97 protein-coding genes, 1 tRNA gene, 2 rRNA genes and 1 pseudogene (1 of these 101 running past the window's edge) are annotated in these 115,343 nt (G+C 32.4%); 54 read left to right on the forward strand and 47 right to left on the reverse strand.

The window, feature by feature from the left end; translation table 11 throughout:
- The 3 genes from LG651_RS07970 to LG651_RS07980 form a co-directional block, all read left to right on the forward strand.
- Nucleotides 1-113, forward strand: a 23S ribosomal RNA gene (locus LG651_RS07970); the annotation flags it as partial.
- Between the two features lie 158 nt (nucleotides 114-271).
- A 5S ribosomal RNA gene (gene rrf, locus LG651_RS07975) occupies nucleotides 272-379 on the forward strand.
- Nucleotides 380-778: 399 nt separating this feature from the next.
- Complete coding sequence (locus tag LG651_RS07980; RefSeq protein ID WP_226695613.1) at nucleotides 779-2,353, forward strand: solute:sodium symporter family transporter; 1,575 nt, start codon at nucleotides 779-781, stop codon at nucleotides 2,351-2,353.
- Between the two features lie 62 nt (nucleotides 2,354-2,415).
- Here LG651_RS07980 and LG651_RS07985 read toward each other — a convergent pair whose 3' ends face one another.
- The 8 genes from LG651_RS07985 to tsaD all read right to left on the reverse strand — a co-directional run bounded on the left by LG651_RS07985 (nucleotide 2,416) and on the right by tsaD (nucleotide 8,794).
- Nucleotides 2,416-3,594 (reverse strand): THUMP-like domain-containing protein, encoded by a 1,179-nt coding sequence (locus LG651_RS07985; protein ID WP_226695614.1) that lies wholly within the window; start codon nucleotides 3,592-3,594, stop codon nucleotides 2,416-2,418.
- 9 nt (nucleotides 3,595-3,603) lie between these two features.
- The gene (locus LG651_RS07990) at nucleotides 3,604-4,692 is read right to left on the reverse strand and encodes an AI-2E family transporter (protein ID WP_226695615.1); all 1,089 of its coding nucleotides are present in this window, start codon (nucleotides 4,690-4,692) and stop codon (nucleotides 3,604-3,606) included.
- 85 nt (nucleotides 4,693-4,777) lie between these two features.
- Entirely contained in the window at nucleotides 4,778-5,272 is a 495-nt protein-coding gene (locus LG651_RS07995; protein ID WP_226695616.1) for a TrmH family RNA methyltransferase, read from the reverse strand.
- A 9-nt stretch (nucleotides 5,273-5,281) separates the two neighbouring features.
- Nucleotides 5,282-5,620, reverse strand: a complete 339-nt coding sequence (locus LG651_RS08000; RefSeq protein ID WP_226695617.1) for a hypothetical protein — start codon at nucleotides 5,618-5,620, stop codon at nucleotides 5,282-5,284.
- 54 nt (nucleotides 5,621-5,674) lie between these two features.
- Entirely contained in the window at nucleotides 5,675-6,316 is a 642-nt protein-coding gene (locus LG651_RS08005) for a DUF4159 domain-containing protein (RefSeq protein WP_394371663.1), read from the reverse strand.
- Between the two features lies 1 nt (nucleotide 6,317).
- A complete protein-coding gene (locus tag LG651_RS08010) occupies nucleotides 6,318-7,022 on the reverse strand; it encodes a 16S rRNA (uracil(1498)-N(3))-methyltransferase (protein ID WP_226695619.1) in 705 nt (234 codons plus the stop codon).
- Nucleotides 7,022-7,657, reverse strand: coding sequence for a peptidylprolyl isomerase (locus LG651_RS08015; protein WP_226695620.1), 636 nt, complete (start codon nucleotides 7,655-7,657; stop codon nucleotides 7,022-7,024). The genes LG651_RS08010 and LG651_RS08015 overlap by 1 nt, the downstream gene beginning before the upstream one ends.
- Before the next feature lie 114 nt (nucleotides 7,658-7,771).
- Nucleotides 7,772-8,794 (reverse strand): tRNA (adenosine(37)-N6)-threonylcarbamoyltransferase complex transferase subunit TsaD, encoded by a 1,023-nt coding sequence (gene tsaD / locus LG651_RS08020; RefSeq protein ID WP_226695621.1) that lies wholly within the window; start codon nucleotides 8,792-8,794, stop codon nucleotides 7,772-7,774.
- A 151-nt stretch (nucleotides 8,795-8,945) separates the two neighbouring features.
- On the opposite strand from tsaD, the gene LG651_RS08025 reads away from it, so the two are divergent.
- The 5 genes from LG651_RS08025 (at nucleotide 8,946) to LG651_RS08045 (ending at nucleotide 17,647) form a co-directional block, all read left to right on the forward strand.
- Nucleotides 8,946-13,343 (forward strand): translocation/assembly module TamB domain-containing protein, encoded by a 4,398-nt coding sequence (locus LG651_RS08025; protein ID WP_226695622.1) that lies wholly within the window; start codon nucleotides 8,946-8,948, stop codon nucleotides 13,341-13,343.
- A 143-nt stretch (nucleotides 13,344-13,486) separates the two neighbouring features.
- Nucleotides 13,487-14,473, forward strand: a complete 987-nt coding sequence (pfkA, locus tag LG651_RS08030; RefSeq protein WP_226695623.1) for a 6-phosphofructokinase — start codon at nucleotides 13,487-13,489, stop codon at nucleotides 14,471-14,473.
- A gap of 23 nt (nucleotides 14,474-14,496) precedes the next feature.
- A complete protein-coding gene (gap, locus tag LG651_RS08035; protein ID WP_226695624.1) occupies nucleotides 14,497-15,498 on the forward strand; it encodes a type I glyceraldehyde-3-phosphate dehydrogenase in 1,002 nt (333 codons plus the stop codon).
- A 61-nt stretch (nucleotides 15,499-15,559) separates the two neighbouring features.
- The gene (locus tag LG651_RS08040; RefSeq protein ID WP_226695625.1) at nucleotides 15,560-16,420 is read left to right on the forward strand and encodes an N-acetylglucosamine kinase; all 861 of its coding nucleotides are present in this window, start codon (nucleotides 15,560-15,562) and stop codon (nucleotides 16,418-16,420) included.
- Between the two features lie 9 nt (nucleotides 16,421-16,429).
- Nucleotides 16,430-17,647 carry an ATP-binding cassette domain-containing protein gene (locus LG651_RS08045; RefSeq protein ID WP_226695626.1) on the forward strand — a complete coding sequence of 406 codons (1,218 nt, stop codon included), beginning with the start codon at nucleotides 16,430-16,432 and terminating at the stop codon, nucleotides 17,645-17,647.
- Nucleotides 17,648-17,827: 180 nt separating this feature from the next.
- Here the strand turns inward: LG651_RS08045 and nagB are convergent, their stop codons facing one another.
- Nucleotides 17,828-19,765: a glucosamine-6-phosphate deaminase gene (gene nagB, locus LG651_RS08050; protein ID WP_226695627.1), complete on the reverse strand. Its 1,938-nt coding sequence runs from the start codon at nucleotides 19,763-19,765 to the stop codon at nucleotides 17,828-17,830.
- A gap of 319 nt (nucleotides 19,766-20,084) precedes the next feature.
- A complete protein-coding gene (locus LG651_RS08055) occupies nucleotides 20,085-20,660 on the reverse strand; it encodes an RNA polymerase sigma factor (RefSeq protein WP_226695628.1) in 576 nt (191 codons plus the stop codon).
- A 93-nt stretch (nucleotides 20,661-20,753) separates the two neighbouring features.
- Between LG651_RS08055 and LG651_RS08060 the strand changes: the two genes are divergently transcribed.
- The 4 genes from LG651_RS08060 (at nucleotide 20,754) to LG651_RS08075 (ending at nucleotide 29,882) form a co-directional block, all read left to right on the forward strand.
- Nucleotides 20,754-21,911 carry a FecR family protein gene (locus LG651_RS08060; RefSeq protein ID WP_226695629.1) on the forward strand — a complete coding sequence of 386 codons (1,158 nt, stop codon included), beginning with the start codon at nucleotides 20,754-20,756 and terminating at the stop codon, nucleotides 21,909-21,911.
- Nucleotides 21,912-22,061: 150 nt separating this feature from the next.
- A complete protein-coding gene (locus tag LG651_RS08065) occupies nucleotides 22,062-25,571 on the forward strand; it encodes a SusC/RagA family TonB-linked outer membrane protein (protein WP_226695630.1) in 3,510 nt (1,169 codons plus the stop codon).
- Nucleotides 25,572-25,581: 10 nt separating this feature from the next.
- Nucleotides 25,582-26,922: a RagB/SusD family nutrient uptake outer membrane protein gene (locus tag LG651_RS08070; protein WP_226695631.1), complete on the forward strand. Its 1,341-nt coding sequence runs from the start codon at nucleotides 25,582-25,584 to the stop codon at nucleotides 26,920-26,922.
- 152 nt (nucleotides 26,923-27,074) lie between these two features.
- A complete protein-coding gene (locus LG651_RS08075; protein ID WP_226695632.1) occupies nucleotides 27,075-29,882 on the forward strand; it encodes a M16 family metallopeptidase in 2,808 nt (935 codons plus the stop codon).
- Nucleotides 29,883-30,035: 153 nt separating this feature from the next.
- Here LG651_RS08075 and LG651_RS08080 read toward each other — a convergent pair whose 3' ends face one another.
- On the reverse strand, nucleotides 30,036-30,941 hold the full coding sequence (locus tag LG651_RS08080) for a GYDIA family GHMP kinase (protein WP_226695633.1): 906 nt from the start codon (nucleotides 30,939-30,941) through the stop codon (nucleotides 30,036-30,038).
- 2 nt (nucleotides 30,942-30,943) lie between these two features.
- Nucleotides 30,944-32,263, reverse strand: coding sequence for a hydroxymethylglutaryl-CoA reductase, degradative (locus LG651_RS08085; protein WP_226695634.1), 1,320 nt, complete (start codon nucleotides 32,261-32,263; stop codon nucleotides 30,944-30,946).
- A gap of 152 nt (nucleotides 32,264-32,415) precedes the next feature.
- Here LG651_RS08085 and LG651_RS08090 point away from each other — a divergent pair, with 152 nt between their 5' ends.
- From LG651_RS08090 to LG651_RS08110, 5 genes are all read left to right on the forward strand, one after another.
- Nucleotides 32,416-34,653 (forward strand): S9 family peptidase, encoded by a 2,238-nt coding sequence (locus LG651_RS08090; RefSeq protein WP_226695635.1) that lies wholly within the window; start codon nucleotides 32,416-32,418, stop codon nucleotides 34,651-34,653.
- Between the two features lie 27 nt (nucleotides 34,654-34,680).
- Nucleotides 34,681-36,234, forward strand: a complete 1,554-nt coding sequence (locus tag LG651_RS08095) for a peptide MFS transporter (protein ID WP_226695636.1) — start codon at nucleotides 34,681-34,683, stop codon at nucleotides 36,232-36,234.
- Between the two features lie 10 nt (nucleotides 36,235-36,244).
- Nucleotides 36,245-37,777 (forward strand): peptide MFS transporter, encoded by a 1,533-nt coding sequence (locus LG651_RS08100; RefSeq protein WP_226695637.1) that lies wholly within the window; start codon nucleotides 36,245-36,247, stop codon nucleotides 37,775-37,777.
- A gap of 91 nt (nucleotides 37,778-37,868) precedes the next feature.
- Nucleotides 37,869-38,417: a thioredoxin family protein gene (locus LG651_RS08105; protein WP_226695638.1), complete on the forward strand. Its 549-nt coding sequence runs from the start codon at nucleotides 37,869-37,871 to the stop codon at nucleotides 38,415-38,417.
- Between the two features lie 13 nt (nucleotides 38,418-38,430).
- Nucleotides 38,431-38,907, forward strand: a complete 477-nt coding sequence (locus tag LG651_RS08110; protein ID WP_226539614.1) for a thioredoxin family protein — start codon at nucleotides 38,431-38,433, stop codon at nucleotides 38,905-38,907.
- 4 nt (nucleotides 38,908-38,911) lie between these two features.
- Here LG651_RS08110 and LG651_RS08115 read toward each other — a convergent pair whose 3' ends face one another.
- The 5 genes from LG651_RS08115 to surE are packed head-to-tail and all read right to left on the reverse strand — an operon-like array spanning nucleotide 38,912 to nucleotide 43,690.
- Nucleotides 38,912-40,951 (reverse strand): ComEC/Rec2 family competence protein, encoded by a 2,040-nt coding sequence (locus tag LG651_RS08115; protein WP_226695639.1) that lies wholly within the window; start codon nucleotides 40,949-40,951, stop codon nucleotides 38,912-38,914.
- A gap of 47 nt (nucleotides 40,952-40,998) precedes the next feature.
- Entirely contained in the window at nucleotides 40,999-41,526 is a 528-nt protein-coding gene (locus LG651_RS08120) for a C40 family peptidase (RefSeq protein ID WP_226695640.1), read from the reverse strand.
- Nucleotides 41,513-42,625 (reverse strand): lipid-A-disaccharide synthase, encoded by a 1,113-nt coding sequence (gene lpxB, locus LG651_RS08125; RefSeq protein WP_226695641.1) that lies wholly within the window; start codon nucleotides 42,623-42,625, stop codon nucleotides 41,513-41,515. The genes LG651_RS08120 and lpxB overlap by 14 nt, the downstream gene beginning before the upstream one ends.
- An 11-nt stretch (nucleotides 42,626-42,636) precedes the next feature.
- Nucleotides 42,637-42,921, reverse strand: coding sequence for a hypothetical protein (locus tag LG651_RS08130; protein ID WP_226695642.1), 285 nt, complete (start codon nucleotides 42,919-42,921; stop codon nucleotides 42,637-42,639).
- Entirely contained in the window at nucleotides 42,914-43,690 is a 777-nt protein-coding gene (gene surE, locus LG651_RS08135; RefSeq protein ID WP_226695643.1) for a 5'/3'-nucleotidase SurE, read from the reverse strand. The genes LG651_RS08130 and surE overlap by 8 nt, the downstream gene beginning before the upstream one ends.
- A gap of 168 nt (nucleotides 43,691-43,858) precedes the next feature.
- On the opposite strand from surE, the gene LG651_RS08140 reads away from it, so the two are divergent.
- A complete protein-coding gene (locus LG651_RS08140; protein WP_226695644.1) occupies nucleotides 43,859-45,997 on the forward strand; it encodes a carboxy terminal-processing peptidase in 2,139 nt (712 codons plus the stop codon).
- Between the two features lie 7 nt (nucleotides 45,998-46,004).
- A complete protein-coding gene (locus LG651_RS08145) occupies nucleotides 46,005-47,099 on the forward strand; it encodes an ABC transporter permease (RefSeq protein WP_226695645.1) in 1,095 nt (364 codons plus the stop codon).
- A gap of 16 nt (nucleotides 47,100-47,115) precedes the next feature.
- Here the strand turns inward: LG651_RS08145 and LG651_RS08150 are convergent, their stop codons facing one another.
- On the reverse strand, nucleotides 47,116-47,553 hold the full coding sequence (locus LG651_RS08150) for a hypothetical protein (RefSeq protein ID WP_226695646.1): 438 nt from the start codon (nucleotides 47,551-47,553) through the stop codon (nucleotides 47,116-47,118).
- Nucleotides 47,554-47,882: 329 nt separating this feature from the next.
- On the opposite strand from LG651_RS08150, the pseudogene LG651_RS08155 reads away from it, so the two are divergent.
- A pseudogene (locus tag LG651_RS08155) lies at nucleotides 47,883-48,096 on the forward strand (ABC transporter permease); the annotation flags it as partial.
- Between the two features lie 90 nt (nucleotides 48,097-48,186).
- On the opposite strand, the gene LG651_RS08160 reads toward LG651_RS08155, so the two are convergent.
- The 6 genes from LG651_RS08160 to LG651_RS08185 form a co-directional block, all read right to left on the reverse strand.
- On the reverse strand, nucleotides 48,187-48,891 hold the full coding sequence (locus LG651_RS08160; protein ID WP_226695647.1) for a cupin domain-containing protein: 705 nt from the start codon (nucleotides 48,889-48,891) through the stop codon (nucleotides 48,187-48,189).
- Nucleotides 48,892-48,987: 96 nt separating this feature from the next.
- The gene (gene yidD, locus LG651_RS08165) at nucleotides 48,988-49,209 is read right to left on the reverse strand and encodes a membrane protein insertion efficiency factor YidD (RefSeq protein WP_226695648.1); all 222 of its coding nucleotides are present in this window, start codon (nucleotides 49,207-49,209) and stop codon (nucleotides 48,988-48,990) included.
- A gap of 85 nt (nucleotides 49,210-49,294) precedes the next feature.
- On the reverse strand, nucleotides 49,295-50,776 hold the full coding sequence (cysS, locus tag LG651_RS08170) for a cysteine--tRNA ligase (RefSeq protein ID WP_226695649.1): 1,482 nt from the start codon (nucleotides 50,774-50,776) through the stop codon (nucleotides 49,295-49,297).
- 70 nt (nucleotides 50,777-50,846) lie between these two features.
- On the reverse strand, nucleotides 50,847-51,524 hold the full coding sequence (gene folE, locus LG651_RS08175; RefSeq protein WP_226695650.1) for a GTP cyclohydrolase I FolE: 678 nt from the start codon (nucleotides 51,522-51,524) through the stop codon (nucleotides 50,847-50,849).
- 164 nt (nucleotides 51,525-51,688) lie between these two features.
- On the reverse strand, nucleotides 51,689-53,245 hold the full coding sequence (locus tag LG651_RS08180; RefSeq protein WP_226695651.1) for an OmpP1/FadL family transporter: 1,557 nt from the start codon (nucleotides 53,243-53,245) through the stop codon (nucleotides 51,689-51,691).
- Nucleotides 53,246-53,272: 27 nt separating this feature from the next.
- A complete protein-coding gene (locus LG651_RS08185; RefSeq protein ID WP_226695652.1) occupies nucleotides 53,273-54,382 on the reverse strand; it encodes a hypothetical protein in 1,110 nt (369 codons plus the stop codon).
- 100 nt (nucleotides 54,383-54,482) lie between these two features.
- Between LG651_RS08185 and proS the strand changes: the two genes are divergently transcribed.
- The 6 genes from proS to LG651_RS08215 all read left to right on the forward strand — a co-directional run bounded on the left by proS (nucleotide 54,483) and on the right by LG651_RS08215 (nucleotide 63,109).
- Nucleotides 54,483-55,961: a proline--tRNA ligase gene (gene proS / locus LG651_RS08190; protein ID WP_226695653.1), complete on the forward strand. Its 1,479-nt coding sequence runs from the start codon at nucleotides 54,483-54,485 to the stop codon at nucleotides 55,959-55,961.
- A gap of 114 nt (nucleotides 55,962-56,075) precedes the next feature.
- A tRNA-Glu gene (locus tag LG651_RS08195) sits at nucleotides 56,076-56,147 on the forward strand.
- Nucleotides 56,148-56,180: 33 nt separating this feature from the next.
- On the forward strand, nucleotides 56,181-56,432 hold the full coding sequence (gene rpsT, locus LG651_RS08200) for a 30S ribosomal protein S20 (protein ID WP_226695654.1): 252 nt from the start codon (nucleotides 56,181-56,183) through the stop codon (nucleotides 56,430-56,432).
- A gap of 318 nt (nucleotides 56,433-56,750) precedes the next feature.
- Nucleotides 56,751-59,057 (forward strand): DUF7133 domain-containing protein, encoded by a 2,307-nt coding sequence (locus tag LG651_RS08205; protein ID WP_226695655.1) that lies wholly within the window; start codon nucleotides 56,751-56,753, stop codon nucleotides 59,055-59,057.
- A gap of 217 nt (nucleotides 59,058-59,274) precedes the next feature.
- Complete coding sequence (locus LG651_RS08210; RefSeq protein ID WP_226695656.1) at nucleotides 59,275-61,893, forward strand: MGH1-like glycoside hydrolase domain-containing protein; 2,619 nt, start codon at nucleotides 59,275-59,277, stop codon at nucleotides 61,891-61,893.
- Nucleotides 61,894-62,242: 349 nt separating this feature from the next.
- Complete coding sequence (locus tag LG651_RS08215; RefSeq protein ID WP_226695657.1) at nucleotides 62,243-63,109, forward strand: YihY/virulence factor BrkB family protein; 867 nt, start codon at nucleotides 62,243-62,245, stop codon at nucleotides 63,107-63,109.
- Here the strand turns inward: LG651_RS08215 and LG651_RS08220 are convergent.
- Nucleotides 63,101-64,720, reverse strand: coding sequence for an acetolactate synthase large subunit (locus LG651_RS08220; RefSeq protein WP_226695658.1), 1,620 nt, complete (start codon nucleotides 64,718-64,720; stop codon nucleotides 63,101-63,103). The two genes, LG651_RS08215 and LG651_RS08220, sit on opposite strands and share 9 nt — an antisense overlap.
- 178 nt (nucleotides 64,721-64,898) lie before the next feature.
- Here LG651_RS08220 and LG651_RS08225 point away from each other — a divergent pair, with 178 nt between their 5' ends.
- Nucleotides 64,899-65,408 carry a peroxiredoxin-like family protein gene (locus LG651_RS08225; RefSeq protein WP_226695659.1) on the forward strand — a complete coding sequence of 170 codons (510 nt, stop codon included), beginning with the start codon at nucleotides 64,899-64,901 and terminating at the stop codon, nucleotides 65,406-65,408.
- A gap of 43 nt (nucleotides 65,409-65,451) precedes the next feature.
- Here LG651_RS08225 and LG651_RS08230 read toward each other — a convergent pair whose 3' ends face one another.
- Nucleotides 65,452-66,234, reverse strand: coding sequence for a S1/P1 nuclease (locus LG651_RS08230; RefSeq protein ID WP_226695660.1), 783 nt, complete (start codon nucleotides 66,232-66,234; stop codon nucleotides 65,452-65,454).
- Nucleotides 66,235-66,452: 218 nt separating this feature from the next.
- On the opposite strand from LG651_RS08230, the gene LG651_RS08235 reads away from it, so the two are divergent.
- Together LG651_RS08235 and LG651_RS08240 are read left to right on the forward strand one after the other, a co-directional pair.
- The gene (locus tag LG651_RS08235) at nucleotides 66,453-66,626 is read left to right on the forward strand and encodes a hypothetical protein (RefSeq protein WP_226695661.1); all 174 of its coding nucleotides are present in this window, start codon (nucleotides 66,453-66,455) and stop codon (nucleotides 66,624-66,626) included.
- A gap of 198 nt (nucleotides 66,627-66,824) precedes the next feature.
- Nucleotides 66,825-67,370 (forward strand): RNA polymerase sigma factor, encoded by a 546-nt coding sequence (locus tag LG651_RS08240; protein ID WP_226695662.1) that lies wholly within the window; start codon nucleotides 66,825-66,827, stop codon nucleotides 67,368-67,370.
- A 6-nt stretch (nucleotides 67,371-67,376) separates the two neighbouring features.
- Here LG651_RS08240 and LG651_RS08245 read toward each other — a convergent pair whose 3' ends face one another.
- From LG651_RS08245 to LG651_RS08270, 6 genes are all read right to left on the reverse strand, one after another.
- Nucleotides 67,377-68,888, reverse strand: a complete 1,512-nt coding sequence (locus tag LG651_RS08245; protein WP_226695663.1) for an ATP-binding response regulator — start codon at nucleotides 68,886-68,888, stop codon at nucleotides 67,377-67,379.
- Between the two features lie 6 nt (nucleotides 68,889-68,894).
- Nucleotides 68,895-69,383, reverse strand: a complete 489-nt coding sequence (locus LG651_RS08250) for a Rab family GTPase (protein ID WP_226695664.1) — start codon at nucleotides 69,381-69,383, stop codon at nucleotides 68,895-68,897.
- Nucleotides 69,370-70,188: a cell envelope biogenesis protein OmpA gene (locus tag LG651_RS08255; protein WP_226695665.1), complete on the reverse strand. Its 819-nt coding sequence runs from the start codon at nucleotides 70,186-70,188 to the stop codon at nucleotides 69,370-69,372. Before LG651_RS08255 ends, LG651_RS08250 begins: the two co-directional genes overlap by 14 nt.
- A gap of 14 nt (nucleotides 70,189-70,202) precedes the next feature.
- Nucleotides 70,203-70,565 carry a fructose 1,6-bisphosphatase gene (locus tag LG651_RS08260; RefSeq protein ID WP_226695666.1) on the reverse strand — a complete coding sequence of 121 codons (363 nt, stop codon included), beginning with the start codon at nucleotides 70,563-70,565 and terminating at the stop codon, nucleotides 70,203-70,205.
- 136 nt (nucleotides 70,566-70,701) lie between these two features.
- Complete coding sequence (locus LG651_RS08265) at nucleotides 70,702-71,418, reverse strand: LytR/AlgR family response regulator transcription factor (RefSeq protein WP_226695667.1); 717 nt, start codon at nucleotides 71,416-71,418, stop codon at nucleotides 70,702-70,704.
- 2 nt (nucleotides 71,419-71,420) lie between these two features.
- Nucleotides 71,421-72,473, reverse strand: a complete 1,053-nt coding sequence (locus LG651_RS08270) for a sensor histidine kinase (RefSeq protein WP_226695668.1) — start codon at nucleotides 72,471-72,473, stop codon at nucleotides 71,421-71,423.
- A 190-nt stretch (nucleotides 72,474-72,663) separates the two neighbouring features.
- On the opposite strand from LG651_RS08270, the gene LG651_RS08275 reads away from it, so the two are divergent.
- The gene (locus tag LG651_RS08275) at nucleotides 72,664-73,056 is read left to right on the forward strand and encodes a MotA/TolQ/ExbB proton channel family protein (protein WP_226695669.1); all 393 of its coding nucleotides are present in this window, start codon (nucleotides 72,664-72,666) and stop codon (nucleotides 73,054-73,056) included.
- 65 nt (nucleotides 73,057-73,121) lie between these two features.
- Here the strand turns inward: LG651_RS08275 and LG651_RS08280 are convergent, their stop codons facing one another.
- Both LG651_RS08280 and LG651_RS08285 read right to left on the reverse strand, forming a co-directional pair.
- The gene (locus tag LG651_RS08280) at nucleotides 73,122-74,474 is read right to left on the reverse strand and encodes a DEAD/DEAH box helicase (RefSeq protein WP_226695670.1); all 1,353 of its coding nucleotides are present in this window, start codon (nucleotides 74,472-74,474) and stop codon (nucleotides 73,122-73,124) included.
- Between the two features lie 42 nt (nucleotides 74,475-74,516).
- A complete protein-coding gene (locus LG651_RS08285; protein WP_226695671.1) occupies nucleotides 74,517-75,407 on the reverse strand; it encodes an aldose 1-epimerase family protein in 891 nt (296 codons plus the stop codon).
- Nucleotides 75,408-75,490: 83 nt separating this feature from the next.
- On the opposite strand from LG651_RS08285, the gene LG651_RS08290 reads away from it, so the two are divergent.
- The 9 genes from LG651_RS08290 (at nucleotide 75,491) to LG651_RS08330 (ending at nucleotide 87,607) form a co-directional block, all read left to right on the forward strand.
- Entirely contained in the window at nucleotides 75,491-76,789 is a 1,299-nt protein-coding gene (locus tag LG651_RS08290; RefSeq protein ID WP_226695672.1) for an anthranilate synthase component I family protein, read from the forward strand.
- Between the two features lie 154 nt (nucleotides 76,790-76,943).
- Nucleotides 76,944-78,272 (forward strand): tRNA lysidine(34) synthetase TilS, encoded by a 1,329-nt coding sequence (tilS, locus tag LG651_RS08295; protein ID WP_226695673.1) that lies wholly within the window; start codon nucleotides 76,944-76,946, stop codon nucleotides 78,270-78,272.
- Between the two features lie 26 nt (nucleotides 78,273-78,298).
- Nucleotides 78,299-79,918 (forward strand): adenine deaminase, encoded by a 1,620-nt coding sequence (gene ade / locus LG651_RS08300; protein WP_226695674.1) that lies wholly within the window; start codon nucleotides 78,299-78,301, stop codon nucleotides 79,916-79,918.
- 17 nt (nucleotides 79,919-79,935) lie between these two features.
- Nucleotides 79,936-80,901, forward strand: a complete 966-nt coding sequence (locus LG651_RS08305; RefSeq protein WP_226695675.1) for a YheT family hydrolase — start codon at nucleotides 79,936-79,938, stop codon at nucleotides 80,899-80,901.
- Nucleotides 80,902-80,982: 81 nt separating this feature from the next.
- The gene (locus LG651_RS08310) at nucleotides 80,983-81,447 is read left to right on the forward strand and encodes a (2Fe-2S)-binding protein (RefSeq protein WP_226695676.1); all 465 of its coding nucleotides are present in this window, start codon (nucleotides 80,983-80,985) and stop codon (nucleotides 81,445-81,447) included.
- Between the two features lie 12 nt (nucleotides 81,448-81,459).
- The gene (locus LG651_RS08315; RefSeq protein WP_226695677.1) at nucleotides 81,460-83,679 is read left to right on the forward strand and encodes a xanthine dehydrogenase family protein molybdopterin-binding subunit; all 2,220 of its coding nucleotides are present in this window, start codon (nucleotides 81,460-81,462) and stop codon (nucleotides 83,677-83,679) included.
- Nucleotides 83,680-83,686: 7 nt separating this feature from the next.
- The gene (locus LG651_RS08320; RefSeq protein ID WP_226695678.1) at nucleotides 83,687-84,697 is read left to right on the forward strand and encodes an XdhC family protein; all 1,011 of its coding nucleotides are present in this window, start codon (nucleotides 83,687-83,689) and stop codon (nucleotides 84,695-84,697) included.
- A 1-nt stretch (nucleotide 84,698) separates the two neighbouring features.
- Nucleotides 84,699-85,319 carry a nucleotidyltransferase family protein gene (locus LG651_RS08325; protein ID WP_226695679.1) on the forward strand — a complete coding sequence of 207 codons (621 nt, stop codon included), beginning with the start codon at nucleotides 84,699-84,701 and terminating at the stop codon, nucleotides 85,317-85,319.
- Entirely contained in the window at nucleotides 85,316-87,607 is a 2,292-nt protein-coding gene (locus LG651_RS08330; protein ID WP_226695680.1) for an FdhF/YdeP family oxidoreductase, read from the forward strand. The genes LG651_RS08325 and LG651_RS08330 overlap by 4 nt, the downstream gene beginning before the upstream one ends.
- On the opposite strand, the gene LG651_RS08335 is transcribed toward LG651_RS08330, so the two are convergent.
- The 3 genes from LG651_RS08335 to LG651_RS08345 all read right to left on the reverse strand — a co-directional run bounded on the left by LG651_RS08335 (nucleotide 87,604) and on the right by LG651_RS08345 (nucleotide 90,131).
- Nucleotides 87,604-88,245 (reverse strand): response regulator transcription factor, encoded by a 642-nt coding sequence (locus tag LG651_RS08335; RefSeq protein ID WP_226695681.1) that lies wholly within the window; start codon nucleotides 88,243-88,245, stop codon nucleotides 87,604-87,606. The two genes, LG651_RS08330 and LG651_RS08335, sit on opposite strands and share 4 nt — an antisense overlap.
- On the reverse strand, nucleotides 88,232-88,993 hold the full coding sequence (locus LG651_RS08340; protein WP_226695682.1) for a sensor histidine kinase: 762 nt from the start codon (nucleotides 88,991-88,993) through the stop codon (nucleotides 88,232-88,234). Before LG651_RS08340 ends, LG651_RS08335 begins: the two co-directional genes overlap by 14 nt.
- Before the next feature lie 622 nt (nucleotides 88,994-89,615).
- Nucleotides 89,616-90,131, reverse strand: a complete 516-nt coding sequence (locus LG651_RS08345; RefSeq protein ID WP_226695683.1) for a hypothetical protein — start codon at nucleotides 90,129-90,131, stop codon at nucleotides 89,616-89,618.
- A 278-nt stretch (nucleotides 90,132-90,409) separates the two neighbouring features.
- On the opposite strand from LG651_RS08345, the gene LG651_RS08350 reads away from it, so the two are divergent.
- From LG651_RS08350 to LG651_RS08370, 5 genes are all read left to right on the forward strand, one after another.
- Nucleotides 90,410-91,945: a YifB family Mg chelatase-like AAA ATPase gene (locus LG651_RS08350; RefSeq protein WP_226695684.1), complete on the forward strand. Its 1,536-nt coding sequence runs from the start codon at nucleotides 90,410-90,412 to the stop codon at nucleotides 91,943-91,945.
- Nucleotides 91,946-92,017: 72 nt separating this feature from the next.
- The gene (locus LG651_RS08355; RefSeq protein WP_226695685.1) at nucleotides 92,018-93,133 is read left to right on the forward strand and encodes a DUF2891 domain-containing protein; all 1,116 of its coding nucleotides are present in this window, start codon (nucleotides 92,018-92,020) and stop codon (nucleotides 93,131-93,133) included.
- Nucleotides 93,134-93,139: 6 nt separating this feature from the next.
- Nucleotides 93,140-93,877: a 5-oxoprolinase subunit PxpA gene (gene pxpA, locus LG651_RS08360; RefSeq protein WP_226695686.1), complete on the forward strand. Its 738-nt coding sequence runs from the start codon at nucleotides 93,140-93,142 to the stop codon at nucleotides 93,875-93,877.
- 3 nt (nucleotides 93,878-93,880) lie between these two features.
- The gene (pxpB, locus tag LG651_RS08365) at nucleotides 93,881-94,612 is read left to right on the forward strand and encodes a 5-oxoprolinase subunit PxpB (protein ID WP_226695687.1); all 732 of its coding nucleotides are present in this window, start codon (nucleotides 93,881-93,883) and stop codon (nucleotides 94,610-94,612) included.
- Nucleotides 94,605-95,453 (forward strand): 5-oxoprolinase subunit C family protein, encoded by an 849-nt coding sequence (locus tag LG651_RS08370; RefSeq protein ID WP_226696039.1) that lies wholly within the window; start codon nucleotides 94,605-94,607, stop codon nucleotides 95,451-95,453. Before pxpB ends, LG651_RS08370 begins: the two co-directional genes overlap by 8 nt.
- A gap of 14 nt (nucleotides 95,454-95,467) precedes the next feature.
- Here LG651_RS08370 and deoC read toward each other — a convergent pair whose 3' ends face one another.
- Together deoC and clpB are read right to left on the reverse strand one after the other, a co-directional pair.
- Nucleotides 95,468-96,211 carry a deoxyribose-phosphate aldolase gene (gene deoC, locus LG651_RS08375; protein ID WP_226695688.1) on the reverse strand — a complete coding sequence of 248 codons (744 nt, stop codon included), beginning with the start codon at nucleotides 96,209-96,211 and terminating at the stop codon, nucleotides 95,468-95,470.
- A 324-nt stretch (nucleotides 96,212-96,535) separates the two neighbouring features.
- Complete coding sequence (gene clpB / locus LG651_RS08380) at nucleotides 96,536-99,142, reverse strand: ATP-dependent chaperone ClpB (protein ID WP_226695689.1); 2,607 nt, start codon at nucleotides 99,140-99,142, stop codon at nucleotides 96,536-96,538.
- Between the two features lie 208 nt (nucleotides 99,143-99,350).
- Between clpB and LG651_RS08385 the strand changes: the two genes are divergently transcribed.
- From LG651_RS08385 to LG651_RS08405, 5 genes are all read left to right on the forward strand, one after another.
- Nucleotides 99,351-99,932, forward strand: a complete 582-nt coding sequence (locus LG651_RS08385) for a phage tail protein (RefSeq protein ID WP_226695690.1) — start codon at nucleotides 99,351-99,353, stop codon at nucleotides 99,930-99,932.
- 17 nt (nucleotides 99,933-99,949) lie between these two features.
- On the forward strand, nucleotides 99,950-100,645 hold the full coding sequence (locus LG651_RS08390) for a T9SS type A sorting domain-containing protein (RefSeq protein WP_226695691.1): 696 nt from the start codon (nucleotides 99,950-99,952) through the stop codon (nucleotides 100,643-100,645).
- 111 nt (nucleotides 100,646-100,756) lie between these two features.
- Nucleotides 100,757-101,146, forward strand: a complete 390-nt coding sequence (gene ytxJ / locus LG651_RS08395) for a bacillithiol system redox-active protein YtxJ (protein ID WP_226695692.1) — start codon at nucleotides 100,757-100,759, stop codon at nucleotides 101,144-101,146.
- Nucleotides 101,147-101,158: 12 nt separating this feature from the next.
- A complete protein-coding gene (locus LG651_RS08400; RefSeq protein WP_226695693.1) occupies nucleotides 101,159-101,566 on the forward strand; it encodes a gamma-glutamylcyclotransferase family protein in 408 nt (135 codons plus the stop codon).
- Entirely contained in the window at nucleotides 101,553-103,238 is a 1,686-nt protein-coding gene (locus LG651_RS08405) for an RluA family pseudouridine synthase (RefSeq protein WP_226695694.1), read from the forward strand. The genes LG651_RS08400 and LG651_RS08405 overlap by 14 nt, the downstream gene beginning before the upstream one ends.
- A 104-nt stretch (nucleotides 103,239-103,342) precedes the next feature.
- Here LG651_RS08405 and fahA read toward each other — a convergent pair whose 3' ends face one another.
- The gene (gene fahA, locus LG651_RS08410) at nucleotides 103,343-104,626 is read right to left on the reverse strand and encodes a fumarylacetoacetase (RefSeq protein WP_226695695.1); all 1,284 of its coding nucleotides are present in this window, start codon (nucleotides 104,624-104,626) and stop codon (nucleotides 103,343-103,345) included.
- Nucleotides 104,627-104,828: 202 nt separating this feature from the next.
- Between fahA and glyA the strand changes: the two genes are divergently transcribed.
- The gene (gene glyA / locus LG651_RS08415; RefSeq protein ID WP_226695696.1) at nucleotides 104,829-106,100 is read left to right on the forward strand and encodes a serine hydroxymethyltransferase; all 1,272 of its coding nucleotides are present in this window, start codon (nucleotides 104,829-104,831) and stop codon (nucleotides 106,098-106,100) included.
- Between the two features lie 70 nt (nucleotides 106,101-106,170).
- On the opposite strand, the gene LG651_RS08420 is transcribed toward glyA, so the two are convergent.
- From LG651_RS08420 to rlmD, 3 genes are read right to left on the reverse strand one after another with little or no spacing between them, the layout of a single operon-like run.
- Complete coding sequence (locus LG651_RS08420; RefSeq protein WP_226695697.1) at nucleotides 106,171-106,947, reverse strand: DUF6048 family protein; 777 nt, start codon at nucleotides 106,945-106,947, stop codon at nucleotides 106,171-106,173.
- Nucleotides 106,919-107,461 (reverse strand): DUF6452 family protein, encoded by a 543-nt coding sequence (locus tag LG651_RS08425; protein WP_226695698.1) that lies wholly within the window; start codon nucleotides 107,459-107,461, stop codon nucleotides 106,919-106,921. Before LG651_RS08425 ends, LG651_RS08420 begins: the two co-directional genes overlap by 29 nt.
- Before the next feature lie 3 nt (nucleotides 107,462-107,464).
- Nucleotides 107,465-108,916, reverse strand: coding sequence for a 23S rRNA (uracil(1939)-C(5))-methyltransferase RlmD (rlmD, locus tag LG651_RS08430; RefSeq protein WP_226695699.1), 1,452 nt, complete (start codon nucleotides 108,914-108,916; stop codon nucleotides 107,465-107,467).
- A gap of 405 nt (nucleotides 108,917-109,321) precedes the next feature.
- Here rlmD and rocD point away from each other — a divergent pair, with 405 nt between their 5' ends.
- Nucleotides 109,322-110,563 carry an ornithine--oxo-acid transaminase gene (rocD, locus tag LG651_RS08435; protein ID WP_226695700.1) on the forward strand — a complete coding sequence of 414 codons (1,242 nt, stop codon included), beginning with the start codon at nucleotides 109,322-109,324 and terminating at the stop codon, nucleotides 110,561-110,563.
- A gap of 78 nt (nucleotides 110,564-110,641) precedes the next feature.
- Here rocD and LG651_RS08440 read toward each other — a convergent pair whose 3' ends face one another.
- The 3 genes from LG651_RS08440 to LG651_RS08450 are packed head-to-tail and all read right to left on the reverse strand — an operon-like array spanning nucleotide 110,642 to nucleotide 113,132.
- Nucleotides 110,642-111,004, reverse strand: coding sequence for a CCC motif membrane protein (locus tag LG651_RS08440; protein ID WP_226695701.1), 363 nt, complete (start codon nucleotides 111,002-111,004; stop codon nucleotides 110,642-110,644).
- Nucleotides 111,005-111,020: 16 nt separating this feature from the next.
- Complete coding sequence (locus tag LG651_RS08445; protein ID WP_226695702.1) at nucleotides 111,021-111,302, reverse strand: DUF2752 domain-containing protein; 282 nt, start codon at nucleotides 111,300-111,302, stop codon at nucleotides 111,021-111,023.
- A 54-nt stretch (nucleotides 111,303-111,356) separates the two neighbouring features.
- Nucleotides 111,357-113,132, reverse strand: coding sequence for a T9SS type A sorting domain-containing protein (locus tag LG651_RS08450; RefSeq protein ID WP_226695703.1), 1,776 nt, complete (start codon nucleotides 113,130-113,132; stop codon nucleotides 111,357-111,359).
- A 167-nt stretch (nucleotides 113,133-113,299) separates the two neighbouring features.
- Here LG651_RS08450 and LG651_RS08455 point away from each other — a divergent pair, with 167 nt between their 5' ends.
- Both LG651_RS08455 and LG651_RS08460 read left to right on the forward strand, forming a co-directional pair.
- Complete coding sequence (locus LG651_RS08455) at nucleotides 113,300-113,494, forward strand: hypothetical protein (RefSeq protein ID WP_226695704.1); 195 nt, start codon at nucleotides 113,300-113,302, stop codon at nucleotides 113,492-113,494.
- 5 nt (nucleotides 113,495-113,499) lie between these two features.
- On the forward strand, nucleotides 113,500-114,042 hold the full coding sequence (locus LG651_RS08460; protein WP_226695705.1) for a Smr/MutS family protein: 543 nt from the start codon (nucleotides 113,500-113,502) through the stop codon (nucleotides 114,040-114,042).
- Here LG651_RS08460 and LG651_RS08465 read toward each other — a convergent pair.
- A complete protein-coding gene (locus LG651_RS08465) occupies nucleotides 114,035-114,928 on the reverse strand; it encodes a hypothetical protein (RefSeq protein WP_226695706.1) in 894 nt (297 codons plus the stop codon). The two genes, LG651_RS08460 and LG651_RS08465, sit on opposite strands and share 8 nt — an antisense overlap.
- Nucleotides 114,929-115,051: 123 nt before the next feature.
- On the opposite strand from LG651_RS08465, the gene LG651_RS08470 reads away from it, so the two are divergent.
- On the forward strand, nucleotides 115,052-115,343 hold the beginning of the coding sequence (locus LG651_RS08470; RefSeq protein WP_226696040.1) for a cysteine desulfurase family protein. 848 nt of this gene lie beyond the right edge of the window; 292 of the gene's 1,140 nt are visible here — the first part of the coding sequence; the start codon lies at nucleotides 115,052-115,054; the stop codon falls past the right edge of the window.

The following is a 115,343-nucleotide window of genomic DNA, read 5'->3' on the forward strand; positions in this document are numbered from 1 at the left end:
ACAAGATGAGATTTCTTTAAAGGGTCGTAGGAGATGACTACGTTGATAGGCTACAGGTGTAAAGGCAGTAATGTCATAGCCGAGTAGTACTAATAACCCATAGGCTTATTGTACGCCTGTTTTTTTATAAGAGTACAAACTAATTACTAGTCATGATTTTTTTCAATATGTTAAGATATTTGCGCAGTAGCGCGGTTAATGGTTGTAAGTTAATGGTTATTAGTTGGTAGTTTACCAACAACCAGAAATAGAAAATCAATAACCAACAGTTTAAGGTGGTTATAGCGATGGGGCTCACCTCTTACCTTTCCGAACAGAGAAGTTAAGCCCATTAGCGCCGATGGTACTACACTCGTGGGAGAGTAGGTCGCCGCCTTTTTTCAAACCCTTCACAATACTGTGAAGGGTTTTTTTGTTTTAGTACTTTTCCTTTTTAAAAAAAATATAGCACTTTTTATAGTTAATCATTACTATATACTATGACGCTTTAGTGTTCATTAATTAAAATCAAGAAAACTGTGATTTGTGGGTTATGATTGGTGTTTATAATATTTTAAGTTAATAACGACTGTATTTTTCTTAATTAAATGGTATCAATTTCTACTTGATTTCTAGTTATAGCGTTACTTATTTGTGTTTGTAGTCCAAACTCTTGACATAACATGTAGTTTTTTTGTTTTGTTATATATGACATAATCTATTATTAGTAATTTTATTTTTACTAAACGAAAATAAGTGGTATTATTGGAGAATATTTTAACCAACACTAAACTAAATTATGGGAATAATCTCTTTTGTAGGCTTCACTCTACTTGTGGCCGTTATATCTTATTATGCAACTCGGAAAACAGACGAATCATCATCCGATGGCTATTTTCTTGGAGGACGAAGTTTAACCGGAGTTGTAATTGCAGGTTCATTATTACTTACAAATTTATCTACCGAACAAATTGTAGGCTTAAATGGTGATGCTTATACCGATGGTATTTTGGTAATGGCATGGGAAACTCTTGCTGCTATAGCAATGGTTATTACTGCTATATTTTTACTGCCAAGATATTTAAAAGGCGGTATATCAACTATTCCAACATTTTTAGAACGACGATTCGATAAAACCACCAAAGCGATAACGTCAGGATTATTTTTAACAGGTTATGCTGTTGTATTGTTGCCAATGGTTTTATTTACAGGCTCTAAAGCCATTAGTGGCATGTTTAATATTCCAGAATTACTAGGTGTTAGCAGTTGGGCTGCAGTATGGATTTGCGTTTGGGGAATAGGAATTATAGGATCTATTTACGCTATATTTGGTGGATTAAAGGCTGTTGTGGTTTCAGATACAATAAACGCTGTAGGCTTATTAATTGGAGGGCTTTTAATTCCAATATTCGGATTAATGGCTATTGGAGACGATGGAACTATTATGTCAGGATTGGCAAAACTAGGAACCGATCATCCAGAAAAGTTAAATGCTATTGGTGGTCCAGATTCAAGTATTCCTTTTGAGACTATTTTTACAGGTATGATGCTTGTTCAATTGTTTTATTGGGGAAGTAATCAGCAAATTATTCAACGTGCTTTAGGAGCAAAAAATCTTGCTGAAGGGCAAAAAGGTTTAACCATTGCCGCATTCATTAAAATTTTAGGCCCAATAATAGTGGTACTTCCAGGTATTATAGCTTATCATAAGTACGGGGAAGGATTAGCAACCAGTGATGTTTACCCTAAATTAGTTGCAGATGTTTTACCTGATGTTTGGGTGGGCTTTTTTGCAGCTGTATTGTTCGGAGCTATTTTAAGTTCATTTAATTCGGCTTTAAATAGTTGTGTAACATTATATGGGGTTGATATTTATAAGCAGTTTATAAATAAAGAGGCTAGCGACCGTGTAGTTGTAAAAAAAGGGAAAACTTTTGGTGTTATTTTAGCATTTTTTGCCATGTTTATTGCACCATTTTTAATTTATGCAGATAGTATTTTTGGTTATTTACAAACGGTAAATGGAGCTTATAGTGTACCAATTTTGTCGGTAATTGTAATAGGTATATTAACCAAACGAGTACCTGCTATTGCTGCAAAAGTAGGTGTTATTTTTGCATTTGTAGTATATGTTTTATATATAGTTTTAGCTAACGGTTTGGGCGTGATTAGTTTACATATGTTGCATATGCAAGCCATTACATTTGTGCTTACTATTATAATTATGCTTGTAATTGGTAAATTAAAACCAAGAGAAACACCATACGAACAGTTTTACACAAAACAAGTTGACGTTGTGCCTTGGAAGCCTGTTAAAATAGTAGGCGCATTAATATGCTTAGTTGTAATATCAACATACATTATTTTTAGCTAGAAATTTTATTAAAATAAATAGAATAAAAAACAGGATGTTTTTAGCATCCTGTTTTTTTAGTTTTATATTTTTTGTGTGAGCAGCATTAATTTGTTACCTAAAGCATCTGTAGTAAAAAACAAGTAAATATCTCCACCATCTTTTAAATTAAACTTTTTTCTGATTTGGCTAACGCTTTCAGAAAAGTTTCGTGTGGTAATATTAGCTTTTTTTATTCCTAAAGATTTAATACTTTTCTTGTTATACGGAATCACTTTGTCAATTTTAAATATACGACCAGGAAACTTAATTAAATCTGCACTAGTATATAAATGCGAATGTTTTTGAAGTTTAGAAATCTTAAGTTTTTTACTAATAATATTAAAACCACCAGATTTTAAAATAGCTGAATTTGGCTCGTATAAATAAGTTTGTGGAGTTTCATATATTGTTTCAGTATCTGTTTCTTCATTCAAAATAAAATTGAAGTGTTCTTTTTTATTGTTTTTAAGGTTAACTGTTTTTATTTCTACAGAAGCTTCGTGCCCATATTCTAACTCCCAAAGTAATTCTTTTACCTCGTTATTTATAGCGACAATGTGAATGTTTTTTACATATTTTAATTCGTTTAACCCTACAGATATATCAAGTAGAGGAGAAGTTTTAATCATTATATTTTTTGAATGATTAAAAAGAAGGTTTAAATGTTCTGGTACGTTTGGTAAACAATCTTTTAAAAAAAAGACTTTACCTTTTGTATCGTGTCTGCGAGACGGGTCGATGTAAATCCAGTCAAAATTAGTATCAATATTGCTTAAATAATCTACACCATTAACGTTTTTGGTTTGTATATTAGGTATTGATAATTGTTTGTAATTATGATTTACAATTTTAGATAAGTTTTCATTTATTTCACAGTGCGTTACAACATCAAATTTTTTAGAGAAGTAAAAACAATCTACACCAAAACCACCAGTTAAATCAATTATAGATTTTCCAGAGATTAAAGAAGCTTTGTATTTTGCTGAAATTTCTGAAGAAGTTTGCTCAATATTTAATTTATTTGGGTAATAAATATTTTTAGTTTCAAACCAAGTTGGTAGCTTTTTTTGGCATCTTTTTTTAGCTTCAATTTGTTCAATTATTGTTTTTATTGCTACGGTTTCAAAATTATTTCCTTTTAGTAAAAGGGTGTTAATATCTGCGTTTAGATTTTCATCTATATAATTTTGAATTTCAGTATTTAAAATAGATAAATTCAAAAGAAACTATTATAAATTCTTGGTAAGTTTTTTTACTATTTTATTGTCTGTAACAAAAGCTTTTAAAATAACTTTTAGTGCTGTATACGCAGGTACAGCAACTATTAAACCTACAATACCAAATAATATACCTGTTATTAAAATAACTAAAAATATTTCTAGTGGGTGAGATTTTACACTTTTTGAAAATATAACCGGCTGAGATATAAAATTATCTATAAGTTGGCCAAAGGTTACAATTACTAAAACCCAAAGAGTTTTAGGTAAAATAAATTCACTGAAAGATTCTCCTAAATTACTTGTAGTTGTTAAAATTACCATTAAAACAGCACCAATAACAGGCCCTAAATAAGGGATAAGGTTTATTAGTGCGCATAAAAAAGCAATAAGCACTGCGTTTTCAATGCCAATTATTAATAAGCCAATGGTGTAAATAATAAAGAGTATTGAAATTTGACAAATTAAGCCCACAAAATAGCGAGAAAGTAAATCTTTAATTTTGTTAGATGAGCGTTTCCAGCGTTCTTCCTTACCTTCAGGAATAAGTGTTAATACACCGTTATCGAACATTTTGTTGTCTTTTAAAAAGAAAAACGTAATAAATAAAACCGAAAATAACCCGATACTAAAATTGCCAAAACCGCTAACCACAGAATTTAAGAAATCCGGCAGAATGGAAAAATCTATTTTTGAAGCTATATTCGATTCTTTTAAAGAATTTCGAATATCGCTTTGGTGTAAATCGAAGTGCGTTAAAATTTCGTTATATAAATTTTCAATATTGGTTTGTAATTCTTCAATATTTATTAAAGATAAGTTTTCGCCTTGTTTAACCAGAAGCGGTATTATTAAAGCCATTATACCGGCAAAAACTCCAAAAAAAACAAGCATAGTAAAAATTACCGCAAGTGTATTTTTAAATTTTAATTTATTTTCTAAAAAAGAGACAATAGGTCGGCCTATCAAGGATATAACTGCTGCAATAGCTATATAAGTTATTACAGATTGAATTTTATATAAAAAGTAAAGCACCAAAGCAATACTAAGTATAATGCCAATAGCTCTTAAAATTCCGTTAGAAATGGTTTTAGACGTCAATGTTATATAATAATTTAAGTAAATCTAGCCATTTCGGTTGAGACTAGAAACAACCAAGATAAAATACTTCAATATTTATTTAAAGTTATAAAAATTGTTTAGTTATTTCATAAAGGGCGATATTGGTAGCTTGAACTACATTCATACTGCTATTTTGCCCAAACATGTTAATATGAATAATAGAACTCGATACATTTAATATAGATTCTGATATTCCAAAGTTTTCGTCTCCAATTACTAATGCAATAGGTTTTTCTATTTGAAATTGAAATGCATGTATAGGTATGCTATTATCTGTAATTTCAAGTGAAATAATTTGATGCGTTTTTTTTAAAGCATGTATTACCTCTGAAGCATCTTGAGCTAATTTGTAGCTCACTGTTTTTTCTGTAGATCTTGAGGTTTTAGTAATCCGTCTGCCTAAAGAAACATCACCACAAAGAATAAGCTCATTAACTCCAAAAGCATCGCAAATTCTAAATAAGCTACCAATATTTGGTGCATTGGTAACATTATCGCACACTAATATTATTGGGAAAATGCGCTTTTTAAAATTAGTATTGTAGTGGTTTAGTTGCATTTGTATAGATTAATCATCTAATAATACCTTGTTAAAAGCACTAGCTTTTTTTTCTTGATTCATCCAAATAGCAATAGGAATACTGCCAGATAATGTAGAAATAAATCCAAAATCCCATAAAATAATGGTTATTAAAATTGCTAAAAGAAGCCCTCCAAGAATAATTACATAATTTGAGGATGCGTGTAGCCTATTTATGTGTCTTTTGGTGTAACTGCCGCAATATTTACAAGGTTCATTAATTTCTAGACCTATTTCTTGTTTTAAATCATATCGGTTATTTGATTTAACCTTTATACTATTTAATTTGTTACATGATGGTGAGCTACAGTAATAGTTTAATTTCATAATAGTTTATTTATTTTAAATGAAATTTAGAATAATTTGAAAAAGAGCGTTTGATTAATTCTCAAAAGCAAATTTTACAATATTTGCACCCATTTTTAGTGCTTTTTCACGAATATCTTCAGGATCGTTATGCACAACGGAATCTTCCCAACCATCACCTAAATCGCTTTCAAAAGTAAACAAAACAACTAATCTGTTTTCTTGAAAAATACCGAAAGCTTGTGGGCGTTTGCCATCATGTTCATGAATTTTAGGTAAGCCATCGGGGAAATTAAAAGCAGAATTAAAAATAGAATGATTTGCTGGTAGCTCAATTAATTCTTTATCAGGAAATACTTTTTTTAATTCTTTGGTTACATAAGGCTTTAACCCATAATTATCATCTATGTGCAAAAAACCACCAGAAATAAGGTAGTTACGAAGGTTTTCTGCATCAGCCTCACTAAAAAACACATAACCATGCCCTGTCATATGGATAAATGGATATTGAAAAATATCTGGACTACCAACTTCAACGGTTTGAGGTTTGGAGTTTATTTTAGTGTTTATATTTTTATTACAAAATGCTATAAGATTGGGTAATGCTGTTGGGTTTCCATACCAATCGCCGCCACCGCTGTATTTAAGTACAGCTAAATCTTGAGCTTTAGTTACAAAAGAAAATAAGCAAAATGTAAAAATTATATATAATTTCATGCTATTCATTTATAAACGCTACCGAATGGCAGGCTACAATAGCTGCAGTTTCGGTACGTAATCTGGTTTCACCCAAAGTTACGGGAATAAATTTATTTTTAATAGCTGCTTCAATTTCTTTGATTGAAAAATCGCCTTCAGGCCCTATTAAAATAGTAATATTAGTACTGGGTTTAAGTAGGCTTTTTAATGATTTTTTATTAGTTTCTTCGCAATGTGCAATAAATAAATCGCCATTAAAATTTTGTTTTAAAAATTCTGAAAATGTAATAGCTTGATTTAATTTAGGCATATAGTATTGCAACGATTGTTTCACGGCCGATTGTAATATGCGCTCAAAACGATCAATTTTAACGACTTTGCGTTCGCTGTGGTCGCAAATTATAGGAGTAATGCTGTCTATGCCTATTTCTGTTGCTTTTTCTAAAAACCACTCATAGCGGTCGTTCATTTTAGTTGGGGCAACTGCTAAATGTAAATTATAATTGTGTTTTTTTTGAAAGGTTTTCGAAATTATTTTAGCAACACATTTGTTTATGTTGCTCACAAAAATTTCGGCAGTAAACAACCAGCCATTACCGTTAGTAATATGTAAACTGTCTCCAATATTTTTACGTAATACTTTTACAATATGGCGACTTTCATCTTTATTAAAAGTGAATTCTGCTGTACTATCGGTAATGTCTGGATTGTAAAAAAGTTGCATTAGTTTTGTTCAACAATTTTTAAAACTTCAATTTCAACGATTTTTTTTGGTTCTTCGGTTATCATGGCTACGTAATACCAATTATTTTTTGGAATATCGATTGTAAAAGGCTCGCCAACTTCATGATGGTTATCTAAAATGAAAGGTTCAAAATCTTCATGTAAATCGCCTTTAGTAACCCAACCTAAATCACCTCCTTTTTGTGCATTTGAATCCATAGAATATTGCTTCGCTAAAAAATCGAAAGCAGCACCGTTGTTGTATTTGTTTATTATAAGTTTACGTAAGTCGTTTAAGTTTTTTTTATCGTAAATGTTACCATCTAAGTAAATATAAGAGGCTCGTTGGTATTTCTTTTTATGTCTTTTAATAATTTTAAAATAGGTGGTTTCAAATTCATTTTCGGTTTTTTTAGTACCACCAACGCCTAATTTAAAAAGCTCTTTAGCTAAAATAGTTTTGTGCTTTTCTTCATTAAAAGTAATAAGCTTGTTTTTTTTCGATTTTTTTTCGGCTAAAAAAGTTTCAATTTGCTCTGGAGTTTCTAAAAGTGCTAATTCTTTTTCAGTAGATGTTTGGGCGTAAAATACTGTTGTAAAACCTGCTAAGGTTAAAAATAGTAATGTTTTTTTCATAAAAATGTAGGTTTTGTTATTCCTTATCAAAATTAAAGGATATGGAATTTCAGGCTTTTATAAGGTAAATAAGTTGTTAAGAAATATTGTTAATAACTCTGTTTTTTTTTGGAGTTAAATTTTTAACCTTGCCGAGGCAGCAACATTATTTTTAGCAAAATCGTTATCCAAATATTTTAAATAGCCAACAATGGCTATCATAGCAGCATTATCTGTTGTAAATTCAAATTTGGGAATGTATGTAGTCCATCCAAACTTTTTCTCACCATCTTTTAATGCTTGTCTAATACCTGAATTTGCAGAAACACCACCACCAATTGCAATATGGTTAATGCCAGTTTCTTTAGAGGCTAGTTTTAGCTTGTCAATTAAAATACCAATAATGGTGTATTGAATAGAAGCACAAATATCGTTTATATTTTCTTCAATAAAATTGGGGTTAGCTTTAGTTTCTTTTTGTATAAAATATAAAATGGCTGTTTTTAACCCTGAAAAGCTAAAATTTAAACCATCAACTTTAGGTTTAGTAAACTTGAATGCTTTTGGGTTTCCAAGTTTCGAACGTTTATCAATTTCTGGTCCTGCGGGATAGCCTAAACCTAAAATTTTACCACTTTTATCAAAAGCCTCACCAACGGCATCATCAATTGTTTCCCCAATAACTGTCATGTCAAAATAATTATCAACACGAACAATTTGTGTATGTCCGCCCGAAATGGTCATGGCTAAAAACGGAAAAGGAGGTTTATTATAGCCATCTTCATCAATAAAATGAGCTAAAATATGACCTTGCATGTGGTTAACATCAATTAGCGGAATATTTAATCCATAGGCTAAAGATTTTGCAAACGATGTACCAACTAACAAGCTTCCCATTAAACCTGGTCCTCGCGTAAACGCAATAGCATGGAGTTGTTCTTTTTTTATGTTTGCTTTTTCTAATGCCTGATGTACAACAGGAACAATGTTCTGCTGATGCGCTCGTGAAGCTAATTCTGGAACAACGCCACCATAGGCTTCATGTATTTTTTGATTTGCAATTACATTGCTTAAAATTTTGCCATCGTGGATTACAGATGCTGCAGTATCGTCGCAAGACGACTCAATTCCGAGTATATAAATATTTTGTGACGCCATTAATAAAATTTGGGCATAATTATTGTTAATTTTGAAATTTGATTGAAGTTTATAAATATAACTACAATCGAAAAGCAAAAATAAAGATTCTAAGAATAAAATCTACAAATTAAAGCATATCAAAAAGGCATTTAAAATATTTTATAAAATTGTGGGCATTTTGCTTATGCTTTTTATTATTTTGGTGTTAGTACTTTCTGTCCCTGGGGTTCAGACTAAACTTGGAAAATACGCAACAAAACGTTTAAACGATGAGTTTAAAACCAATATTAATATTGCTCGCATAAGTCTTCAATTTAATGGTGATGTAGAACTTAAAGATATTTATGTTGAAGATTATAAAAAAGACACTTTAATTGCAATAAAAGAGCTTAATACTTCAATTTTAAGTTTTACCAATTTAGCCAACGGAAATTTAGTTTTTGGAGATATTGATATTGAAAACCTACTATTTAATATTAAAACTTATAAAGACGAGGCAAAAACAAACTTAGATGTTTTTGTAGAAAAATTTGAAAACGATAACCCATCGACTAGTTCAAGTAATTTTTTGTTATCGTCTAGCGATGTTTCTATTTACAACAGTGTTTTTAAACTAGTAAATGAAAACAATGCACAACCAACTGTTTTGCAGTTTGATGCATTAAATATAAATGCTACAAATTTTTTAATTCACGGTAGCGAGGTTAGTACTCGTATAAATACGCTGGCTTTTAAAGATAGTAGAGGATTAGAGGTGAAAAATTTAATGACTGATTTTAGTTATACCTTATCCGGAATGACTTTTAGCAGACTGCAAATTAAAACACCAAATTCGTCTTTAAACGGCGATTTAAAATTTAGTTATAAGCGAGAAGATTTACAGTATTTTACAGACAAGGTTTTTGTTAATGCGAATTTCACTAATTCTAGTGTGTATTTAAACGAATTAAATGTTTTTTACAATGAATTTGGCACCCAACAAATTGCTAATTTTAGTGCAAATATATCTGGAACTTTAAACGATTTAAAAACCGATAATTTAATTCTTAATACAAATTCCAAAACCAAAATTTATGGCGATTTAAGTTTTAAAAACTTGTTTAATGCCGAGGATCATAATTTTGTTATGGATGGTCGGTTTAATAATTTAACCTCTACTTACCAGGATTTAACGGCGTTGTTACCTAATGTTTTGGGTGAAGCCATACCTTCAGCCTTAAACAATGTTGGCCTGTTTACAATTAGAGGTAATTCGCATGTAACATCGACTGCCGTGAATGCCGATGTTAATATTAATACCGATTTAGGTTTTATTGATGCCAACTTAACAATCGATAAAATTAACGACATCGATAATGCAAACTATAAAGGCAAAGTTATTTTTAAAGATTTCGATTTTGGTACTTTTTTAAACGATGATGCGGTTGGTTTAGGGTCGTTAAATGTCGATGTTAATGGCGAAGGTTTTATCGTAGAGTCTTTAAACACAAAAGTTATTGGCGATATTTTTAAAATTGAATACAACAATTACGCTTACAGAAATACTAAAGTTTCAGGAACAGTTAAGAACAAAATTTTTGATGGTAATTTAGTAGTTAACGATCCTAATTTAAAAATGAATTTTAATGGACTCGTTGACTTTTCAGAAACAATAAAAAAATACGATTTCGAAGCGATTGTAGATTATGCTAATTTAAAAACATTAAACTTCGTTAAGCACGATAGTATATCAGAATTTAGTAGTCGTGTTAGAATGAATATGAATAGTAGTTCGCTAGATGACGCCTATGGAAAAATAGCTTTCGAAAAAACCAGATATAAAAACGAAAACGACACGTACAGGTTCGAAAAATTTGATATAGCATCGCGCTTTAATGACGACCAACGTTACTTAACATTTAATTCACCCGATATTATAGAAGGCGAGTTAAAAGGCCGTTTTTATATAAAAGAAATTAGAAAATTATTCGAAAACTCCATTGGTCACATATATACCAATTATGTTCCTTATAAAGTTGAAGCTAACCAGAATGTCGATTTTCATTTTAATATTTATAATAAAATTGTAGAAGTATTTTATCCCGAGTTAGAGCTCGGAAATAATACTTTTATTCGAGGAACTGTTGAAAGTAATGAAGAAAATTTTAAGCTTACCTTTAAATCGCCAGAAATTAAAATACCCGATTATTTAGCTAATAATATTGAAATACAGGTAGATAATAGTAATCCGCTATTTAATACTTATGTCGAAATTGATAAGTTAAACACCAAGTTTTACGATGTTTCCGATTTTAATTTAATTAATGTAACCGTAAACGATACCTTGTTTATGCGAAGCGAATTTAACGGTGGTAAAAAAGGGAACGATATTTATAATTTAAGTTTTTATCATACTATAAACCAAGCGAACGAATCTGTAATAGGCTTTAAAAAGAGCGATGTAACCATAAAAAATAACAAGTGGTATATTAACGAAAATCAAGATCGTTATCATAAAGTATCTTTTGATAAAAAGTTTACAAAATTTAATATCGATAAGTTTAGAATTAACCACAAGAATGAAGAAATAAAGCTTTCTGGTTTTTTAAAAGATTCTACACAAAAAGATATAAAACTGAATTTTTCTAATGTCGATTTAGCTAAAATAACGCCAGATATCGATAGTCTAAAATTATCTGGAAATGTAAATGGTAAGTTAGATGTTTTGCAACAAAATGGGAGTTATTTACCAAATTCGAACGTGGTTATAGACGATTTAAAAATAAATGATTTTCTATTAGGTTCGTTTGATGCTTCAATTACAGGAAACGAGTCTTTAACCAATTATGTTGTCGATGCTACAATTAAAGACGATACCGAAAAAACATTTAGAGCAAAAGGCGATATTTATGTTAGCGGTAAGCAATCCAGTATCGATGTTTCGCTTGAACTTAATAAGTTTAATTTATATCCTTTAAACCCCTTGTTAGAAGATGTACTTTCAAATATTCGAGGAGAAGTAACAGGAGATATTCGCGTGTCTGGTAACTTAAATCAACCAAATATAGACGGTAATGCTATTTTAACAAATGCCGGATTAGGGGTGCCATATTTAAACGTAGATTATAATTTTAACGATAATGCTTCCTTAAGTTTAAAAAATCAATCTTTTGTGTTTAATAATATTGGCTTAACCGATTCAAAGTACAATTCAAAAGGAAAACTTAATGGTTATATTGAGCATAATAATTTCTCCCAATGGAAGTTAGGTCTAGATATTTCGTCTTCAAATTTATTAATTTTAGATACTCAAGAAACCGAAGAGTCGCTTTACTACGGTACAGGTTTTATAGGAGGTGTTGCTAGTATTCAAGGACCAACCGATGAACTTGTAATTCGTGTTATTGCCGAAACTAAAAAAGGAACAACGTTTAAAATCCCTTTAAATGATGCAGAATCTTTTGGAGATAACTCGTACATACATTTTATTACAAAAGAAGAAAAAGAAGCAAAACGAGAAGGGCGTGAAGTGGTTTTTGAAGAAATTAAAGGGTTAGAGCTCGATTTTGATCTAGATGTAACTGAAGATGCTGAAGTAGAAATTATAATCGATAAAAATACCGGACATTCCTTAAAAGGGCGAGGAAACGGTGGTTTGTTAGTAGAAATTAATACCAACGGAAAATTTGATATGTGGGGCGATTTCGCCGTTTTTGAAGGTGTTTATAACTTCGCTTATGGAGGTATTATTCAAAAAGAATTTATTGTACAACCAGGAGGAACCATTGCTTGGGAAGGCGATCCGCTAGATGCAACTATTGATATGTTAGCCATTTATAAAACACAAGCTAATCCATCGCCGTTACTCGATAATCCTATAAATAGAAGTATACCCGTAGAACTAAATATTGCGTTAAATGGAAACCTAGAACAGTTCGATCCTATTTTTTCCTTTAATTTTCCAAATGTAAGCTCATCAATAAAATCCGAGCTTCAATATCGTTTAGATTCTGACGAGAATAAACAAAACCAAGCCCTTTATTTAATATCAACAGGCTCGTTCTCGCAAGGTTTAAACGAATTAAATTTTTCGGGTACAATTGCCGAACGATTAAATGGTATTATTAATGGTATTTTTTCTAATAACGGTAAGCTTAATATCGGTTTAAACTATGAAGCCGGACAAAATACGGCCTATTATCAAACCGATGACAGGGTTGGGTTTACACTACAAACACAACTAAACGATCGAGTACTTATTAACGGTAAAGTAGGGGTTCCAGTAGGCGGAGCAACAGAAACTGTTGTAGCAGGCGATGTGGAAATTAGTTTTTTATTAAATGAAGAAGGTACACTTACCGCAAAAGTATTTAATAGAGAAAATAGTATTCAGAATTTTGGAGAGCAAATAGGCTATACTCAAGGTATAGGTATATCCTACAATGTCGATTTCGATACGTTCAAGGAGTTGCTTCAAAAAATATTTAATAAGCAAGAAGAAAATAGCGTTTTAGAGGAAGCTCCAAAAGAAGAAAATAACCCAGCGTTACCCGAGCATATTTCGTTTAAATCATCCTCAAATAATTAGTGTAAAATCTAATAAATCACAATGTTTGGTGCATTTTTATCAACTAAAACGTTGTAGTTTTTAAAGTATTATTAAAAATGTATTAAACCTTTAGATATGTGCTTTTTGTTTACTAATTTTACTCAATAAAGTACAAAAATTTAATGTCAGAAACCATAAAAAAACTAGCTGTTTTAACTTCCGGAGGAGATTCTCCAGGAATGAATGCTGCAATTCGTGCAGTAGTTAGAACTTGCGCATTTCATAGTATAGAATGTGTTGGCGTTTATCGCGGATACGAAGGCCTAATTGAAGGCGATTTTGAACCCTTAGATGCACGTAGTGTTAAAGGGGTTATTAATAAAGGCGGAACCTTTTTAAAATCTGCAAGATCTAAAACTTTTAGAACTAAAGAAGGTAGAGAAAAAGCATACCAAAACTTAAAGAATGAAAACGTAGATGGTCTTGTGGTTATAGGAGGAGACGGTTCTTTTACTGGAGCACTTGTTTTTAATTCTGAATTTAATTTTCCTGTGATGGGTATTCCGGGAACAATTGATAATGATATTTTTGGAACCTCTCATACTTTAGGTTTCGATACCGCTTTAAATACAGTTGTTGATGCTATCGATAAAATTAGAGATACGGCGAGTTCGCACAACCGCCTATTTTTTGTTGAAGTTATGGGGCGTGATGTTGGGCATATTGCTTTAAATGCCGGAATTGCAGGTGGTGCAGAAGAAATTTTAATACCTGAAGAAGATTTAGGATTAGAAAGATTAGTAGACTCTTTAAATAAAAGTAAAACTACTGGAAAAACATCGAGTATCGTTATTGTTGCAGAAGGTGATAAAATTGGAAAAAACATTTTCGAACTTAAAGATTATGTAGACCAAAATATGGAAGGTTACGATGTTCGTGTTTCTGTATTAGGACACATGCAACGCGGAGGTGCACCATCATGTTTCGATCGTGTATTGGCCAGTAGAATGGGGGTTAAGGCTGTAGAATCTATTTTAGATGGTGAAACCAATTATATGGTTGGTTTAAATAACGGAAAGATACAATTAACACCTCTTGAAAAAGCCATAAAAGGAAAAACAAAAATAAATTTAGAATTACTACGTGTGTCAGATATTATGAGCACTTAAATAAACATTTATTAATTATTATTATGTCAAAATTGAAAATTGGAATTAACGGATTTGGAAGAATAGGTAGAATAGCTTTTAGAGTAGCAGCTTCTAGACCAGATATTGAAATAGTAGCAATAAACGACTTATTAGACGTTGAGCACTTAGCATATTTATTAAAATACGATTCAGTTCACGGTCAATTTGATGGGACTATCGATGTAAAAGATGGAAACTTAGTTGTAAACGGAAACGAAATTCGTATTACTGCAGAGCGTAATCCGGAAGATTTAAAATGGGATGCCGTTGGTGCAACCGTAGTTTTAGATTGTACTGGTATTTTTACAACTCTAGATAAAGCTGAAGCACACCTTAAAGCAGGTGCTAAAAAGGTAGCTATTTCTGCGCCTTCTGCAGATGCTCCAATGTTTGTAATGGGTGTAAACCACGATAAGATTACAGCAAACGATACCATAGTATCAAATGCTTCTTGTACAACAAACTGTTTAGCGCCTTTAGCTAAAGTAATTAATGATAAGTTTGGTATTGCAGAAGGGTTAATGACTACAGTTCATGCGGCAACTTCAACTCAATTTGTTGTAGATGCACCTTCAAGAAAAAACTACAGATTAGGTCGTGCGGCAATTTCTAATATTATTCCTTCGTCAACGGGTGCAGCAAAAGCTGTTGGTAAAGTAATTCCAGAATTAAATGGTAAATTAACAGGTATGGCATTTAGAGTACCAACTCCAGATGTTTCTGTAGTAGATTTAACTTGTCGTTTAGAAAACCCTGCTTCTTTTGATGAAGTTAAAGCTGCGCTTAAAGAAGCTTCAGAAGGAGAATTAAAAGGAATTTTAGGATACACAGAAGAAGGTGTTGTTTCTCAAGATTTCGTATCAGAACCTAGAACAAGTGTTTTTGATGCCGATGCAAGTATTGGTTTAAATGATGGTTTCATTAAATTAATTTCTTGGTACGATAACGAGTTTGGTTACTCTACTAAGTTAATCGATTTAGCACAACACATCGGTTCTTTATAATATTTTTATAACTTTAAAACTCCGCAATTCATAGTTGCGGAGTTTTTTTATCTTTAATTTAATGGTTTTAATTGTTGATAGCGGCTCTACAAAATCCGATTGGATAGCGGTAGACAATAATGGGAATAAATTACTTGAAAAAATTCGTACCGAAGGGTTAAACCCGGCTATTCTTTCGGAAAATAAATTAACAAAACGAATAGAAAAAAGCGATGTTTTACTTAAACATAAAAATGATGTAACGCACTTGTATTTTTATGGTGCTGGTTGCGGTACAGAAAACGCAAAGCATAATTTAAGTAATGTTTTAAACAAGATGTTTCCTAATGCTCATGTTGAAGTAAATGAGGATACTTTAGCGGCTGTATATTCTACAATTAGCAATCCAAACCAGGCTGCTGTAGTTTGTATTTTGGGTACAGGATCTAACTGTAGCTATTACGATGGTGAAAACCTGCATCAACGCGTCGTTTCATTGGGTTACACTTTAATGGATGATGCATCTGGTAACTATTACGGCAAACAATTAATACGCGATTATTACTATAATAAAATGCCCGAAAATATTAAAATTGCTTTTGGAAGTAAATTTAATATGGATGCCGATTTTATTAAAAATAACTTGTATAAAAAACCTAGCCCGAACGCTTATTTGGCCAACTTTGCTGAATTTATGTTTTTACATAAAGATTCAGACTATACCATAAATCTTATAAAAAAAGGGATTCGATTATTCGCAGAAACCATGATTATGCAATACGAGGAAGAGCTTAAAACAGTTCCGGTACATTTTGCAGGGTCAATTGGTTATTTTGCGCAAGAGGAAATTAAAGCAGTAGGAGAAGAAATGGGCTTTACAGTAGGTAACTTTATTCGCAGACCAATTGAAGGTTTAATTCCTTTCCATACAAAAAACTTATAATTTATTAGCTTGGTAGCCAAACATACAGCTTTTTACTTATCAAATAGAGATGATAAAAAAAAGCTTATTCAAGATATTTTAGCTTCAAAAATAATTCCTGAAACTTTAAATTTAAAAGGCGTTTTATTTTCTGAAGTTACACTTAATAAATTTATTGAAGAAGAATTAAGACACGGCAAAATAGATATTACAACCAAGGTTGATAATAGTTTGTACAATTCTTCCGAAGGTGAACGCAAGCAAGCTCTGTTAAAGCACTTAATTTCAATTAAGCCAGATTATATTGTACTCGATAATGTTTTTGGAAGCTTAGATGCTGAAGCACAACTACAATTTAAAACCACATTAAAAGCTTTAAGTAATGATGTGCTTTTAATACAAATAACAAACCGAATAACCGATGTATTACCTTTTATGCAATCGGTTTTTTGTTTTAGTAATAATACACTAGTCCCCTTTAGTCCCGTTGAAAATAACGCACAAACTAAGTTTAATTTAAATCTTCCGAAGGCATATAAACAAAAGGTTTACAATTTTAATACCTTAATTAATTTTAACAATGTTAGTGTAAAATATGGTGACCGCACAATAATAAAAAATATTTCATGGACTATTAAACCTGGAGAGTTCTGGAAACTTATTGGGCCAAATGGCTCGGGGAAAAGTACTATGTTAAGTATGGTTTATGGAGATAATCCTAAAGCTTACGGACAAGATATTTCATTATTTGGGATAAAAAAGGGTAGTGGAGAAAGTGTTTGGGAATTAAAAAAGAAAATGGGCTATTTTACGGCCGATATGGTTCGTGGTTTTGCACGTTTAGATTCTATTGGTAATATGGTAGTTTCTGGATTTTTCGATTCTGTGGGGCTTTACAAAACGCCATCGCATTTGGAGATTGAAATAGCACACCAATGGCTTAAAGTACTTGGTTTGTTTGATGTTAGAAAGCAAAGTTTTGTTGAGCTTACCAAAGGCCAACAACGTTTAGTTTTAATTGCTAGAGCCATGGTAAAAAGTCCGCCATTGTTAATTTTAGACGAGCCAACAAACGGTCTAGACGATGCCGAAGCTATACTTTTTGCTAACCTTATAAATAAAATAGCTAAAGAAACAAACACAGCTATTTTATACGTGTCGCACCGCATAGAAGAAGAGCTAAATCCTGACTTTATATTTAAGCTTACACCAACCGAATCTGGTTCAATAGGAGAAGTTATTAATTAGTTGTACATTATTAATTTCCACTTTCATATCAATCTAAATAAAAAAGACTGCCTTAAAAAGTAAACATTACACGCGCTAATTTGTTTACTTTTTAAAGCAGCCTTTAACATAATTTAAATACTACTAATAATATATATAGTTAATTAAAACTATTTTAATTGCTCTTAAGGGTATGTGTATTTAAAAAAAGTATCTTTTAAATGCTTCAATGGCAGCGTACTCTGCTAAACCTAAATTATTAAATTTGGTAGCAGTAAGTCGGTTTCTATCTTCGGCACGTACCCAAAACTCTCTGCTATCGTCTCCTTGAAACATAACACCATCTTTTTGCGATTGGTGGAAAAATATGGCATGTCGTTTTTTAAGCACTTGGTCTGGACTCATAGGTACAGCCATTTCAATTTGGTATGGTTCCCATTCGTGCCATGCACCACGGTAAAGCCAAACCCAACAATCGTTCATGTAAGGTTCTTTTTTTAGTACTTTTAATGCATCGAATAGGCTGTCTAAACATACTTTATGTGTGCCATGTGGATCTGCTAAATCGCCAGCCGCATAAATTTGATGAGGTTTAATTTCTTCAATTAAATCGCACATTATTTTAATATCGACTTCTGTTAAATTACCTTTTTTCACAGTTCCTGTTTCGTAAAAAGGAAGATCTAAAAAGTGTACATTTTCATCAGGAACACCAACATAGCGTGTTGCGGCAACAGATTCACTTCTACGAATTAAACCTTTTAGTTTTCTTGCTTCAACTGAATCAATATCGTTTTTTGATTTGTTTTTAAAGAATTCAATAATGTTTTTAAACTCACTGGCATTAGGGTTTATTGTTGAAGCTACTTCTGCAAATTTTAGCGCCTCCTCATCGGAAACTGCAATATTACCAGAAGTTTGGTAAGCTACGTGCACTTCGTGACCTTGTTCAACTAATCTATCGAAAGTACCACCCATTGAAATAACATCGTCGTCTGGGTGCGGGCTAAAAATTATAACACGTTTTTTAGCAGGTGTGCTTCGTTCAGGTCTATATTTATCGTCCTCATTTGGTTTACCTCCTGGCCAACCTGTAATAGTTTGCTGTAACTTGTTAAACATCTTTATGTTTAAGTCGTACGCGGTTCCTTCTTCGGTTAAAAGACCAGACATACCATGGTCGTTATAATCTTTATCTGTTAATTTTAAAATGGGTTTATTCGTTAATTCGCTTAACCAAACCACAGCTTTTAATTTTAATTCTTCGTCCCAAACACATGATGTTACTAACCAAGGTGTTTTAACTCTGGTAAGTTCTAAAGAAGCTTCACTATCTAAAACAAAAGTAGTGTTGTTATGTTCTTGTAAATAAGTAGCAGGAATATTTGAAGTTATTTCGCCTTCAATGGCCTTTTGTAAAATTTCGGCTTTATTATTACCCCAAGCTAATAAAACAATACGTTTTGCATTTTTAATGGTACCAATACCCATTGTTATTGCTTTTCTTGGCACATTATCTATTCCTAAAAAGGCAGAAGCGGCATCTACACGAGTAATGTGGTCTAGCGTTATACTTCTTGTTCCAGAGTTTAAATGCGAACCAGGTTCGTTAAACCCAATATGTCCGGTACGACCAATACCTAATAACTGAAAATCTAAACCTCCGTAAGACTTAATTTTCATTTCATAATCTACACAAAATTGTCGCAGCTCATTAGCGCTAACAGTACCATCTGGAATATTTATGTTTTCAGGCTTTATGTCAACATGATTAAATAAATGTTCGTGCATAAAATAAAAGTAACTTTGTATATTACTTTTATCCATTGGGTAATATTCATCTAAATTAAAGGTAACCACGTTGGCAAAACTAAGGCCTTCCTCTTTGTGAAGCCTTACAAGTTCTTCATAAACTTTTATTGGCGAAGATCCTGTAGCTAAACCTAATACACAAGGCTCATTAAGTTCTTGTTTTAATTGAATTAAATTGGCAATTTCTTGCGCTACAATTTTTGAAGCTTCTAATGAAGAATTGAAAATAACATTATGAATTTTCTCATAACGTGTGTCTTCAAATTTACCAGCTTCTTTAAACGTGATTTTTTCGTTCTCTTGATAATTTACTTGCTCTTGAATCATTTTTATTATGGGTGCCTTAAAATTTATGATATAATAAAAGTACAAGAAGAATTTTAACTGTTGTGCAAATTTTCGACTAATAACATGTGATAATCGCTAAAGGTTTTGTTTCATAAATTATTGCATTGTTTGTTGTAGTCTTGGGTGTGACATTTATATTTTTATTTTATACTTGGTTTGCATACTGCGATTTATAATTAAAAATGTTTAAAATTCGTTGTCGCCGTAAAGTCATTATATGAAAAAAATATAGCAAGCCTGTTAAGCATAGATTGTTATGCGACATAAAAAGTTTAATAACTCACAAGAATTTTAGTTATTAGCCAAAAATTAAAAGAAGCACATTATTAATTTTTGTAGATAGTTTTTTTCTAATTATTGAGAATGCCTTTGTTATATGGGCTTCAACAGATTTTATTGAAACGCCCAAATGATCTGCAATTTCTTTATTAGTTAAGCCGTTTTCTTTACTTAAAATAAATGTTTCCTTGCATTTTGGAGGAAGGTTGTTTATTTCTTTTTTAACTAATTTAATAAGAGCGTTTAAATTTGATTCGTCGTTTTCTTCAATGGTTAAATTTATTGCAGCAATATATTTTTCTTCTAAGGAAGTCTGAGATTTAATTTTTCTATATTGATCGATAAACTCATTATAAACAGATTTATATAAAAAACTTTGTAAATCTATTTCTGTTTTAAGTTTATTTCGTTTTTGCCAAATTTTTATAAAAACATTTTGCACAATATCTTCAGCCAAATCCGAATTACTACAAAGCGTATTTGCGTAAATTAGGAGTTTATTACTATAACAGTCAATTAAATAACTGTAAGCATTTGTTTTACCGACTTTTAAGGCAAGAATTAGTTTTGCATTATTTTCTGAAAAATCAGACATTTTATAGATTTTCTTAGGCAAATTTAAAAAAATGTTGAAAAAAACTTAGGGTATTGTAATTAAGCTTCGTTATAATAAAAAAGTTAATCAAGAATGATTCCTGAATCAAAATCGAAAATCATAGTTAAATATTTATCTAAGCAAGCGAGCATAGATGAGTTAAATGAGTTGTTGCAATGGCTTGAAAATCAAAACAATGTAAAAGAATTTAATGCGTTTGTTAAAGCGAATTTTTTAATAGAAAATGCTATTAAAAATTATGATAATCAAAATATTAAGGAAAACGTTTTAAAAGTTATTAAAAAAGAAAAATATACTATAAAACGCAGTAAAACTGTTGCTAATATTTACAAATTCGCCGCTGTTTTGGTTGTGTTTTTAGTAATTGGAGGGTTTTTATTCAATAAATTTTATAATTCGAATACCGAATTAAAAATTCAAGATGAAAATGTAACCTTGGTGTTAGGTAACGGCGCTATAAAAACGCTTGACTTGAGCAAAGAAACTGTAATTAGCTCTAATTCTGGAGAGCATATTGGGGTGCAATCTGGTAACAAATTAGCTTATAATAATGAAATTATAAAGGATGAACTTATTTATAATACACTAAAAGTGCCTTATGGGAAACGTTTTGAAGTAAATCTATCAGATGGAACTACGGTGCATTTAAATGCAGGGTCGTCCCTAAAATATCCGGTGCAATTTATAAAAGGACAATCTCGGGAAGTATTTTTAACAGGTGAAGCTTTTTTTGATGTTACTAAAGATAAAAATCATCCTTTTGTAGTTAATGCGAACGCTGCAAATATTCAAGTTTTAGGTACAAAGTTTAATGTGTCTTGCTATAGCGAAGATGTTCATATAACTGCAGCTCTAGTTGAAGGAGCAATCGCAATGTTTAAAAAAGACGTTTCATATAATCCGGAGGAGGCCATAAATTTATTACCAGGACAAGAAGCGTCTTGGCATAAGGAAACTAATATATCCGAAGTTAATAAATCGAATTTAGAATCTAGAACGGCATGGTTAAATGGAAAACTTATACTCTATGAGGTGCCGTTTAAAAGTATATTGAAAAAAATAGAACGTCAATACAATGTAAGTTTTATAAATAATAACAAAGCTTTAAACAATCGCATTTTTACGGCAAAGTTCGACGTTGAAGATATTTATGGCGTATTAAAAAGTCTTAGTGTTTCTGGCGGTTTTACTTATAAAATTAATGAAGATAAAATTATAATTAATCCATAAAATAATAACATATGACCTAAAAACAACTAATTAACCAAAACTCAAAAAAAACTCGTCACTTAAAATAAAAAAACCAGAAAGTGCTGCAACACTCTCTGGCTTAAGCTAAGTGATAGAACATGTCTAACACATTATAATCAAACCAAAAGTATGAAAAAAATCATTACAGGGGTCGATAAAATATTGTATATCCCTGAGTTAAGTTTAAAGATGAAGCTAACTTACATTCTCTTATTTTTTGCTTTATTTCAAATACAAGCAAACAATACGTTCTCTCAAAATGTGAAGGTTACATTAAACTGTAACAATATGCCTATTGAGGAGGTTTTAACAGAAATTGAAAATAAAACAGAATTCAAGTTTTTATACGAGAAAGATGTTTTTTTCAAAGAAGAAAAAATCAATATCACCTCTAACGAAGAGCAGTTAAAAAATATTTTAAACCGCATTTTTGGCAAATTACAATTGCATTACGAGTTTATTAACGAGCAAATTATTATAGTTAAAAATACCGAAGACCAAGGGGTTGTAAATAGCTTAAAAGCTAAAATTAAGCAGGTATTTCAAGGTCCTATTACAGGTAAGGTAACCGATGAAAGCGGTATGCCTTTACCCGGAGCAACAATAGTATATAAAGGACAAAACTCTGGTGTTACTACCGATTTTGATGGTAATTTTTCAATACCATTTGTGCAGAACGCTAAAACGTTGGTTGTTTCTTATATTGGTTACGAAACTCAAGAGGTAGTTATTAATAATGTTTCAAAAATTAATGTACAATTAAAAGTAGCTGTAACTGGTTTAGATGAAACAGTAATTGTTGCCTATGGTAAAATTAAAAAAGAAGCCTTAACAGGTTCTGTTGGTGTAGTAAATGTAGAAGGTTTAGCTAAGCAAGGCACAATAATTAATGTAGATCAAGCATTACAAGGTCAAGTAGCAGGTGTACAAGTAAGTGCACCAAGTGGTAAGCCTGGTGCCGCGGCTAGAGTTAGGGTAAGAGGGAGTTCTTCCATTTTAGGTACTAATCAGCCTCTTTATGTTGTAGATGGTGTTCCTATTTCTCCGTCTGTTGAGATTCCAGGATATGCATCATTTATAGATGGGTTAAGTAATAACGAATCTACAACCCTAGAAAATGAAGGGTTTAACAACGATTTAGGTTTTCTCGATTTTAACAACGTAGAAAGTATTTCGGTTTTAAAAGATGCGACTGCTACATCTATTTATGGGTCAAGAGCAGCAAACGGTGTTATAGTAATAACCACCAAAAGTGGTAGTGGTTTATCGAAACCACAATTTGAATTATCGGTAACGCAACGTGCTAATTTGGTGCAAAATATAGATGTTTTAAATTCTAGCCAATACAAATCACTTTATGAAGATGCCATTAATAACTATGTTGAATCAGGAGGAGTGGTGCCTACTTCAGATAGTTTTGGTCAAGGTATTTTAGCAGGAACCGAAGTCGATTTGAATACAGATACAGATTGGCAAGATTTAGTAGTTAGAAATACTTCATTAACTAGTAATTATGCGTTTAGCGTTCGCGGAGGAAGCGATAAAGGTTCCTATTATTCTTCGTTGAGTTTGCAAAGTGATGATGGAAGCGTAAAAGGAGATGAATTAAAAAGATATGCTTATAGTTTAAGTTTAACTCAAAAACTAAAAGATAATTTATCATTTTCTTCTAATATTAATTTAGGACGAGTAAAAAGTGATTTAGCATTAAATAGTCTTTTTGCTGCATTTGAAGCGGCGACCTATTTGCGACCAGATGTTACACCTTATGACGAGGATGGTAATTTAATTGCGCGTATAGGAGATATTTATAATCCATTGTCTTCATCACAACGCCGTATAACTTCAACCACTTTTTCTTTAGCTGGTAATTTTACATTAGAGTATGAGCCTATAGAAAATTTAATACTAAAAACTACGGGAATATTACAGTACATTGATGCCGAAAGTTATTCGTTTTATCCAAGTTATACCATAAGTGGTTCCACAACCAACGGTGAAGGAAATTTGGTAAATAGAAATACTATAAACCCAACAGTAGAAGGGACTTTATCTTACGATTTTTCATTATCGAAAAGTAATTTTAATGTTTTAGTAGGAAGCACTTATCAAAACGAAAATTCGGTAACTAATAGTTTGTATGGCGAAAACTTTCCAAATGATGATACGCTTACCGGAATTAGTTACGCAGGAGAAAGCTTATCGGCTCAAGAATCAATTACTAGAAGTACATTAATATCATTTTTCTCTCGATTTATTTATGATTACGATAACAGATATGTAATAAATTTTTCGGGTAGAACAGATGGATCTTCAAAATTTGGTGCAAATAAACGTTGGGCAACCTTTCCTTCTGTTGGTTTAGGATGGAATATTCATAACGAAAAATTTATGGATAATGCTTATGCTGTTAATTTTTTAAAATTACGAGCAAGTACAGGTCAATCGGGTAATGTAACCTTCGATCCTAATCAGTCTTTTAGTTTGTTTGGGGCATTAAATAGTACCTTAGGAGTTTATAACGGTAATACAGGAGTTGTGCCAGTTCGTATTGGTAATCCAGATTTAAAATGGGAAGTAACAACACAGAAAGATTTAGGTTTGGAGTTTGCTTTTTTTAATAACAGAATAAAAGGAGAAGTAGCTTATTACAAAAAAGATACAAAGGATGTATTGTATCAAACTGAGTTACCTTCGTCAAGTGGTTTATATACTGTTATTTCAAATTTAGGAGATACCCAAAACGATGGTTACGAACTTACTTTAAATTTTAACCTTATAAATAAGAAGAATTTTAAATGGAATTTTGGATTTAATGCTGCCACAGCAAACTCTAAAATAGTAAAATTAAATACTAGTTATTTAGATGAATATGGTGGCACTTATTTAAATGGTTTGTATTTAAGAGAAGGTGAATCTTTAGGTTTAATTCGCGGGTTTGTTGCAAATGGCCTTTTTCAAAATCAAGAACAAATCGATGCATTAAATAGCAGTGCGCCAGATGGTGTTTATCAATCTACAATAACTAGCCCTGGAGATATTTATTTCGCAGATTTAGATGGCGATGGGGAAGTGAGTACTTCAACTTCAAGTGGAGATGTAACTAGTATTGGTAGTATTGAACCTGATTTTTTTGGAGGCATTAATACAAACTTTAATTATAAAGGTTTGACTTTAAATATTTTCGCAAATTATAGTTTGGGTAACGATATTTACTGGAAGGCAGGAGAAAATGCCTTTAGCTATACAACTTTAAACGAACAAGGTAATAAACCTACTTTAGCTCTAGATCGCTGGACACCAGATAATACTGATGCCATATATCCAAGAGCGGTTTACAGAACTAACCTTTCTACTGCAAATCAAAATAACAGACAGTCAAGTTTGTATGTGCATAAAGGCGACTATTTACGTATAAAAAATATAACCTTAGGCTATAATTTTAGTAACGATGTTTTAGATAAATTAAAAATACAAGGTCTGTATTTATATTTAACCGGAACTAACTTATTTACGTTTACTAAATATCCTGGTGCCGATCCTGAATTTACAAATATTGCAAGTTTTAGAAATCCTATAGATAGCAATAAATATCCGGTAAGCAAGCAACTAATAACAGGTTTAAGGTTAACTTTTTAAAGCAAAAAACATGAAAAATAAATTAATATTAATTATAATTTTAAGTGTGTTAAGCTATTCTTGCGACGACGCACTCGATGTGCAACCAGAGAATTATTTGTTCGAAGACCAGTTGGTAACCGACGATAAAAGTGCTCAAACATCATTGTTTGGTGTTTACACTCAATTAAACTGGATTTATGGTCAAAATCTTGAGTTAAGTTTTCCTTTTTTAGATGGATCTTTAACCACTACAAATGCCACATTTATTTTTGGTCAAGCTGCTAGTAATGTAATTAGTCCGGAAGATGGAACTTTAAATACATTTTACGAATGGCCTTATTATATTATTAATTCGGCGAATGCTACAATCGAGGCTGTAACAAATAATGCTGGCGTATCGCAAACAGAGCAAGATAGAATATTAGGTGAAGCATATTTTATGCGTGCATTCGGACATTACATTGCACTACGAAGCTTTGGGCAATTTTTCGATTTATCTAGTTCTTATGGTATTGTTTTAAGAGATGTTGTATCTACAGTCGAAAATAGCCAGAAACAGCGTTCAACAGTACAAGAATGTTACGATTTTATTTTAGACGATTTGGATATGAGTATCCAAAAAAACACCACGTTTAGCAATAATTATTATGCCTCAAGTTTAGCGGCAAAGTCATTTAAGGCAAATGTATTATTGTACATGGGAGGAACCGAAAATTATACCGAAGCTATTACATTAGCCGATGAGGTAATTAATTCGGGAGATGTAAGTCTTGAACCTAACTTTGAAGATATATTTATTAATGGCGAAGCAAATAGTGAAGTTATTTTTTGTCGCGTTGTTGGTGAAGGGCAATCAAATAAATTTTCTTACTATTATCAAACATTGCCAAGAACATCTACTTGGTTACAAAATTATTTAGAAAACGACCCTCGTGAAGAAGATAGTTATGACACAAGTAACTTGAGGTTGAAAAAAATATTTACAACCGAAATTTCTGGAGGTCCTACAAATTATTTGCGTTTGGCCGAGGTATATTTAATAAAAGCTGAATGTCAAGCACGGTTAAATTTATTAGATGACGCTGAAAATACTTTAAATGTTATACGAAATAGGGCTTACGGGGGTTCTGCGCCAGAATTAACATATACCAATCAGCAAGAACTTCTAGATTTAATTTTCGATGAGTACGTAAAAGAACTTTGTTTCGAATCTGGAGCAGTTTGGTTCGCAGCGATTCGTCATGAAAAAATTGAAACATTAAAAGATGCAGTAACCAGTTCAGATCAGTATATTTTACCAATTCCAATGGCCGAATTACAAACTAACTTGGAGTTCGGTTCCCAAAACCCAGGATATTTAGACTTTTAAAAGAATTAAATAATTTGATTTAGTTATTATTTACAAGGGGCTTTAGACTACTACCGAATTCTAAAGCCCTATTCTTTACCTTTTTTACTTTTTAAAGGAAATTCCCAAGTATCATAAATTTTAATATTAAAAACAATTAAGACTTAATTATAATGAAAAAAATAGTAGTCATTTTAGCCATCATATTCAGCTTTCAAAGCTTTAAAATTGAAGGTCAAAATAATTTACAAAATAATATTCCCAACGATTCTTCTGTTAAAATAGGAAAGCTTAAAAACGGTTTAACCTATTACATTAAGCAAAATGCAAAACCTAAAAATAAGGCCGAACTAAGGTTGGTTTTAAAGGCTGGTTCAATACTTGAAGATCAAGACCAATTAGGTTTAGCTCATTTTATAGAACATATGGCTTTTAATGGTACCAAACATTTTCCTAAAAATGAACTTATAAATTATTTACAAAATATAGGTGTAGAGTTTGGGGCCGATTTAAATGCGCATACAAGTTTTGATGAAACGGTTTACAAATTATCTGTTCCCACAGACAACGAAACCATAAAAACGAGTTTGCAAGTTTTACGTGATTGGGCAGACGGCATAACTTTCGATCACGAAGAAATAGATAAAGAGCGTGGCGTTGTTGCCGAAGAGCTTAGAGCTCGAAACGGCGTAGGTTCAAGAATGTATTACCAATCTATACCCGTATTAACAAATAATTCAAGGTATGCAGAGCGCGCTCCAATTGGGACACTCGACGTAATTTTAAATGCTAAATACAGTGCACTAAAGCGTTTTTATAAAGATTGGTACAGGCCAGACTTAATGGCTCTAGTTTTTGTTGGCGATTTTAATTTAGAAGACATTGAACAGCAAATAAAAACGACATTTAGCAGTATTAAATCCGCTAAAAAACCAAGGGAGAGAGTATATTACAACATACCAAATAATGATAAGCCAGCGGTAACAGTGCAATCAGATAAAGAAGCTACGGGTTCAAAAGTATCTATATATGTTAAGAGGTTTGAGGATGAGGTAAACACTTTAAATGACCTAAAACAGGTCGTTTTACAACGTTTATATTCAGGAATGCTGCGTCAAAGACTTTCTGAAATCGAAGTAGAGCCTAATGCACCATTTTTATCTGCAAAAGCCGGTATTGGAAATTTTTTATCAACAACAGATAGCTATTTTTTAGGAGCTTCTTTAAAGGAAAATCAACTTTTAAATGGTGTCGAAGGGCTATTAATAGAAAGTGAACGTGCCAAACGTTATGGTTTTACAGAAGCCGAATTAGAACGTTATAAAAAAAGTTTTTTAAACAATGCCAATATTCGCCGTAAAGAAGAGGGTAAGCTCTCAAATAAATATTACGTTGAGCAGTATATAGATAATTTTACCAGTAAAACACCCATACCAAGCGATAACTTTAGTTATAACTTTTACAAAGACATATTACCAAGTATTACCGTAGCAGATGTAAACGCTATAAGTAAAAAATGGGTAAGAGATGATAATATGGCAATTGTGTTAAATACAGTAGAAAAGGAAGATGTTAACATTCCAACAAACGAAGAAGTTATTGCCTTAATTGATAAAGTAAAAAATTTAGAACTAGAGCCATATATAGATAAATTGTCTAATGTAAAATTATTAGAAACACCTCCAAACCCAGGGCATATTGTAGCTACTGAGTACAATAAAGAGGTTGATGTTACAACATGGAAATTGGCAAATGGCATTACCGTTATTGTAAAACCAACAAGATTTCAAAACGATTTAATTTCGATGAGTGGTTTTCGATCAGGCGGAAGTTCAACAGCGCCAGATTCTATATATGTTTCTGCTCGTAATGCTGGAAATATTATTGGTAAAAGTGGTGTAAACGGTATTTCTAACATCAACTTAGAAAAATTAAGTATGGGAAAAACCGTTAGCGTATCTCCCAGAATTAATTATTACGACGATTTATTTTCAGGTTCTAGTTCCTCGGCAGATTTAGAATATATGATGAAGCTGGTCCATTTGTATTTTACCAAGCCAAACAGAGATGAGAATGCTTTTGTGGCTTTTAAAGAAGGGTTAAAATCTGTTTATAAAAATCAAGATGATAGCCCAAGTGCTTATTTTGAAAAAGAAATTGCAAAAAATATGACGCATAGCCATTTAAGATCTATGCCATTAACTGTTAAGCAAATTGAAAACGAGCTTGATCTTGACCAAGCATTTAATTTTTACAAAGAGCGTTTTGCAAATGCAAACGGCTTTACATTTGTATTTGTTGGTAGTCTTAAATTAGAAAATTTAAAGCCACTTGTAGAACAATATCTAGGGAGTTTACCCTCTAATTTAAATGAAGAGAGTAAATCGAAAGATACAGGTTTACGATATGCTACTGGCGTAGGAAAAAAAGTGTTTTATAAGGGTATAAGCGATAAGAGTACCGTAGATTTACGTTTTACGGGAGCTATAGATTTTTCTTTAGAAGAAAAAGAACATTTAAGCTTACTAGCCAAACTATTAAAAATTAAATTAACTGAAGAGTTAAGAGAAAAAATGTCTGGCGTTTATGGTGTTCGGGTTTCATCATTTGCATCAAAAATACCTTATCAATGGTACAGAATTGCCGTGCGCTTTACTTGCGACCCAGAAAATGTTGATAAGCTAATTGCTAAAACACAAGAGGAGATTAACAACATTAAAAATCATGGTGCTTCGCAAATAAACATTACTAAAATTAAACAAGCAGAACTAGCTAATTACGAGCAATTTTTAGAAAATAACAACTTTTGGAGTTCTAAGTTAAAAACGTCGCATGAATACGATTTAGATTTAGAGTCTATTTTGGAGCAAAATGAAGTTATTGAAGAAATTAATTCTGAAATGTTTAAAACTACTGCTAAAAAATATTTTAACGATGCAAATTATGCAGAATTTATTTTAATGCCCGAAAAGGCTGAATAATAATAACTTATTAAAATGCTAGATACTTTTTTAACAAATAGTGTCTAGCATTTTTTATTTAAAAAATTAAAGCGCTGCACTAAAAATATAAAATTTCGACGAGTGGTGCTTATAGGGCGATAAAGAGTATATTTTCGAATGATGAAAATTAGTCTATAGTATCATATCTTTGTAAGTAATAACTGTCTTATAGTTTCTTTTGTAGAAATAATTTGTAGGATCGTCTATTGAAACCACTAAAACAAAATCGCCGCCCCAAGCGCCTAAACTTTTTATTGCACCATTAAAATCATTAAATAGTTTAGTTTTTACGGGTATTTGTTTAGTAATTTTTGCAATTACCATTTCATGTAATTCAATTAATTCAATAAACTCCACCAATTTATTACAGTTAATAATTTTTTTAGTTAAGTCATTAATAGATCTAATTTCAAATATCGAGTTTTTCTTTTGCTTGCGGTAGTAATTTATACCGTCGCGACTGTTTTGTTTTTGGTTTAGATGAACAAAATATAAAAATGACTTAAAATCGGGATTAAAAATTATTGGGTTTATACTAGGTGTGTTATCCTTTATTGTATATGTTATAGCAGTATTATTTTGGGCACAAGCAATATCGTAGCCACTACCACCAAAAGTAAGTTCTAGCAGTTTAAAAGCATCAACATTTGCCCATTGTGCTATATTATTTATTAAGGTCGATGAGGTACCGAGCCCCCAGTTATTTGGGAAATCTAGATGAGTTTTTATTTTAAAACCATGTTTATTATTAAGAAACTCAGGATTTAATTGCTTAACAGCATTTAAAATTTGAACTAGCCTTTTAGCAACATCACTTTTTGTCTGCCATTTTATTGGTTGGCTGGTTAAATCAAACTCAGTATGAAACCACAATTCGCTTTCGTGATTAAAACTTTCCCAAATTAACTTTTGTTCAGGTATATGTTCAACTGTAAGGGATTGCCCGTATTTGGTAGGTACAGCTAATGCCGTAACACCATCTAAAACAACATACTCACCTGTTAAAAGTAATTTACCATTGCTATAAAACTCCTGCATAATTAGTGGTTAGAACGTAAATTTTTAATTGCAGATACCACTGCGCTGTGGGAAACTGTTTGGTTTTCAAATTGTTTGCTTAGGATTTCTTTTTCGGTTTTAGTAGCTTCAAACTGATTTAAAATATTCATTAAATGCATTTTCATGTGCCCTTGCTGAATACCTGTAGTTGTAAGCGAACGTAAAGCGGCAAAATTTTGTGCTAAACCTGCAACAGCAACAATTTGCATTAATTCTTTAGCCGATGGTTTTCCTAACATTTCTAAGGCTAATTTTACTAAAGGGTGTAAGCCTGTTAATCCGCCAACGGTACCTAAAGCCAAAGGAATTTCCATCCAAAAGGTGAAAACACCATCTTCAATTTCAGCATGAGATAAACTACTGTATGTGCCGTTTTTACAAGCATAGGCATGCACACCAGCTTCAATAGCTCTAAAATCGTTTCCTGTAGCGAGTACTACGGCATCAATACCATTCATGATACCTTTATTGTGTGTAACTGCTCGGTATGGTTCTACTTCGGCTATGTTTACTGCTTGTACAAATTTTTCCGCGAAAGCGTTACCTTCAATATTTTTTTCGGTTAAATCGTCAACTTTACAACTAACTTCTGCGCGAACCAAGCATTCTGGAACATAGTTAGATAGAATACTCATTACAATTTCAATTTGTTTTTCTTCTTCAGAAAATAAATCAAAATTTAAAGCTTCAGTTTTTAGGGTTTTAGCAAATTGCTCAAGGCAGGAATTTATAAAATTAGCACCCATAGCGTCTAACGTTTCAAACGAAACGTGTAGCTGATAGTAGTTTGCTAAACTTTCGGTTTTATTGCGTAATTCTATATCTAAAATACCACCACCACGCTTTTCCATGTTTTGCGTAATGCTTTTGGCATCTATTAAAAGTTGAGGTTTTACTATTTTAAAAAATTGTTTAAGTTTTTGTTTATCACCTTTGTAATTAAAATGAACTTGACCAATTTTTGTGGTTGAAATTACTTTGGTTTTAAATCCGCCTCTTTCCATCCAAAATTTTGCAGCTTTACTTGCGGCCGCTACCACCGAGCTTTCCTCGATAGCCATTGGTATGGTATAAATTTTATTGTTTATAGAAAAATTAGGGGCGACACCAAGGGGTAAATAATAGTTTGTAATGGTGTTTTCTATAAATTCATCATGCAATTGCTGAAGCTTTTCATCGCTATTCCAGTACTGGATTAGTATGTTTTTAGCATTTTCAAAATCAGCAAAATAGGTGTTAACAATCCAATCAATTTTTTGTGTTTTCGATAGTTTCGAAAAACCAGAAATAGTTTTACTCATAAGGTATTAAGTTGCAGCGCAAAGATACTATTCTTCATTCAGTTTTAAATAATCAATTAATACAAGCTTCTTATTAAAGTGTTAATTTTAGGTGCTTTTTGCAGAATTTTTAGTAAACTTGGGCACATTTTGAAAAATAAACATCATTTTTAATGAATAACCTAAAATTATCCTTTTTGTTTTGCCTTTTTATATCTTCAATAAGTATAGCGCAAACAAAAGAAATTACCCTAGAAGACATTTGGAAAAACAGAACCTTTAGCACAGAACATATGGATGTGTTGCATTCTATGGCTAATGGGCAACAATATTCTGTATTAAATTTTAATAGAGTAGAAAGAAGCACTTCAATAGATATTTACGATTATAAAACACTAGAGAAGGTTAAAACTTTGGTTAGTTCTGCTAATTTAGATGAAATACCATACTTTACAAATTACACATTTAGTGACGATGAAACTATGGTTTTACTTGCAACAGAAGAAGAAGCTATATTTCGTCGTTCATCTTTAGGGAAGTATTTTGTGTATAATGTTAAAACAAAAACTTTACAAAGTGTAAGCGATTTTAAAATACAAGAACCTACGTTTTCACCTAACGGGAAATTTATAGCCTACGGTTATCAAAACAATTTATATTATAAAAATTTAGAAACTGATGAAGTTACACAAATAACTTTTGATGGTAAGAAAAATGAAATTATAAACGGTATTACAGATTGGGTTTACGAAGAAGAATTTAGCTTTGTTCGTGCTTTCGATTGGAATTCAGGAAGTAACAAAATTGCATTTATTCGTTTTGACGAAACTAACGTTCCAGAATTTTCAATGGATGTTTATGGTAATACACTTTACCAAACTCAACATGTTTTTAAATATCCAAAAGCAGGAGAAGCTAACGCTTTAGTTTCGTTACATATTTTTGATGCTGAAACTGGTAAAACAGAAGAAGTAAAAGTAAATAAGGCTTACAATGATTTTTATATTCCTAGAATAAAATGGACAAATAATCCAGATGTTTTAAGTGCGCAATACATGAACAGACACCAAAATGAATTAGATTTATGGTTTGTAAATGCAGCAAAAAACACATCAAATTTAGTTTTAGCCGAAACCGATAAAGCTTATATTGATGTAACGTTTAACTTAACCTTTTTAAAGGATAATAGTTTTATCTGGACTAGTGAAAAAGATGGATACAATCACATTTATCACTACGATAAAACAGGGAAATTAATTAACCAAGTTACAAAAGGAAATTGGGAAGTGACCGATTATTATGGGTTCGATGAAAAAACAAAAACTATTTTTTATCAATCTGTAGAAAATGGTTCTATTAACAGAGATGTTTATTCTATTAAATTAAACGGAAGAAATAAAAAGCGCTTAACTAAAACCGAAGGAACAAATCAAGCTGCTTTTAGTGCCGACTTTTCATATTTTATAAATACTTTTTCTAGCGCAACTACTCCGTACGAATATACTTTAAATAGTGCCTCATCAGGAAACTTAATAAAAAGTATAAAAGATAACGATAAATTATCGCAAAAACTTGCAGATTACAAAACATCGAAAAAGGAGTTCAGTACCATACATGTAAATGGAAACGATTTAAATATGTGGATGATTAAACCTGCCGATTTTGATGAAAACAAAAAGTATCCGCTTTTTATGTATCAATATTCTGGTCCTGGTTCTCAACAAGTGGCCAACCGCTGGAATAGCGCAAACGATTATTGGTACCAGATGTTAGCCCAAAAAGGTTATATAATTGTTTGTGTAGATGGCAGAGGAACAGGTTTTAAAGGAGCCAATTTTAAAAAGGTTACACAAAATGAACTTGGAAAATATGAAGTTGAAGACCAAATAGCTGCAGCTAAAAAACTTGGAGAATTACCATATATTGATGCTAGTAGAATAGGAATTTGGGGATGGAGTTTTGGTGGTTTTATGAGTAGTAATTGCTTGTTTAAAGGAAACGATGTGTTTAAAATGGCTATTGCGGTTGCTCCTGTAACTAGCTGGCGTTTTTACGATACTATTTACACAGAACGTTATATGACTACCCCACAGGAAAACCCAACTGGTTACGACGAAAATTCACCAATAAATCACGTAGATAAGTTAAAAGGCGATTTTCTTTTAGTTCATGGTACTGCCGATGATAATGTACACGCCCAAAACGCTATGCGATTAACTGAAGCTTTAATTCAAGCGAATAAACAATTCGATTGGGCTATGTATCCAGATAAAAACCATGGCATTTACGGTGGAAATACAAGACTTCATTTGTATACAAAAATGAGCAATTTTATCGATGAAAACTTAGGCGATAAAATTGAAGAGCCAAAGAAGGAAATAAAAGAGAATACTTCAAAAATTAAAGGATAATAATTAACTAACTATCAAAATATATTTATGACTAACTCTAACACAGAAGCATATAAGCGAGAACTTTTTGGGCAGCCAATAGGTTTGTATATTCTATTTTTAACTGAAATGTGGGAGCGATTTTCCTATTACGGAATGCGTGCACTTTTGGTACTTTATATGACTACTTCTTCTTCAGGAGAAGACCCGAGAGGAGCTGGTTTAGACTGGACAAGTAAAGAAGCACTTGCTCTTTATGGTTGGTATACAATGCTAGTATATGTAATGTCTATTCCAGGTGGTATGATAGCTGATAAAGTTATTGGACAAAAAAAAGCAGTTTTATACGGAGCTGTTGTTTTATGTTTAGGGCATGGTGTTTTAGTTTTAACTGATGTTTGGGCTTTTTACACTGGCTTAGCTTTAGTTATTTTAGGAGTTGGGTTATTAAAACCTAATATATCTACTATGGTTGGGGGATTATATAAACAAGGTGATATAAGACGTGATAAAGGATTTAGTATTTTTTACATTGGTATTAACTTAGGTTCTTTATTAGCAACATTAACTGTTGGTTTAGTAGTAGCTAAGTGGGGTTGGCATGCTGGTTTTGGTCTTGCAGGTATAGTTATGGTATTAGGTTTAATAAATTATATTATCGGACAAAAATACTTAACTCATGTTGGTAACTTGAGTAAAAAAGAAAATAATCAAGAGGTTTCATATGGAAAACTATACGGAAAATTAGCGTCTTCAAGAAAACAATTAATTATTACATTAGTTTTATTGGTCTTCTCCATATTTGGATGGTATAAAATGGGATGGGGCTATGGTATGTTGTTTATGTTTTTAACAGCTATAACTTCTTTATTAATGATGATATATAAAGATCTAAATTCAAATATATATAAAGATAGGTTTGTAGTTCTTTTATTATCATTTATAATGGTTATAATATTTTGGGGAGCGTTCGAGCAAGCAGGAGGTTTAATGAATCTTTATACAGATACCAAAACAGATCGAGTATTATTCGGTTGGACTATACCAACCGTTATGTTTCAAAGTTTAAACGCTGGTTTTATAATTATATTTGCAACAATAGTTGCTGGGTTTTGGGCAAAAAGGAAATTAAAAGGTAAGGAAGCCTCTTCACTTTTTAAAATGGCTTTAGGGATTATTATTATGGGATTTGGATTTCTTTTTATGGTATTTGCTGCAATGGAATATGAAAAATCGGGAAGCTCTAGTATGATTTGGCTTGTTTTAGCTTATTTATTTCATACGTTGGGGGAGCTTTGTATATCTCCAGTTGCATTATCTTTTATTACAAAATTAGCCCCGGTTAAATATGCTTCTTTAATGATGGGGGTTTATTTCGCAGCAACGGGTTTAGGTAATAAAGTAGCTGGAATTGTTGGTGAATCAGCTTCAAAATATGGTGAGTATACTATATTTACAGGAATATTAATTTTTACAGTTATTATAGGTGTTCTTTTTATTGCAATACTTAAACCTTTAAAACGACTTACTCACAAAGCAGAAGATAACGAGCGCAAAATTGGCATAGACGAAGCAGAAGGCTTTGAGTTAGCAGATAATTAAAATTATTTTCATGAATTCAACCGAAAACACTGCAGAATTTAGTCTGTTAGGTCACAAACCGGCCTTATTTGTTTTATTTTTTACCGAAATGTGGGAGCGTTTTTCATATTACGGTATGCGCGCCATATTTGTACTATTCTTGGTAAAAAGCTGGGATTGGAGTAATGAACGCGCCGTAGGATTATTAGCTATTTATACAAGTACGGTATATTTAACACCCTTAGTTGGTGGAATTATAGCCGATAAATTATTAGGTTACCAAAAAGCAGTTGCTTTAGGGGCTTTAGCCATGACGTTGGGTCATGCCTCCATGGCTTTAGAAACCGAAATGACATTGTACATAGGTATAGCCTGTTTAATAATAGGAAATGGTTTATTTAAGCCTAATGTAACATCAATAGTTAGTGGTTTATATGAGAAATATCCAGATAGAAAAGATGGGGCATTTACTATTTTTTATATGGGGGTTAACGCTGGAGGCTTTTTAGGAGTTTTACTATGTGGTTTTTTAGCCAGTAACTTAAGTTATTCTTGGGGATTTGGTTTAGCTGGAATTTTTATGTTTTTAGGAACATTACAATTTTGGTTTGGAAGATCTATTTTTGAAAATGTTGGAACAGAACCCAACAAGAAATCAGATAGGGAAAAGATAGGAGTTTCAGAAGTTGTTAATGAAGAATTAACGCCAAAAAATATACAACGAGATCGTTATATTGTTGTTGCGCTTTTAGCTTTTTTTACAGTGTTTTTCTGGACAGCTTTCGAGCAAGCCAGTGGTTCTATGACTATTTTTGCTAGTGATTACACGCAAAGAAACTTACAAGGCAATTCAGCACTAATTTTCAAAGTTGTAGATGTATTAGTTTCCACAGTTCCGTTACTTATTATTTCATGGGTACTTTTAAAATTATTTGGGCAAACCTTTAAAAAAATATCGTTGTCTAATATTGTTTTAGGTATTAGTTTTTTAAGTATTTGGGCAATTGTAATCTGGAAATTAAGTATAATAATACCAAAAGAAAATGCAGAAATAGAGCCGTCATGGTTTCTAATTTTAAACTCATTATTTATTATTTTCTTAGCACCTTTATTCTCAAAGTGGTGGGAAAGTAAATATAATCCGTCAGCAGCTGTTAAGTTTGGTGTAGGTATGTTGCTTTTAGGTATAGGTTTTGGAGCATTGGCTTATGGTTCTAGCGGAATTCCACAAGGCGCAAAATCGGCATCAGTAAGTTTAATTTGGTTAGTTATTGCTTACTTGTTTCATACTATGGGTGAGTTATGTGTTTCGCCTACTGGTTTATCCTATGTATCCAAATTAGTGCCAGCTAAAAAAATAGGAATGATGTTTGGTATATGGTATTTAGTAAATTTCTTAGGAAACTTAACAGCAGGAACAGTAGGTAAATATATAGATACTATTGTAGAGCAATATTCAATGTCTCATTTTTTCTTAATATTTACGGTTATACCTGGAATTGTGGGTGGTATTTTCTTAATTCTAAACCCATTAATTAAAAAACTTATGCACGGTATTCGATAAATAGCAATAAAACATAAAAAAATATTACAAAATGCTCCTTTTAAGGGGCATTTTTTGTAAGTTCGGAACAACTTTTGTTACTTAAGTAATTATGAAAAAGATACTTTATACATTAATAGTAATTTTAGCTTTTAGCTTTAATTGTAAAGCTCAAGACATAAATTGGTTGAGTTTAAATGAAGCTTTGGAGCTTCAAAAAACAACGCCTAAAAAAATACTTATGGATGTTTACACAACTTGGTGTGGACCTTGTAAAATGTTAGATAAAAATACCTTTCAAAACGAAGACGTTTCAGCTTATATAAACGAGCATTATTATGCGGTTAAATTTAATGGAGAAGGTAATGAAGAGTTAATTTATAACGAGCAAACTTTTGGTAATGCAGAGTACGATGCCTCAAAGGCTAATTCGAGAAACTCACCTCATGATTTTGCTAGGTATTTACAAATAAGCGCATACCCAACAATTGTGTTTTTTGATGAAACAGGTAATTTAATAACGCCGTTAAGAGGTTATCAAACCCCAGCACAGATCGAAATTTACTTAAAAATGTTTAAAAACGATCATCATAAAACCATAACATCTCAAGAAGAATTTAATACTTATTACGAGAATTTTAAACCAGAATTTAAGGGTTAAAAAATTAAATGCTATGAAAAAAAATCTACTTATAATTTTTATTACAATTGGTTTTTCTTTTGTAAGTAAAGCTCAAGAAGAAGCATTAACTTGGCATACAGATATGAACAAAGCCTTTGAAAAGGCTAGCTTAGAAAACAAACCGTTGATGATTTTTTTTACCGGATCGGATTGGTGCGGATGGTGTATTAGGTTGCAAAACGAAGTTTTTAAAACGCCAGATTTTAAAACCTGGGCAAAAAATAATGTTATTTTAGTAGAGTTAGATTTTCCTAGAAAAAAACAATTAGAGCGCGAGCAACTTATGCAAAACTATCAGCTTCAAAAAATGTTTAAAGTAACAGGGTACCCGTCAGTTCATTTTGCATTAGCAAGTTCTACACAAGATGGTAATAAAAATTTAAACAGTTTAGGAAAAACAGGTTATGTTCGTGGTGGTGCAGTAAAATGGTTAGAAATAGCCAATAATATTGTTAATCAAGCCAATTAAAAACTTAATAATTTATAATAAAAGCGCCCTTTTTACTGGTTTGGTGAAAAGGGATTTCTTTTTTTAAACAAATGCGTTCCCAATGCGCTATGTAGCTTTTATAGTTACTTCCGTCTGCAATAATCTGTTTAGGTTTAAGCGAATCAATTACTCTATTTAAATTTATTTTTGGTGATTGCCGCAGTAATACATAATCTGGTTTTACGGATTTAAAATTATAAATTCCCAGGCTATCAATAACTAAAACATATTTATCCTTTAGCTTAAATAGTGTTTTTAAATTTTCTTTTTCAATAGATTTGATATGGTTTCCTACGGTATAATCTTTTATAATTTTATTGTTATTTTTTGATAAGCTATCTAAATCGTCAAAAACAATAATATTATCATTTTTTACATCTGCAAGTAAACTATATCTACTCTTATGAAATACGATTAATGTGTTTGTTGGCTTCTTAAACTTGGTATAAAAAATAGCAAGTTGTACAACTATTATTGAAATTAGAAAAAACTTAAAAGAAGCAACGTGTTTTTTTATTAAAAACCATACTAGTGTTATTATAAAAATATATGAAGCAAAAACATACCAAATATTAAAAGGTATGTCTTTAAATATAAAGGCTTCTTGGTAAGATACCCAACTTATAAAATTATTCATTAAGCTTATAATGTACCCAAAAGTTGAAGCTACAAAATTGTACGGAATGTTGCATATTGCTAGCAAGATTACTAAAATTCCTAATGCTAAAACAATACCTAATAACGGAATTACAACAAGATTTGAAATAAAAAATAAACCAGGGAATTGATGAAAATAATATAAACTAATAGGTATAATACCTAGTTGTGCAGAAATGGTTACTGTAAAAGTATGCCAATATTTATCTAAAATCCAGTTTTTGGGCTGCCAAATTTTATACAAAAAAGGATCAATAGTTACTATTGAAAATACAGCCAAATAACTTAATTGGAAGCCAACATCAAACAAAAACATGGGTTTAATTAATAAAAGAACGAAAACCGATATAGCCAACGTATTAAAAATATTGGTTGGGCGTTTTATGTTCATAGCTATGGCTACAATGCTAAACATAGTTACAGCTCGTGTTACCGATGCCGATAAACCGGCAATAATAGCGAAACACCACAGTATTAATACTAAAAGAATAGTTTTTATGGTATTACCATACTTTAATTGCGCTATAGGCTTTAAAATAAAATTTAATATTATTAAAATAATACCCACATGTAATCCTGAAACGGCTAAAATATGTATTGCTCCAGCGTTAGTATAATTTGTGTATACAGCTTTACTTATATCTTGGCGTTGACCTAAAAATAAGGCATTAATTATTGCCAATTCATCGGTTTTATAATGGTAAGCCTCTAACTTTTTATTAATAAAAATCCTAATATTATCAGCAAGACCAAGTAGGCTGATTTTTTTTGAGCCAGAATAATAAAGCGCATTGTTAGTAGTAAATACTTGATGATAAATGTATTGTTTCTCTAAATACTTTTTATAGTCAAATTGATGAGGGTTTAAAGGATGAATTAAATCTTTAAATTGTAATTTACTAATGTATATATCATCAACTTTTAACAGATTGTAGGTTGTGTCCTTTTCAATATTTATAAGAATTTTGCCTTTAGCGTTTTCATCCTCAAGACTAAGTATATCAACAATGTATTTATCGTAATAATTTCCTGGTTTTAAAACCTCACGCACTTTAAACTTAACAGTATGGGTTGATGTATTGTTTAGCGAGACTTTTTGTGTGTAATGATTTTTAAAATTAATTGGATTATGAAGCTTTACAGTTAAAGCACCAATAATAGTCATAGAAATAAAGGTAAATAAGCCAAACCAAACAGATTGTTTAAACTTATTTTTATCCATTATAAAAATGATAAATAATATAATAATAAAAACAAACGCAATTACTAATAAAAGAGCCCAGTTTATAGAAGTGAAGTAGCCTAATAAAATTCCTGTAACTAAGCAAATAGTTAATTTAATTATGGTAAAATTAAGCACCTTCATAGGTCTGTAAGTTAATAAAAATCTTACAGATTTATGACTTATGGTATTTAAAGTATGCTTCTAGCTTCAACAAAAGCATTTAGCCAATACTTTTCATTTAAACCAGAAACAATAACACCTTTACTAGTTGTGGCGTGAATAAATTTAATATCATTATTTCTTATATCAACAATAAGTCCTACATGATTAATTTCGTTTCTTCTATTTTTTCCTGTTTTAAAAAATAATAAATCACCTTTATGCACATTTTTTAAGCTAATTTTTGTGCCACGTTTAGCCATGTCTCTCGAAATTCGTGGTAATTGTACATTGTTAGCTGTAAAAGAGGTGTAAATTAAGCCAGAGCAATCCATTCCTTTTTTTGTAGTGCCACCCCACTTATATTTTACACCTTTAAATTGGTTGGCGTAATCAATAATATTTTCGGCTTTAGATTTTGATGTGTTTTTTTTAGTTTTTGCAGTAGTTTGAGATGATTTACTTTTTGTGCTCTTTGAAGATTTACAACTACTAAATGCAATTAGAAGCATTAATAAAAGCACAAATTTTTTCATGGTACTATTAATTTTGGGCATTTTTAAAAATTAATTCGGCTGTTTTTTTGCTGGCTCCTTTACCGCCTAACTTTTTCTCTAATTCAAAATAATTTAAAAACATGGTTTTACGCATGTCTTCATTTAAAATGTTGTTTAATTCTTGTTTTAAACGTTTTCTATTGAAATCGTTTTGAATTAGCTCGGTAACCACTTCCTTATCCATTACCAAATTCACTAACGAAATATATTTTAAGGTTATAATGCGTTTTGCTATTTGGTACGAAATATTACTCCCTTTATAACACACTACTTGCGGTACTTTAAATAACGCGGTCTCTAAAGTTGCCGTTCCAGAAGTTACTAATGCCGCATACGAAATACTCAATAAATCATAGGTTTTATTAGCTATAAACTTAACCTTATTAGACTTCATAAAGGTCTGATAAAAACTAAATTCCTGACTTGGCGCTCCTGCAATAACAAATTGATAATTGGGGTAGTCGTCAACTAAACTAAGCATTACCGAGAGCATTTTAGCAATTTCTTGCTTACGGCTTCCTGGTAAAAGTGCAATAATAGGTTTGTCTCCTAAATTGTTTTCTGCTCTAAATTTTTCTTCTTTAACTTGGGTTCTATCTGCTATGGCATCAATTAACGGGTGGCCAACAAAATTAACGTCATAATTGTATTTTTTATAGAAATCTTCAACAAACGGAAGGATAACGTACATGTTATCAATATCTCGTTTAATATCAAAAACACGTTTTGCACGCGATGCCCAAACTTGCGGAGAAATATAATAATTGGTTTTAAAACCTCGCTGTTTTGCCCACTTCGCAATTCTTAAATTAAATCCAGAGTTGTCAATAAATATAATAACATCGGGTTTAAATGCTGCAATATCTTGCTTGCAAAACTTTATTAGTTTAAAAATTTTATTGAGGTTTAAAATGACTTCAATAAAACCCATAAAAGCACGCTCTTTATAGTGTTTTACTAGAGTGCCACCAACATTTTGCATAGCATCGCCACCCCAAAACCTAATGTCTGCATTAGCATCAACTTTATACAATGCCTTCATTAAGTTAGCGCCATGTAAATCGCCAGATGCTTCACCCGCAAGAATGTAATATGTCATTTATTAATGGTCTAAAATATTTTAAAAATAAAGGTGCAAACAGCTAATATAACCGTTATTAAAAGTACACCACGAGCCCTATAATCTTGTCGCTTTCTTATAAAAACGAAAAAAGCAATTAGATTTAAAATGGCACCTAAACTTATTAATTTACCTAAAAAACCTTCACTTATTGCTGCTTTAATAACAGTGGTGAAATCATCATCACCACCAAGTAACATTGCTGCTAATATTAAACCAATGGCATTAGCAACTAAGCCAACTACCATTCCTATAATAACGTCTTTTTTAATCATTTAAATTCCAGTTTTCTAAGTTTTTTATAAAGTCATGTGCTGTTAAATCAAATTGCGTTGGGACTATCGAAATATAGTTGTTCTCTAGCGCCCAGGAGTCGGTATCTTTGCCGTCATCTAAATTAACAAATTTTCCAGTAAGCCAGTAATAATCTTTTCCTTGTGGTGTTTGGCGTTTATCAAATTCTTCAACCCAATTCGATCGTGCTTGTCGAGAAATTTTAATACCGTTTATAGCATCTTTTGTTACGTTTGGTATGTTTACGTTTAAAACAATACCTTCGGGTAAACCATGTTTTAAAACCTGTTCTGTAATGCTTTTTATAAAAGGTTTCGATGGTTCAAAATTAGCATCATGCCCATAATCTAATAGAGAAAAACCAATGGCAGGAATACCCTCAATACCAGCTTCAATAGCGGCACTCATAGTGCCTGAATAAATCACATTAATCGCGGCGTTAGACCCATGATTAATTCCTGAAACACAAAGTGTTGGTTTTCTGTTTACAATTTCTCTAATTGCAATTTTTACGCAATCGGCAGGCGTTCCAGAACAGCTGTATTCTGTTTGCGGGCCTTCATCTATTTTAATAGGATCTGCAAAAAGAGTAGAGTACAATGTAATGGCATGCCCCATGCCACTTTGTGGGCTATCTGGTGCTACTACAACTACATCCCCAAGTTCATTCATAACTTCTATTAATGCGCGAATTCCTGGAGCGTTTATACCATCGTCGTTGGTTACTAAAATAAGGGGTTTTTCTGCCATAATATGTATTAATATTCTATGTGCTAAAATACATATTAAACAGCCAAATAACATCGTTTAACAAAAAATTAGTAGCGTTTGGTTGTTTTGGCACACTTTTTTCTACTATTTTAGTAAAAATAATGTCGTGCTTTCCAGAGCAATTAAATTAAATAGATGAGAAAAATTATGAAAAGGAATTATAAAGCAATGCTGTTAGTATTGTTATTAGCATTTGCTTCTTGCAGCTTTACTACAAAGAAATTCGATAACCCGGACAAAGACAAATTATTAATACAAATTATAACCTTTGTTCTAGAACAAGGACATTTTGATCCTATTTTATTTGATGATGCTTTTTCCGAGGATTTTTTCGAAGATTATATAGCCATAACCGACCCGTTTAAACGTTATTTTTATCAATCTGATATTGATGATTTTGAGAAGTTTAAGTTAACCATCGACGATCAATTAAAAGCTACCGATATAACTTTTTTTAATGTTGTAAACCAACGCACTTTGCAACGTATTGCAGAGGCTAAAGAAATTTACAAAACGGTATTAGCTACACCTTTCGATTATACTATTAAAGAATATTACAACAGTGACAGCGAAAATGCAGAATTCCCTAAAAATAAAAAAGAAATGCAAGATCGTTGGAGAAAACAATTAAAGTTTTCTGCTATTTCAAATTACGACGACTTAAAACAAGAGGAAAAACAGAAAAAAGAAAAAGATGCATCGTATACCATGAAAACCGATGCAGAGATTGAAAAAGAAGCTAGAGAAGCCACTTTAAAATCTTTGAATATAATTTTTGAAGATTATATAGACGACCAAACTCGCGAAGATTGGTTTGCTATTTACGTAAACACTATTGTTGAAGAATTCGACCCACATACCTATTATTTAGCACCAAAAAGTAAGGAAGATTTCGACCAACGCATGTCTGGAAAACTAGAAGGTATTGGTGCGCGTTTACAAAAGCGTATGGACTATATAAAGGTAGTTGAATTAATTTCTGGTGGTCCAGCATGGAAAGGTGAGGAGCTTGAGGTTGAAGATGTTATTTTAAAAGTAAAACAAGAAGACGAGGAAACCCCTGTAGATATTGTTGGCATGCGCATTAACGATGCTATAAACTATATTAAAGGCCCAAAAGGAACTAAAGTAACTTTAACAGTAAAAAAAGTTGATGGTACCATAAAAGATATAACCATTACTCGCGATATTGTTGAGATTGTAGATACTTATGCAAAAGCCTCTGTAGTGGAAAAAGATGGAAAAAAGTTTGGTGTAATTAATTTGCCAGCGTTTTATGTCGATTTTGAAGATTATAAAAATATTAATGCAGCAAAAGATGTTAAGGCCGAAATAGAGCATTTAAAAGCTGAAGGTATGGAAGGATTGGTGCTAGATTTACGAAACAACGGTGGTGGTTCTTTACCCACGGTGGTTGAAATGGCCGGTTTGTTTATTAAAGATGGTCCAATAGTTCAAGTACGCTCAACAGGCGAGGCTAAAGAGGTTTTAAAAGATAGAGATAAGTCTATTTCATGGGATGGCCCATTAGTAATATTAGTAAACGAAATTTCTGCCTCTGCTTCCGAAATTATGTCGGCAGCAATGCAAGATTACAAACGCGCAATTATTATAGGTAGTAAACAAACTTACGGTAAAGGAACTGTACAAAATGTTATGAATTTAAATAGTATGTTGCGAAATAATAATGCCGGAGATCTTGGAGCGCTTGCTTTAACCACGCAAAAATATTACCGTATTAATGGTGGGTCTGTACAATTAGAAGGTGTTAAAAGTGATGTCACAGTTCCTGGTCGATTTACCTATATTAATGTAGGTGAAAAAGATAAAGATAACCCGTTACCATGGGACGAAATTGATCCAGCCATTTATACACCATGGGAAAATTATTTCGATTACGATGCTACTGTTAAAAAAAGTAAAGAGCGTATGAGTAATAACCCACAAATTGCACTTATTGATGAAAATGCGAAATGGGTAAAAGATAAAATTGACGTTACGGTATTCTCATTAAATTACGACGATTATGTAAAGCAAAATGAAAATAATGAAGCCGAATCAAAAAAGTTTGATGCCATCGATGATTATAAAACAAATTTAAGTTTTTACTCTACAACCTATGAAAAATCGTTGATTGAAAACGATTCTACCGATTTAAAAGAAAAACGCGAACGTTGGCATAAAAGCTTAAGTAAAGATGTTTATATAGAGGAAGCGCTTAACGTTTTAGAAGATTTAAACTTAGCATACCCAATAAAAAAAGTAGCTTCAGCAGTAAAAGAGTAAGCATTTTATGGCGGAACAATCGAATTCATTAAAACAATTAGCGCTTCAAAAGTTTAAGAAAAACTTTTGGGGCGTTTTTTGCTTCGTTTATATTATTATAGTTGGTTTGGTGTCGGTGTTTGCTTATGTTTTAGCACCCGATAATTCACAGTATGCCAATCAAATGCATTTAGCAATACATTCTAAAAAGCCAGGGTTTAGTGTAAACATGCTCACTATTCCTTCAGAAATAAATGTGAAGCAAAATGTTTTCGATAAATTGTTCTTTGGAAAAATGAATGCCAGTACCGAAGTGCCTATTTCAAATTATAAAATTGAAAATGAAAACTTATTTTATACTGAATATACTTCCGATGGTTTATTGGGATCAGAAAAAAAACTCGATTTAAACGTATTTCCCGATAAATCTATAGAAGATTTTATAGAAGATAAAACCTTTCTTCTTGGAACAGACAAATATGGTCGCGATTTATTAAGTCGTGTTCTTGTAGGTGCTAGAATTTCATTTTTTATTGGTTTTGTTGCCGTGTTTATATCTTTAGTTATTGGCATTTTTATGGGAAGTCTGGCTGGATATTTTGGAGGTAAGGTAGATGCTGCCATAATGTGGATTATAAATGTAACTTGGTCTATACCAACCTTGCTTTTAGTAATAGCCATTACTTTAGCCTTAGGAAAAGGCTTTTGGCAAGTATTTATTGCTGTTGGATTAACCATGTGGGTCGAAGTTGCTCGTGTAGTACGCGGACAAATTATTTCCGTTAAAGAAATGCAATATGTTACCGCTGCTAAAGCTTTGGGCTACAATCATTTTAGAATTATAACTAAACATATTTTGCCTAACATTATGGCCCCGGTTATCGTAATATCGGCAGCTAATTTTGCGTCGGCTATTTTAATAGAAAGTGGCTTAAGCTTTTTAGGTATTGGTGCACAACCGCCTATGTCTAGTTGGGGCGCCATGATTAAAGACCACTACAATTATATAATTTTAGGTAAACCTTATTTAGCCGTTATTCCAGGACTTTGTATTATGAGTTTGGTTATGGCTTTTATGCTTATAGGTAATGCATTTCGCGACGCCTTAGATGTTAAAGCATAATATTAAGGTTCGATTATTACTTTTTATAGCTTAAAATATCAACCTTTTTTATTTCGTTAGTTTTTGCTTTTAATTCATTGTTTTTCTTGAGCATTTTAATAATATCGGTACCAACAAAAACCGGTGTTTGCTCAACCTTTTCTCCTGTGCAAGACGTTATTTGTTTTTTTAAATCGGCATTGTTTAAAACTAATTGTTTTATATCGGATTCGTTTTCTGAAAGCTGGTTGGTTAAATCGGTTATGGTTTTATCTACTTCTGTTTTGTATCTATTTAAAGAATCCTTTAAACGTTGAGCATTTTTATCATTTGTTTTAATAGTCACACCCATAATATTTAGTTCGGATGTGTTGTTAGAATCTTTTTTGAACTGATTTTTAAAAAGAAAAAGTGCAATAAGAGTAACTAGTGCCCAAATAAGGGTTTTATAAGGAAAATTAGATTTGTTTGACATGATATAAATATTTTAGATTTTATTGGAGTTAAATTTGTTTGTGCAATAGGTTAATACCTCAAAAATAGAAATATTTTTAAGTTATTAAGTCGTTGCTATTAATATTTGCAGGCACTAGAGTTTTTGGTCTTCTATCGATTTTTTATCATTTTTTTATCGTGAATATCATTTACATTGGCTGGGAGACCAATATATTCTGTATTGTTGGGGAATTGAAGCGTGATTAAATCGTTTTGTTCTAACCCGATAGTTTCTTCTTTGTTTTCAGATGGCGTTGTAAAAAATTCGATATGGTTTTTTAGTTTATATTTTTAATGAAGTATTTCGGAAACTTTAAAGTTTATATTTTAATAGAAATTGGCTTAAGCTTTTTAGGTATTGGTGCACAGCATCCTACTTCTAGTTGGGCCCCTTAGATTAAAGACCACCGTAATTATATAATTTTAGGTAAACTATTTAGCCGTTATTCCGAGACTTTGTATTATGAGCTTGGTTATGGCTTTTATGCTTATAGGTAAGGCATTTTGTGACGCTTTGTGTTAAAAATTAATAACTTTTATTAAAAGCAATACTTTTAAAAAAAAGCACATAAATTATAATTTATGTGCTTTTTTGCCAATATAAAATACTGTTCTAATTCATTTTAGGGTCCGATCTTAAAACCCCAGAATTGGTGTGTACATTTCCAACTTCTGTAATAACAGCTCCTTCTGGACCCGCCATTTGCCAATGAGACGATTCAACTTCTTTTAAATAAGCAAAATCACCTTCATTAGCTTCAATAATATGATTTGTATTTACTTTACCGTCCCAATGGTCTTTTGGAACAATAACTTCTGGAAATTTATCACGATTGTTTTCGCCAACACCCACTATATAACTTTTACCATGTCTTACAAGCCAACCTTCCAATTTAGCAGGATTACCATCCGCTGCAAAATGTTGGTGTTCTCCAAGCATTTGCCCTGGTAATAAAAAGATATCCATAAGCATATATTGGTCTTTTTCATTATTAACAAACATTACAGAAGCTAAACCTAATTTAGCGTAATTGCCCTTATTATAATCTGTTAGCCATATTTTTTCTCTTAAACCATCAAAAATTGGGTAGTTGTGGTATTCTAACATTTCAATTAATGCATCTTTAGCTTTCTCTTGCAGAAAGTTACCTTCACTATCGTAAAATTGATCGTTAGTAAATTTTAATTCTTTGTTTTCTTGTTTTAAAGCAATTTCTTGTGCAAGAACTTCAGTTTTGTTGGGTTTTTTAGTTTTGTTAGCACAGCTATTTAATAGCATGGTGGTGGCTAAAATTGAAGTTAAGAATACTTTTTTCATACAAGTTAAATTTTTAAGTGTACTCCAAAAGTAGTATTCAATAATTTGTTTTGTAAACTTTTTCTGTTATAATTTTTTTAAAGTTTTTGTATGGTTTTAAGGTACAGGATCGTAACCGGAGCCACCCCAAGGATGGCAACGCGATATTCGTTTTATAGCGAGCCAACTTCCTTTAAATAAACCGTGTTTTTTTAACGCTTTTACAATGTAATGAGAGCAAGTGGGCTGAAACCTGCAAGTAGCAGGAGTTAAAGGCGAAATAAAAACTTGATAAACCTTTATTAAGAACAAAAACGGTGCAATAAGTAGTTTTTTCATACTTTTTCAACCTCTAATAATTTCAGGTTCTAAGTGTATTTAGTTTGTGCGATTCCGAAACTAGTTCAGAATGATTAGCAAAGCTCTAATTTACAGAAAAGGTGGTGCCGTCTTTACCATCTTTTAATTGAATACCTGCCGATGCTAATTCATCACGAATTTTATCAGATAATGCAAAATCTTTATTTGCTCTAGCTTCTTGTCGCAATTTTATTAAAACATCTACAGCTGCCGCAAGTTTATCGGTTCCAGCATTAGTTTCACTTTCATTTAAAAGCCCTAAAACATCAAAAACAAAAGCATTTATACTTGTTTTCAAGGTGTTTAAATCTGCCTCGTTTAATGTTTGACTTCCTTCTTTTACTTGATTAATAATTTTAGCAGCTTCAAATAAATTCGCGATTAAAATGGGCGTATTAAAATCGTCGTTCATAGCATCATAACATTTTTGAAGCCATTCGTTAATGTTAACTGATGATGTTTTTGAAGCTTCAAGCTTCGATAAAAGTGAAAGGGCTTCCATTAAACGATTGTAACCTTTTTCGCTAGCTTTTAAGCCTTCATCGGTTAAATCTAAAACACTACGATAAGATGACTGTGCCATAAAAAACCTTATAACACTTGGAGAGTAAGCTTTACTCATTTTATCGTTATTACCCGAAAGTAATTCGTGCGGATTAATTGTGTTTCCTGTACTTTTAGACATGCGTTGGCCGTTAAGCTCCAACATATTAGCGTGCATCCAATAGTTAACCGGCGATTTTCCTAAAGCGGCTTCATTTTGTGCAATTTCACATTCGTGATGCGGGAATTTTAAATCCATTCCGCCACCGTGAATATCGAAGGTTTCTCCCAAATATTTTGTGCTCATGGCTGTACACTCTAGGTGCCAACCAGGGAAACCATCGCCCCAAGGCGAAGGCCATCGCATAATGTGTTCTGGTTCGGCTTTTTTCCAAAGGGCAAAATCTTGTGGGTTTTTCTTGTCACTTTGTCCATCTAAAGTACGTGTATTGTGAATTAAATCTTCTAACTTACGTCTGCTAAGCTTTCCGTATTCGTTAGATTCATCAAATTTATGAACATCAAAATAAACCGAACCATTTACCTCATAGGCAAATCCGTTGTCAATAATTTTACCAATTAATTCAATTTGCTCAATAATATGACCCGTTGCTGTAGGCTCGATACTTGGAGGCAAAAAGTTTAACGTGTTTAAAATATTATGAAAATCTACGGTGTAGCGCTGTACCACTTCCATAGGTTCAATTTGTTCTAAACGTGCTTTTTTAGTTATTTTATCTTCACCAACATCGGCGTCGTTTTCTAAGTGACCTGCATCTGTAATATTTCGAACATAACGTACTTTATAACCCAAGTGTTTTAGGTAACGAAAAATAACATCAAAAGACATAAATGTACGCACATTACCAAGGTGTACATTGCTATAAACTGTAGGACCACAAACGTACATGCCAACATAGCCTTCGTTTATTGGTTTAAAAACTTCTTTTTGTCCTGTTATAGAATTGTATATTTTAATTTGGTTATGTTGGTACAGTTGCATTGTATTTTGTGGTTTGTTGATAAGGTATTTGTTTTAGTTTTTTAAACTCAAATACGCTTTTTGGAACATATTAAAATTTAGTGTCTAATTGAATGTAATCTAAAAACTCACGACGTATGGTTTTGTCTTTAAATTTTCCGCCAAATTCTGAGGTCACCGTACTGCTTTCAATATCTCGAATACCTCTAGAATTTACGCATAAATGTTTTGCATCAATTACACATGCCACATCTTGGGTATTTAAAACTTCTTGTAATTCTTTTACAATTTGAATAGTTAAACGCTCTTGCACCTGCGGACGCTTTGCGTAATAATCTACAATACGATTCATTTTAGATAACCCAACAACGGTGCCGTTTGAAATATAGGCAATATGCGCTCTACCTACAATTGGTAATAAATGGTGTTCGCAAGTAGAGTATAAGGTGATGTTTTTTTCTACTAACATTTCACCGTACTTATATTTATTGTCGAAAGTTGATGCGCTAGGTTTTTTCTTAGGGTCTAAGCCGCCAAAAATTTCTTTTACAAACATTTTGGCTACTCTATTTGGCGTGCCATTAAGGCTATCGTCTGTTAAATCAAGACCAAGAGTTTCCATTATATGACGCACATCGTCCTTAATAATTTCAATTTTTTCTTCGTTTGAAAGCTCGAAAGCATCTAAACGAAGTGGTGTGTTTGATGAAGTTCCAATGTGGTCTTCTCCTAAAGCGTCATGTTCGTCGATATTATTGTCAATTTTCATCAGGTGTAATTTTAGTTTGCAAAGATAAACATTTCCGTTTTTTTGAATTTATTCTTAACAAACAATTATTGTAATAATATTATAAATGTTATTTATAAGTTGTTTCACATAAAAAAAACCTGAATTAATTAAAATTCAGGTTTTTTATTTTTAGTTTTCTTTTTTTAAAGATTGAATGCTAATGTTAAAGTTAGATTCGAATTTTTTCTATCAATTGAAGCGGTGTCAATTAATCCTGTACTATATAAAGGTGTTAAGTACGAACGCTCTGCTTGATCGTAGGTTAAATCGAGTTTAGTGTTACCAAAACTAATACCAAGCCCGAGTGAGAAACCTTCCAAATCGCCAACAGTTTCACCGTCTTCATAAGGACTTTCTTCAAAACGGTAACCACCTCTAAAACTAAATTGCTTATGTTTTAATTCGCCACCGAGCTTATAAGTAGAAGCACTTGTAAAAGTGTTTGCAATTAATTCGTTTTGTTGTTGGTAATATGCGTCTTCAGTTGGCCCAAATTCCATTTTTCCATAATCTTTATTAGAGTAATCGAAACTAATTAAGCCACGATTTCCAAAAACATAAGCCAAACTACCCGACACTTTCGATGGTGTTTTAAGCTTGTATCGTGGGTAAACGTTTACCACGTCTGGAAAAATTTCAATAAAACCATTGCTGCCATCTGTAGCAATGTATTGTGTGGTTTCTTCGTCGATGGTGTACCACGTAGGGGAATCGTAAGTTGCACCAATGCGCAGATTAGGGGTTAATTTATAAATACCACCAACTTGAAACGAAAAACCATTACCTTGAGTTCTAAGTGAGTTTTCGAATTCAATATAATCAATTGTTGAAGCGGTATTAAAATTGTTTTCAAATAGCAAGGTGGTTCGTTCGTAATCAATAAAATGTGAGTTTAGGTTTATGCCTAAATATAAATCATCTTCATATTGCGTAGCAAAGTTGAACGAAATTTTACCATTGTAACCTGTTGCAAAATAAGAGTAATCGTGCATAAAGTTACCTGGAGCAACATTAGAATAATATCTGGTGTTAGCATCGTTGGTAATATCTTCTGGCTCTATAATAAAAGACTCATATCCCAAAAAAGCTTGTTGGTTTGCAAAGCCAAAATTATTGCCAATATATTGATAAGCTTCAGAAAAGCTTTCATCATCAAATTTTTTAATTTCATCTAGTCTTAATCCGTCGGCATGAAGGAAAAAATAACCTGCAATCGAGTTTGCAGGAGACAATACTTCGTTTGTGCCGTTATCAACAAAAACATCATCATTAGTATTTGTCCCAAAAGCGGTCCAGTTATTACTAAAATCGTTGGTTTTGTCGTAAGCAATAGAAAAAGCTAGTTTTTTCCACGGCGAGTTATTTCTGCTTTCAAAAACAAAAGCAGCTCCTCCTTGATTAACATCGAAGGTAGAATTATTTGTTTTAACATCGTTTCCAAAATAATTGGTGGTGTTTTTTGTGTCTAAATTTGATACAGTAAAAGACACATAACTTCGATTAAAAACAGCGGAACTAGCTGGGTTTATACTTACGGCACTTAAATCGCCTCCTAATGCTCCAAAAGCTCCACTTAAAGCTCTAAAGCGCGCACTTCCTTGAATTTCGCTTTGCGAATAACGTAATGCGTCTGTTATTTCTTGGCCGTAACTAAACGCCATAGAAAGCACAGCTATGGCTAGTAAACTTATCTTTTTCATATATTTTTTTCTAATTTTTTAATAATCTTAACCGCGTCTTCTGCTGCTTCCAGATGAAGATCTGCTAGAACTTCCAGACGATCTACTAGAGCTTCCCGATGATCTCACGCTTGAACTAGATGACCTAGAGGTTGAACCCGATGAGTAACTTCTTGAAGGTGTTGATGTTTGTGAAGACGATCGTCGGCTATACGAACTGTTTGAACTAGTTCCGGAGCGATTAACTGTACTGGAACTTCTTCTTACAGTTGAAGATGATCTTGAAGTAGAATTAGATACAGGTGTTCTGGTTGTTCTACTAACCGTTGTCGATCCGGTAGCGTTTCTTGAAGCCGAAACATTATTACTGTTTATACTGCTACGTCTTGTTGTAGTATTGTATTTTGATGTTGATGTTCTAGAAGTTGCAGAACTTCTTCTGCTTGTAGCATTTACATTATTATTGGCATAGCTACCTCTTCGAGTTGCACTATACGATGCTCTGTTTGCATATCTGTTATTGTAATATCTATTAGAATTGAAGAAAGCACGATTATTACCATAATACCATGAGTTATAGCCCCAACCACCATAAAAATACGGATTGTTATAACCATAAGCCCAATTATTCCAACCCCAGTTATTCCAGCCATAATTCCATCTTGGGTTCCAAGCCCAACGGTTATATCTCCAGTCGTTCCAACCCCAGGTATTCCACCCAAAACCAGCATTCCAACCCCAGTTGTTCCATCCCCAGTTATTCCAGCCGTTGTCTATATAATTAATGGTAACACTTTCGTTTACTTGTCCCCAACCAGCATAACCTTGGTAATTATTAGCAATACTATCATTTTCAACAAAATTGTCGTTTTCATAAGTATCTATATCGGTGAAAATTTCACCGTTGGCGTATAAACCTTCCGATTCAATTGATTTTGTTTTAAAATAATTCTCATAATAGTTGCTATTTCCACTTGGGTTATCTTCAGGAACTTCAACAATAGCCTCTTCGTATTGCGTGTGCGTATTAGTGTTTCCGTATATACCATCGTTATCTCCTCCAACGTATTGGTAGGAACCGCACGAAACTAATGCAAATAATAAACCAAATAGGCTTATTTTTGATAGATTCGCAAATATGTATTTCTTAAACTGCATAACTCTTTCTTTTTTATTGTTGAACATCACAAAAATAGTTAGTTTTGCTGAACTATTTTTTTATTTAACATAGTCACAATATTTGTGCCAAAATATAGATATGAGTAAAAAACTTACCAGTAGAGCAGAAGATTATTCAAAATGGTATAACGAGTTGGTTGTAAAAGCCGATTTAGCGGAGAATTCGGCCGTAAGAGGATGTATGGTAATTAAACCATATGGCTACGCCATTTGGGAAAAAATGCAGGCAGAATTAGATAAAAAGTTTAAAGAAACAGGGCACCAAAACGCCTATTTTCCTTTGTTTGTACCAAAAAGCTTGTTTGAAGCCGAAGAAAAAAACGCAGAAGGATTCGCAAAAGAGTGTGCTGTGGTAACTCATTACAGACTGCAAAACGATCCAGATAAACCAGGTAAGCTACGTGTAGACCCTAATGCTAAGCTTGAAGAAGAATTAGTTGTTAGACCAACAAGTGAAGCCATTATTTGGAATACTTACAGGAATTGGATTCAGTCGTATCGCGATTTACCAATTCTTGTTAACCAATGGGCCAATGTGGTGCGTTGGGAAATGCGTACACGTTTGTTTTTACGAACAGCAGAGTTTTTATGGCAAGAAGGGCATACCGCTCATGCTACTAAAGCAGAAGCGATTGCTGAAGCAGAACAAATGAATAATGTGTATGCCAATTTTGTTGAAAATTTTATGGCTATCCCGGTTATTCAAGGTTTAAAAACAGAAAGCGAACGTTTTGCTGGAGCCGAAGAAACATATTGTATTGAAGCTTTAATGCAAGATGGTAAAGCTTTGCAAGCAGGAACATCACACTTTTTAGGACAAAATTTTGCCAAAGCTTTCGATGTTAAGTTTGCTAATAAAGAAGGAAAACAAGATTATGTTTGGGCTACATCTTGGGGCGTTTCAACACGCTTAATGGGAGCTTTAATAATGACGCATAGTGATGATAATGGGTTGGTTTTACCACCAAACCTTGCACCAAACCAAGTGGTTATTGTTCCTATATATAAAAGTGAAGAACAACTTACTGCTATTACAGAAGTTGTAAATAGTATTGTTAACAATTTAAGAGCTAAAAACATTTCGGTTAAATTCGATAACAGAGATACACTTCGTCCAGGCGCTAAATTTGCGCAGCATGAATTACAAGGTGTACCTTTAAGAATAGCGATAGGAGCAAGGGATCTAGAAAATGGAACTGTGGAGCTTGCTCGTAGAGATACTTTAACAAAGGAAGTTGTTACTTTAGATGGTTTAATAGATAAAGTACAGGGTTTAATGACCGAAATACAAGAATCCTTATTTAATAAAGCTTTAGATTTTAGAAATACACATATTACTAAAGTAGATTCTTTCGAAGAATTTAAAACTGTATTAGAGACTAAAACAGGATTTATCTCAGCACATTGGGATGGCACTGCCGAAACCGAAAATAAAATAAAAGAACTTACAAAGGCAACAATTAGATGCATTCCTTTAGAAAATGATTCTGAATCAGGAGTTTGTGTTTATACTGGAGCACCTTCAAAAGGGAGGGTTTTATTTGCTAAAGCATACTAGAATAATTTTTTTTTAAAAAAAATGAAAAAAGTGTTGTAGCATTTAAAAAGAGTTGTATATTTGCATCCGCAATCACGAATTGCTTTGTTCATTAAATAATGAAATAACCTAAATGGCCCGTTCGTCTATCGGCTAGGACGCCAGGTTTTCATCCTGGTAAGAGGGGTTCGATTCCCCTACGGGCTACAATTTTTTTAAATAAAAATATTAATAAAAGAAATGGCAAATCATAAGTCAGCATTAAAAAGAATTAGAAGTAACGAAGCGAAAAGAGTGTTAAATAAATACCAACACAAAACGACTCGTAATGCTATTAAAAAGTTACGTGAATTAACAGATAAAAAAGAGGCTGAGGCTTTATTTCCTTCTGTAGTTTCTATGTTAGATAAATTAGCGAAGAAAAATGTAATTCATTCTAACAAGGCGGCTAACCTTAAGTCAGGTTTAGCTAAGCATGTAGCTTCTTTATAAAAAATAAAGATTATCAATATTTAAGCCTTTCAATTTTTTGAAAGGCTTTTTTTTTGCACAAAATTTAAACCCTTGGAGGTTGCATTTTTTTTGATTCCTCTAGAATCTATTTTTCTTCTCCGTTTTTGCCAAGTACAAAACCTTCAGTAGCATTTCGAAATATTTAGGCATTATTCATTTAAAAATTAAAAAATATATTAATCCTTGGTGAATCATTTTAATTTAGATTGCATTTGTATGTTAACTGTTTAAAATGTTTACTATGTTTTTATTTCTTTTTATATTATTGCAAGTATTTAAAAACTAAACTTTATATATATGCCGGCTAACATTACTTATTTGTTAAAAATAGTAGATCATTTTTTTAATCAATTTTTAAACAAACATGTATTAATAAGCTTTTTTTTAGTCGCTATTATTTCTTCTTGTAAAACAGAAACTAAAAATACTCCCGAAATATCGTTAATCGACTATAAAATAGAATCTGGTTTTAATATTCAAGTAGTTGCTTCCGAACCTTTTTTAGACGCGCCAGTTGCTTTAGATTTTGATGATGCTGGACGCATGTGGACAGTAGAAATGAATGGTTATATGCAAAATTTGGAAGGGACAGGAGACGACGAACCGAATGGGGTTATCTCAATTTTAGAGGACACAAATAACGATGGCATTGTAGATAAAAAGAAGGTTTTTATTGATAGTTTGGTTTTACCACGAGCAATTGCTCATGTTTATAACGGCTTACTTTATGCCGAACCGCCTAATTTATGGTTTGTTGAGATTGAAAACGATAAGCCTAAAAATAAAGTTTTAGTGGATTCTTTATATGCCGATGGCGGTAATGTAGAGCACCAGCCTAACGGATTATTAATGAATATTGATAACTGGATTTATAACGCAAAATCTCACTTTCGATACCAAAGAAAAGATGGTGTATGGTTAAAAGAACCAACTGCCTTTAGAGGGCAATGGGGAATTACAAAGGATAATTTTGGTAGGTTGTTTTATAACACTAACAATATGCAACTGCTTGGAGATTATGTATTGCCAAACACCGCAATTGAGAACAGATATTTTAAGCCAAAAGCGGTTTTAGGTCAGTCATTAACCCCTAATCAAAAAGTATATCCCTTGCACCCAACCTTGGTAAATAGAGGGTATGTAAAAGGCGTTTTAAATTCAGATAGTTTGTTGGTTAATGTTACATCGGCATGTGGCCCATTAATTTACAGAGGTAATCAATTTCCTGATAGCTACTTTGAGAATGCCTTTATTTGCGTACCAGAAGCCAACTTAATAAAAAGAAATATTGTTAATTTTAGTAATGTTAAATTATCAGCTAATCAAGCTATTGAAAATGTTGAATTTTTAGCAGCTACAGATCCGAGCTTCAGACCTGTTAACATCAATAACGGTCCAGATGGAAATCTTTACGTAGTAGATATGCATCGTGGGGTTATTCAAGATAAAGCCTTTATGACTCCGTATTTACATAAAGCTTTATCTGAGAGCGGGTTAGATACTATTTTAAAAAAGGGGCGGATTTTAAAAGTAACGCATAATAATTCAACTAAAAATTATAAACCTATTAAGTTTAGCTCTTTAAATATATTTGAGTTAGTTGAATTATTAAAACACGATAATGGTTGGGTAAGAGACAAAGCGCAGCAAAAACTAATATTAAGAAGTAGCGAAGAAGCCATTGCACCTTTATTGCGGTTAATTAATAGTGAAACTGTAAACGAAATTACTAAAATTCATGCTTTACACACGTTAAATGGTATGTCTCGCTTAACTTTTAACGATTTATTGAAGTTATTAAATAGCGAAGATCATTTTAAAGTAAAATGTCACGCTATAGTTTTAGCCAAACAATTTGCAACTAAAGAAAATACAATAACTTTCTATAAGACTTTAAATAAACTTATTGAAGTAAACAATCCAGAATTAGACTTATACATTTTAAGTTCGTTAAATAATTGGGCTACATTTAATAATTCTGAATTTTTTAATCTAATTGATGCTTTATCTAAACGTTACGTTGATAATGACATCTATCAAGAAGCAGCGCTTAATAGTTTAGCAACTTTTGAAACAGATTATTTAAAGCGTTTAGAAAAAAGTAATACGAATGAAGATTCTTCAATAACAAGAAACTTACAAAACACCATAAACAATAAAAGTTTAAATAAGCAAAATTCTATTTATGTTAATAACAATGTTGTAACAGATTCTAGAACTTCCGGGTATCGCATTTTTAAACAACTTTGTGCAACTTGTCATGGTATTGATGGGGAAGGTGTAGAGAGTTTAGCACCGCCATTAATTCATTCGGAATACGTTTCTGGTTCCTCTAAAAAATTAGCATTGGTTTTGCTTCATGGGTTAACAGGACCAATACATGTAAATAAAAAACGATTCGATTTAAATATAACCATGCCTGGTTTAGGTAACAATAGTGATTTTACTAATAAAGATATTCTCGATGTTATTAGGTATATAAAAAATGCTTTTTCGGAGAGTAATACCAAATTAACTGAAAAAGATATTGAAAACCTTAGAAAAGTATTACCATCATCTGGAAGTGTATTTACCGAAGAAGAATTACTTAAATTAAAACTATAGCGATTCATTTTTTGGTTACAATTTGTTAAAGATTGTTTCATTTACAAAATGAATATTATAAAATTAGTGTTGTATATAAGTTAGTCAATAAAATTTAATAAGAAACATCCATCTTAAAGGATAAAATTCTACTAAAAAATCTGTACTTTTAGTTAAGCTAAATATGCTATATGAAGTAGCTATTAAAACGCTGTTTTAAAACTTAATTATACATTATATGAATCAAAACGGTCCTGAAGTAGAACGATTATCGGTTCCTGATACTTATAGAAATTGGAAAAAATGGGGGCCTTATTTAGCCGACAGACAATGGGGAACTGTACGAGAAGATTATAGTGAGCACGGTACTTCTTGGGAATTTATAGATCACGATAAGGCAAGAAGTAACGCCTTTCGTTGGGGAGAAGAGGGCATCGCAGGATTTTGCGACTCTAGAGAAATTCTATGTTTAGCAACCGCTTTTTGGAATGGAAAAGATCCTATTTTAAAGGAACGCTTATTTGGTTTAACCAACAATCAAGGAAATCATGGTGAAGATGTAAAGGAACTTTATTTTCATTTAGCTTCTTCGCCATCGCATGCTTATTGTAAATACTTGTATAAATACACCCAAAACGAATTTCCATATAGCGATTTAGTTTCTGGTAATCACAGAAGTCGAGATGAGTTTGAATATGAGCTTTTAGATACTGGAGCTTTTAAAAATAACGACTATTTCGATTGTTATATTGAGTATGCAAAAGCCGATATTAACGATATTTTAATGAAAGTTACCGTGGTAAACCGAGGCGATAAAACTGCCGATATCCACGTATTACCTCATTTGTGGTTTCGAAACTTTTGGAAACACAATAAACGACATACGCGCCCAACCATTAAATCGATAAATGATACAAGTGCCTATTCACGTAGTACTAGAAATGGACGTTATTATTTTTATCATGAAGGCGGTGAACAATTATTTTGTGAAAACGAAACTAATAATCGACGAATTTATAATATTCCAAATGATGTCGATTATGTAAAAGATGGCATAAACGAACATGTCGTTAACGGTAAAAATACCGTAAACCCTGAAAAAAATGGATCTAAATTCGCGGCTTGGTTTAAATTAAGTTTAAATCCTGGCGAAGCCAAAACGATTAGAGTTAGGTTAAGTAAAGATAAAAATGAAAGCCCTTGGGACGACTACGACGATATTTTCCATAAAAGAATATACGAATGTGAGACGTTTTATAACCAAACCCTAAAAAATGACTTACCAACTGCACATAAAGAAATAGCTAAAAGTGCTTTTGCAGGTTTACTTTGGACGAAACAGTTTTATTATTACGATGTACATAAGTGGTTGTTTGGTGGGCCAAATGAAGCTAAGCCAAACCGAACTAATTTACGTAATTTAAGTTGGCAACATCTTACAAATAGGCATGTAATTTCAATGCCAGATAAATGGGAATACCCCTGGTATGCTGCCTGGGATTTAGCGTTTCATATGGCATCTTTTGTTGAAGTCGACCCGTATTTCGCGAAAGAACAACTTTTGCTGGTTTTAAAAGAAAATTACATGCATCCTAACGGACAAATTCCTGCTTACGAATGGAATTTTAGCGATGTAAATCCTCCAGTACACTCTTGGGCTGTTTGGCATGTTTACGAAAAAGATAAAGCTTGTACAGGTAAAGGTGATATTGAGTTTTTAGAACGCGCTTTTCAAAAATTATTACTCAATTTTACATGGTGGGTAAATCAAAAAGATAAAAATGGAACCGATTTATTTGAAGGCGGATTTTTAGGACTCGATAATATTGGTGTTTTCGATAGAAACCACATGCCACCTGGTATTACAAGAATGCAACAAGCCGACTCAACTAGCTGGATGGCGATGTTTACATTAAATATGTTGCGCATGTCTTTCGAGCTTGCAGACCAAAACAGATCGTACGAAGATGCTGCAGCAAAATTTTTCAGACACTTTTTAAACATTGCTTGGGCAATGCATCATATTGGAGAACGAGATATTTCGTTATGGGACGACGAAGATAATTTTTATTACGATGTAGTCGAAATGCATAATGGAGAGTCTAACCGTTTAAAAGTACGCTCCTTAGTTGGCGTAATACCTATGTTTGCTGCAGAAGTTATGCATAAAGATCTTTTTGAAGAGTTAAAGGATTTTAGGTTTAGAGCTAACGAAATTATAAGAACACGTCCAGATTTAGCCTCGTTAATTTCAAATATAGATGCTCCAAATGAAGGTGGAAACTACTTGTTTTCTATAATGCGAGGATTTAGGCTTGAGCATTTGCTAATTAGGTTGTTAGATGAAAATGAGTTTTTATCAGATTTCGGAATTAGGTCTTTATCTAAATACCATGAAAAGCATCCTTTTGTATTTCAGCATCACGGTCATCATCAAATTCAATACGAACCTGGTGAAAGCCGTTCGAGCATGTTTGGAGGAAACTCGAATTGGCGCGGACCTATTTGGATGCCAATAAATTATATGATTATTCAGTCCTTGCGTAAATATTACAAATTTTACGGCGACGAATATCAATACGAGTTTCCTACAGGCTCAGGTAATAGATTAAATTTAAAGCAAATTGCCAATGAGTTAACCAAACGTTTAATTAAATTGTTTGAAGTTAATTCTAACGGGAAATTTCAATACCATGCAGACGATGCCGAAAATAAATTTGCTAACGACGAGCATTTTAAAAGCTTACATTTATTTTACGAGTTTTTCGATGGCGATACAGGTAAAGGTTTGGGCGCATCGCATCAAACAGGTTGGACTGCCTTAATTGCAAATTTAATTATGGAAATGGATGAATAAAGCGATTATTTACGTAGTTGTTAATTATGTGCGGGCTTTATTTTTATTGGATTTCTTAACCTTAAGAAAAACCCTAATCTATCGAAATATTATATTAAATTATCAGGAGGTGTGAGTTTACTTGGTTTAGTATTAAGATTATTAGACTCTGCAGTTTAATTTTAAGATGGTTAAATAAGCCCGATAAACCTGCAAGTTTATAAATGAATTTTTAAACGCTTTTCAGAAATGAAAGGCGTTTTTTATGTGTTTTAAATGTTATTTTCAAGTTAATTGTTTTAAAAAAATATGAAAGAAGCATATTTATGTTAATTTATTGAGTAGGTTTTACAACACTAACTTGAATATTATGGATACATATGATAAGTTTCATTTTAAACATTTACCAAAATTATTAATAAATACTTCTAAAAATTGGTTGGATAGTAATCCCTTTCAATTAAGTGCTATAGTTGCCTATTATGCCATTTTATCTTTACCAGCACTTCTAGTTTTAATTTTAAATATTGTTGGTAATGTGTGGGGTAAAGAGATTGTACAAGGTGAATTATTAGATGAAATTACCAATTCTATTGGTATTGAAGCGGCAGAATTTGTAAGGAAAATGATGTTAGACAGGGGAGATGAATCGGTTTCTATATTTACAACTATAGTTGGTGTTTTAACCTTGCTTTATGGAGCAACAGGTGTATTTTATCAATTACAAGAGGTTTTTGACAAAATCTGGGAAGTTAAAGTTCAATCTAACTTAAATAGTATTTTACAAACTATATTAGATCGATTGAAGAGTTTTGGATTTATCTTAATCATTGCTTTTCTGCTACTAATTAGTTTTGTTATTACTTCATTAATTAGTGCTTTTAGTAAACGTATTGAAGATTTTTTACCAGAAAACCTTTTTGATTTAGTTTATATTTTTGATTTTATTATTTCGAGTTTATTTATATATGTTTTGTTTGCTGCAATGTTTAAGTATTTACCAAGTAAAAAAATTAAATGGAAAGCTGTTAGGGTAGGAGCAGCACTAACCGCATTGTTGTTTGTGCTAGGTAAGTTTTTATTAGCGTGGTATTTTAAAGAAATGAATCCCGCATCTACTTACGGAGCTGCGGGGTCTGTGGTGTTAATTATGTTATGGGTTTCGTACTCTAGTTTAATTTTATTTTTTGGCGCTAATTTTACAAAAGTGTTTTCTGATAGATATTTGTTAACCTAAAAGCTTTTCGTTTAAAGAATAATCTATGGCTAAATCTATGACATGAACTCCTTTTTCATTTATAACTTTTTCAAAAATACTTTTAAAAGCTTCAATTGAATTAGGTTTATAACCATTAGCTCCAAAACTTTCGGCATATTTTATAAAATCTGGGTTTTTGTATTTTAATCCATAATCTTTAAAACCTTCTTTGTTTTGTTTCCACTCTATCATACCATATGCGCTATCATTTAAAATAATAACAACCAAATCTAAATTTAATCTTACGGCGGTTTCCAATTCCTGAGAGTTCATCATAAAACCACCATCACCATTTATTGAAACTACTTTTTTGCTTGGATGCAATAATTTGGTCATTATAGCCGAAGCAAAACCAGCTCCCATAGTAGCTAAAGCATTATCTAACAATAATGTGTTTAGGCTGTGTGTTGGGTAGTTTCTAGAAAACCATAGTTTATAAATACCATTATCTAAAGTAATAATACCATCTTCTGGTATAATGTTTCGGGCTAATTTAACTAGTTTTTGTGGTAAGATAGGGAAACGATTATCGTCTTCATAAGGTTGGTTTTCTTCAATAATTTTATTTTTTATATCTAAAAAATATTCATTTTTAGTTTTTAAGTCATTTTTTAAAACTTTGGTTAGTTCTGTTACTGTTGTAGCAATATCTCCTATTAAATTTAAATGCGGAAAATAAACCTCGTTAATTTCGGCTTCAAAAAAATTGATGTGTATAACTTTTGTATCATCATTATGGCTCATTACAAAAGGTGGTTTCTCTATAGTATCATGGCCTACATTAATAATTAAATCGGCATAATCTATAGCTTTATGCACTATGTCGTTTGCGCTTAAGGCGGCTGTACCTATGTATAAATCATTTCGTTCATCAATAATACCTTTAGCCATTTGTGTGTTTATAAAAGGTATTTTTAAAGTGTTTACCAATTTAGTTAATGCGTTACAACATCTTTTTCTATTAGCATCTGCACCTATAAGTAAAAGTGGATGTTTTGCGTTTAAAATGAGTTGTTTCGCATCGCTTAAATTGTCATAATTTACTGTTGGAATTTTATTGGATATGACATCAAAAATTGTAAAATCTTTCACATCTTCTTTAGCAACATCTTCAGGAATTTCTAAATGCACAACTCCTGGACGTTCTTCTTCAGATTTTCTAAAAAGCTCTCGAATTGTAGATGTTGCATTTTCACCGTAGGTTAATTGTTTGGATGTTTTTGTTAGTGGTTGAAGCATTTTTACAACATCTATTATTTGAAAATTACCTTGTTTTCTGTCTTTTAAAGGTTTTTGGCCTGTAAGCATTAGCATAGGCATTGCTCCCAATTGGGCATATGCTGCTGGATTAAATAAATTTAATGCACCAGGGCCTAAAGTTGCCATACATACACCGGCTTTTCCAGTTAAGCGACCATAGGTTGCAGCCATATACCCGGCACCTTGTTCATGCCTTACTGTAATCATTTTAATTTGGTCAGATTTTCTAATGGATTCTAAAAGGTCTAAATTTTCTTCTCCTGGTAATCCAAAAATATATTCTACACCTTCGTTTTCTAAGGCTTTAACTATTAAATCCGATGTTTTCATAACGTTTTCCTTTTTTACTTAAACTACAAATAATAAGCTTGTTAGCTCTTATGTTTTTATATAAATAAACGTTAAGGTTTTAGTAAATATGTTATAGTTTGTTAAGTAGTTGGCTATTAAATAATATGGTGTTAGTTTATATGGAGATTTTAAGTTTAATAAAAATTGAAATAGAAAAATGATAAAACCAAGAGAGAAAACACCAGATTTGAAAATTAATTTAGTAAACGGAAGTACATGGGAGTTAAGTGATCAAAATCCAGATAATTTTACACTAGTTTTATTTTATCGTGGAAAACATTGTCCAGTTTGTAAAATGCAACTTGAAGAGTTAGAGAATAAATTATCTGAATTTAAAGAAAGAGGAATTAACGTACTTGCTGTAAGCGCAAATACTGAAGATTTAGCAAAAGAAACATACGAAGAGTGGAATATTAAAAACATTCCGTTGGGGTATGGCTTACCAATAGAAGAAGCAAGAGCGTGGGGACTTTTTATTTCGGAAGCTATTTCAGACAAAGAACCTGAGCATTTTTTTGAACCAGGTTTGTTTTTAATTGATAAAGACCAAAAAGTTTACTGGGAATCTATACAATCGATGCCTTTTGGTAGGCCAAGTTTTAAAGATGTAATTAATGGAATTGATTATATTTTAAAGCAAGGCTACCCTGCTAGAGGTGAAGCTTAATTGTGTAAAACAAAAAACTCTCAATTTTATTGAGAGTTTTTTGTTAAAATAAATCGTTTAAAACTTTTACAAGCCTAATTCCTGCAATTTGTAATTGTTTTCTAACGGTTGTAAAATTGTTATAAGAATATCTGTATCTTAAATTCTCATTAAGTTCTGCAGACTTGTATACTAGTTTAGCTAATTCGTGGGTTTCGTTTACCCAATCAACAACAGAGCCTTCTTGTAATTTTTTAATATCAGTTTTGTTTAATAATTCTGCATTATCAGCCAGTTCATCATAACTCATATTAAATTCTTCAATCATGTCAGAATCCCAAACACGGTGAAGGTTCGAGTCTTTATAATGCCATTGCACCTTAATATCGTTACCACCTTTATCTTCCTTTAATCCAACATGCATTGGCTGGTGTAAATCGCCAACTAAATGTATTAATAGTTTTAGGTAAAAAGCTTTATCGCTATTACTAGAGTTTTCATCTTTAATTACAGAAATACATGTATTTATTCCTGTTACTAAATCGCCTTCAGGATTTTTAATAGCTGTTTCGTAGCTTTCTTCAAAGGGCATGTTAATATAATGCCAAGAATAAAATTTATTATATTTTTTATCAGACTTAATTTCATCTGCATAAGTAGATACAAATGCAAGTGATTGATTTTTTAAAAGTTTGTTTATTTTTCGTTTAGCTTTTCTAGAAAGATGTTTTTCTGCAATTTCTCCAACAACTCGATGTCCTGTAGGCCCCCAAAACTCGTTATAAGCCAAAGATTGTTTTGGTATTAACAGTGTAAATAATAAGCTGATAGTTATTAAGTATTTCATAAATTATATTTTATGCTAATTTATAAATATATGTATTATAACAGCGGGTTAATTATTGTATTTAAAGAAGTTTTAACGAACGCTTTTTTTATTTTTTTTGTAAAAAATGTGACTATTTAAATAAAAGTGTTTCAAATACAGACAACTAGCACACACATAAAAACCTTATGTAATAAAATAGAAGGTAATTATTTTTATGAAGTGCGAACAAATAGTTTATGGAAGACTCTTATAACCCAGATGAAAAACCTTTAAAAAAAGTACCAGAGGATTTAAAACCCAAGGTTATGGAAGATATTGAATCAGCAAATCAATTAATGGATATTTTAAATAAGTTTCCTAATAAAGTGGCCGATATATTTAATGTTCTTAGAGGTAAAAAAAATACTTAATAATTGTCTTTTCCTGTATTACCAAATTCGCAAACAAATTTCAAAAACACTTAAATTGAGTTTTTTCTTACTTTTAAAATGTGATTTAATCGATTTTATTTGTTTTTAATCGATTTTAATAAGCTTGTTCTTTATAAAACTTCGAACTGTTCTTCAATCTATAATATTGGCATATCATTAACCGAAAACCAATTAATTTTGAAAGACGAAGCCATTATCTCAAGAATTTTAGATTTAAACGAAACACATTATTTTGAAACTATTTACGATAGATATTCAACTCATATTTATAATAAATGTTTCTCTTTTGTAAAGAATGAAGCTGAGGCAAAAGATTTAACTCAAGATATTTTTTTAAAGTTATATTTAAAATTATCTAGTTTTCAAGGGAGATCAAAGTTTTCAACTTGGGTTTATTCATTCACTTATAATTATTGTATAAACTATGTAAATAGAAGTGCAAAAAGAAAATATGAAATGCGATTAAATGAGGATTTCGATTTAGAAAATGTTGGAGAAGCCATAGATGCAACTTTAACTAAACAAGTACAGGCAGAAGAACAGCTTATAAAAGCAATGGAACAATTGCCTGTTAAAGACAAAATGATTTTAGAATTAAAATATTTGCAAAAGCTTAGTGTAAAAGATATTGAAACGAAATTAAACTTAGGGTCTAGTGCCGTTAAAATGAGAATAAAAAGAGCTAAAGAACGCTTAGCAGATACTTATGCAACAGTGGCTTAAGTAAAATTATTTTAAGTGTTTTTTGATGCTTTCTAGAAGTTTATGTTTATCAAAAGGTTTTACCAAAACATCATTAATGCCATTTTTCTTATAGCGCTTTATATCGTCTTTATAGCCTTGTGTAGATAAAACAATAATTGGTGTTTTTTTGTATTCTTTTGATAGACTTCTAATAGAAGCAGATAAATTAGAGGCAGAATACCCTTGAATAGTATTTGATAGAAGTATTAAATCGACCTTTTGGTCTACTAGATTAGGAATAACTGCTTCACCATCAGAAATTATATTAATGAAAAATAAACCTGTAGATGCCAAAATTTTTAAAATCGATAATTGAATTATCTCAGAATCCTCTACTAATAAAATGTTATATTTTTGTTTCAATTCTGGAAGCTGGTTATTTAATAGTGCTTCTTTTTGATCTTGAGTATAGTTTGATGCTTTAAAGCTAACATTGAATATAAAAGTAGATCCTTTATCTATTTTACTTTCAACTTTAATATTTCCTTGCATTTCAGAAATTAGGTATTTTACAATAGCTAATCCTAAGCCAACGCCTGTTTGTTCTTCACCTGTTTCAATTTTTGTAAACCTATCAAAAATAGATTTTAGGTTTTCTTCTGCTATACCACAACCAGTGTCTTCAACTTCAAAATGTAAATTAACTTTGTTTGCCCTAGTGTGGTTATGCGAAACTTTAATGTGTATATGTCCTTTGCTTGTATAGTTTAAAGCATTGGTTAATAAGTTTGCTAAAATTTGTTTTAATCTATATTGATCGCCCTCAACAAAAGTTGGTACTTTTTCTCCTATTTCTAATTTAAAAGATAACCCCTTTTTGCTTGCTAAGTAGTTATAAATAACTTCAATATTTTTTAGCAATTCTTTTAAATTAAAGACTTTACTAACCAAAATTAGTTTGCCAGATTCAATTTTGCTTATATCTAAAATGTCTTCAATTCGCTGTTTTAAATCTTTATTTGCCGATTGAATTATTTCTAGATAATTTTTTTGTTCGTCGTTTAAGTTGCTGTTTATTAATAAATCGCTAAATATTGTTGATGCTGTTATTGGGTTACGTAACTGGTGACTAAAATTGGCTATAAAATTATTTTTAAAAGTTTCTTTTTCAAGCAAATATTCGTTTTTAAGTACAAGAATTTGTGAGTTTATTATAGATTCGTTTCTGGTTTGTGCTGTAAGTTGGTAATTGTTGTAATGCTTGGTTAGGTTTTCAATAATTACCAAGTTATTGTTGTTGTGGGTTTTTAATGTAACATCAACAACTAAAGGTTCTTGATTATTAAAATCTAGATTTATACACGAAAACTCAAAACTTTCGTTTGTAGTTGGAAGTAAATGCGTTAATATTTCGAAAAAAGGATGAATATCTTGAATTTTTTCGCCAATTATTGTTGGTAAAATAGGTTGATCTTGTTCTAAAACAATACCTAAATCGTCAACTAAAATGTATTGAAAATTGTTTTTGTGATATTTATCTTTTAATTCTTGAAGCATTTAGTTTTATATTAAATCTTGGGCTAGTTTGGCAAAGAGTTTTTCAACTCTGCTTCCGGTTTTAGCACTAACAAAATAATCTACAACATTATCAAACTGTTCGCTATGCTCTTTTAAATATATTTTATTTACTAAATCTACTTTGTTGCCAACTACTTTAACAGGAACGGTTGAGAAGTTTTCTTTTAAAAAGGCTAATTCAGCATTAAGATGCTCGAAAGTTACTGGTCTGGTTAAATCGAAAACATATATAAAACCGTTGGTACCCAGTAGGTAAGAAGGCCTTGTTTTTTTTATATCATCTTGCCCTTCTAAATCCCAGATAATTAACGAAATATCTTCATTTTCAGAAATATTTATAGTTCTTTTAGAAATATGTACGCCAATGGTAACTTTGTAGTCTTCGGTAAAGGTGTTTTCAACAAAACGCCTAATTAAAGAGGTTTTACCAACACCAAAGTGCCCAATTAAAACAATTTTCTTAGATATTGTCATTCTTAAAAAATTCTTCTAGTTTTTTTGATAATAATGGTTTGTTTTGTAGTAGTTTAGCTATTTTGTGTTTGTCTGCAAATTCTAAAAGTTCATCTTCTAAATCGTCTTTAAAAATTACATTAAATACCCCAGAAATTACTACGGCTATATAAAATGAAGAAAAATTTTGAATATGTATATGGTATAAATCGTATTCTATGTATTGTAAACTTTGGTCTTCTTTTTTAAAGGCATCTTCAACAAAACTTTTAATGGCTGTTAGCATACCAGCAACCATATCTTCGTCGGCCATTTTGTTTTTAGAATACTCTGCTAAAAGTAACCCAGAGCCTTTTTCAATAACAATAATTTGCTCAATTTTGGCGCTGTTTTGCTCTTGTAAAATTAAATCGGATTCGCTTATGCCAGCTGCTTTAGACTTTGCTCTTCTGAAAAAACGTTTAAAAGAAAAAGTTTTATTTACTTGATTGTTTATTCGCTCTGATAAAACTTGAATTTCGTGTTGAACATAGCGTTTTATCATTTTACCAATAATAGGGAAGAGGGCTTCTACAACAGCATCTTGTGAGTTTTTAATCTCAGCTTTTAAAGTACTGGTTATGGTTGGTCCGAGGGTTTCGGGTATGTCTTTAACGAAATTATTTAGTTTTGAGTCGATTATAGGATTAACTTTTTCAGATAATTCCTTTTGTGTATTAATTGTGTTTTCTAGAATCTGTATTTTTTTTTCAATAGATGATGCAAACTCACGCTCGTCGGTAAGTAAAATATCCTTAATAATATTTAGTTTCTCGTCTTGATTCATCTATTAAATTAAAACTACTCAGCAATTTTTTCTCCTAACTTAATAAAAAGCTCGCTCAGTAATTTTCTGTCTGCTTTTTTATCGCCTAAGTCGTCTAACTTATCGTTTACTGTGTTTTCTAATTCGGTTACGCGAATGTTAATATCGGTACTAAGTGAATCTATACTTTGTAATAATTCAGATTCTACAGAACTAATTAATTCTTGAAGTTCGTTTTTTTTGTGTAAAATATCTTTTTTTAAAGCTTCGAACTCTTCATTATATTCTTGAATATTTTCGCCAAAAATAAGTTCTTTAATAGCATCAATTTTCGAACTGGCATTTTTATGTTCACCGTTTAAATTTTCCGAAATTTCGGCTTTTGTATCTTTTTTCATTTTAAGTTTGTTAGCAATGGTTAAAAACAAAAATATGTAAATATCTCTTAAATATGTTATTTTTTAACCAAGTTGTAAGAAATAGTAAAAATAAGTCGCCGTTTGTTTAGGAGATTTTTAAAAAAGGTTAGTTGAGTTAATACTGCTCTAAAGCTTTTAAAACTTCTTTTTTATAACTTCTACTAATTGTTAAAGCAGTATTATTAATTGTAATTTCTTCGTTAGTAAACGATTGGATGTGTTTTAATGCAATTATAAAGGAACGATGAATTCGAATAAAATGTTTATTTGGCAATTTTGCTTCAATAGCGCTTAAAGTTTCTCGTGTTACTAAGGTATTGTTTGCTTGATGAATTTTTATGTAATCGCTATAACTTTCAATGTAAATAATGGAACTGAAGTCAACTTTTATCATGCGTCTGTCTGCTCGAATAAACATAAAATCGTTGCTATTTTCCTGAGTTGGTTCTGTTTGTTGTGAGTTGACATGAATATCAAAATAATTGTGCACAGCCTTTAGTAATCTTTCAAAGGAAATTGGTTTTAGCAAATAATCGACAGCTTGCAACTCGAAGCCCTCAACAGCAAAATCGCGATAAGCCGTTGTAAAAATTATTTTTATATCCTTATTAATCGATTTTGCAAATGCAATACCAGATACTTCTGGCATGTTAATATCAAGAAAAACTAAATCTATTTTATGCGACCTTAATATGTGGAAAGCTTCAATGGCATTACTGCAACTAGCCACCATATTCATGCTTGGTATTTTACCAAGATGTGTAGCTATTACTTCTCTAGCAACCGGTTCGTCGTCGAGTATAAGGCATGATATGGTTTTGTTTTCTGCCATTTTTAATCTGTAATAAGCTTTAAATTTACTTTAAACAAGTTGTTTTTATCATTAATGTTTAAAGTGTATTTGTTTTTATAAAGCAGGTCTAGTCGCTTTTTTATATTTTCTAATCCAATGCCTTTTTCCGAAATATTTTCGGTATTACAAGAGTTTTCAATTTCTAAAAAAACCATATTGTTTTTGCCGTATATATTCATCTTTACTATTAAAATGCCTTGATTTAAACTACCGTGCTTAAAACTATTTTCTACAAATGGCAATAAAAGCATGGGAGCAATTTTAATGTCGTTTCGTATGTTATTGATATTAAAATGTATTTGAAGTGTGTTGTTAAATCTCATTTTTTCTAAATCAATATAATCATTAATATGATTAATTTCATCTTGTAATGAAACAAAGGGTTTATCTACTTGATAAAGTAAATAATCTAATAAATTTGATAATTTTAATATCATTTCGGGCGTTTCGTCGGCTTTTTTTAAGGCAAAGCCATACAAGGTGTTTAGTGTATTAAATAAAAAATGCGGGTGTATTTGCATTTTTAAATAGTTAAGCTCTTGCTCTTTAAGTTTTAATTGGGTTTCTAAAATTTTGGTTTCAAGCTTTTTAGTTGCTTCGGTATGTTTTACATTAAGTTTTAAAAGTTTAAAGGCGCTAACAACAACAACGACCAAATACACTGCAATAGCAACTAACAGTAGGCTTTTACTAATAGGAGCCATGTTGTTGTATTGAAAATTAGATAGATAAATTAATCCATAAAATACAGAAATAACAATAAGATAGGCCGAAATTATTAAGGTATACAAGCTGTATAAACCGAACAAAAAGTAGCGTTTACTAATAAAATATTCAGGAATTATTTTATAAATAAAAACATAACTTGTAGCAATGGTAATTGGCATTAAAAATAACGAGAAAGAAAGCACATAATTAAAATCGTTGCTATTTACGGCGAAAAAGTAAGTATAAAATAGCAGCACACCACACCAAAAGAAAGTATGTGTGAAAATTTGAGCTATTTTTTTAAATACGAACTGTTTTGTAACCATTTTTAAATTTATAAGTTACAATAATAGTATAAATTAGAAGGTTAAAAAGTTTTTATAGACGAACTACGGATTTTGCATTGGTTTTAACCGTTTGTTATTTTTATAGCTAATTTGGTTATCTGTCGCATTTTAATTTTAGCTTTGATTTTAGGTTTTATGTTTGTGGCATGTTTAATTAAAACCATTACTTATGAATTTATTATCTGTTTTCCCGCTAAATGTTTTTGTAGATAGATTTATTGAAGGCGGTCCATTATTTATGTCGTTTATTTTAATCTGCTTATTGCTTGCAACAACGTTTCTAATTATAGGTTTTTTTCACCTTAAAAAAGATGTCGCTAAATCTAAAAAAATGAACAACTTAGCCTCCGAGGCTAGTATTTTAGGGCTAGTATTTGGATTTTTGGGTTCAACTATTGGAATGATTACCGCTTTCGATACTATAGAATCTATGGGAGATATTAGCGCAGGAATGATGGCTGCAGGCTTAAAAGTATCCTTTTTAACAACTGTTTTTGGGTTGGTTACTTTTATTTTACCAAGGATTGGTATTATTATTTTAAAGTGTTTACAGAAGCACTAACAATTCATAACGGTTCTTCATCAATCAATTTAAACCTCCTTTTCATTTACATGAGAAGGATTTTTTTATTTTTTCTTATTGCGTTTGTTATAGTTTTTATCGCCTCTAGTTTTAGGTTTTTTGTATTTTTTTGCCATGTCGCGTCTGTAAGAACCGCCTAAATTAACCTTTTGGTTTTTAGCCTTTTTTTCATGAAAGGCAGGTCCTGGCAAATCTTCTTCCTTTTGTTTGTGCGGATTATTGCGCTCTTTAATTTGTGGGCGTTCTTCGGGAATTAACTCTGTAGAAACTTCAACGGCTTCGGGTAATTCTGCTAAAGGAATTTCCATTTGCATCAAGCTCTCAATGGCTTCAATGGCTTCGTTTTCTTTTTCGGTTGAAAACACTAAAGCTTCACCCTTACGTTCTGCACGACCTGTTCTACCAATGCGATGCATGTAGTTTTCTGGGTATTCTGGAGTATCAAAATTTATAACATGGCTAACATTATCAATATCTAAACCACGCGCCATAACATCTGTTGCAACTAAAATGCGGTTTACGCCTTCACGGAATTGCTCAATACTGCGTAAACGATAGTTTTGGGTTTTGTTGGAGTGAATAACGCACAATTCTTCTTTAAAATATTCGTCTAATTTTTCGAATAATCTGTCTGCCATTCGTTTATAAGCCACAAAAACAATAACTTTATTAAAGGTTTCTTGGTCTTTAAGTAAATGCACCAATAAATTAACCTTTGTATAAAAGTTAGGAACTTTGTATTTGGTTTGTGTAATATTTTCAAGAGGTGTACCCGAAACAGCAATAGATATTTGTTCAGGTTTAATAAAGAAATCGTTAATTAAAAGTTCAACATCTTGCGTCATTGTGGCCGAAAACATAATATTTTGGCGCTTTTGCGGAAGAATATCAAATATATTAATAAGCTGATGCCTAAACCCTAAATCTAGCATCACATCAACTTCATCTATAACTAATTTCTGAATCGATTTTAATTGTAACGCTCTACTTAAAGCTAAATCGTAAAGTCTACCGGGTGTCGCCACTAAAATATCTAAACCTTGCGCTACAGCTTGCTTTTGGGTATTAATGTTTGTACCACCGTATACACCTAAAACACGATTGTTAATGTATTTTGATAGTTTTTCAATTTCATCAACCACTTGTACTACAAGTTCGCGGGTAGGTACCAGTACCAAAACTCTGGGGTTGTCTTGTTTCGAGAACTTTAAATTTTTTAAAATGGGCAGCATATAGGCAAAGGTTTTACCAGTACCTGTTTGTGCTATACCAACCATATCTTTTCCCGAAGCCACCACATTAAAAGCTTCTGCTTGAATGGGAGTTGGGGTTGTAAAGCCTAAATCGTTTATGGCGTTATATAGCGGTGTGTTTAAATTTAAATCTTCAAAAGTCAAAACTACTGTATTTTGGGGCAAAGGTAAGGTTTATTCTTAAGTTTAAACTAAATGGTTGTCTTCAATCTCAATACTGTAACTAGCTTCAAATGCGTTGCCTGCATCCAAACTTAAAATGCCTTCTTTTTCTTTTAAATTTCCACTTGCGTTTACACTATCGGCAATACCAAGCCAAGGTTCAATACATACATAATCACCGTTTGGTTTTGCCCAAATGCCCATATAATTAAATTTAGGGTAGCTTACCGTTAATATTTTACCATGATTTTTACTGTTAATACTTATTTTTCGAGACTTTAAGTCTTTAAAAACAAGCGCATCAACATCAAAAAGTTCGTGTTTTAAAGGTAAAATGTTGTCGTTATTAAAAACGGGTTCGGTTTCGTTTAAAATAAGTCCACTTCCTAATTCAATTAAATAGCGACTAGAGTTTTCTTTATGTTCAAACTCTAAAAAATAGTCGTCGTAAGCTTCGTTTTCAAAAACCGGACATTTAAATGCAGGATGTCCACCAAGAGAAAAATACATGGTTTTTGTATCGGTGTTTTTTACGGTATGCGAAACATTAAGTGTATTATCTGTTAATTTAAATGTAATTAAAAACTCAAATTTAAAAGGGTAAATTTTTAGTAATTCAGCATTACTTTTTAATTTAAAAGTTAAGCTGTTATCTGTTTTGTTATAAAGCGTAATGTCTTTGCTATGTCTTATAAAACCATGTCTTGGTGTGTTATAAGTTTCACCTTCAAAGGTTAGCGAACCGTTTTTTAAAGCACCAATTACAGGAAATAAATTAGGAGCAAAACTACCCCAAACGTCCGGGTTTGCATCCCACATAAATTGTGTGTTATGTTTTACTGAAGAAATTTCGCAAAGTTCGGCGCCAATTTTTTTTATGGCAATTTTAAGTTTATCGTTTTTTAAAGTGTACATGCTTTTTTTGTTTGAAACTGTTTTTACAATTTTGAAATAAATTTAAGTATTCTAACTAAATTTGCAGTATAATTCTGTTTTATTTGAGAACAACTTTTACTTACAGCAAAAAAAACATCGCACAATTTAAAACTAAATTATTGCAATGGGCACAACAGTTTGACGATGTGGTTTGGTTAGATTCTAACAATAAAAAAAACACGCAAACATATAAAAGTTACGATGCCGTTTTAGCAGTTGATGCTTTTACAAGTATAAAAACAGATTATTTTGATGCTTTTTCTAAGTTAAATGATTACCAAAAAACGACTAACGATTGGATTTTTGGCTACCTAACTTACGATTTAAAAAACGATGTAGAGCCATTAAAATCTAATAATTTTGATGGTTTACAATTCCCAGATTTATACTTTTTTCAGCCAAAAAAACTATTTTTAATTAAAGATAACACCGTTGAAATTAAATATTTAAAAGCGGTTGATGATGAAATTGATGCCGATTTAAATGATATTTATAATAGCGAAGAAGATTTTAATACAAAACCTTCAAACGACATAAAAATTCATCTGCGTATTCATAAAGATGCTTATTTTAATAAAGTAAATAAAATGTTAGCGCATGTGCACCACGGCAGTATTTACGAAGCCAATTTTTGTCAAGAGTTTTATGCCGAAAACACAGAAATAAACCCTTTAGTAACTTATAAAAAGCTTAATGCCATCTCTAACCCGCCATTTGCTACATATTTTAAAAGTTTCGATAAATATTTGCTTTCTGCATCGCCCGAGCGTTACATAAAAAAGGAAGGCAATAAAATTATATCGCAACCCATAAAAGGAACGGCAAAACGATCTAAAAATAAAGTTGAAGACGAACAACTTAAATTCCATTTATCGCAAGACCAAAAAGAACGTAGTGAGAATATAATGATTGTAGATTTGGTGAGAAACGATTTGTCGAAAACCGCTGAAAAAAACTCGGTGAAGGTAGAAGAGTTGTGTAAGGTTTACACCTTCGATCAAGTACACCAAATGATATCGACCATTACATCAAAAATAAACGATGACACTAACCCGATTGATGTTTTAAAAACCACTTTCCCTATGGGAAGCATGACGGGTGCTCCAAAAATTTCGGCAATGCAAATTATTGAGGATTTAGAGGAAACCAAACGCGGACTCTACTCTGGCGCTGTTGGTTATTTTACACCAAATGGCGATTTCGATTTTAACGTGGTAATTCGCAGTATTTTATACAACGAAACTAAAAAATACGTGTCCTTTTCGGTAGGAAGTGCCATTACAGCAAAAAGCAATCCGTTAAACGAATATGAAGAATGCTTGGTAAAGGCAAAGGCGATGCGCGAAGTGCTGGAAAACTAGTTTTTTATCCAGAAACATAAAAATTAACTATTCAAGTTGGTATATTTGAGAAGTACAATTATCAAAATTATAGATTGGAATTACTATTAATTGTCAGATCGATCGCAGTCGAGATCCAGTTATATTGAAAAATAATCCGTGAATCGGTGGAAAAATGACCCAAGAAATATTCAAAAAACATATTACTCAAAACCTTAATTTCTTAACCAAAAGCAAAGTAATTATTGCTATTTCTGGCGGTATAGATAGTGTGGTTTTAACACATTTATGCCACAAAATAGGTTTAAATATAGCTTTAGCGCATTGCAATTTTAATTTACGCGGAAACGAAAGTGATGCCGATGAAACTTTTGTTGAAACCTTAGCCGAAAGTTTAGGTTTAGAGGTGTTTATTCAAAATTTTGACACCACATTATATGCTAAAGAACACAAGCGTTCTATACAAATGGCAGCACGCGAATTACGCTATAATTGGTTCGACGAATTGTCCTCACAATTAAAGTTCGATTACATTTTAACAGCGCATCATGCCGACGATAATTTAGAAACTTTTTTAATCAATTTTACAAGAGGCACAGGTTTGGAAGGTTTAACTGGAATACCAGAAATTAACGGGAAGTTTGTACGTCCGTTATTACCTTTTTCAAGTGATGATATTGAATTGTATGCCAATGCAAACCGTATAAAATGGCGCGACGATAGTAGTAACAAATCGGTAAAATATTTACGCAATAAACTACGCCATGAGGTTATTCCTATTTTAAAAGAAATTAACCCGAGTTTGTTACAAAGTTTTCAATCCACTTTAAATAATTTGCAAGATTCATCAACCATAATAAACGATAAAATTGATGAGTTTTTAAATAAAACCATAGAAAGAATAAGCGACAACGAGGTACGTTTTAAAATTTCAGAATTCAAAAAAACAAAGCATCCAAAAGCGTATTTATTTGAAGCTTTAAAAGAATTTGGTTTTACAGAATGGGACGATATTGTGAGTTTATTAAATGCTCAACCAGGAAAACAAGTGTTTTCTAACGCATATAGACTCATAAAAGATCGCGACTATTTATTATTGACTAAGAAGGAAGTTGAACAGTTTTCAGAAATTATTATTTCAAGTATAACCGATAAAGTTGAAACACCGTTTGGCACTTTAAGCTTTGCAGAAATTGATGCTGTTGAAGCCAACATAAAAACTGCAAAAAATAGTATTTACATAGATAAAAACACGCTTGAATTTCCTTTAACCATTAGAAAAAAGGAGGAAGGCGATGTGTTTTTCCCAATAGGAATGCACGGTAAAAAGAAGCTGAGTAAATATTTTAAAGATGAGAAGTTTTCACTTCTCGATAAGGAAAATTCGTTGTTGTTATGCTCTAAAAATCAAATTGTTTGGATAATAGGAAAACGGGCTGACGACAGGTTTAAAGTTACAAATGAAACTAAAACTATATTAAAAATAGAATTAATGTCGCGCTGAGCGCAGTCGAAGCGATCCATAAATATATGAAAGTAAAAGGACAAATTGTAGACATACAAAATCAACGCATTTTTAAAGGAGAAATTACGGTTAAAAATGATAAAATTGTAGCTATTACAGAACAAAATCATGATGTAGAACATTATATTTTACCTGGTTTTATAGATGCGCATATTCATATTGAAAGCTCTATGTTAGTGCCAAGTGAATTTGCAAAACTCGCTGTAAAACATGGTACGGTTGGTACAGTTTCAGATCCGCATGAAATAGCCAACGTTTTAGGAGTTGAAGGTGTTGAATTTATGATTGAAAACGGTAAAAAAGTACCTTTTAAATTCAATTTTGGAGCCCCTTCTTGCGTGCCAGCAACTACTTTCGAGTCGGCCGGAGCAGTTATAGATTCCGACGAGATAAAAAAACTGCTAGAAAACCCAGATATTAAATACTTAGCAGAAATGATGAATTACCCTGGAGTTATTTTTGACGATGAAGAAGTTCTTAAAAAAATAGCTTGGGCAAAACATTATAACAAACCAGTCGATGGGCATGCGCCTGGAGTTATTGGAGACGATATTACTAAATATATTAGTGCTGGCATTTACACAGACCACGAATGTTTTACTTATAACGAAGCACTTGAAAAGCTTGAAAAAGGTATGAAAATTTTAATTCGTGAGGGTAGTGCTGCCAAAAATTTTGAAGCTTTAATTGATTTACTGCCAGAACATTTTGAAAACATGATGTTTTGTAGCGACGATAAACATCCAGACGATTTACTTTTACATCATATTAATAAATTATGTGCTAGAGCAATTGCTAAAGGAATCGATTTGTTTAAAGTACTTCAGGTAGCTTGTATAAATCCGGTAAAACACTATGGTTTAGACGTTGGCTTATTACAAGAGGGAGACTTTGCAGATTTTATTGTAGTAGAAGATTTAATAAAATTTAAAACGCTTCAAACTTATGTAAACGGTGCGTTGGTTTATAATGAAGGTGAAAGTTTAATAACATCTGTAGCTTTTAAAAATCTGAATAATTTTAATTGCGATAAAAAAGATATTTCAGAATTTAAAATTGTGGCAACAGCAAAACAAATTCGGGTAATTGAAGCATTAGAAGGGCAGTTAGTAACCAACGAACTTGTGGAAGAAGCGACTGTAAAAAACGGATTTTTAGAATCGAATACCGATAAAGATATATTAAAAATGGCAGTTGTAAACCGCTATAAAAACGATACACCTGCTTTAGCTTTTATTAAAAATTTCGGTTTAAAAGAAGGCGCTATTGCCAGTTCTGTTGGTCACGATTCTCATAATATCATTGCGGTAGGAACTACAGATGAAGCTATTTGTAAAGCCGTGAATTTAATTATAGAAAATAAAGGTGGCATATGTGCAGTAAGTGCTTCCGAAGAAAAAATAGTACCGCTTCCCGTTGCTGGAATTATTAGCGACCAAGATGGTGAAACTATAGGTAAACAATATGCCGAACTCGATAAAATGGCAAAAGCCTTGGGCTCGAATTTGCATGCGCCTTACATGACTTTATCTTTTATGGCGCTTTTAGTTATACCTTCGTTAAAATTAAGCGATAAAGGGTTGTTTAACGGAAAAGCATTTAAATTTACAGACTTACAATTATAGAAAATTACAACTAACTTATGCCCGTAATAGAATCGACCTACAAGCCAGCATTTTATTTTAAAAACGGATTTGTATCAACTGTTTATTCTGGTTTAGTACGCCGCGTAAAATTAAATCAAGAACGCGAACGTATTACTTTAAAAGACAAGGACTTTCTAGATTTAGACTGGAGTTATTCAACAGAGAAAACTAATAAAATAATCATTTTGCTTCATGGTTTAGAGGGGAATTCTAAACGTCCATATATAACCGGAACAGCTAAATTGTTTAACCAAAACGGTGTCGATGCTTTGGCGGTTAATTTTAGAGGTTGTAGCGAAGAAGATAACTTGAGTTATCACACCTATCATTCTGGTTTTACTGCAGATTTGCAAGAGGTGATAAATCATGTTTTATCTAAAAACAAGTATGACGAAATATATATTAAAGGCATTAGTTTAGGAGCGAATCTCTTACTAAAATATTTAGGAGAAACTCAAAATGTTCCTAAAGAAATAAAAAAAGCCATTGCGGTTTCTGCACCTTGCGATTTATATGGTTCATGTAAAGAAATAAGCAAGCTTAAAAACAAACCTTATCACGATAGGTTTTTAAAAAGTTTATTAGTTGCACTAGCTAAAAAACAAGAAAAATTTCCAGATAAATTAACCGTTGAAGCTGTGAAATCAATTAAAAGCTTACAAGATTTCGATAATGTTTACACCTCAAAAGCACATGGTTTTATTGATGCAGTCGATTATTATACAAAATGTAGTGCGTTACAATTTTTACCAAATATTAAAGTGCCTACTTTAATTATAAATGCTTTAAACGATTCATTTTTGTCGCCAGAATGTTATCCTGTTAAAGAAGCTAAACAAAACCCGAATTTATATTTAGAAATGCCAAACCATGGCGGCCATGTGGGGTTTATAGATAAGAAAAATGTGTACTACAATGAGAGACGCGCTTTGGAGTTTATTAAAACTATGTTAAATACATAGCTGTTTTCACCCGTTACTTGCATTTTTTCATAGTTTTAGTAAGTGCTTGTTTTACAACGTGCTAAACTAATCTAAGTAATTATGCCAACTTTCAATTTAAAAATAAACAACCAAAACCACAGTGTTGAGGTTGATGAAGACACACCTTTACTTTGGGTGTTAAGAGACCATTTAAATTTACTAGGAACAAAATATGGCTGTGGTATTGGGCAATGTGGGGCTTGTACAGTTCATATTGATGGTGTTGCCACTCGAAGTTGCTTACTACAAGTTCAATTTGCGAAAGATGTAGAAATTACAACTATTGAAGGTCTTTCGGAAAAAGGGGAACACCCAGTTCAAATAGCTTGGAAAGAAATAGATGTGCCGCAGTGTGGATATTGTCAAGCAGGACAAATAATGACTGTTTCGGCGTTTTTAAATAAAAACCCTAAGCCAAATACTTCAGAAATAAGAAATGCCATGAATGGCAATATTTGCAGATGTGCGTCTTACAACAGTATAGAGGAAGCGGTTAAAGTAGCGGCTGATAAATTAAACCACTAAAAACGATATAAAATGGAAAACAAACAGAATTCAACGTTTAGCCGAAGATCGTTTTTAAAAACATCGGCATTGGCAAGTGGCGGCATGCTTATTGGTTTTAATTTATTTAATGCTTGTAAATCTGAAGTAAAACTACCAATAGATTTAAGCAAGTTAAACTATAACGATTTTAATGCCTACATTAAAATATCACCAGAGGGTAAAGTCACCATTTTTTCACCAAACCCAGAAATAGGTCAAGGTGTAAAAACCTCAATGCCTATGTTAATCGCAGAAGAATTAGATGTGTTATGGGAAGATGTTTTTGTGGTGCAAGGAAAGTTAGATACAAAAAATTATAACCGACAAATAGCAGGTGGAAGCGGCTCTATACGCGCATCTTGGAAACCTCTTAGAGAAACCGGAGCTACGGCAAAGCAAATGTTAATTAATGCCGCTGCTGCTAAATGGGGTGTTCCTGCTTCAGAATGTTCTGCAAAAGCAGGAGTAATTACCAATGCGAATGGCGATAAATTAGGTTATGGCGATGTGGTTTTAGAAGCAGCCACATTAGAAGTTCCTGAAAATGTGACACTAAAAGATCCAAAAGATTTTACAATTATTGGTAAAGGAAAATTGAATGTTGATGTTGACAAAATTATAACAGGAAAGCCTTTATTTGGTTTAGATTATAAAGAAGAAGGCATGTTATATGCATCGATAATAAGGCCACCAGCTTTTGGGCAAATTTTAGAGTCTTTCGATGCAACACAGGCTAAAGCTTTGCCAGGTGTAGTTGATGTAATTACCATTGGAACTAAAATACGAGACTACGAAAATAGCGGGAAACAAAATTGGACGCTCGTAACCAGTAATAGTGATAAAGTTGTTGTTATTGCTAAAACAACTTGGGATGCTTTTAAAGGTATAAAAGCGATAAAAACCACTTGGAAAGAAGACTCACAACTTGAAAGTACCGAAGATCATGATAAAGTATTATTCGATTTATTAGATGGCGATAAATTTGAAACACGACGTTCCGATGGAGATGTAAAAAAAGCATTTTCAGAAGCAGATAAAGTTATAGAACGGACATACGAAGCACCCTTTTTGCCACATAATACTCTAGAACCTATGAACTTTTTTGCTCATGTAACGAATGAAAAAGTGCGTTTAATAGGTAATATGCAAACGCCTGCTGCTGCGGCTAAAATGGTTTCTGAAGTGCTAGAAAGACCTATTGAAGAAGTAAGCGCCGAAATAACCAGAATGGGCGGTGGTTTTGGCAGACGCCTTTATAATGATTTTGTTATGGAAGCTGCAGAAATTGCTGATGCTATAAGAAAACCTATTAAAATGGTATCATCTAGAGAAGCAGACATGACAACAGGTGTATATCGGCCTTGTGTAAAGTATCGATTTACTGCATCAATAAAAAACGGAAAGTTAACAGGCTATCATTTAAAAGGGGCAGGTGTTAACGCAAGTATTCCAACACCAATGGCTAACTATTTTCCCGCTGGCGCTATCGAAAATTATCAGGTTGATGCCGCGACATACAAAAGTAACATTACTACAGGAGCTTGGAGAGCCCCGGTGACTCATTTTTTAGCAAGCGCAGAGCAAAGTTTTTTTAATGTTTTAGCTGAAGAATTGCAAATAGACCACGTTCAACTCTACTTAGATTTGTTAGAGAACTTAAAAGACGTTAACGACAAACGCATGAAATTTGATCCAAAACGAATGGAAGATGTTATTAAACTTGTGGTAGATAAGTCCCATTGGGGAAAAACAAAACCAGATGTTTACCAAGGTTTTTCAGCGTATTTTTCTCATAACACACATGTTGCCGAGGTTGCCGAAATTGTTTTAGAAAATGGTCTGCCAGTTGTTAAAAAAGTAACTTGTGCAATAGATTGCGGTATAGTAGTTAATCCATTAGGAGCCATGAATCAAGCAAAAGGCGGAGTAATTGATGGTGTTGGTCATGCAATGTATGCCGATTTTTCTATTAAAAATGGCAAGCCACAATCTAATAATTTTAACACGTATCAATTAATACGAATGGCGCAAACACCAAAGGTAGACGTACATTTTGTGCAGAATAATATTGCGCCCACAGGTCTTGGAGAACCTACATTACCTCCAGTTGGCGGCGCAATTGCAAATGCCATTTATCAGGCAACAGGGGCGCGTTTAACTAAACAACCTTATATGGCTAATTTAGGAATTACGGAGGAGTTAAAAGTGTAATTTTAAGATGACACATGAGTTTAAAAATATTGTTGAAGAAGCCTTTAAAGCAAAATCTAAAGGACTTAAATCTGTTTTAGCTACAGTAGTAGCTTTAGATGGCTCTTCATACCGTAAACCGGGAGTTAGAATGTTAATTCTAGAAAACGATGCCATGGTTGGCGCAGTAAGTGGTGGTTGTGTAGAAAAAGAAGTGTTGCTACAATCTAAACAAGTTTTTAAAACTGGAGCGTCTAGAATAATGACTTACGATGGTAGATATCGTCTGGGGTGCGAGGGTGTATTGTATATTTTGCTCGAACTTTTTAATCTTAATTCCGAATTCGAAGCTTCTTTTTTTCAAACTTTAAAATCAAGAATCAATTTTCAAATAAAATCATCTTACAAAAAGCTAGAAGGTGTTTTTAATGGCATAGGGTCTTGTGTTTTCTTAAATGATAAAGTATTTTCAATATCAAAAGTAGAAGTTAATCTCGAATTACAAGTGTTTAGCCAAATTTTAAAACCTCTCTTTAAATTAGTGATTATTGGCGCAGAACACGATGCTGTAGAATTATGCAAATACGCTGCATTAACAGGTTGGGAAGTGACTGTAGTTTCGGGCGTTTCAGAATTAAAATCTATAAAACGTTTTCCGGGAGCAAATTCAATGGTAACTACTACACCAGAAGCTTTTAATACTAAAGATATCGATAGTCAAACCGCTATTGTGTTAATGACTCATAATTTTGCTTACGATTTACGATACTTAGTGGCTTTAAAAGAGACATCGCCAAATTATATAGGACTCTTAGGTTCTGTAAAACGACGAGACGACTTACTCAATCAATTTATAGAATACTGTCCAAATATTAGTGATACATTTTTAGATGTCATTCATGGTCCGGCAGGATTAAGCATTGGCTCAATTACACCTCAAGAAATAGCTGTGTCTATAATTTCGGAAATATTGGCTTATACAAGGCACAAAAAACCGTTGTCTTTAAGTAAAAAAGAGAAAGAAATTCATTCAAAATAAATTGTTTAAAAACACAAAAAACATAGCAGTTGTGGTTTTAGCGGCGGGCGCTTCTACAAGAATGGGAGAACCTAAACAATTATTACCTTGGAAAAATAGCACACTAATTGCTCATACAATTGAAACCGTTTTACAGGTAAATTGTAAAAATGTATACGTGGTTTTGGGAGCAAATTTTGATTTAATTTCTTCTGAAATTAAAGATTATCCCATTTCAATTTTAAATAATGAATTATGGCATGAAGGATTGGGAACTTCTATTGCTTTTTCTATTAATTTTATACTAAATTCTGATATAAATATTGATGCTGTTCTTTTTGTTTTAGCAGATCAACCATTTATAGATTCTGATTATATAAATAAAATGATTACCGGTTATAATGTTGATAATAAATCTATTGTAGCTACATATTATAGTGATAAAAAAATAGGTGTACCCGTACTTTTTGATAAGCTATATTTTAAATATTTAAAAAGATTGCAGGGTGATGAAGGTGCAAAACATATAATTAAGGATCACGAATATGCTATTAAAACTTTAATACCTCCTAATAAAAATGTAGATTTAGACACAAAAGAAGACTACCAACTATTGGTGAGTCGTAATTTTGAATTTAAATGAGTTCATCACCTAAAGATAAGGCACAAACACCAAATAATTTTAGCCAGTTAAAACTTAAAACACCTCCAACAAATAGTGTTGGTTTTGGTGCAATTAAATCGTCTGTAAATCAGGTTTCAAAATATATGAAGCTTAGCGATGGTGTAAAACTATCACTAAAAATAAATCAAAAAGGCGGATTTGATTGCCCGGGTTGCGCATGGCCAGATCCAGACGACGAGCGCTCTAGTTTAGGTGAATATTGCGAAAATGGTATAAAAGCTATAGCCGAAGAAGCTCAAAATAAAACCATTGGGGCCGATTTTTTTAAAACCCATTCGGTCGATGAACTAGCAAAATTATCAGATTTCGAAATAGGAAAATCGGGACGTTTGTCGGAGCCAATGTTTCTGGCAGAAGGTGCCACACACTATCAACCCATTTCTTGGGAAGATGCTTTTGCTAAGGTAGGTCATCATTTAAATACGCTAGAATCGCCGGACGAAGCTGTATTTTACACTTCTGGGAGAACCACTAACGAAGCGGCATTTTTATACCAATTGTTTGTAAGAGCGTATGGAACGGCTAACTTGCCAGATTGTTCAAATATGTGTCATGAAGCCAGTGGAAAAGCGCTTTCTGAAACGTTGGGAATTGGAAAAGGCTCGGTAACTTTAGACGATTTATACAAAGCCGAAGTGGTTATGGTAATTGGGCAAAACCCAGCAACCAACCACCCTAGAATGTTAACCGCTCTAGAAAAATGCAAACAAAACGGTGGTAAGATTATAGCCGTAAACCCATTACCAGAAGCTGGACTTATAAAATTTACAAATCCGCAAAACCCATTAAAACTATTAACTGGCGGCACCAAAATAGCCGATGTATTTGTACCTATAACCATTAATGGAGATGTGGCGTTTACAAAAGCAATATTGCTAAAACTTTTAGAGAAAGAAGAAGCAGAAGGCAATGTTTTTGATAAAGATTTTATTGAAAGTTTTACCTCAGGTTACGAAGATTTTATATCAGATTTAAAAAGATTCGATTTTGAAACTTGCTTGAAGCTTTCTGGAGTTTCAAAGGCTGTTTTTAACCAAGTTTTCGATTTGCTACTTCATAACGATAAAATAATTATTTGTTGGGCCATGGGCTTAACACAGCATGAAAATGCGGTTGATAATATTCGTGAGTTAGTCAACTTATTATTGTTAAAAGGAAGCATAGGAAAAGAAGGCTCAGGAACATGTCCTGTTCGCGGTCATTCCAACGTTCAGGGCGATAGAACCGTAGGGATTTGGGAAGCGGCTCCACAAGCATTTTTAGATAAAATTGAAAGCAAATATAATTTTAAGCCCACAACTAAACACGGTTATTCTGTAATTGATGCTATTAAGGCCATGTATGAAAAGAAGGCTAAAGTGTTTTTTGGTTTGGGCGGTAATTTTATTTCGGCAGTACCAGATACAAATTATTCGGCTCAAGCTTTGGCAAATTGTAATTTAACCGTTCATGTTAGTACAAAATTAAATCGTTCGCATTTAGTTACAGGAAAAGAAGCGCTCATTTTACCTTGTTTAGGACGAACGGAAAAAGATTATCAAAAAACCGGTGTTCAGGTGCAAAGTGTAGAAAATTCTATGGGTGTTGTGTCGTCAACAAAAGGAATTTTAGAGCCCTGTTCTAATACTATTATAAGCGAAGTTGCTGTAGTTTGTGGCGTAGCAAATGCAACTTTAAAAGATAATACTAAAATAGACTGGTTAGCTTATAAAGATGATTATAGCCTAGTAAGAAACGATATAGCCGAGGTTGTTGACGGTTTTAAGGATTATAACACTAAACTAAAACAACCATCGGGTTTTTATTTGCCAAATGGTGCAAGGGTAAGACAGTTTAAAACCAAAACCGGTAAAGCAAATTTTACTGTAAATAAATTACCGGAGTGGAAATTAAAAGATAACGAGTTAGTAATGATGACGATTAGAAGTCACGATCAATTTAATACTACAATTTATGGGTTAAACGATCGCTACCGCGGAATTTTTAATGAGCGCCGTATTATATTTATGAATAGAACAGATATGAAAGAGCGCCATTTAAAAGAGCGCCAAGTAGTTAATTTAAAATCTGAATTTAATGGCGTGACCAGAAAAGCCAATAATTTTAAAGTAGTGGGCTACGATATACCCAAAAACTGCTGCGCAACCTATTTTCCAGAAACTAATGTATTGGTGTCATTAGATAGTTTTGCACATACAGCAAAAACGCCAGCGTCAAAAAGCATAATTATTACAATAGAATCTTAAACTTTATAAATACCATTTTTTATGGCGTAAAGTACTAAGCCAATGCGGTTTTTTACTTTTAGCTTTTGAAATAAATTGTCTCGATATCCATCTATAGTTTTAGGGCTTAAAAACATTTTTTCTGCAATTTCTTTATAAGTCATTTCAGAGCAGGTATATTTAATAAATTCTATTTCACGATCTTTAAGTTTAACACTGCTCGAATTGTCTTCGGTTAAAGAATTTATTAAAATATTCGACACATCTTTAGTGTGGTAATAACCTTGTGTGATGGTTTCATTTAAGGCCGTTTCAAGAATGTTTTTTTCAACATCTTTAAGTAAATAGCCTTTAGCCCCAGCTTTTAACATTTTTATAATGGTGGCTTCGTTTTCTTCTACCGAAAGTGCTAAAACCTTAATATTTGGGTATTCATGTTTTAGTATTTCGGTTGTTTCAATACCGTTTAAAATCGGCATATTTACATCCATTAAAATAACATCAGGAATATTTTCTTGTGTTTTTAGCTTGGTTAAAAGTTCTTTACCGTTTTTACATGTATATCGCACAACAAAATTTTCAAAAGAATTCACTAATCCCGCAATGGCTTGAGACAGTAGGTTGTGGTCTTCTACAATTACAATGTTATGGGTTTTCATTTTGATAAGGATATGTTATAGTTAGTTGTGTACCTTCATTTGGTTTTGAAGTTATTTCGGCTTCAGCCTTAACCAATTTAGCTCTACTTTTTATGTTAATTAATCCAATGCCAGAATCTTGAGCTTCATTTAGGTTAAACCCCAAACCATTATCTTTTGCCGTTACTATTAATATTTTTGGTGTATAGTTTAAGGTAACGCACAAATGGGAAGCCTTTGCGTGTTTTATGGTGTTCGAGAAAAATTCTTGTAACATTCTAAAAAATACTATTTCGGTTTTATGATTTAATGATCTTGTATCACCTTCAATTACTAATTTGGCTTCAATAAAATTTAATCTATTAAACCTATCAATTTCATCCTGTATTGCTTGGGTCAATTCTATATTTTTTAAAGCTTCAGGGTTTATTAGTTTAGATAATGTTCTAAGTTCTTTTATACTTTTGCTTATTGTTTCTTTTACTTCATCTTGCGATAAATTATTTACCAATTGTATTTTTGCTAAGGTTAGCAATTGCCCAATATTATCGTGTAATTCCCAGCTAATGTTTCTAAAAGTTTCCTCTCTAATTTCAATTTGAGCTTTAGCAATTTCTTGCTCAAACTTTTGTTCGGCTATTCTTTTTTCTAGTAACAAATCATTTTTCTTTTTACGAAAGAGCACAAAAAGAGAAATCATGGTAAAGGCAATAACAAAAATTACTGCCGAAAATATTATTAAAAATGATTGTATTTCTTTTTCGTCCATATAAATCCAATTATAAAGCAGGTATAAAGAATGAGGTTTAAAAAAAATAAAACAATATTAAATATGGTATTATTCATTCTTACATCAAAATAATCACTCAAAAGAACTAGTGGAAACATTCCAACATTAAAAAGCACTAGAGCTGTACTAATCCAAAAGCTTAATTTATGTTTAATTTTTAAGGTATAGTCGGAGTTCGATAATTGATGTAAATGAAAACCTGTTAAAATGAGTACAAAAAATGCGCCGATTATAAAAAGGTATTTTTGTAACGGATTATTATTAACACTAATAATAAAAATTAAGATATAAATTATTAATAAATAAGCACTTATTTTTTTATGAATTGTTTTTATTAATACCTTGTAGTACCACCAGCAGTAAAAAGTAAAACTTAAGCCTGTGTAAATAAAATATACCCAAGTATTGTTAATTTTTAAATAGGGCCCAATAAAGGAACCAATTATAGAATCCATAAAAAAAGTAAACCATAAAAAGTGTAAAAAGTACCGCTCGGTAGATTGAGCGTACTTTTTATAATGTATTAGGGCAAAAAAAGCGGCTATTAGTTCGAGTGAACTAATGGCATAAGATATAATAACAGTTATGTGCATTTTTAAATTTAATCAATGTCTCTTGGTGGCTTACCAGCATGCCCGTAATTAAAACCTGGAATACCTTCAATATTATCATCAACAATTCTCGAAGAAAATGTAAATGGAACGGCACTTCCTTGCGATTTAACTTTATTTCCTGTGGGCATTAAAAATACTGTAGCTCTTCCTGGATCGGGGTAATTTTTGCTTTCTGGGTAAGCCCCGAAATATATTCTAATTCCCAAATCTGTATAGCCTTGTTTTTTTGCTTCACGCTCAAAAAACGCAATATATTGTTTTAATGAATCTAATGAGAATAAAAATTCTCGAGCATCTACAAAACCTAAATGTTTGTTTAAAACTTCGGCTCGTGTTTTTTTAAATTCTTCTTCCAGAACATCAGCTTCCTTATAACTTATGGTTTGCGATGGTATTTTGTCTCGGTCGGTTTTAATATTCGATGTATTCGAAATACAAGATGCAATAAAAAAAATAGCACAAGCACATGTTGTGGATATTAAAAAATAAGATTTAGTTTTCATAATAATGGATTGTTTAGAGGTTTTTATAAAAGTACAGATTAATATTAAAAATCTCACGCCGTTAAATTTTAAAAATCAAATAAGATTGGGTTAAAGTTCTGAAAATTAATTATGTAATAAGGTGTGTGCGATAAATAAACCATCTTTTTCCTTTAAAAAAGGGGAAAAACCCCCTTAAGAATCTGTATTAATATTTAAGAATTAAAATTAATTATACATTTAATGAGGTTTAACATTTAAAATACTTTTCTTACATTTAAAATGAATAAACCAATTATATGCTAAAAAAAGTTTTTGGAAGCGCCGTTTTTGGTGTTGAAGCTACCACCATAACAGTCGAGGTAAATGTAGATAAGGGTATAGGGTATCACCTAGTTGGGTTACCAGATAATGCTATAAAAGAAAGTAATTATCGCATTGCTGCGGCACTTCAAAATAACGGTTATAGAATTCCTGGAAAAAAAATAATAATTAATATGTCGCCTGCCGATTTACGTAAAGAAGGAAGCGCATACGATTTAACTTTAGCCATTGGTATTTTAGCTTCAACAAGCCAGATTAAAGCCGATAATTTAGAGCGCTATTTGATTATGGGAGAGCTCTCGCTCGATGGCACATTACAGCCAATAAAAGGCGCATTACCAATTGCTGTTAAGGCCAGAGAAGAAGGTTTTAAAGGTTTTATTTTGCCTAAGCAAAATGCCAAAGAAGCTGCTATTGTTAATGATTTAGAGGTTTATGGTGTTGAAAATATTAAGCAGGTTATAAATTATTTCGATAAAGGGGAAGTCTTAGAACAAACCATTATTGATACCAGAAAAGAATTTGAAAAAAGCCTCGATTTTCCAGAATTCGATTTTGCCGATGTAAAAGGACAAGAAGGTATAAAACGCTGTATGGAAATTGCAGCCGCTGGCGGACATAACATTATTTTAATAGGACCACCAGGAGCAGGAAAAACCATGTTAGCAAAGCGTTTACCAAGTATTTTACCACCTATGACGCTGCACGAAGCTCTTGAAACCACAAAAATTCATTCGGTAGTTGGGCGTGTAAAAGATAGCGGTTTAATGGCACAACGCCCGTTTAGGAGTCCGCATCATACCATCTCAAATGTGGCTTTGGTTGGTGGTGGTAGTTATCCGCAACCCGGAGAAATCTCCTTATCGCACAATGGTGTTTTGTTTTTAGATGAATTACCCGAATTTAAGCGTGAAGTTTTAGAAGTGATGCGCCAACCTTTAGAAGATAGAGAGGTTACCATTTCTAGAGCAAAATTTACGGTAACTTATCCGTCTTCATTTATGTTAGTTGCAAGCATGAATCCAAGTCCTGGAGGTTATTTTAACGATCCGGATGCGCCTGTAACTTCAAGCCCTGCCGAAATGCAACGGTATTTAAGTAAAATTTCTGGACCGTTGTTAGATAGAATCGATATTCATATTGAAGTAACGCCAGTGCCTTTCGATAAATTAAGCGATGACCGAAAAGGAGAAACTTCGGTTGAAATTCGCAAACGCGTAACGAAAGCCCGAGAATTTCAAACCAAGCGCTTTGCAGAAAGCGATACCGTGCATTACAACGCCCAAATGAATACCAAGCAAATACGTAAATATTGTGTGTTGGACGATGCTTCAAAAGAACTCTTAAAAACAGCAATGGAACGTTTAAATTTATCGGCTAGAGCTTACGATCGCATTCTTAAAGTTTCTAGAACCATTGCCGATTTAGAAGCCAGCGAAACAGTTACAGGAACACATATTAGTGAAGCCATTCAATACAGAAGTTTAGATCGAGATGGGTGGTTGGGGTAGAAAATGAATTAATGCTAAAAACATTTCGCTTTTTAGTAATTATCTGGAATAAATTTTGTCTAAATTTAGGTCATGAAAAAACAAATACTCTCTCTAATATTTATCTCAATTTTCAGTTGTAACAACTCAAAACAACAAACTTCAACAGAACAAATCATAAATATTCAGGTAGAAATATCAAAAAAAACAACTCTAAATTTAGAACAAGCCAATAAGCTTGCAGGTTTACCATTGCACTGCATAAACAACGAATATCCTAACAAGTTGTCGCAAACTTTAGGTAGCGATCAAGATTTAAAATCACCAAGTACTTTACACCCTGCGTTTTATGGCTGTTTCGATTGGCATTCGTCGGTTCACGGGCATTGGAGTTTAGTTAGTTTGCTAAAGCAATTTCCTAATATTGATGATGCTGAAGGCATAAAAACACGATTACTCAAAAATATTTCAAAGGAAAATATCGCTAAGGAAATTGAATATTTTCAAGGTAAACACAACAAATCGTTCGAGCGCACTTATGGTTGGGCGTGGTTGTTAAAATTAGCCGAAGAGCTTCATGCCTGGGATAGCGAAACCGCAAGAACACTGGAAAGTAACCTACAACCGTTAACTGATTTAATTGCAGAAAAGTACATCGCCTTTTTACCAAAACTAAATTATCCCCAACGTGTTGGAACGCACACCAATACTGCTTTCGGGCTTAATTTTGCCTACGATTATGCCGAAACTGTAAACCACGAAGCCTTAAAAATGGCCATTACAGAGCGCGCCAAATTTTTCTTTTTAAACGATACCAATTGCCCGATGAGTTGGGAACCTAGCGGAAGTGATTTTTTATCGCCATGCTTGGAAGAGGCAGCTTTAATGAAGCGCTTATTGCCAAAAGAAGACTTTAAAACTTGGTTAAATGCATTTTTACCAGAACTTAAAAACAAAAATTATAGGCTAGATGTTGGTTTAGTTTCCGATAGAACCGATGGGCATTTAGTTCATTTAGATGGTGTAAATTTTTCACGTGCATGGAATCTCTACAAAATATCAGAAGGCTTACCAGAATATCAGCATTTACAAAATGTAGCAAATTATCACATCAATCATTCGCTACCAAGTATTTTTGGCGATAGCTATGAGGGCGGACATTGGCTGGGGAGCTTTGCTATTTATGCTTTAAATACATCAAAATATTAATAAAATTTGGGCTGTCAAATCGATATAAATGCAGATGTAGGTGAGGGCATGGGCAACGAAGTGCAATTGTTGCCGCTAGTGTCGTCTTGCAATATTGCCTGTGGTGGTCATGCAGGAGATGAAGAAACTATGCGAACTGTTATAAAATTAGCGCAAAAAAATAGCATAAAAATAGGTGCGCATCCATCATATCCAGATAAAGAAAACTTTGGAAGAGTTATTGTTGACATGCCTTTTATTGATTTGGTTGCATCTTTAAAAAATCAAATTGAAGTTTTAATAAATATTATAAAAGAAGAAAACGCAACCCTTCATCATATAAAACCTCACGGTGCACTTTATAATTATGCTGCAATTAACACCGAAGCAGCTACAGCGGTAGTTGAAGCAATGAAGCAATTATCTATTAAAGTTAAATTGTATGCGCCATATAAATCGGTTTTAGCAGATTTGGCTATTAAAAATAATATTGAAGTTGTTTTTGAAGCTTTTGCAGATAGAAATTATAATCCTGATTTAACTTTAGTGTCTAGAAAACTAGAAAATGCAGTTATTAAAGATGAAAAATTAGTGTTTAACCATGTTTATAAAATGTTTACTCAACAAAAAGTGTTAACTATAAAAAACACAAAAACACCAATAAAGGCACAAACTTTTTGTGTGCATGGAGACAACCCCAAAGCCATCCAATTAATAAAATATTTAACTAGTGAGTTAAAAAATAAAGGCATATCTATAAGGTAGTTTATGAGTTATACGTTAACATATAAGCAATTTAATGAATGCGCCGTTTTAATAGAATGGCCTAAATTAATTAATGAAGATATTTTAAATGATGTTTTACAGTTTAAAGCGAAAATAAAAGCTTCAGAAATGTTTGAAATAGTGTTGATAAAACACGCGTATCAATCATTATTAATTCAGTTTAAAAATAACATTTTAAATGTTGAAAGTTTAATAACTGCGCTTAAAAGTATTTACCAATCCGAGGCAGAAGTCATGCCATTTCAAAATAAAATTTGGAAAATACCAGTGTGTTACGATCCGTGTTTTGGTATAGATTTAAAACACGTAGCAATTGAAAAAGATTTATCTGTTGATGAAATAATTAAAAAGCATTCTCTAGTCACTTACAAAGTATACTTTATAGGTTTTTTACCAGGATTTTTATATTTGGGCGGATTAGATGAAGCCTTAGAAATACCACGGAAAGGCACACCACGCTTACAAATAGAAAAAGGTTCTGTGGCTATTGGCGGGAATCAAACTGGAATTTACCCAAGTAATAGCCCAGGTGGTTGGAATATAATTGGGCAAACACCTATTAATTTTTTTAACGTAAATAAAAGTGAGCCTTGTTTTGCTAGAGCAGGCGATGGTATAAAGTTTATTCCGGTTAGTAAAAAGGAGTTTTTAGATATTAAAACTTTAGTGGAACACGACGTGTATTTTATAGAAAGTGAGGTGATTGGTGCTTAGGGTTTTAAATGCAGGGTTTTATTCCTCAATTCAAGATTTTGGACGTCCTAATTTTCAGGAATTTGGGGTTCCTATTTCTGGTGTTATGGATAGAAAGGCGGCCGCGTTTGCAAATGCCCTTTTGGGTAATAAAGCAAATAAAGCTGTTTTAGAAATGACTATGCTAGGAGCAAAGCTTCAGTTTGAAAAAGCTACTTTAATTGCAATAGCCGGAGCAGACATGCTACCAAAATTAAATGATGCTCCAATTTCCATTAATAAAGCAATTTTTGTAAATGCTGGAGATGTTTTATCGTTTGGAAAACTTAAGCAAGGTTTTAGGACTTATTTAGCGGTAATGGGCGAATTTAAAACGACATCGGTTTTAGGAAGTAAATCCATGTTTCTTGGAATTACAGATCCGTGTTGTATAAAAAAAGGAGATGTTTTAACGTATAACTCAGTAAGTTTTAGCCCAAATCCATCATTGGCATCTATTAAGTATAATAATGACTATTTAAACCAAAAGATTATAAACGTGTTTAAAGGACCAGAGTTTTATTTATTATCGCAACAACAAAAAAGACAGTTACTTTCACAGCAGTTTACGGTTTCTAAAAACAATAACCGAATGGCTTACCAATTAGTTGAAATTTTTGAGAATACTATAGAGCCCATTATTACTTCGCCAGTATTGCCGGGAACGGTGCAATTAACACCTTCTGGGGAATTAATTGTTTTAATGCGTGATTGCCAAACCACGGGCGGATACCCAAGAGTATTACAATTAACAGGGAATGCTATTAATATTTTGTCGCAAAAGTTTACAGGAGCAACGTTTTATTTTAAATTTAAGGCATAAAAAAAAGAAATGAATTAATCCATTTCTTTTAATATTTTGGTGTGGTTTTCGTTATTCTGCTTATTTTCTAAGTTATCAATATATTGTTTAAATATCTTAGAATTTCGTGCTTGCTGCGTTTTGTTTACCTGCATTACATTAGTTGAGGTGCCTACTATGTCTGCGCCACTTTCAATGTATTTTAAAATAGTTTCATAGTCATCGATTCCATTTGATGCAATTATTTTGATTTTATTTTTTACCGTTTTTTTAATAATTTTTACGGCAGTTAATGTGGCTCCACCTTTAGAGAAACCAGTTGAGGTTTTAATAAAATCTACTCGGGCATCTAAGCAAATTTCGCAAGCCTTTATAATTTCATTTTTAGTTAATTCTGAAATTTCAATAGTAACTTTTAAAGGCGTGTTGCCTATATGGCGCTTTAATTCAAAAATATCTTTTAAAACCGATACATAATTTCTACTCTTTAGGTAACCTAAGTTAATTACCATATCAATTTCTGTTGCACCGTTATTTATGGCTTCAGTAGCCTCGAATACCTTCGATTTTGTGTCGGCGAAACCAAAAGGGAATCCAACGGTTGCACAGGTTTTTACGTCGCTATCAGCTAAAAGTTGCGCGGCTAATGGAACATAACAACTGTTTACTGTTACAGCGTAGTTCCCATTTTTTATGGCATTATAGCAGTGATCTATAATTTCGTGTTCGGTAGTTGAGGGCGCTACAAGTGTATAATCAATAAAGTGCGAGATGTTCATTAGTGTTTTATATGTTGTTAGGTTTTAACGAATAATGTATTAATATAGGATTACTAATACTAATAAGTGTTTTGCTATTGTGATGCTAAATTAAAGATAAAAAGTAACCGTTTGTCGAGAATTCTCTCGTTTTTATCAACACCAAATTGTTGATTTTTTTTATCGAATTGGCTAAATATTGGCTGAAGCCACTAATATCCTGATAATCAACGCTGATTTTGAAGGAAATAAAAAAAGTAATCGAATTCTTGTTAAAAAAAATTCGATTACTTTTAGTTGCGTTTTATCGAAAAGTTTATGCTTATTAACCTTTTATAATAGGTTTTAAGCGCCTTGAGCTACTAAATCTCTTTGATTTCTAAAAACAAGTTTATCATCGAAAGCGTCCAATAAAATAATACTATCTATTATTATTTTACCTGCTAATATTTCCTTGCTTAGAGCATTTAGTACTTCTTTTTGAATAACACGTTTTACAGGACGCGCTCCGTATTCTGGGTTGTATCCTTTTAAAGCTAGATAGTTAACAGCTTCTGGAGTAGCATCAAAAGTAATACCTTGTTTTGCAATCATTTTTGTAAGACCTTTTAATTGTAGGCCAACAATATCTTTTATATTTTCTGCACTTAGTGGCGTAAACATAATGGTATCGTCTATACGATTTAAAAATTCTGGTCTCACACTTTGCTTTAATAAGCCTAAAACATCAACTTTTGCGGCTTCAATAGCTGAATCAATATCTTTTGTAGCTTCAAAACGTTCTTGTATAATATGGCTTCCAATGTTTGAGGTCATTATAATAATAGTGTTTTTAAAATCGGCAACACGACCTTTATTATCAGTTAAATGACCTTCATCTAGCACTTGTAGCAAGATATTAAAAGTATCTGGATGCGCTTTTTCAATTTCATCGAGAAGCACAACAGAATAAGGCTTACGTCTTACGGCTTCAGTAAGTTGTCCGCCTTCATCGTAACCAACATATCCAGGAGGTGCACCAACCAAACGACTTACGGCATGACGTTCTTGGTATTCGCTCATATCTATTCTGGTCATGGCATTTTCATCGTCGAATAAATATTCGGCTAAGGCTTTTGCCAATTCAGTTTTACCTACACCCGTAGTTCCTAAAAATAAGAAGGTTCCTATTGGTTTTTGCGGATTTTGTAAACCTGCACGACTACGGCGTACGGCATCACTTACGGCTTCAATAGCTTCTTCTTGGCCCACAACGCGTTTATGTAATTCTTTTTCAAGATTTAGTAGTTTTTCACGTTCGGTTTGCAGCATTTTGGTAACAGGAATACCTGTCCATTTAGCAACAACTTCGGCAATATCGTCATACGTTACTTCTTCTTTTATTAAAGAATTTTCAGCTTGGGCTTGCAATTGTATTTGGTAAGTTTCAAGTTGCTCTTGAGCCTCTTTTATTTTTCCATATCGTAACTCGGCTACTTTACCATAATCACCATCACGTTCTGCTTTTTCTGCTTCTAGTTTATAGTTTTCAATAGCTTGTTTGGTGTTTTGTATATTGTCTACAACTTCTTTTTCACTTTTCCATTTCGCATTAATGTCGTTACGTTGCTCTTTTAAATTAGCTAAATCGCTTCTTAAGATTTTTAATTTGTTTTCGTCTTTTTCACGTTTAATAGCTTCAATTTCAATTTCAAGCTGCATTATTTTTCGGTCTAAAACATCTAATTCTTCTGGCTTCGAATTTATTTCCATGCGTAATTTTGAGGCTGCTTCATCCATTAAATCTATAGCCTTATCTGGCAGGTAACGGTTGGTAATGTAGCGTGTGGATAACTCTACCGCACCAATAATGGCTTCATCTTTTATACGCACTTTATGATGTGTTTCGTATTTTTCCTTTATACCTCGAAGTATAGAAATAGCGCTTTCGGTATCGGGTTCGTCAACTGTTACTTTTTGAAAACGACGTTCTAAAGCTTTGTCTTTTTCGAAGTATTTTTGGTATTCATCAAGAGTTGTTGCACCAATAGCTCTAAGTTCGCCTCGAGCTAAAGCAGGTTTTAAAATATTGGCAGCATCCATAGCGCCTTGCCCGCCACCTGCGCCAACAAGCGTGTGTATTTCATCAATAAACAGCACGATGTCGCCGTTACTTGTAGTGACTTCTTTGATAACCGATTTTAAGCGCTCTTCAAATTCGCCTTTATATTTTGCTCCGGCAATAAGCGCACCCATATCTAAGGCAAAAATTTGTTTTTCTTTTAGGTTTTCAGGTACATCGCCGTCTATAATTCGGTGTGCTAAACCCTCGGCAATAGCTGTTTTACCGGTACCAGGTTCGCCAACCAAAATAGGATTGTTTTTGGTACGACGTGATAAAATTTGAAGAATTCTACGAATTTCTTCATCACGACCAATAACCGGATCTAATTTGCCGTCTTTAGCTAATTGATTTAAATTTTTTGCATATTTTGCTAACGAATTATAAGTATCTTCTTGACTTTGAGAGGTTACGTTTTCGCCTTTGCGAAGTTCTTCAATAGCCAATTTTAAATGATTTTCGGTTACCCCTTGATCCTTTAGAATTTGCGAAATTTTGCTTTTCGATTTAAAAATGGCTAAAATGAGGTGCTCGATAGATACGAAATCGTCTTTCATTTTTTTAGCGATTACCGAAGCCTCGGTTAAGCTTTTTCCAGCTTCGCGCGATAGCATAAGTTCACCGCCTGCAACTTTAGAATAGCTTTCCAACTGCTTAACTAAAGCTTGCTGTAAAACGGAAATGTTTACGTTTAGCTTTTTTAAAATGAAAGGCAGTACATTTTCGTCAACTTCTAAAACACCTTTAAATAGGTGTTCGTTTTCTATTTGTTGATGACCAAAAGTTTGCGCAGTTTGCTGCGCTTGCTGTATGGCTTCCTGCGATTTTATGGTATAATTATTAAAGTTCATAGGTTTAAAATTTTGTTTCGCTGTTTGCTGATTTTTTTTCTTTTTCACAGTGTAATAGTCAACAACCTTACCAATGCGTCTGGTGAGACAAAATGACGCTTTTCTTTCTGTTTTAAGTGTCAATTTGTCTGTTTTGTTTGCTTCGTTATATTATGTTAATAGCTAAATTTTGATTATTTTTAGGTAATAACCATTAACTATACTAATTATGAAGACAAAACTTAACAAATTTTTATTTATTATTACGTTGCTGAGTACAATAGTTTCTTTTTCTCAAGATGGATTTATTGGGGAAATACGCTTGTTTGCAGGTAATTTTGCACCAAGAAATTGGGCTTTTTGTAACGGTCAATTATTAGCAATTAGCTCGAACTCCGCTTTATTTTCTATTCTTGGAACTACTTATGGTGGCGATGGCAGAACTACGTTTGGGTTGCCAGATTTAAGAGGTAGAGTGCCCGTAGGTGTAGGTTCTGGGCCAGGGTTAACTTCAAGGTTACAAGGAGCTAAATTTGGTTCGGAAACAACAACACTTTCGGTTGGGAATTTACCGGTTCATAATCATGCTGTTAACGCATCTACTAATTCTGGTACCAGCTCAGAGCCAACCGACAATGTTTTAGCTCATACAAATAATTTTGATACGGAATATACAGATACAGCAAATACAACCATGAGTGAAACAATGGTTGGAAATACAGGAAATGGAGAAGCCTTTAATATTTCTCCTCCTTCCATAGGTATGCATTATATAATTTGTACTACCGGAACTTATCCGTCAAGACCATAACCTTTAATACATTACCAATGAAAAAAAACTACTTAATTTTAGCATTGTTACTATTATTTTTTTGCAATGTTGGGTTTTCGCAAATTACTTTTTTTGCATGTGCAAGCTCATTTACAACTAATGCGCCTAATGAATATAATTTAATATTAGAAGGAACAGATGCAACAGGAAGAAATTATTATCAATCTAACCCAATTTCTGGAGATCAGCCTTGTTCGGCAGGTGCATGTGAATTTCGAATTGCTTGGAATGAGGCACAAAGTCGCTGGGAAATTTTATTAGTGCAAAATAATATTGATTTTTCTGATGCTGTTGTAGTTTATCACAACGAAACGGCATCTTCACCAAATCCGCCAAGTTTAAACTTAGGAACCTGGATAGACACGACTGGTTCTTGCGGAGGAACGCTTACAGAAAGTAATGGGAATTTATCTGGAGATGTTCAAGATGACCTTACATTAAGTAATACAGATAACATAACTTTAAGCCGCAGTATTCAAGTTTATCCAAATCCTGCGCAAAAAATGATTTTTGTGCAATCTAATGGTTTAAATATAGAACGTTTGGCTTTATACTCTGTGCTAGGTAAAGTGGTAAATGTACCTATTAAAAATTATGAGATTAATGTTTCTAATTTAACAAAAGGTATTTATTTACTTAGGATAGATGCCGAAAACAATAAAAATTTAATTAGAAAGGTAGTTGTTAATTAACTGGATTTAATTCTTACAAATTAAAAAGGTAGAAATTTCGGTTTCTACCTTATTTTTTTAATTTTTGTAAGGAATTTTGGTTTTTATGACTGATATAATTAAAAGCATATAATGGGATTATTTAATAAAATATTTGGTGGAAGTAACGAAGAAAAAGAGGAAAATGCATTGCCCTGGATTCCTTTAAGTGATTTGGAACAACTCGATTTAATTGAAAAAAAATCGAAAACAAAACCACAAATTATTTTTAAACATTCTACGCGTTGTGGCATAAGCAGTATGGTTTTAAGAGGTTTTAAAAACAGTTATAGGTTTAGTGAAGCTCAAGCCGATTTATATTATTTGGACTTGTTGAATTACAGAGAAGTTTCTAATGAAGTTGGTTATAAATTTCAAGTTATGCATCAATCCCCGCAATTAATTGTAATTAAAAATGGCGTAGCTGTTGCTCACGATTCTCATGGTGCCATTAACGATTTGGACTTAGCACAGTTTATTTAAAAAAAGCACAAATTGGTTTCTAATTATCTTTTTGTTTATGGGACATTGTTGCAAAGTGTCAATAATTCTATGTCCAAATTTTTAATAGCGAATTCAACAAACCTTGGTCCAGCATATTGTTTTGGAAAACTTTATAAAATAACTTGGTTTCCAGGAGCAGTTTTAAGCGAAAACGAAAGCGAAAAAATTTATGGAACTTTAGTGAAGTTGCATGATAATAACAACGTGCTCTCTCATTTAGATGACTATGAAGGCTACAACAGTAATAATGCATCTTCTAGTTTATTTATCAGACAAAAAAATAGAATTTACACCGAAAAAGGGATTGATTATATGGCTTGGATGTATATTTACAATCAAAAAACAGATGAAGCTACACGTATTTTGTCTGGCGATTTTTTAAACCATGGCGCATTTTAATTTTAGCAATACTTTTTTTCATACTCTAAATTTAAAGAGATCTTCGCAATTACCAGAAAAATTTACGTTTCCATTTTATTACACGCCGCATGAATTGAGTGTTTTGGCTGCTAAGGATTTGCAAACTTATTTAGAAATGGCCGATTTAAATCATAATTTCGGGCTAAAACCCAAGGCTGAAGGTTTAGTGATAGGTAAAATGTTTGGGGTTATGGTTGTGCAAAATCAGGACGGCGATTTAGGATATTTAGCGGCTTTTTCTGGAAAACTTGCAGAAAGCAATAAAGTTCCCGGGTTTGTGCCAACTGTTTTCGATACACTCGATCCCGATGGGTTTTATAAAATAGGAGAGCAGGAGCTAAACCAAATTAATTATGAGATTGAACGTATTGAAACTTCCAAAGGTTTTATTGAAATTAAACAGCAAATAAAAGCACTTTTAGCAAATTATGAAGCTGATTTACTGGCTTTAAAACAAACCATAAAAGAGGAGAAAGCTAAACGCAAACAGTTAAGAATTACTGAAGCGGAAAAATTATCGGCTGAGGCTTACGAAGTTTTGTTAGAAAAACTTAAAAATGAAAGTATTCAATACAACATTAAATTAAAGAAATTAAGGGTTGGTTGTGAGAAAAAAATAGCGTTTCATAAATCGGCGTTGTTAGACTATGAAACAAAGTTGCAGGCTTTAAAAGAACGTCGAAAAACAAAATCGGCAGCGCTTCAAAAAAAAATACATCAACAATATAAATTTTTAAATTCAAGAGGCGAAACCAAGGATTTACTCGATATTTTTAAAAATACAACCTTGCGTGTGCCACCAGCAGGAGCGGGTGAGTGTGCCGCTCCAAAATTGTTTCAGTTTGCTTACGAAAATAAGTTAAAACCTATTGCTATGGCAGAGTTTTGGTGGGGAGCGTCGCCAAAATCTGAGGTTAGAAAACACAAACAATTTTATCCGTCATGCCGTAGTAAGTGTGAACCTATTTTAGGACATATGATGCTTGGTTTGTCTGTTGAGGATAATCCAATTTTAGAAGAAAAAAAGCATGATAAACCTTTAGAAATATTATTTGAAGATGATTATTTATTGTTAATTAATAAGCCACATGAATTTTTATCTGTTCCGGGAAAAACAAGTTTAGCTTCGGTACAAACTAAAATGCAAGACTATTTACCAAATAATAAAGTGTTATTAGTCCATCGTTTAGATATGTCGACCTCAGGTATTTTGTTAATTGCTAAAAACGAACGCACTCATAAAAAGCTTCAGAAGCAATTTATAAACAGAACTGTAAAAAAGCGATATGTTGCTGTTTTAAACGGAGAAATCGCTCAAACAGAAGGTGAAATCGAATTACCACTTCGTGTCGATTTAGATAATCGTCCGCAACAATTAGTGTGTTACGAACATGGAAAACCTGCAAAAACTATTTTTAAAGTTGTAGAAGTTGCTAATGGCAAAACCCGAATTCATTTTTATCCCGTTACCGGAAGAACACATCAATTGCGAGTACATGCGGCACATAGCGATGGACTAAACACACCTATTGTTGGCGATGATTTATACGGAACACGAGATGAACGACTCATGCTACATGCCGAATATTTAGAGTTTGAGCACCCCGTGAGTAAAACTAAAATGGCAATAACTTGTAAGGCGCCATTTTAAAATGCTTGGTTGGCTAAAATATCTTTTAGTTCTAAATTTTCTTCGGTGTTAAAAAAAATATTTTATAATTAATCCCTTTTTTAAATTGAAGAAAACGTTGAATACTATTTCTTCTTAAAAACAGGCAGTAATTTTGTTGAAACTTCACCAAAACCAATTCTGGTGCCATCCTTTTCACAAAAACCACGCATAATTACCGTATCGTTATCATTAATAAATTTACGTTCACTGCCATCGGCCATTTTAATTGGGTTTTCACCTTTCCAGGTCAATTCTAGCATCGAGCCGTAAGAATCTGGTGTAGGGCCAGAAATGGTTCCGCTCCCCATCATATCGCCCGAATTTACAGGGCAACCATTTACAGTGTGGTGCGCAAGTTGTTGTACCATATTCCAGTACATATATTTAAAGTTAGAGTTGCTAACTATTGTTTCTTTAGCACCTTGCGGTTGTATGGCAACTTCTAAGTTTATATCGTAACTCTTTTTGCCTTTATATTTTAAATATTTTAATTGATTAGTTTTAGGTTTAGGGCTTTCAACGCGATAAGGCTCTAAAGCATCAAGTGTGACAATCCATGGAGAAATAGACGAAGCAAAACTTTTAGCTAAAAACGGCCCTAAAGGCACATATTCCCATTTTTGAATATCGCGAGCACTCCAATCGTTTAGCAAAACCAATCCAAAAATGTATTCTTCTGCTTCATCAATAGGAATAGGCTCTCCTAAATCGTTAGCAGCAGTTGTAATAAAAGCCATTTCTAATTCGAAATCTACCAATTTACTAGGTCCAAATATTGGTTCTGTGGCATCTCCAGGTAAAGTTTGCCCTTGCGGACGATGTATAGGAATGCCAGAAGGAATAACCGACGAGCTTCTGCCATGGTAACCTACAGGAATATGTAACCAATTTGGAAGCAATGCATTTTCTGGATCTCTAAACATAGTGCCTACATTTGTGGCATGTTCAATACTAGAGTAAAAATCGGTGTAATCTCCAATTTGTACAGGTAATTGCATTTCAATTTCATCCAGTCTAAACAGTACAATTTCTTTATGCTTTTTGTTCTGTTTTAAGGTTTCGTTATTGTCATCAAAAATTTCAGCAATTCGGTTTCTAACGGCACGCCATGTTTTTCTTCCGTCGGCAATAAAATCATTTAAAGTATCTTGAAGAAAAATATCATCGGTTAAGGGTATGCCTTCAAAATAACCTAATTGGTGTAAAGCCCCTAAATCTATAGCCGTATCACCAATTCGTGTACCAATGGTAATAATATCATCACGTGTTAAAAATACTCCGAAAGGAATATTTTGAATTGGGAAATCTGAATTTTTATCGACGTGTAACCACGACTTTCTATCTGGATTGTTGGCTGAAAGTGGCATAACTAAAAGTATAAATATTATATAAATCTCTATTCAAACGTACATAAAATTTTCATTTAAATTAATAAAAACTATTAAAAATTAAAATTTATTAAAAAGTTAATAATTTGGTTAAAAACTTAGAGTGAATTATGAGTTTTTTGGCTTTTATAATTAATGTATTTTCTATTTTTGCACTTCAATAAAAAAGAAACTACATATTATGCAACGGGACGAACAAATTTTTGAACTCATTCAGGCAGAAAAAGAACGCCAACTTCATGGTATAGAACTTATAGCATCCGAGAATTTTGTAAGTGAACAAGTTATGGAGGCTGCTGGTTCTGTATTAACAAATAAATACGCCGAAGGTTATCCAGGTAAACGCTATTACGGCGGTTGCGAAGTGGTAGACGAAGTTGAGCAAATTGCTATAGATAGAGCTAAAACATTATTTGGTGCCGAATATGTAAACGTACAACCGCATTCTGGAAGTCAGGCTAATACTGCTGTTTATCATGCTTGTTTAAAACCAGGAGATAAAATTTTAGGTTTCGATTTATCTCACGGAGGCCATTTAACTCATGGTTCGCCAGTAAACTTTTCTGGTAAATTATATAGTCCAGTTTTTTATGGAGTAGAAGAAGAAACAGGGGTTTTAAACTATGATAAAATTCAAGAGATTGCAACCAAAGAACAACCAAAATTAATTATTGCTGGTGCTTCTGCTTATTCTCGTGATATTGATTTTGAACGATTTAGAGTTATTGCTGATAGCGTTGGTGCTATTTTAATGGCAGATATTTCACATCCAGCAGGACTAATAGCTAAAGGTATTTTAAACGATCCGTTACCACATTGTCATATTGTAACAACAACTACGCACAAAACTTTGCGTGGACCACGCGGAGGTATGATTATGATGGGGAAAGATTTTGAAAACCCATTTGGAATTAAGTTAAAAAACGGAAGCTTACGCAAAATGTCGTCGCTTTTAGATTCTGCGGTATTCCCAGGAAATCAAGGTGGTCCGTTAGAGCACATTATTGCTGCTAAAGCTATTGCTTTTGGTGAAGCTTTAACCGAAGATTTTTTACATTACCAGTTACAAGTTAAGAAAAATGCAAGCGCTATGGCAGATGCTTTAGTTGCCAAAGATTACAAGATAATTTCAGGTGGCACAGACAACCACTGTATGTTAATTGATTTGCGTAATAAAAATGTATCTGGTAAAGATGCCGAACAAGCTTTAGTAAAAGCAGATATTACGGTAAATAAAAACATGGTGCCTTTTGATGATAAATCGCCATTTGTTACTTCTGGTATTCGTTTGGGTGCTGCAGCAATTACAACAAGAGGTTTAAAAGAAACTGATATGGTTGCTATTGTTGATTTAATTGACGAAGTAATAACAAACTTTGAAGATGAAGCGACTTTAGAAGCTGTAAAAGATAAAGTTAATGCTATGATGAAAGACAAGCCTTTGTTTGTTTAAGTTGAGTAAAATATAAATTAAAAAACCCTGCTAATTCGCAGGGTTTTTTATTTGGTAGTAATTCGGTATGTTATTTACTTTTTTTGTAAAGAGGAATACGGTAACTTAAAAAATAGCTATATCCAGCGCCAATAAGGCCGCTATCATAGGTTTTACCGTAACCAGGAATGTAGAGTACTTCAAAATTATCGATACTCGATTCGCTAGCTAAAAACTTTAATTGTACGTTCGCTCCTAAGTATAGATTTGTTAAAAGTTCTACTTTAAAACCAAGCATAATTTCACCCCAAAAAGCAGTTAATCCGCTGTATTCTGTAGCGTCGGTCGATGTAAGTTGAGGTGCCCAATATTGGTCTGTTGCATAAATAGTAAAGCTATTAACTGTTTGGTTAAAAGTACTCGCACCAACTCGAAAGCCAAAATAAATCATGTTGTCCATGTCTAACCAATTTTGGTAGGCATTTAAATCGATACCCGTTTTTAAGTAAGACCCTTTACTTGTAACATCTAGATAGTCGGAAACGGTTGTTTTATCTTCAAAACCTAGTTCTCCGGCAATGTATAGGTTTGGTTTTAGTCTGTAATCTGCTAAAATTTCAAAACCGCTATAATCTTCATCTAAATAAGAACGCAGTAATTTACTTAGGTCGACACCTGCACGTAAGCCATATTTTAATTTTACAGCGGTAGAATCGGATGTTTTAATTACCGTATCGTTAGTTTTTTTTACTAGTTCTTTTTCCGGTTTTGGTTTTGGCGGATTTTGATTGTTTTGTGCTTGGGTTTTAGCACAAAGCACTAACAAAAAAAATGCTATACTAATGTGTAATGCTAAAGTGTGCTTCATCTTCGTCATCAATAATTTGATCGTCTGTTAAAGGTGTTCTAGATAGTAACCAGTTATCATCATCTGATTCTATGGTTAAGGTTATATTTGTGTAAATTGTTCTGTAACCACAGGCTCTGGAAACATATTCTTCAGAAAGCACATAGCCAACCGTAATAGTGTCTCTGTTACTACCATCGTAAAAGTCGTCCGAATCGTCATCTTCTGTACCATTATCATCTAAATAAGCATCAGATATGAGTACAAATTGTGTTGGAGATTCATCAGTTTTTAAAGGTAAAACCAATTGATTAACATCGGCAATTTCGTAATCTGTAAGAACGCTGTCAGCGCCACTACCAATACCATAAATTAATATATCGTAGGCGTATTCTAAATCTTCAGGACTGGAAGCATCGTATAAATCTATAACTAATCGTGGTGTTGTAGAAGTGTCTTCGGCGCAAATATCATCTTTCTCGCAGCTTATGGCTAAAGCAACTATAAGTATTATAAAAAATATGGTTTTCTTCATAAATTATTTTTCGAATAAAACTACAGTTTCAATATGTGCTGTGTGTGGAAACTGGTCTACTAAACTTATTTTTTTTATTTGGTAACCCGATTGCATTAATTGTTCGGTATCTCTAGCTTGGGTAGCCGGATTACAAGATACATAAACCAAACGTTCTGCATTTAGGTTTATTATTTTTTTTAGAGTTTTAGGAGCAATTCCTGCCCGGGCAGGGTCTAAAACTATAGTCCTAATTTTATTTTTATACTCAGGATGTTCGGTTAGGAACTTACCAACATCGGCTGCATAAAACTTTAAGCCTTCAATGTTGTTACGTTTAGCGTTTTCTTTAGCATCTTCAATAGCAGATGCCACAATATCAACACCTACAATTTTGGTGTTATTGGCTTTGTTAGCAATTATTTGCCCGATGGTTCCTGTGCCGCAAAACAAATCTAAAACTACAGAATTATCTACAGCTTCCTGTTTTTCAAGTACATATTCTACAACTTTACTGTATAGTTTTTCTGCACTCTTTGGATTGGTTTGAAAAAAGCTTTTCATGCTAATTTCGAAGTTTAATCCTAATAACTCTTCAACTATTTTGTCCTCACCGTAAATTAACTCAATGCTCCCTGTAGTGGCAATGGTGCGATCTCCAATTTCATCATTTATAGTATGTAAAAAGCCAGCAACTCGATTGCCAAATAATTCGGTTAAATACTCGGCAAATTTGTTTAAACTAAACTTTGGTAAATCGTAAGATGTAGTTACTAGGTTAAATAATAATTTGTTGGTTTTGTACGATTTACGAACTACGAAATACCTAAAAAAACCTTCTTTTTTTGGCGCGTGCCAAGGCGCTAAACCTGTGTTTTGGCAATATGCTCTTACATTTTTAAGGTTGTTCTCAAGTTCTGCATCAAATAAACCAGAATCATTATTTAAATTATCGCCACACCACCAAGTACCTCGTTTTTTAAACCCTAAAGTAAACTCATCTACATCGGTTTTTAACTCGTGGTTGTAGCCAATGGCAGAAAAGCCATATTCCATTTTATTGCGGTAGTGAAAAGTGTTTGGTGAGTTTATGAACTCATCGAATTTATCATCGATATCTGCTACTTTACCAATACGCTTAAACAATTGGAGTGTACTTTGTTTTTTATACTCGTGTTGTTTTTCGATGGGTAATTTTATGTAAGGCGCACCCGGAATATCTTGGTATGGGCTATCAATTTCATCGTCAGACGATTTTAAAACTTCAAACAATTTGCATTCAGCATATTTTTTGCTCGCTTTTTTTACTTGAGCCTTTACTAATTGCCCTGGTAATGTATTTGGTACAAAAACCACAAATTCACCATGTTCATTCCTAATACGGCCAATACCTTTACCACCAAAGGCGTAGTCTTCGATTAGTATTTCGATGACTTGTCCGCGTTTTACAAATTTATTTCGTTCTCTTCTTGGCATGCTGCAAAAGTAATGAAGCCACAGCTATTTTTATATTTTGACTTATTAATTTTTTTTGATTTTGATAATTTGTTTGATAAATGACTGCATTCGTGCAAAGGATTGAAACGGCATCCTTTTTTGTGCCATTAATTTTAATTAAATACGATAATTATAATGTTAATTTGAAGCTGTTTATAAGGCAGAAACTTTAACACAAAAAAGATATAGTGTAAAGCCTGACGCTATTATTTGTTGAAAAAATAATAGGGTTGCACCCAAATAAAATATGAATATTTATTAAATTGCACGTCTATCCAGGGATGATTTCTCTCCCACGCTGCTTTTTCGCCCCAAAACTTGTTGGGAAACCGAAAAAATAAAGGTACAGAAGGAATTTATTTTATCAATTTAAATTCAATTAAGATGGCTGTTTTAGAGCAATTAACGTCGCAACAAGCGATAGATTTAGAAAACGAGTATGGAGCGCACAATTACCACCCGTTACCTGTGGTTTTAACTAAAGGAGAAGGTGTGTATGTTTGGGATGTAGAAGGGAAGCAGTATTTCGATTTTTTATCGGCATATTCTGCAGTAAACCAAGGACATTGTCACCCGAAAATTGTAGGTGCCATGGTAGAGCAAGCACAAAAATTAACCTTAACATCGCGTGCTTTTTACAATGATATGTTAGGCAAATACGAGAAATTTGCTTGCGAATTTTTTGGTTTTGATAAGTTATTACCCATGAATACAGGTGCAGAAGCGGTTGAAACAGCGCTAAAAATTTGTAGAAAATGGGCTTACGAGGTTAAAGGCATTGATGAGAATGAAGCGGAAATTGTGGTTTGTAAAAACAATTTTCATGGGCGTACTACAACTATAATTTCGTTTAGTAACGACCCTGTTGCTCGTAAAAACTTTGGACCTTATACTAACGGGTTTATTAAGATAGATTATGATGATTTAGAGGCACTTGAAAAGGCTTTTAAAAACAACCCAAATGTAGCTGGCTTTTTAGTTGAGCCTATTCAAGGTGAAGCAGGTGTTTATGTACCGACTGAAGGTTATTTGGCTAAAGCTAAAGCACTTTGTGAAAAATATAATGTACTTTTTATTGCAGATGAGGTACAAACTGGTATTGCTAGAACAGGAAAGTTATTAGCTGTACACCATGAAAATGTTACTCCCGATGTGTTAATTTTAGGTAAAGCTATTAGCGGAGGTGTTTATCCGGTTTCTGCTGTTTTGGCTAATAACAATGTTATGAATGTTATAAAACCCGGAAACCATGGTAGTACATTTGGTGGTAACCCTGTGGCTGCAGCTGTTGCTATTGCGGCTCTTGAGGTTGTAAAAGATGAAAAATTAGCCGAAAATGCTGAAGTTTTAGGTGAATTATTTCGTGCCGAAATAAATAAATATATTAAAAACAGTAATATTGTTAACTTAGTTCGTGGTAAAGGTTTGCTAAATGCCATTGTAATTAATGATGATGAAGATAGCGATACAGCTTGGAATATTTGCTTGGCTTTACGTGATAACGGACTGCTAGCTAAACCAACTCATGGTAATATTATTAGGTTTGCACCTCCTTTAGTTATGAATGAAGCACAACTGTGTAAATGCGTAGCTATTATTGTAAAAACCTTAAAAGATTTTGAGTAGTAATTAGTAACAACTATACAAATAAAAATCCCACGCCAAGGCGTGGGATTTTTATTTCTGTTGAGATGTAAAGTATTATTATTTACACCCAGCTCTTTCTGCAGCTTCGTAAATTTGCTCCATAGATTCTGCGGGTATATTAGGATTTCCTTCAATTAACCCTATATACCAATCGAAGAAAGCACAAGGATTAATTAATGTCCAAACAATAAAAGCAAGTCCTATTAAAGATATTATTAAAGAAACAATGGCAAATGTTTTTGCATTTTTCATAGCAGAATAGTTGCTATAGGCTTCTGGGTTTTCATTATATTTTTTAAGTTCTTTATTGGCTATTACAATGGCTATAATTGCTGCCACGGTACCTAGTCCATACACACAGCAACATAATATACCAAGTATAGATAAAATAATTACAAGTGTTGTGTTAAGTTTTTGCATAGGTTAATTAGATTAGTTAATGAATAAGAAACATTTTTAAAACATAGTTAATTATAGCTGTTAGAAAAGCTAAAACTCCTAAAAGTAATTTAATTTTTTCTCCGTTTTTAATGGTTGTAAAGCTATTTAAAATTAGAAAAATAAAAAATAATGCCATAGGATATATGGCAGGATACATATGAAATGCAGCAGTAAATTCTCCTTTAAAAAGTAAAAGTGTTGCGCGTTGAATACCGCAACCAGGACAGTCTATCCCCATAAGCTTTTTGGTTAGGCAAGGCAACATATATTTTTCCATAAATTAGTTTATACGTTAAATGTAATAAAACTATATTAGAAAAAAGATGGATGCTTATTTTTTATGCTTAATGGCTATTTTTTTGCTCATTGTTTGTTGTGACTCTAAAGTTATTTTGGCAACATAAATTCCATCACTAATATTTTGGGTGCTGAAACTGTATTCAGGTTCTGCTTTAAAAATAGAGTAGTTTAAAACTTGTTTCCCAGAAATATCAAAAACAGTTAGACTTTTAACATTTAATAAGTTCGGGTTTGTAAGGTTAAGTTCTGCGGTAGTGTTGTTTTGGTAAATGTTTAAGTTGGTAAAAGTGGCTTCGTCTTCGGTATTTAACGTTTTGTTGGTAAAAGTGATTTCAAAACGGTTGTGGTATGTGCCTTTATCTAAATTTATATCAAAATTTTGAGTTCTTAAATCATAGTACAAATTGGTTACATTGTCGTGTAAAAAAATAGGTTGAGACTCATTAAAATTTTGAATATCAGTAATTCTAACTGTAATTGGCATGTTATTCTGGAGTTTTATACCAAGTGGAATCGGTCTAGATTCATCGTATGGTAATGCTTCTGCTATAAAAGTTTTACCTTGTGGAATCCAGTAGGCATCAGAAGCTAAAATGTCATTTTTATTAATTTTAGATTCTAATCCGTAATCAAAACCAATAGTAGCAGTGGGATGAAGGGTTTCAACTATTTGCCTGGTATATTTATTATCGAAATCAATGTTTAATCTAAATCGTTTATAATCTTCAGGAACTTCATGATAGGCATTAGGAGTTTCGTTTTTATTTTTTTTATTTGTTTTAAAAAACTCACTATCTGCTGATGTTTCTTTTTCGAATACGCGATGAGAATTTCTGGCGATAGCATCTCCAGTGGCAATGCCTTCTACCATAAATCCTTGACCAACAGGAATGTATCGTCTTGGAGTTTTTCCAGAAGGTATAGTTCCGCTAGTGCCATTAATATTGCCTTCTCCATCATAGGTTCTAAAAGTAGCAGGAGTATAGGTTTCTACAGTTCCAGTAGCATCTATGGTATAAGATGCATAACCACCATCGTATTGTTTAATATTATGCGAGTTAATTGTAGGGTTTTGTTCCCAGTAATATAATGTTCCTGTTATAGTGGATTGATTATTAGTGTCCCAAATATAGGCTCTTGCATCTAGAGCCGATGGATAAGGATTTCCAACTAAAGTAAATTGATTTGCTAAAACACTAACACCAATGTCTCCTGTATTGGGTTTGCCACGAAAATCGTAGTTTTGGTTGTCGCCGGGGTTGTTGGCACTAGTGCCAACAGTACCTTTCATAGTAAAGCCTTCTCCAGGGTTAATACCAACAGTGTTTGTTACATGTATCCAGTCTGAGTATTCATCGGAGGCTATGTATTTCCAAATCCAATACATTTCTATATCTAAAGGATTTGCAGTGCCATTATAACCAGGGTTATGAGAAACAACTGCAGGAGTAGAGTTTGTAGCGTCTACAATATCGTTTAAAAAAGTAGCTCCAAAGGGGTTATTGTTATTGTTACTTGTCTTACTCCCAATTGGTGAGCACCAGTAATTATATTCATAAGCACCTACATTACCATTTTGGTAAATACTGAGCTCTCCAACTCCGGAGTTGCCGGTGGTTCCCGTACCTTGTATTATTTGGGCTTCATTTCTTAGATAAACTGTACTTGCGGCTTCATTTAAATTTATATCATCTTCTACAAAAACAAGCTCATTGTTAACATAAACATATGCATTATTTCGGATAGATAGTTGTGAAAAACTTAAATGACTAATAAGTACTATTAATAAAAAAGCTTTGTAATGCATTTTTGACAGGTTTAATTGCGTTAATTGTAAGTAAAAGTATATAAAATTTTTATTATTGCCAAACAATCAAGTAATTAAAAAAATTAATTGGAATTTATTTAGAATCGCTTCTCTAGACCTTAAAAAGTATTATTTTTAAATTATTTTATAATAAAGTTACTTTTTTAATGAAATACTTAAATTATATAATTATAATTATTGGAGCCATTATTGCAATGTATGCAAAGGCAGATGCCAACCAAAACCAATTTATTTTAATTGCAGGTATTGTTTTATTAATGGTTGGTGCTTATCGCATTTCTAGAAGTATTTCTAGCAAAACAACAGATGATTCTGATGAATTCTATCAAGATAAAAATTAAGTAAGATGAGTTTTAAGTTAGGTGATATAGTTCTGGTTTTAGATGAAGATTTACAAGGCGCTGTAAAAAAAATTATTGGGCAAACTATAACTATTGAAACTGACGACGGATTTTTAATAGATTTTGATGCATCAGATTTAATAAAGCAAAAAAACGAATTTAGTAAGCAATCGTTAACTTCAAATTTTAATTTAGCGGAAAAGGAAGAGAAAAAGCGTAAAGCATCTCCTGTAAAAAAAGGTAAGGCTAAATTTGAGCCAACAATGGAGGTTGATTTGCACATTCACCAGTTAGTGCCATCTACTCGAGGTATGACCAATCATGATATGCTAACCTTGCAGTTAGATACCGCAAGGCGTAAGTTAGACTTTGCCATTGCCAAACGCATACAAAAAATTGTGTTTATTCACGGTGTAGGCGAGGGCGTTTTAAAATTAGAACTTGAATACTTGTTTGGTAGATACGACAATGTGAAATATTATGATGCCAATTACCAAAAGTATGGTTTAGGAGCTACCGAGGTTTACATTTTTCAGAATGTTAATTAAAATCTGGTGTTGTAGTTACAGAATCTGGACCTTCTGTCATGTAACCAAAATCTAGTGTGTCTTGAGACAGTATACTTATACCAATTTCTTTTATATCTAAAGTAATATAATAACTTGTGTAATAGGTGTTTGATCGATATGCTGTTGCGGGTATTGTGTTTGTTATTAGGTCGTTTAAATAATCTGGAGTTACACCGTCTGTTAGATCGTTGGTTGGGTTTTGGTCTGCAGAGTCGTTTTCTTCATCTCTAGTTAAAACACCGTCGGCATCATCGTCATTATCTAAATAATCTGGTATGCCATCTTCATCGGTATCTTGGGCGTCACTTAAATCACCATCTCCATCTGGATCTGGGTTTTCATCGGCTGTTAAAACGTTGTCGCCATCATCATCTGCATCTAAGTAATTTGGTATGCCATCGCCATCTGTATCATCATTCGTTAAATCGCCATCCCCGTTAATATCTTCTAGTTCCGAGTCTATGTCATCATCATCATAGGCAGTTAAAACAGTTACAATATCTAATAAAACATCATCAGTTTCATCAATATTAATGTTTAAATTGGTTGGTATTTCGTTACAAAAAATATCATCAATACTAGTGTCGTAGTAACTTCTGTAGGTAAAAGAGGCATCTACATCTTCAAGAGATAAAGAATTATCGTCTCCAACATCTAAAAGGTCGTCCAATTCATAATCAGTAATAAGTAAAGACATAGACTCCGATGGATCGGTTTTTGTTTTGTAAAGCACCAAATCGCTAACGCCTTCGCAGTATTCAAATTCTTCATCAAATTCAAATTCAAAGTCTAAAATATCGCCATCGTCGCAAGACCAAATGGTTAATAAACAAAAAGAGAAAATATATAAAAAAGGCTTACGCATTATACTTAAATTTTAAAGCAAAAATAATAGAATTGTTATTTATAACGCAGCTTATTGATAATAATTTTATTTGAAGTATTTTTGAGGTTTACTTTTAACAAAAGTTAAACGTTTATTTAGATGATTAAAAAAGTTTATTTTGATAATGCAGCAACCACAAAAGTACATGATGAAGTGGTGAATGCCATGTCTGAAGTTTTAAAAAATAATTTTGGCAACCCATCATCTACGCACAGTTTTGGGAGATCATCTAAAGTTTTATTAGAAAAATCGAGAAATGCAATAGCCAAACATTTAAATGCAGAGCCTGGTGAAATTATATTTACTTCTGGCGGAACAGAATCGAATAATTTAATATTACAAAGCGCTGTTAATAATTTAAATGTAACACATATTATTACATCGAAAATAGAAC

The organism is Neotamlana sargassicola, assembly GCF_020523965.1.
GTDB classification, from domain to species: Bacteria; Bacteroidota; Bacteroidia; order Flavobacteriales; family Flavobacteriaceae; genus Neotamlana; species Neotamlana sargassicola.

Bases quoted from the DNA above. Each gene is read 5' to 3' on its own strand.
- LG651_RS07980 (WP_226695613.1), top strand. From the start codon at position 779: ATGGGAATAATCTCTTTTGTAGGCTTCACTCTACTTGTGGCCGTTATA.
- LG651_RS07995 (WP_226695616.1), bottom strand. From the start codon at position 5,272: ATGCAACTAAACCACTACAATACTAATTTTAAAAAGCGCATTTTCCCA.
- LG651_RS08000 (WP_226695617.1), bottom strand. From the start codon at position 5,620: ATGAAATTAAACTATTACTGTAGCTCACCATCATGTAACAAATTAAAT.
- LG651_RS08005 (WP_394371663.1), bottom strand. From the start codon at position 6,316: ATGAAATTATATATAATTTTTACATTTTGCTTATTTTCTTTTGTAACT.
- LG651_RS08010 (WP_226695619.1), bottom strand. From the start codon at position 7,022: ATGCAACTTTTTTACAATCCAGACATTACCGATAGTACAGCAGAATTC.
- LG651_RS08015 (WP_226695620.1), bottom strand. From the start codon at position 7,657: ATGAAAAAAACATTACTATTTTTAACCTTAGCAGGTTTTACAACAGTA.
- tsaD (WP_226695621.1), bottom strand. From the start codon at position 8,794: ATGGCGTCACAAAATATTTATATACTCGGAATTGAGTCGTCTTGCGAC.
- pfkA (WP_226695623.1), top strand. From the start codon at position 13,487: ATGTCAGAAACCATAAAAAAACTAGCTGTTTTAACTTCCGGAGGAGAT.
- gap (WP_226695624.1), top strand. From the start codon at position 14,497: ATGTCAAAATTGAAAATTGGAATTAACGGATTTGGAAGAATAGGTAGA.
- LG651_RS08040 (WP_226695625.1), top strand. From the start codon at position 15,560: ATGGTTTTAATTGTTGATAGCGGCTCTACAAAATCCGATTGGATAGCG.
- nagB (WP_226695627.1), bottom strand. From the start codon at position 19,765: ATGATTCAAGAGCAAGTAAATTATCAAGAGAACGAAAAAATCACGTTT.
- LG651_RS08055 (WP_226695628.1), bottom strand. From the start codon at position 20,660: ATGTCTGATTTTTCAGAAAATAATGCAAAACTAATTCTTGCCTTAAAA.
- LG651_RS08060 (WP_226695629.1), top strand. From the start codon at position 20,754: ATGATTCCTGAATCAAAATCGAAAATCATAGTTAAATATTTATCTAAG.
- LG651_RS08065 (WP_226695630.1), top strand. From the start codon at position 22,062: ATGAAAAAAATCATTACAGGGGTCGATAAAATATTGTATATCCCTGAG.
- LG651_RS08070 (WP_226695631.1), top strand. From the start codon at position 25,582: ATGAAAAATAAATTAATATTAATTATAATTTTAAGTGTGTTAAGCTAT.
- LG651_RS08075 (WP_226695632.1), top strand. From the start codon at position 27,075: ATGAAAAAAATAGTAGTCATTTTAGCCATCATATTCAGCTTTCAAAGC.
- LG651_RS08080 (WP_226695633.1), bottom strand. From the start codon at position 30,941: ATGCAGGAGTTTTATAGCAATGGTAAATTACTTTTAACAGGTGAGTAT.
- LG651_RS08085 (WP_226695634.1), bottom strand. From the start codon at position 32,263: ATGAGTAAAACTATTTCTGGTTTTTCGAAACTATCGAAAACACAAAAA.
- LG651_RS08090 (WP_226695635.1), top strand. From the start codon at position 32,416: ATGAATAACCTAAAATTATCCTTTTTGTTTTGCCTTTTTATATCTTCA.
- LG651_RS08095 (WP_226695636.1), top strand. From the start codon at position 34,681: ATGACTAACTCTAACACAGAAGCATATAAGCGAGAACTTTTTGGGCAG.
- LG651_RS08100 (WP_226695637.1), top strand. From the start codon at position 36,245: ATGAATTCAACCGAAAACACTGCAGAATTTAGTCTGTTAGGTCACAAA.
- LG651_RS08105 (WP_226695638.1), top strand. From the start codon at position 37,869: ATGAAAAAGATACTTTATACATTAATAGTAATTTTAGCTTTTAGCTTT.
- LG651_RS08110 (WP_226539614.1), top strand. From the start codon at position 38,431: ATGAAAAAAAATCTACTTATAATTTTTATTACAATTGGTTTTTCTTTT.
- LG651_RS08115 (WP_226695639.1), bottom strand. From the start codon at position 40,951: ATGAAGGTGCTTAATTTTACCATAATTAAATTAACTATTTGCTTAGTT.
- LG651_RS08120 (WP_226695640.1), bottom strand. From the start codon at position 41,526: ATGCCCAAAATTAATAGTACCATGAAAAAATTTGTGCTTTTATTAATG.
- lpxB (WP_226695641.1), bottom strand. From the start codon at position 42,625: ATGACATATTACATTCTTGCGGGTGAAGCATCTGGCGATTTACATGGC.
- LG651_RS08130 (WP_226695642.1), bottom strand. From the start codon at position 42,921: ATGATTAAAAAAGACGTTATTATAGGAATGGTAGTTGGCTTAGTTGCT.
- surE (WP_226695643.1), bottom strand. From the start codon at position 43,690: ATGGCAGAAAAACCCCTTATTTTAGTAACCAACGACGATGGTATAAAC.
- LG651_RS08140 (WP_226695644.1), top strand. From the start codon at position 43,859: ATGAAAAGGAATTATAAAGCAATGCTGTTAGTATTGTTATTAGCATTT.
- LG651_RS08145 (WP_226695645.1), top strand. From the start codon at position 46,005: ATGGCGGAACAATCGAATTCATTAAAACAATTAGCGCTTCAAAAGTTT.
- LG651_RS08150 (WP_226695646.1), bottom strand. From the start codon at position 47,553: ATGTCAAACAAATCTAATTTTCCTTATAAAACCCTTATTTGGGCACTA.
- LG651_RS08160 (WP_226695647.1), bottom strand. From the start codon at position 48,891: ATGAAAAAAGTATTCTTAACTTCAATTTTAGCCACCACCATGCTATTA.
- yidD (WP_226695648.1), bottom strand. From the start codon at position 49,209: ATGAAAAAACTACTTATTGCACCGTTTTTGTTCTTAATAAAGGTTTAT.
- cysS (WP_226695649.1), bottom strand. From the start codon at position 50,776: ATGCAACTGTACCAACATAACCAAATTAAAATATACAATTCTATAACA.
- folE (WP_226695650.1), bottom strand. From the start codon at position 51,524: ATGAAAATTGACAATAATATCGACGAACATGACGCTTTAGGAGAAGAC.
- LG651_RS08180 (WP_226695651.1), bottom strand. From the start codon at position 53,245: ATGAAAAAGATAAGTTTACTAGCCATAGCTGTGCTTTCTATGGCGTTT.
- LG651_RS08185 (WP_226695652.1), bottom strand. From the start codon at position 54,382: ATGCAGTTTAAGAAATACATATTTGCGAATCTATCAAAAATAAGCCTA.
- proS (WP_226695653.1), top strand. From the start codon at position 54,483: ATGAGTAAAAAACTTACCAGTAGAGCAGAAGATTATTCAAAATGGTAT.
- rpsT (WP_226695654.1), top strand. From the start codon at position 56,181: ATGGCAAATCATAAGTCAGCATTAAAAAGAATTAGAAGTAACGAAGCG.
- LG651_RS08205 (WP_226695655.1), top strand. From the start codon at position 56,751: ATGCCGGCTAACATTACTTATTTGTTAAAAATAGTAGATCATTTTTTT.
- LG651_RS08210 (WP_226695656.1), top strand. From the start codon at position 59,275: ATGAATCAAAACGGTCCTGAAGTAGAACGATTATCGGTTCCTGATACT.
- LG651_RS08215 (WP_226695657.1), top strand. From the start codon at position 62,243: ATGGATACATATGATAAGTTTCATTTTAAACATTTACCAAAATTATTA.
- LG651_RS08220 (WP_226695658.1), bottom strand. From the start codon at position 64,720: ATGAAAACATCGGATTTAATAGTTAAAGCCTTAGAAAACGAAGGTGTA.
- LG651_RS08225 (WP_226695659.1), top strand. From the start codon at position 64,899: ATGATAAAACCAAGAGAGAAAACACCAGATTTGAAAATTAATTTAGTA.
- LG651_RS08230 (WP_226695660.1), bottom strand. From the start codon at position 66,234: ATGAAATACTTAATAACTATCAGCTTATTATTTACACTGTTAATACCA.
- LG651_RS08235 (WP_226695661.1), top strand. From the start codon at position 66,453: ATGGAAGACTCTTATAACCCAGATGAAAAACCTTTAAAAAAAGTACCA.
- LG651_RS08245 (WP_226695663.1), bottom strand. From the start codon at position 68,888: ATGCTTCAAGAATTAAAAGATAAATATCACAAAAACAATTTTCAATAC.
- LG651_RS08250 (WP_226695664.1), bottom strand. From the start codon at position 69,383: ATGACAATATCTAAGAAAATTGTTTTAATTGGGCACTTTGGTGTTGGT.
- LG651_RS08255 (WP_226695665.1), bottom strand. From the start codon at position 70,188: ATGAATCAAGACGAGAAACTAAATATTATTAAGGATATTTTACTTACC.
- LG651_RS08260 (WP_226695666.1), bottom strand. From the start codon at position 70,565: ATGAAAAAAGATACAAAAGCCGAAATTTCGGAAAATTTAAACGGTGAA.
- LG651_RS08265 (WP_226695667.1), bottom strand. From the start codon at position 71,418: ATGGCAGAAAACAAAACCATATCATGCCTTATACTCGACGACGAACCG.
- LG651_RS08270 (WP_226695668.1), bottom strand. From the start codon at position 72,473: ATGGTTACAAAACAGTTCGTATTTAAAAAAATAGCTCAAATTTTCACA.
- LG651_RS08275 (WP_226695669.1), top strand. From the start codon at position 72,664: ATGAATTTATTATCTGTTTTCCCGCTAAATGTTTTTGTAGATAGATTT.
- LG651_RS08285 (WP_226695671.1), bottom strand. From the start codon at position 75,407: ATGTACACTTTAAAAAACGATAAACTTAAAATTGCCATAAAAAAAATT.
- tilS (WP_226695673.1), top strand. From the start codon at position 76,944: ATGACCCAAGAAATATTCAAAAAACATATTACTCAAAACCTTAATTTC.
- ade (WP_226695674.1), top strand. From the start codon at position 78,299: ATGAAAGTAAAAGGACAAATTGTAGACATACAAAATCAACGCATTTTT.
- LG651_RS08305 (WP_226695675.1), top strand. From the start codon at position 79,936: ATGCCCGTAATAGAATCGACCTACAAGCCAGCATTTTATTTTAAAAAC.
- LG651_RS08310 (WP_226695676.1), top strand. From the start codon at position 80,983: ATGCCAACTTTCAATTTAAAAATAAACAACCAAAACCACAGTGTTGAG.
- LG651_RS08315 (WP_226695677.1), top strand. From the start codon at position 81,460: ATGGAAAACAAACAGAATTCAACGTTTAGCCGAAGATCGTTTTTAAAA.
- LG651_RS08320 (WP_226695678.1), top strand. From the start codon at position 83,687: ATGACACATGAGTTTAAAAATATTGTTGAAGAAGCCTTTAAAGCAAAA.
- LG651_RS08330 (WP_226695680.1), top strand. From the start codon at position 85,316: ATGAGTTCATCACCTAAAGATAAGGCACAAACACCAAATAATTTTAGC.
- LG651_RS08335 (WP_226695681.1), bottom strand. From the start codon at position 88,245: ATGAAAACCCATAACATTGTAATTGTAGAAGACCACAACCTACTGTCT.
- LG651_RS08340 (WP_226695682.1), bottom strand. From the start codon at position 88,993: ATGGACGAAAAAGAAATACAATCATTTTTAATAATATTTTCGGCAGTA.
- LG651_RS08345 (WP_226695683.1), bottom strand. From the start codon at position 90,131: ATGAAAACTAAATCTTATTTTTTAATATCCACAACATGTGCTTGTGCT.
- LG651_RS08350 (WP_226695684.1), top strand. From the start codon at position 90,410: ATGCTAAAAAAAGTTTTTGGAAGCGCCGTTTTTGGTGTTGAAGCTACC.
- LG651_RS08355 (WP_226695685.1), top strand. From the start codon at position 92,018: ATGAAAAAACAAATACTCTCTCTAATATTTATCTCAATTTTCAGTTGT.
- pxpB (WP_226695687.1), top strand. From the start codon at position 93,881: ATGAGTTATACGTTAACATATAAGCAATTTAATGAATGCGCCGTTTTA.
- deoC (WP_226695688.1), bottom strand. From the start codon at position 96,211: ATGAACATCTCGCACTTTATTGATTATACACTTGTAGCGCCCTCAACT.
- clpB (WP_226695689.1), bottom strand. From the start codon at position 99,142: ATGAACTTTAATAATTATACCATAAAATCGCAGGAAGCCATACAGCAA.
- LG651_RS08385 (WP_226695690.1), top strand. From the start codon at position 99,351: ATGAAGACAAAACTTAACAAATTTTTATTTATTATTACGTTGCTGAGT.
- LG651_RS08390 (WP_226695691.1), top strand. From the start codon at position 99,950: ATGAAAAAAAACTACTTAATTTTAGCATTGTTACTATTATTTTTTTGC.
- ytxJ (WP_226695692.1), top strand. From the start codon at position 100,757: ATGGGATTATTTAATAAAATATTTGGTGGAAGTAACGAAGAAAAAGAG.
- LG651_RS08405 (WP_226695694.1), top strand. From the start codon at position 101,553: ATGGCGCATTTTAATTTTAGCAATACTTTTTTTCATACTCTAAATTTA.
- fahA (WP_226695695.1), bottom strand. From the start codon at position 104,626: ATGCCACTTTCAGCCAACAATCCAGATAGAAAGTCGTGGTTACACGTC.
- glyA (WP_226695696.1), top strand. From the start codon at position 104,829: ATGCAACGGGACGAACAAATTTTTGAACTCATTCAGGCAGAAAAAGAA.
- LG651_RS08420 (WP_226695697.1), bottom strand. From the start codon at position 106,947: ATGAAGCACACTTTAGCATTACACATTAGTATAGCATTTTTTTTGTTA.
- LG651_RS08425 (WP_226695698.1), bottom strand. From the start codon at position 107,461: ATGAAGAAAACCATATTTTTTATAATACTTATAGTTGCTTTAGCCATA.
- rlmD (WP_226695699.1), bottom strand. From the start codon at position 108,916: ATGCCAAGAAGAGAACGAAATAAATTTGTAAAACGCGGACAAGTCATC.
- rocD (WP_226695700.1), top strand. From the start codon at position 109,322: ATGGCTGTTTTAGAGCAATTAACGTCGCAACAAGCGATAGATTTAGAA.
- LG651_RS08440 (WP_226695701.1), bottom strand. From the start codon at position 111,004: ATGCAAAAACTTAACACAACACTTGTAATTATTTTATCTATACTTGGT.
- LG651_RS08445 (WP_226695702.1), bottom strand. From the start codon at position 111,302: ATGGAAAAATATATGTTGCCTTGCCTAACCAAAAAGCTTATGGGGATA.
- LG651_RS08450 (WP_226695703.1), bottom strand. From the start codon at position 113,132: ATGCATTACAAAGCTTTTTTATTAATAGTACTTATTAGTCATTTAAGT.
- LG651_RS08455 (WP_226695704.1), top strand. From the start codon at position 113,300: ATGAAATACTTAAATTATATAATTATAATTATTGGAGCCATTATTGCA.
- LG651_RS08460 (WP_226695705.1), top strand. From the start codon at position 113,500: ATGAGTTTTAAGTTAGGTGATATAGTTCTGGTTTTAGATGAAGATTTA.
- LG651_RS08465 (WP_226695706.1), bottom strand. From the start codon at position 114,928: ATGCGTAAGCCTTTTTTATATATTTTCTCTTTTTGTTTATTAACCATT.